The sequence below is a fragment of the Anaerobacillus alkaliphilus genome, assembly GCF_004116265.1.
Taxonomy (GTDB): Bacteria; Bacillota; Bacilli; order Bacillales; family Anaerobacillaceae; genus Anaerobacillus; species Anaerobacillus alkaliphilus.
In genome coordinates this window covers 1-115343 of the sequence record NZ_QOUX01000047.1, presented here as the reverse complement: position 1 = coordinate 115343, position 115343 = coordinate 1, and the positions used below count along the sequence as shown (strand labels likewise).

The window sequence follows — 115343 nt, the reverse complement described above, 5'->3', positions numbered from 1 at the left end:
AACAGTAATCGTTGTCGCCATAAACTGGTGACCGACACCACAATATTCATTACATAACACTAAGTACTCACCTGGTTCATGGAATGTTTGGGTAATATCTGTGATATATCCTGGCATGATCATTCCATTAACGTTTGTATTTACAATTTGAAACCCATGGACTACATCTTTTGAAGTTAATCTAAAGTGAACCGTAGATCCTGCAGGAACTTCAACATTCATAGGTGTAAAACTAAATAATTGAAGTGTCATCACCACTTCATATTCTTTTTCACCGATTTTCGTAATTCCTGGATTATCAAATGGTGCGATTTGGTCGACTCGCTGTGGATCAATCGTCTCCATTCCCCCTGGAGGTGCCATTCCTAAAGCAAATGCTTGGTACCCAGTCGCGATCATAAATAACATAATCATTCCAAAACTAATTGTAAGCCAGACTTTTTCTGATTTATGCATGTTTCCCCATCCCCTTTCTACACTCTATCTAGGTAAAACCCGTATAGAGTAAGATAACTAATTAAAATGACTACCCCGACAAAGCCAACTCCCAAAGCTGTACCGATTAAAGTTGTTGCTTCCTTGCCTTCCTTTTTCTCTAGTTTTTTGATTGCCATTCTTTCAACCTCCCCTTCGTTGATTAATTTCAGTATAAGTGAGGATTTTCTTCCAGTAAGTGACTATTGTCACCTAAACACTATATAAATACTAAAAAAGACAAGGCAAGACAAGGGGAAAGACAAGGGGACAGGTCCCTTGTCTCATTCGCACCATCATCGCAATTTAGTAGTAATGCCCAGGATAAGACAAGGTACCTGTCCCTCCGTCTCCCTGTCCCTCCGTCTCACCTCCGTCTCACGTCCGACAAATGAAAAAAGAGGTCTCTCATTTGGTAACAAAACTAATGAGAGATCTCTACTTATTTTATCTAGTTGTGAAACAAGATTTATCGGGTTTTCACAGTGACGTCCTTCAATACCTTATCCAACCAATCGTACGATTGTTATTTAGTGTATGAAAGTAAAGACTTTGCTCAGTCTCGGTAACACCAGTAATATCAGTAAAAGTTCCACTTGAACTTTGTAAATCATCTAAAATGGCTCCAGACTCATCAATTGCAATCACATGTGCGTATCCTTTTCCTTTTGGCAACAAAAAGTGCGGCAAACGCATAACAATAGCCCTTAGCCATGGTTTGTCTGCGCTAAAATCCAAGAAATCATTTCGAGGATGAACTAAACCGATCCAAATTCGGTTATCTCTTCCTCTCATCAAATTATCTGGTAACCCCGGTAAATTGTCGATTAACACGATGGAATGATCGCTTATTTCGTTTGCACTAATGTTCTCAGCAGCGACATCTACTTTCCACACTCGGTATTTTCCTGTTTCATTAATGATTATCTGTTGTTCGTCTTTACTTAAGACAATTCCATTTGCAAAACTTAGATCTCTCATTATAATCCGAGTTTTTTGAGTGGTAGGATTATATTCTAGTAGCCTGCCTGAGCTACTATTTCCTAAAATATCTAGTTCCCCTGCCTTACCTACATCCCCAATGTCTTTTACACGGACTTTTTGAGAGGCATCCGTAAAATAAATCATGCCATTACTTGCTACAACTACAGCATCAGCAAAAAGAATAGGGGTTCCTTCTACTGCATTTGTTAATAATTCAATCTCTGGCTCCCCTTCTAGATTAGTAACTTTAATTAAACCACCATGGTCGCCATACATAGGATCAGCAATAATCAGTGACCCTTCTAAATCAAAATCAAAGCCTAGAGGACGTCCATTTGTATTTACAACTTCCTCTATTTCGGATCCATCTGGCCTTATACGAATGATCTCTCCATCTTTCATTGCAGCGTACAGCCAATTTGATCGATAAACAAGGTGTTCGGGTTGGCTATAGTTACCAAGATCAAGATAGTTCATATTTGCTAGTTTCGTATTCTTTTGATGAGGTCCAACATAGCCTCTAGACTCATGAGCATCCCATTTAATAGGTGCGAATGGTATAGGAGCAAAGCTTAGGTACAGTGCCAGAAAAAAGGAAATAATACCTATAACAATCGTAGTTTGGAGAACTTTGTTCATAATGATCTATTCCCTTTCTTTGTTGAGATAGTTTTCAGATAAAATCTTTGTATTTTACTTATATGTAAGTTCTTGTTGCACAATAAAGTGTTTATGTGTGAAAATTTATATAAACGAATATCGGCAAGACCGTTCTGGAGGTAAACTATGAAAAATAAAGATAATCCAAACATATATCGTTGGATAGCTGTTATCTGTCTGCTAATAATTCCACTTGCTGCTGGGATTTCAATTTTATTTGATATTAATCGAGACCCAATCCAAATACTAGTAATGGCACTAAGTTTTATAATACTAAGTTGGATGAATTGGTCCAAGTTTAAAGAAAAATCTTAGACTAAAAAAGTCATACCGGCACGATATGACTTATTGTGTATCTGAACCAGTTAAAATCATAGATTAGAGATGTGTTTTACTAGAACTCATGTTCACATCACACTTTGTTTGATTTATTACGTTCATTGCCCCTTTTAAAATTTCCTGTTATCTTCGCCAATATTAATTGTATTTCCTTTGCATTAGTCGCACTGTTAATTTTACTTAAAAACTTCTCTGCATCTTTTCCTTTTAAAATTTTTACTTGTTTACCTTCATACTCTAGAAAAACTGTATTATCTTTATTTACTCGATAACTGAATGGAGATTCGTTTAAACGATTTCTTTTATCGATGTTGCCCATTTGTCACCTCCTATACAAAGACGTGCCTGGCACACCCCGAAGTTTCTTGTTTCACGAATGTTTTTGTGAAACAAGAAACTTCGGGGTGTCACAGTGACATCCGTTACTTAACCGGAACATAACCCGTAGCTTCAACTAAATATTGCCCTTGCTCTGATAAAATCCAGTCAATGAACGTATCAATGTGGGGATTTTCGCTTCCAGCAGTAATAACATAAAACTCTGAAGTGATTGGATATTCACCGCTTCTAATCGTTTCTTTACTAGGGAAGACTCCATTTATTTTCAGATGACGTATCTCTCCGTTCTGAATCATTTCTGTTGAGAAAAATCGAAACGAGTAGCCAATCGCATTTTTATAGTTTCGGTAACGTGATGTCTCAGAAATAATCCCGCCCATCCCTGACACAATATCCTCTTTCGGTGGTGTCATTAACTCTTTCTCTCCCATTAACCTTTCAAGAGCTGTTTGGCTACCACTATTGGCAGGACGCTGAAAGGCGCGAATTGATGCATGATTGCCACCAACTTCTTGCCAATTTGTTACTTCCCCCGAATAGATACGTTGAATTTGTTCAATCGTTAAGCTTTCTACTGGATTTTTTGCATTGACAAAAAACACAAAGGCTTCTTTCCCAATTGGTGTTAGCTGCAATTCTATTCCTTTGTGCTCTGCTTGACGTAAATGGAAATCTGAAGGTCCAGCTGCAAAAATCATATCAACTTCACCATTCAGTAGCTTTCGATATGCTTCATCAGTTTTACTAGACATGACCTCACTGTTATACAAGTCGTAATCCTTCTCTGGATAGATAGATTTTACAAAAGCCGAGTACAATGGGTAAAGTGCTGTCGCTCCATCTAAGATCGGAAGTTCCCCTTCAAGCGTCATGGTTGACGCTTCAGGCAACGAGACCACCTTTGAATTTTCAGCAAATGGATGATACTTATAGAGATTTACCTCAGCATTCACCGTTCCTATGTTATTGTGGTAGGCTTCAATAGTTTCATAGACCGCAACCGCTAAAATACATATCGACAAAAAGCTAATACTAGCTACCTTAACTATTTTTTCCCTCGCAAACTTAAAAATTGCGTTTAGTGACAGAAAGATGACACCAATCGTAACAAATACAATGAACGGTGCGTAAAACTTAAATCCACCCATTAAAGATACAAACACAACTGCGACAAAACCAAACATTAAACATAGGCCGACGATGAAAATGGCTCCAATAATTTTTCCCCAAATCACTTAAATCCCTCCTAACGATTGCTTTTCGTTAATTCCTCTAAGTGCTGACTTGTTTCTTCCTCACTAAAAGAACTAAACCACCGGTAATCCTCATCATCTACGATCCGATAATGCTGACTCACTAGGTTTTGCTGTATCCTAAAGTTATATTTTCTAGTAATCTCTTTCCACCAGACTTTTCCGCCCATCGTTTTTTCTTTCGGGCTTGCTACCGTCTCATATGCATAAATTTCAATCAGTTCTAACGGATCACTTCCTAATGTGGTTTGCAGTATTTCACTTTTTCTAAATAGAGCACATAATGCAATGACATGGGTCCAACTTACTAGTGTTCGATCTTTTTCTATTTGAACAAGCGTCTTTTTTGAAATTCCTATTATTTCTGCCATTTTGAACTGTGAATATCCACTCTCAACTCGAATTAGCTTCATCTTTTTCGATATCACTTCAATTAATTGCTGTTTATCCATTAGCACCTCCACCACCAATTGGATTATATTGTTACCTATGGTGTAATTTTACACCTTAAGTGTTAGATACACAAGAAATTTTTTCCAGAAAAGGCAAGACTAGCGGATAAGTTCAAACAGTAACCAACTATAAGTGATGACATAGAATATCAAAAACGTAGTTAGGCGAAAGGGGAATTAGATTGGTTACCGAATTGCAATCTAGGAAAGCGCTGGATCGTTTTAGTGGGTCAGACTTTTTCGAACGTAAAAAAAATGATAAAGCATTAAGCCCGACCTTATCTTATCCATATGCTGAACAGCAGCTTTATCATCATCGTTATGAAGCCGTGACAAACGGTTCGTTTCTACCGGAAATGCTTCATACCAGGACTCAAGTTGCTCGAACTAACCGCTCATTGCTGGCTTCACTTAAAGAGGGTGGCTACATTTTTTATACTCGACACGCAGAAGCAATCGTTGGAGCTGATCAACCAAATCTTAACTTTCAAGATTGTTCTACTCAGAGAAACCTTTCCCTTATAGGTCGTAGACAAGCTACTGAATATGGGGAAACAATTCGTCGTTTAGCAATTCCAATCATGGCTCCAGTAGCATCTAGCCCTTTTTGCAGAAATATAGAAACAGCTGCTCTTGCCTTTGGAAGAGAATATATACAAGTAGATCCTTTCTTATATGATGTCTATCGATTAAGTACAAACATAAGTCCATTTGACCAGCAAAGGATCCTTGCTACTCTGAATTCAGTGCTAGAAACCCCGGTACCTGCTGGAACGAATAAAGTGATCATCGCTCACAGCTTTCCTGTAGGAATAGGTCTGGGGCGATTACCCAATATGGGAACTATCATTGTAAGACCACGTGGATACGGCATGGGATTTGAAGTCGTGGCCTATCTCACATTAGCGGAACTAAACAGACTTACTTGAGGATGATTGGAATAGCTAATGACATTAGAATGGCGAACTCAACTATCACAAAACCCTCCATCTACATTTCACAACGATAAAACACAAATGAGACTTAAATCACCTTAGTACAACCCAAAACAAAAAAGCACCTACACAGGTGCTTTTTCTATGTTAACTGCATGGTCGTTATGCAAGTGCCATCATCCTCAAAAGTCGAAAACTTTGACTCTACCATCTTATCGTCATGCTTAATTGTTATATTGAACGTTTTGTCCCTAGGTAACCAAAAGTCAATAAATCCGTTACTTAAAGATGTTAACTTTTCGTCAACTAATACATTACCATCAGTGTCTACAATGTATACTTCAAATTCAACTTCTACTAACTCTCCTTGACAACCTGTCAAGCTATGATTTTTTCAAGGATGCGTTTCATTAATATAAGGTGCAATTGAAACAAAAAACTCGTCTTCTGGCAAGTCATATAATATCTCGCTACCTGCGCTTTCTTTTACAACAAGTTGTTGAGATGTTATTGATGCTCTAAGGGCAGTTTTATTTCCTACACTATAATCATTCACTAATTCTTTAATGTTAGTATGTGTGTTCGCTTCATTATTGTTTTCACTAGAACAACCGATTAATAATGCTGCCACAAAAAAAGTAACTGCAAAAAGTTTAAGTTTCATAGACTTCACCCCCCTTTTTATCTCATTATACTATTTGAGCAATATTAATGCACTTTTATGCGATCACTTACACAATAACTTCAGAAGTTCACTTCATAAAAAGATATTGGCTCAATTATGATACCTATTTTTTAACCTACATTTGAAAGTTTTGTGAACTAACCAATCACCCTTTACGAACGTACATTCCTCTATTATAATAAGAACAAACGTTTGTAAAGGGTGATAGAGTTGGAAAATCAAGAGAGAGTTGATCATGATCGTTTGTTCAAACAATTAATCACAACTTTTTTTGAAGAATTTGTCTTAGCTTTTTTTCCAGACATTTATGAACACCTAGATTACAACCATATGACATTCTTACACCAAGAGGTTTTTACTGATATTTTAAAAGGCCGTAAAGGTGTTGTAGACATATTGGCTGAAACAAAATTACGAGGCAATGATACCATCATCTTAGTACATATTGAGCCTCAATCCACCTATGCTCATGACTTCAACGATCGCATGTTCTTTTACTTTAGTCGTTTATATGAGAAATACAGATGTCCCATTTTGCCGATTGCTATTTTTAGCTATGACGATATGAAACCTGAAACTGATTTTTTTCACATCCACTTACCATTCAAACAAGTGCTCTCTTTTCATTATTTTACAGTCCATTTGAAAAGAAAAAATTGGCGAGAATTGATCAACCAACCTAACCCAGTAGCCCTTGCATTACTTGGAAAAATGGGCTACGATCAAGATGAAAAAGTAAAAATTAAGCTTGAATTTTTACGTATGTTACTCAAACTAGAATTAGATCCTGCTAGACAAACATTGGTTGCTGGCATCTTCGAGAAATATCACATACTTTCAGTATCAGAAGAAAATGAATTAGATAAATACCTTAAACAAATACCAAATAACGAGGTGGTACAAATTATGGATCTTATGACTTCTTGGGAGAAAAAAGGTTTTGATCAGGGCATAGAAAAAGGCATAGAGAAAGGCATGGAAAAAGGCATAGAGAAAGGTATGGAGGAAGGCATCCAAAAAGGGATAGAGCTTACGAAAGTCGAAGTCGCCCTTAGTATGTTAAGGAAAGGCCTGTTTATTAGTGATATACATGAAGTTACTGGCTTGCCAGTGGAAGAAATTAAAAATTTACAAGAACAATCAAATATTTAATAAAGTTAAGGAACAAACGGTGTCGTCTGTTCCTTTTTGGCAATCCTTTCTAGACAAAATTGTCAATCTGTCCACAATTGGTGTCTACCCTGAAAATATTAACTAACAGGAAAGTTCACTTTCTTTTATTTTTAGTATCCTTCAAAAATATTTTCATCCATGTTCTAACTGTCACTGTGACAACCCGAATTTTCTTGTTTCACACTGAAACCATTTATTTTACCTAATTCATTTAACCTCTCTAGTATTCTCAAGAAAACCTTTTCCTCAACCGCACCTTCCCAAGCTCCATCACAAAAACGATCGGCTCTGACGTAATAAGTTAGAATTGCTCGTAAAAGATTAAAATCAGCGGTTTCTATTGCGTTAGCGAGCTCTCCATCCAGTTGTTGAGTAATGGATGTGTACTGCTTCTCCATGAGATTTGAACTGTATACCTCGTCGATAAATTCAAGCAATGCCTTATCATAACTAGGATAACCGATGATAATTTGTTTCTCCCTTGTTTCATAAGGTATCCGACATACCTTCGTTGCTACTTTAAAATAAGGGATGAATCTACAGAGTTTTCCAATTGCTTCCTTGTAAAAAGAGATATGCAGTGTCTGGCATACATGTTCAATATAGTTTCGCTTAGCAATTACATTTAGCCATTCTTCTGGGATACTTTCATAACCATAATGAAGTCCAGCTAATCCACCTGCTACCGCAGCAACACTATCCGTATCCTCTCCCATATTCACAGCTCTCAACACACACTCTTTATAGCTCCTTGTGTTCAAAAGACACCAGACCGCAGCTTCAATGGTATCAATTACATAACCACTACTATTAATTTGATCTTCTGGAAGACTAGCAAAACCTTCACTGAATAATCTCTGAAAATAGGCTATTTCACTATCAAACTTCCCATGTTCTTGGTAATAGTTCATTGCATAGGCAATTCCCTGCTCAACAGCTGTTGCAAGATCGCTTTCCTCGAGAATTTTTGCTGCAATAGTAATATAAATTCCACAGGCTATCTGACTTCGTTTATGACCATGTGTTAGTGCAGACACGTTATGTATAATCGTAAATGCTTCGTCTTGCTCGTAAAACTTATCTCCATAAGTTGATTGCAAATAGAATAAAATTGGTAGAATTCTCATGAGCGAGCCATTACCGTTATCGTATTCAGTGGTACCACCTGATTGTAGCGGCTTTGTACCATCCAAATAACGCTGCAACGATCTACTAGTCGCAATTCCAATATCAAAAGCCTCCCCAAAAGGAGTATAACTTCCCTCCTCATACCATTCCACGAACTTATTCATGATGTCTTCATAATTAAGTCCATCTAATAAGCTATCAACCAAGCATAGACTCATACTAGTATCGTCAGACCAAGTTCCGGCAGGTTGGTTATGTGTCCCGTAGGCACGCATACCAACGACAGGATCTTCTCTAAGTGTCTCTCTATTATGAAATTCAACCGGAACACCTAAAGCATCTGCCACACATAAACCCAACATTCCGTTAACTATATTGTTAGACATCCTATTACCTCCTATAGGCGTTTTTAATGTGCAAAAAATTTAATTTCTAGAGACCGAAGTGGCAATACCTTTTCTCTCCTGTACCTGACGAAACATATAAGCCTAAATGATTATTCAAAATTGCTCGCATAATTTGCTTTCCTTATTTTAACATTAATAACAGAAAAATCATCTGTTTATTCGGTAAACAAAAGGACCCTCCTTTTCCAGGATCGTATATTGCTAGTATTTCGTTAACATTAAATAAAAAAGAAGTAGACTAGGTCCCCCTGTCTACTTCTCAAATGTCCGTTAATTCTTCTTTTCTTCCTTTTCTTCATCATTACTAGCTACTAATTCTCTAGTGGCACTCTTAAATTCTGTTAACGTTCTGCCAAACGCGCGACCAATTTCGGGAAGCTTGGAAGGTCCAAAGATTATGAGGGCAATGATAAGAATTAATATTAACCCTGGTATTCCTATATTCGATAACATCCGTTGCTACCCCCTATTTATTCTTTCCTTTATTCCCGTTATTTCCTTTATCGAGGTTATTTCCTTTAAATCCGTTAATAGCAACAACAGATGGAAGCGGATCTACATCCCCTTTACGTCTTGGCCAAGTAGCTGACGGATGTTGAACAGCTAAGAACAATGTCTTTTCGTCCGCAGTAAACCAAGGACCTGTTAACTCACTTCCAACAGGTCCTGAAGCAAATTGGAACGCTTCTCCTGTGTTTTGACCATGTGTTGGCAGTACAAACAGACCATTATTTCCGTGCCATTCATACACTCCTTTACCGATGTTACTCTCCGACATATCTGTAACTACCCAAAGGTTGGCATCACTATCAAACGTTAAGTTGTCAGGTGCAGAAAATCCACTTTGTCGCCCACCAGCGGCGAAAATTTCAAACATAAATTCCATTGATTCAAAGTCATCTTCTTTTTCAAAAATACGTGTAATATGTCCGTGTATATTTCCGTGCGCTGCGTTGTTTGTATGAGCTATGAAAATACTATTATCAAAAGGACTAATCTCTAAGTCTTCTGGACGGTCAGTTGGAGTTCCACCAAGAATAATAGCCGCTTCATGAGTATTCACCATCACATGAGCTTGAGTAGCGTTAGCTGGGAACATTGCTCGTAAACTTTGTACAGTTTGGTCTCTCATTTTAAGCACAGCTGGAACTGAGAACTTGCTATCATGTACTCTTTTTGAAACTTCCGTAGCATCAAGTTTAATCCATCTTCCTTGAGCAAAACTAGCAACGTATAACGAACCGTCTTCTAACAACTTCGAGTTCTCTTTGCCTTTACCAGCCTCATATTTTCCATTACTAATATATTTGTATACACAAGCATTTTGCTTATCATCGCCCATATAAACCGCAATTCGACCACTTTTTGTAATTCCCATACATGTATTTTCATGATTGAAGCGCCCAAGTGCCGTATGTTTACGAGGTTTAAAGGTTTGATCATCAACATCAAAAGGATCAACTTCAATTACCCAACCATAGTGTTCTGATGGTAAATTAGATTTTCTTGCTTGTGTTTCAAAGTTTTCTTCACAGGATAGTACCGTATTCCAGAATGTCATTCCTCCAGAACAGTTTGCCCATGTGCCAATGGCAGTTGTTTTTCCACCAATTGCACTGCTACCTGCAGCAGGTCCTGTTAATTCAAATGGTGTAAAACCAGTAATTCTTCTCGCGTATTTAGAGGATGTATCCATCTTCCACTTACCGCTCTTATCCCTGTAAACTTCAATAATCGCTCCACCTTGATGGTAACGTTGCATCGTATCTTCAGAACTATTCGGCATAAATAAAGGCATGTATTGTTGTTTCATGTATTTGTCGTTAATATACTCAAGGTTTACCCATAGCAAACCTCTCTCGTTTGAACCCTTTATAGGGAAATAGATTGTGAAATCACAATTAAAACCAAACGTATCTCCCTTTGGATTAATTACGTCACCATAAGCTGCTAGGATATCATATGAAAATCCGTCCGGAAGAATTAATTCATCTTCTAAAGTTGGCATAATCGGTTTAAAGAAAGCATGAGGCTTGGCCTTTGGTGTTAACCCTAAATCATCATACGCAAAAAGATGATCTGCTGTATGAGCAGCTTCTGCTATCGGTGCTAGTGTACCTAAACCTGTGGATGCAGCAGCCAATGCAACTGTACCCGTTCCTAAGTAGCCTAAAAACTTACGACGATTTAAATTAATAGTTTCCATGTAATTACTCTCTCCCTATTAGATAGATAATTAATTTTTCTATGTACTTGCCTGTACAAACTAAATTCTAACGATCAATTGTAAAGAGGGTGTGAAGTGAACATGAAGGTTCGTTAATAATTGTAAATATTAGGTGAATTTTCACCCAGTATCATAGAAAAATTGGAGTACTGTCTCGAATATAACGAAGTGTGCATATACTTTCCTATAGATTTATTCGTTTCGCTTTTCATTTGAATTAAGGGAGAGATTACCATGCTTACCAACCCACAACAAACCGCATCCGCTTTACCGTTCCCTGCCACTTGGGGAATTCTCGGCGATATAGCCGGAAGAGCAATTGTAAGAGGGATTTTAACCATTGAAAATGTTAGTAATAACACAGTTACTGGTACGGTTAATTTTCGCGGTGTACCTATACCAATAACTGGAATTTGGAACGAGACTACTAACCAAATCAGCTTTGACTCACCTTACGCCTCATTTTCTGGTCAATTAAGTATTTTTGATGAAATAGTCCCTAGTCTTCGCCGGTTTATACTATCAGGAACATTTATTATGAAGCCCCCTTCTTTACAAGCAGGTGAGTTTGGCTCTTGGGTTGCTTTAACAGATACAATCCGCACTGGCCCTCCTCAATTTACGGCCTCTGTCCCAACAGCAGCGCTCTTTACATTATCTGAACTACTCTATGGAGGCGTGGGAAGATCCTGATAATATCCTCATCTGTATCTTAATAAGTAACGTCCGACAGATACTCAAATTTCAAAGGGGTATGATACAAAACAACAATAAAAGAAGGAACAAACTAAATCGTTTGCTCCTTCTTTATTATAGTCCAACGACTTTTTTAAAAAAACTGTGCGCGAAAGGTGTATGACCTCCAGGTAACCCTACAGCGACGCCTACATCTCCCAATAACTAACCACCTGATTTTTGCCGTTTTCTTTGGCGTATCTTTCGGCAAGATCCGCTTTGTCGATCAGTTCCTGGATCGTTATCGGCACGTCTCTATCTACACTCGACACACCTATACTTGCTGTAATCTGGTACGTGTCATTGACAAAAATTTTGCGTATTTCATGTAAGATGCGCTGGGCTACAACCTTGGCAATTTCTGAACTTGTATTAGGCAGTATCACAATCAATTCCTCGCCCCCGTAACGGCCAACAATATCACCACTACGAACAGATTGCTGAATGGTTTTGGCCACCTTCTCTAAGATGTGATCTCCTTCTGCATGACCAAACTGATTGTTAACGTACCTAAAGTTATCGATATCAATCATGATAAACGAGAGGTATGCTTGGTAATCTGTTGTTTTTTGAAACTCCTCTTGTAATCGTTTCATAAAGTAGTTTCGATTATATAACTTCGTTAAATCGTCTACATGCACCAACTCATTAAAGATAACCTTTTCAATCTTAGGAGCGATATATTGTAAAAATTGTTCTAGATAATAAATACCTTCTTTCGAAAAAACAGATTGATTTTCAATCAGAACGATCGATACAATCTCATTTTCATCGGATAAAATAGGGAAACCATGAAAATAGGACATAGCATAGTTAAATTGTATCGATCTTTTTTCTCGAGTCACCTTTCCCAAGACTTCATCTACTACCTCATTGTTTACTTCTGCAATCTGCAATTTATCATTCACCGAAAGCGTCTTGGTTCTCTTTCGATCAATGCGAAAATAAAAATAGACATGCTCGAACAAGAGATTTTCATGGAGAACCTTTGTTATATTTTTACAGACATCCTCAAGAACTTTGGCAGAATGAACTAATCGAATGCTCTCAAACATGATCTCATAGTTTGTTAGTAGATCCATCATTTCTAGCTTTGACTCTAGTGATCGTTGATCAATGGTTTCAATCTTGCCATCAATTTCTGTTTGTTTTAGAAGATTTTTCACCCTGGTAAAGTAACTTTTCGCACGGATGAAATGAACCCTTGCTTTGATGTAAAGTTCATTTTTCAAATAAAATAAAGCTTTATAGTAATAGACATAGCCTAGGTAACCAAGATAACCTTTGTCATAGACCAGATTTTCAAAGGATTGGACATACTTTGTAAAGACTTCATCTTGGCCTATTTCAATTGATGAATTTAAAAGTGCCATTAGTAAATCGAGCCTATTCTCCACACTTATGTTTTCTTCCTCAAGACATTTCGTAGAGATAGCAATGGTCTCTTCGTGTTGCTTGAGTACAGCAAAGTATTGACATTGAAGTAATATTAGGTCTACTTCTTTCTCACCCTTATACTTTTTACATAGCCTTTCAAAATAAGGCCAAAGCCTTTTCGCTTTTTTCACGTCACTTTGTCTCAAGATAATTTTATATTGATAAATTAATGCATCTACTCTTGTCATGGTCAGATTTTTACTTCTAAGAGTAGGCTTTATTTCATTAATTAGCGTTAATGCTCGTGGAAAGTCTTCAATTAAGTAATAAAGCTTAACTAAATTGATCTCATTAAAGTTTGAGTTAATGGTTTTCCCTAACGATTTAGCTTGATCTGCCAGTTCTAAGGCATGGCTAGTATCTCCTAAAAATTGATAGAACATAAATAGATTTGTATTGGCGTTCATCTCATGTTGTTTATTACCAAGTTTTATCGCTAACTCTCTAGATTTCAGCATATATTCCTTCGCTTTAATCACGTTCTCTTCTAGTAATCCAATACCTATCAAGTTATAAATATTCGTCAACAACGCATGCTGCTGGTATTGCTCCGCTAGTGATTTAGCTTCATATATAAACTGTGCTCGTTCATTCCAGGAGCGATTATTTAATAATTGAAGAATATGCAAATTGTAAATCCAGCGAATATAGTCTCCTACTTTTAAGTTTTCTCTTAAAATCATACTGTTCACCTTTTGATAGTCAACCATTTCCTGTACAAGAGACGTATCTCTTCCCGTAAAACTATACAAATAACTTACGATCACCTGCATGTGCAGCTTGTCCACCACAGTTACCAATGAAGAGTGAATATGATGTAAGTAAACATTTTCATATTGTTTTATAAGTGAAAAATCACGAAGATCGATACTTATATATCCTAATTTTATTAAGGCAGTCATGGATTTGTGCTTGATATATAGGTCATGAAAAATGGTTAACGCTTGTTTAAGATCTCCGATTTTTCCTAAAACGTTACCAAATAAGAGCTGTACACTCACAGGGGGTTCTTTATCCAACTTTTTATATAGTTCAAGAGCGGTTTCCATGCTTTGTTTGGCATCAGAAACTAAGTCTTCTTGATAGCTTCTCTTAGCCTCAAGTAAAAGGTAGGCGATCGCATCCCTGCCCTGCCCAGCTGAAATATCAACGCAATTTTTATACGCTAATTCTTTTAAATTATCCATAGCGATCCCCCTTACATTACTTCTACTCAACTTTATAAGTAATGATTTTTTCCTTTTTAGTTTAACATCATCTTACAGGATGTGTCATATAAAAATGAGTTTCTATCTCTTTTCCATCAAGTCGCCGTTTCTCCAACTTTTGAAATAACCATAATGCTCGGAGTTTTACATTGAAAAAGAAAAGTTACTTTGTTACAATGATTTTTACGAACGTTCGTCAGGAGGAATAACCAATGAGTTCTCACCTTATTAAAGAAGCAGCTCTTACTCTATTTGCCGAGAAGGGATATGAAGGAACTTCTCTAGCACAAATTGCAGATGAAGTCGGGCTAAAAAAACAATCACTCTACTCCCACTTTAAAAGCAAAGATGATCTTTTTTTACAAGTATTAACAGAAACATTTGCGATAGAATATGAACGGGAAAAGGAATTTTTACACACTCATTTTGAGGAGCCGTTATCTGATTACCTATGGAAATCATTACGAAACTATACTGACCGTTACCATAATGATAGTCGGCAAAAGTTTCTGCTAAGGACGTCTTTTTTTCCACCTAGTCATCTATATCAGCAGGTAATCCATCACTTATATGATCATATAGAACGAGTAGATGCTCTTTATCTTCAACGCTTCGAACAAGGAGCGGAAAGTAAGGAAATGAAGAAGACAGATCCATTAACAGCAACGATGGCTTTTTCAACGCTCATTGACTCCATATGTGTCGAGTTAGTCTATGGTAGTAAAGAAAGAACAGAAAAGAAATTACAGGCAGGTTGGACTGTCTATTGGAATGGAATTGCTTAAATTTGTGATTCTATAAGTTATGGGGGAAATAATATGTATCATGCAGAAACTTGGAACAAAAAAATGAGATTATTTCTCTCGATCTTGTGGCCTATTATGGTGACACAAGTAAGTTTGTTCGCGATGAACTTAGTCGACACGATGATGTCAGGGCGTGTCGGCACAAATGATTTGGCTGGAGTTGCGATTGGCTCTAGTTTATGGTTGCCAGTCTTTACAGGAATGAACGGTATTTTATTAGCCGTAACACCGATCATCGCTCATTATATCGGAAGTGGACAAAAGGATAAAATAGCAAGCTCAGTAACACAAGCTTTGTACTTAGCTGCCTTGCTAGGAATTTTTGTTGTAGTCGTAGGAAGTTTTGTTCTTGAACCGGTGTTACACATAATGAACCTTGACCCTGGTGTTCACCATATTGCTTTTCATTATTTAATTGGATTATCCATTGGAATTATTCCATTATTTTTAGCCAATGTTCTTCGAAACTTTTTTGACGGGCAAGGATTTACAAGAATAACCATGTTTATTACCGTGTTAGCCGTTCCGTTTAATGTTCTACTAAATTACGGCTTTATTTTCGGAAACTTCGGCTTACCAGCTTTAGGCGGAATTGGAGCCGGTTATGCAACCGCAATAACCTTTTGGATTATCTTGATTATTAGTGTTTGGATGACGTTTCGGATCGAAGTGATTAAACATTACCGTATTTTCGTCAAGTGGGCTGTTCCTTCGCTGAAAGCTTGGAAAGAACAACTATCGATTGGGGTTCCAATTGGCTTATCTATTTTCTTTGAAGCCAGTATTTTTTCAGTCGTTACCTTACTTATTGGAATGATGTTCTCAACAGTAACAATTGCAGCAAATCAAATTGGGTTAAGTTTTACTTCGTTAATGTTTATGATTCCAATGAGCATTTCCATGGCATTAACGATTGTCGTCGGGTACTCTGTTGGTGGACAAAAGTTAGAAGCTGCTAAGCAGTATGGACGCCTAGGGGTATGGGGAGGAATTGGTTTTCTAGCCATAGGAGCAGTCTTTTTATTCTTTTATCGTGAGTCCATTGCGGCCCTATATACAAAAGACACCGAAGTCATTCTGATGGCTGGCCAATTTTTCATTATCGCGATTGTATATCAGCTTTCTGATGCGGCACAATCAGGTTTGCAAGGAGTCCTTAGGGGTTATAAGGATGTCAAGGCACCCTTTTTAATTGCCCTTACCTCTTACTGGGGTGTTGGAATACCCATTGGTTATTTACTAGCTGCTTTCACTAGGTTAGGACCATTTGGCTTATGGATTGGCATTAGTCTCGGCCTAACATGTGCTGCAATCGGATTTTACATTCGATTACAGATCGTCCAACGACGGTTTGCCTTACAACAAACTTCGTAATGTCAAAAAGCGTACCATTCTATAATGATTTGGTACGTTTTTTTTGTAAGATGTGGTTAATATAAAAAGGCAACCACAGAACTTAAAATCGACCATTTCACTGATTGATTGACAATGTTTTTGTTTGTTTTTTCGACACACACTATTATCTTTTTGGACCACGTAGCAATCAGGGCACTATTAACCAAAAACTCGGTCATTATCTCTGCATATTTTGTCTATAACTAAATAGAATTCTTCGACTTCAATCAACAGATTTAGTATCGAAAACCCACTATACTTTTCTATAAATCTATTAAATAGTGGGAGGATGAGATGAGGAGTCTATCAATACATAAGCCAATCGAACGTAAACTAGACGAAGCATATACAAAATGGGGTAAATCATTAGGCCTACAACAACACCGTTACAAGCGAATGAAAAAGTTGCCTATACCAAATCTTGTCCCTTTTGAGTCAAGTACACTTGAACCACTACGGAGAATTTTATCTATGTATAGTCATGGTGCCATCATTGTAACTGATGATGAACACCCTTATTTTACTATGCAAGCATTGACCTACTCGGGATCTTCTACAAGAATAACATTAAAATCAGAATTACATTTTTGCAAGGATGAACTGCGATATTATTCAGTATTAGTTGTTCAGCAATTCAACCTTGATCAATGGGAGAAGGCTGATACTGTTATGAACTGGCTCCGAGATCATGGTGGTAATCTTGGCTTTGAAAAACTGGTTTACCAATGTCTAGGGATTGGTTCACCAAGAGAGGCTTTTCTTGCTAGAATAAACGGACTAAGAGAGATACATAATCCTTTTGTTCAGGGAGTAGTTGGAATTCAAAGAGTCAGACGTTACGACTGCTACCTCGAAAAGAATGAAACTTGCTCGTAGAAACTGTACCTCAGGATATGCTGATAACTTATGAAAATAGATAAAAGGAACAAACACCATCGCGTTTGTTCCTTTTCGATTCCTGTCCATTCCAGAGGGATTTCTAGTTGAATTGTCCACGGAGGGTGTCTGACACCTTAACTAGGTGAAAGTGAACTTTCATTGGTGTCAAACACCTTACCTATTTCAGCACGACTTCAAGGTTTTGCTGCTCTCCATCACGGACGATTTTCATATGAATGGTGTCGCCAACTTGAACTTCGGTATATAAGAATTTCCGTAAAGACAGACCATCAGTTATTACCATTGATCTCAGCAATAATATCTCCTTCTTTTAAACCTGCAGCTTGGGCAGCAGAGTCTGGAACTATTCCATTAATTATAACCCCTTCATTTATGCCCTTTGCTTCCCCTAACCAATCCTGTCGGTAAAATTCTGGAACATCACTTACATCCATAGTTTCAATACCTATAAATGGTCTAGCGACTTTACCCTTCTCCTTTAATTGAGTAATAATTGGCAGAACGTCATCACTTGGAATAGCAAAACCTAAACCTTCTACACCTGAATAAGAAATTTTTAAACTATTAATCCCTATTACTTCACCATTCGCATTAATGAGCGCTCCCCCGCTATTACCTGGATTAATAGCTGCATCTGTTTGCAAGACTGTTAATTCCCATAGGTTATTCAATGGGATTGTTCTTTCTGTTGCACTAATAATTCCTTGGGTAACTGAATGAGAAAATTGTAATCCGAGCGGATTTCCAATCGCAATTACCGCCTCACCAACACGTAACTCGGATGAGTCCCCGAATTCAGCAACGTGAGTAACATAGGAATCATCAATTCTAATTACCGCTAAATCAGTATGCGGATCGTCTCCTATTACCTCAGCAGTCATTCGATTGCCGTCCTTTAAAACAACCTCTACTTGAGTTGCTCCTTCAATAACATGTGAATTTGTTACAATATACGCTTTTCCATCCTTTTTTTCAAAAACGACCCCGGAACCCGTTCCTAATTCCTGATTTTGCAGATCTCTCGAGAACATATTTCTTCCTTGCTGAATGTTAACAACTCCTACAATTGCTGGTGATACATTCTCAATGGCCTCGATAAATATTGAATTTAGATCTGAAGGCGTGTTCGATACGGGTACGAGCTCAGGAATCGTTGTTTGCGTCGTTTCGCTTGTCATGCTTTCGATAGTATCTTCAAAGGAGATAAATCCTACACTAATTAACGTTGGTAGTAATGCTAGTACAAAAGCAGCTCCCAAAACGGCACTGAAGAATGAAACTAGTAAATTATTTTTACTTGTTGATGTTCTTTTTTGTCTTGTTTCTTCATAATGAAAATCATTCATGATCATCTACTCCTTATTGAATTATTAAACTAGTCGAACAGGGTTAAATGGTTCACCAAACTTCTGTATGAGGAAAGTATAAGATGTCTGTATGAAATCAATATGAATTTGTGATGAAATTTGATTGAAATTATGAGCGCTGTAACTGCCAGCTTTTTTGCACCAGCCAAACAAAAAAAGCACCTAACAGGTGCTTTTTCTAAGTTAACTGCATGGTTGTTATACAAGTGCCATCATCTTCAAAAGTAGAAAACTCTGACTCTACCATTTTACCGTCATGCTTAATTGTTATGTTAAACGTTTTGTCCCTTGGTAACCAAAAGTCAATAAATCCGTTACTTTGTGAAATTAACTTTTCGTCAACTAACACATTGCCGTCATTGTCTACAATGTATACTTCAAATTCAACTTCAACCATTTCTCCTTGACAACCTGTCAAGCTATGATTAGTTCAAGGATGGGTTTCATTGATAAAAGGAGCAATTGAAACAAAAAATTCGTTGGCAGGTAGGTCATAGATTATCTCACTTCCTGCGCTTTCTGTCACAAAAAGTTGCTGTGATGTGATTGAGGCTTTAAGGGCTGATTGATTGCCAAAACTGTAATCATTCACCAATTCTTTAATATTTATTGTTTCATTAACTGTTTCTGTGCTAGCTTCATTGTTATCTCCACTATTACAGCCCATTAATAGTGTTACCACCAAAAAAGTTACTGCAAAGAGTCTAAATTTCATAAAAAATCACCCCTTTGTTTTATATAATTATACCATTTAACTTATTGGCATTTCCTTTCTTGTTAACAATTACACAATACCTTCATAAATTCTCTTCACAGAAAGGTCAAATATGAAACTACCTATTTGTTTAACGTCAATTCAAAATATTAAACCATATACACACCAAAAGGTAGTCAACAAACTCTCGTTGACCACCTTCATTTACTTTGTTCCTGGAATTTTACAGCCTTCAGTTCCACAGTCATCAGCTTCAGCAAGTTTTTCTTTCTGCAACTGCTCTTGCTGCCATTCGATATCGATCGTAGGTGTGAATTTCTCAGGATAACGGATAAACCACCGCTGTTTGCGAATTAAAAAAATGTCTGGATTGTAGTGAAGTGCCTCGTCTAATTCTCGTAACGCCACTTCTTTTCTCTCCTGTTTTAAGTATTCTAATCCAAGCTTAAACTTTACGTTTGATAATTCTAGCTCTAACTTGGATGGTCCTTTCGGTTCAAAATAAGCGTCATCTAAGACTACTGTTTCAACTTCATTATTTATTAATTTTTGCAAACCTAAAATATGTGCATCGTTGGATACATGAAAGCCTTGTTTAATCATTCGAATGATGCCTGTCCCATCAATAAAGATCCCATTTGGAACAATCGTAAAGTTAAAATAATTGGCAAGACTATTCTCAGGATCAACAACCGTTTGAAATGAAAAACCTTCTCCATAAGTCTTTACTACTTCTGGACCTTGGATATCTACTGAGACTGAAAGAATTTGAAACGATTGATCCTGATATCTTGCGAGGAACTGCTCCCAACCTGGAAGCTGTTCACGGCAACGTCACCAAGAAGCCCACATAAAAATAAGCGTTTTTTTTCCAAGTAAATCGTCAGTTGAAAATGGTTCCCCTTTCAGATCTGTTAACGTAAACGTCGGAAGTTTGTGTAATAGCATGACAATCATCCTTTTTATTTAATGATCCTCTAACTGCACCCCTAAGCCTTCTGCTAAGCGGTTGACGAAATTAAAATAAGAAGTAATTTGACATAAATCCAAAATTTCACGATCACTACAACCGATGTTTTTTAGTAATGTAACATCAGCTTCCTTAATATTCGTTGGTTTTTCTGTTAGTTTCACAGCATAATCAAGCATTGCCATCGTTTTTTCATCAACATTTGCTTCCTTATAATTTCTTTTCAATGTTTCAACCAACTCTTCATTTTTCGTAAGTAAATGGAGCGCCGCCCCATGATGTTCCATTCAATAATGACAGTGATTAGCAGCAGACACTGTAGTCGCAATCATTTCTCGCTGTGCTCTAGTTAAAGGCGATTTCTTAAACATAATCGTCTTATAATAAGCAAGATGTGTTTCCATAGAATCAGGAAATAAGCTATGAACCTTTATGATGTTGGCTACTTTATTCCCCATTCCTTCGTATAGCTCTTTTAATTTCCCTTCTGCTTCATGTTCGTGGATTATTTCAATATAGCTCATTTATTTCAACCTCCCTATATTATTTTACTAATTTCATAGTAACAGATTTTCGGAAATTTCAGTTAACTATTTATAAGATATGGTGCATAAAGGCTCAACAAATTAAAAAGAAGGAACAAACATTGTTTGTTCCTTCCTCCGTTTGTCCATCTAACGTGGACTTTCTATTTAATTTGTCCACGAAAGGTGCCAGGCACCATCTCTGCAGGGACTGGTTTTGAATATAGATAGCCTTGTCCAAAATGACACTGATACTGAGTGAGTATGTTTGCTTGTTCTATAGTTTCTATCCCTTCTGCAATGACTCGAAGGTTTAAGTTAGCACCGATGTCGATGATCGTCTTTACAATTGGTTGATTTGCTTCGTCTGTGATGTCGTCAATAAACAGCTTGTCAACCTTGATCGTATCAATGGGCAACTTTTTCAAAATGTGCAGTGAGGAATACCCGGTTCCAAAATCATCAATTGCCGTTTTGACGCCAATGTCTTTCAGTTGTTTTAAGATGTTAATAGATTCATTGACATTTTGCATAATGCTTTCTGTGATTTCTAGCTCTAATAATGCTGGTTTGTGTCCCGTTGTTTCTAAGACATTTTTTACCTTTGCAATAAAATCAGTATGCTGGAATTGCCGAACCGAAACGTTAACCGAAATAGTAACCGGTGGCAAACCTTCCTTTTGCCAAGCGAGGTTTTGTTTACATGCCGTTTCTAAAACCCAATCTCCAATTGGAATAATCTGACCTGTCTCTTCAGCAATTGGAATAAATTCCGCTGGCGAGATTGAGCCCATTTCGGGATGAAACCAACGGACTAGTGCTTCCACCCCGGTCGGTTGTCCTGTTTTTAGATCAACAATTGGTTGATAATAAAGGACCAACTGATTTCTTTCAATCGCTCTACGTAGCTCATTTTCTATTTTCACCTTTCTAGTAAGAGCATCATTTAAATCTGAATGGAAGAAGCAATAACTATTTCGACCATTCCCTTTTGCAAGATACATTGCAAAATCAGCATTCTTCAATAGTTGTTGACTTTCTTCCGCATTCCTAGGGTATAAGCTAATTCCAATACTTGGAGAGATTGAAATGTCATGATGGTCCACTATGAAAGAGGCTCGAAACTCTTTAATAATGGTCTCTGATATTTCAATACAATTCTCTTCAGTCGCATTAGGTGAAATCACTACAAACTCATCTCCACCGATACGATACAATACATCATCTTCATTTAGAACGTACTGTAATCTCTGTGCTGCAATTTCTAACAAGCGATCTCCAATATGGTGACCAAGTGTATCGTTCACAAGTTTAAACCGGTCTAAATCAATTAGTAGTAGCCCAACTGAACTTTGAGCTTGTTTCGCTTCATCCATATAATGAATAAGTTGTTCATTGAAGCTTGCGCGATTATTTAGTCCTGTTAATGAATCATGATAAGCCAAGTATTTGTATTCATCCATTAAGATCTTATTTTTTCTGATAATCACAAACTGACGGCTAACAATCATAATAAATATTAGAAGCATACCAATACTAAGCGCGTTAAACTCATAATGATAGCTATGTATCCCAAGTACCATCAAGATAATAACGCTTATATACGGAAACACAGTCTCTGAATTATCCAAATAAGTGCTGTTATTCAAGCTATTTTCTACCGACGTTTCCTCTGAAAATAAGGCAGCTAACCCAATAAACATCAGACCGAGTAACCAAATTGGTTCAATAGCACCCCCATGTTGGTAAGCCTCTCTTAACGTTAAGTACAAAAAGGCAGAGTCTCCAGTGATTTGGAAAATAAATCCAAAAATAAGCAATACTATCATCGGTCGTTCCTTACTAGATTTAGAAAGATAGTATAAATACGTAATAAGGAATAAGATGCTTAAGTCTGTAATTGTATAAAATAGCCCAATCATTGTTAGAAAGAATGAGTTTTCAGATAGTAACCAAATAGGTGTAATCAAGAAGTGGATACTAATTGTTACAGATACTGTCATAAACACAATGATATTAAATGTAAATGGACTATTAGCCGTAGAATTACTTAAGCTTTTAGTTTTTTGTACCAAAGCCATTAAATAGAATATATAAGCACCTAACCATAATAAGAATGAAAAATCATATACTGACACGAAGCCCTGATTAATGATAGAAAATAAGAAGATGACGTTTCCGATGATATTAAGGAAAACTCCAGTCCCTAGTAATAACCAAAAGTTCCTTTTACTACCCGAAGAAGACTTTTTAACAACATTTAGTAGTAAGACAAGGGTAATCATTCCTGTAACCATAGAAAATATACTTGCTCCAATCGATCTCCTAAATGCCTCTTCTGAAAATAAGAAAGACCACCCATAATATAAAAAGATAATGGCTGTAAATAGAAGTAAGATCAAACGCCTATTTGTTGTTAGCATATAATTCCTCCATTTTTTCCACCAATAAGAAAAAAAGCTATCTCCAACGAAATACCTTAACCGCTATTTCCTTGGTAACTCGGCCACCATAGGTTGGCACAACAACCAGTAGGTCCGAAGCTTTGCGTCCTCACCTTTCAGTAAGTTTGCCTTTTCATTGAAGTTATTTTATTTGGCTTGGATATGACCTTACCAAGCTACAGTTAGTTTACCACATAGTTCGACAAAATAAATCATAGTTTGATATATTTCCACATAGATTTTAAGTGAAACAAACAAAAGACTACCCATGCACTAGGTAGCCTTTATCGTTATTTTATTGAGGTACGCAGATTTTCTCTCACTCCGATTGTTCAGTCGAGTAGGATGGGTCCTCTCCTCTCAGGATTGTGACCCTACCCCCTCACAGATCCGTGCGGGCGCAATTAACGCACACGGCTCTTCCTAAACATCATTCACAAAATATAGCTAATGTGATCTCTTAAATCATAAATGTTAACTTTAACTTTAGGTTTAGGTAGTGGGAATTTCCTGAGTAGTAGGTGAAACTTTTCCCACGTAAATGATTTCCTTTGACTACGGCGGTTCATCCATTTAAAGAACTGTTTCACAATTTCTCTTACGAATTTAGCTACATTGTTTGTGTTATCAGTAATACAATAGTAATTGTAATATCCATTTAAAGAGCGTCTGAGTCGGTCAATAAGCTCCACCATATTCTGATGTCGATTGGTTTTAAACCATTCTTTGCTTTCCTTTAGTTTCGCCTGCATCTTTTTCTTGCTTGTTTTACGTTTCACTCTAAACTTTCCTTGCTTGCTCTTGCCACAATAGTGCGTAAAACCCAAGAAATCGAATATTGGAGGTTTGCTTATACCTTTATCTTTACAGTTACTAGTCGCAAATCTCCCAAAAGGAATTATTTTCGTTTTGTTCTCTGCTATTTCTAAATTGAATTTGGCTAAACGTAGTTTTAGCACGTCATAGAATTGTTCCGCCTCATTCTTGTATTGGAAACAGCACACAAAATCATCGGCATAACGAACAAGGTAAGCCTGTCCTTTACAATGTTTCTTCACATGTACTTCAAACCACAAATCGAGTACATAATGTAAGTAAATATTCGCGAGAATTGGCGAGATGATACCCCCTTGAGGAGTCCCTCTGTCCGTCTTAAAGTATTTCCCTTGTTCCATATAACCACCTTTAAGAAATCTACCGATTATACGTAGGAAGCTTGGGTCTGCAATACGATGTTCTAAAAACTTCATCATCCAATGGTGGTCTACGTTATCAAAAAATCCTTTGATATCAACATCTACGATGTAACTAATTTTCCGTTCCTCAATATACACATTTAAGATCTTTAGCGCATCATGACAGTTTCTACTTGGGCGAAATCCAAAAGAACAGTCTAGAAAATCACTTTCATAGATTGTATTTAAGATCTTTGCCATCCCTTTCTGAACAATTTTGTCTTCATGTTCTGGGATACCTAAAGGTCTCTTCTTGTTCTTTTCTTTTGGGATATAAGTCCTTCTAACAGGAACTGGTTGGTAGCTTTTCGTTTTCATTCGTGTAATCAGATCTGTTAGGTTTTCATCCACTTTCTCACTGTAATCTTCTTTCGTTGTACCGTTAGTTCCTGTGGCTTTATTACTTGGTAGTTCTTGATGGCAGCTTTTCAGAAATTCGTGATCTAAAAGGTGTGCTAAAGAGGTGAATTTTAATTGTGGATCTTCCTTAGCTAATTCTGCTATCCTAATAAGTTTTGTTTCCATTCTACTTCTACCTCCGAGTGTAGTAAATGTGTCCCTTGTTAGGGTAATGTTCAGGTGACTGTCTTTCCTCGTGCAGAGTTACCCGCATTCATTGGTACTATACAGTCATCCGACTTCCTATAGTCATTTGGTTTCCTTACTTTGTATCGCTTGTTCAACCATACTCTCTTCAAGTGAAGAAAGAACATATAGGATATCCCGAGTTGCCACGTAATCATTGTGAAGCATGCCTGGCTCTTCGACCCCGAGAGAGTTTTATGTTCCTCACCATATCGGTAACATAAGATATTGCCTTCCAGTTGTCCGACACTGTCGGCCTCTCTAAATTTGAACTAATTTCGGGGCTCAATCACTTTCAGGCCTACTACCTGGCTGTCTACGCTTAACCCACGTCGGTTACCCCCGTGAGTCCAAGACTCGCTATTGGCGACTTGGTTAGAGTCTTACCAAGCAGGAGTTCCACCTGCTAAATTACGCAACCTTGCTCGGTCGCTCCGGACATACATTCCGTTATTTTGCCACTTTTCTTGATTTTCTAACTTTCGAGGACACAGAGGCCCTTATTTTAGGTAAAAAGCCTATTTTCCAGCTGTCTTTGAGGAAATAAGGGATTGTTATCATCATATCCATTTATGATGTTCGTTATAGGGGTTTTATTCTAAATTCATATGTCCTCAAAATCTCAAAAACGGCCTTTTTCGAGAAAATAGCGGAGCGTACGTCCGCCAAATCCTCCCCGGACTAGACTGACATTCTACGCGACAAACGAACGAAGGATCCAAAACGCGACCATCATCGACTGAACAAAAAATAATGTTCCCCAGATAAAAGCCGGAATAAATGTACTCTTCGCTAAGCTTGTGGCATCGCCTGCTTGCCTTCGATCGCGGAAGCTTAAGTAACAAATAATAAACGCCGAGCGTACTGCTTCCACAAGTAGTAACGCTGCTAAAAATTGGACAAATATCTCAATAGCTCCCACATGTCCTAGATAAACGAAAAGCAAACATAGGCCAATAAACGTTGTCAGCCAAAATACACCGTATAGGTTCCTCACCCATAGTACTAAATTAATGATCGCCACTCCAATAAACCCATATAACAATTCCAGGTACAGACCTTCGCCAATTAGATAAAAACACGCGTAAGCAACAAGTGGCGAGAAAGTATACCCAGCATATGAGATGAACACTCTACTAATCCAACTCCCTGAAGCCGTAATAATTTGACCTTCAGTACTAGGAAATAATGAGATCTTAATAACTCGTCCCTTACATAATAGGCAAGCGATCGCATGTCCCATTTCATGAAACATCGTATTTAAAGCGGCAAAATACAAATTAACTTTCGGAATATGTAAAATAAAGAATACTAATAGAAAATATAGGTACCATTGGTTAAGCAATCTATCACCCTCGAAAAAATGTTATCATCTTCTTTCTTACCAGTTTTCACCCTTATTAAACAAGGAGTTGTCATGAAGACAACCCCTTCTCACTTACACATAGGATGGATTTACCGTAGCTTTTCTCTGAAGCAGGTCATATTGTAGTAGTCTTACATTGAAAAGCATAATAGGGTCAAGATACTTTTCAGGGTTTGATTTCAGGCGTTGCAATGCATCTTTCTTATATTGAATATCTTGCTGTTCGTTTTCGATCACTTCATGTAAAACTTGAAATGATTGACTAAAGAACATGGAAATATCACGTTCAATCCCTTTTTCAAACAATTCAAATTGGATCATGAATTGATTTGTAATCGTTCCTGCAATTTTCTCAAAATCCTCTTTTTCAATAAGTTTTTGATAAAGATTACATAACATAGTTTTGTTAGAAAGTGTTCCTAATAGTTTCCCAGCGCTCTTTAATACCAATTGAGAAGGAGTATAGCGGTTGATGATATTCATTTTGTCGAGACGAACTCCTTTAGATAACCGGTGAGAGTCTCTCTTCCAATCATCTAACACCTGAAAGTCACAATCGAAACTAAAGTGCTGTCCTTTATACATGGTAGTAAAGCCTTCAGCCATTTCCTTTAAGAAGTTTGAACTAAGTGATAATTCCTCTGTACACTTTTCGAGCCAAATAGCGATCTCCTTCGAATATCTAGGTAAAATAGTATGTTGAACATACTGATAAATTCTTTCGTTCATTTGTTCGTTGAGGTCAATATGGATTGTTTGAAAGTCCCTTTCTTCATTCACTAGAGCGGAACAATCGCTAAGTAACTTCGGAATATTGGTTTTTAGTTCCTGCTTCATATCTTCTTTCATTTTTCGATATGACGTTTGAAGGACTTCGTTTTTTTCTTTTTCCAAATCACTTACTTGATGAACAGCCGCATGGAGCTTCGAAACCATATCCTCTTTCCACCTAATTGTTTCAGTTAAATCAATTTCTGTCTCGACACGCTTCTTTAACAGGTAAGCGAGAGTTTCACGAACGAAAAATAATAGTTTTTCGTTTCTTTTTTCCGTACTCAGCGCTCCCTTTACAGCTGTTTGAATAAAGCTAGACATCTCTTCCATCTGCCTGCTACTCGTATCGTGTTTTGAATAGATCGTAATGTTTGCTTTAGGGAAATACCCTAGCATTCGCGAACGAATTTTTTCAGCCAGTGCCGAGGCATCTTTTTCGTAAAAAATAGCATCCGTTAATAGTAAGAAATGCACCGGTATCATTTCTTGAATTTTCGTTAATCGTTCACGGTCTTTAGCTGTAAAAACAGTCGTTACCGGCAATACATATAACAGAGCATCTGCTAGACGTATAAAGGATAGCTCTTCCTTTTGGTCAAAATCACGAATATCGACCATTGAAATCTGATGATCTAGTAGAAAATTGCTTGGAAATCGAACGTCAACAATCGATGACTTTGGCAAATCCTCCTTTAATTCTGCAAGACTAGATATCAGTTGAGTTGATTGATTCGTAATTTCATAGATTTCTGTTTCTCTTCCATAACCATAAAAAACGGCTGGGCAAAGTGGCGCTGAAACGTTGCTACATCCTAACAAAGAGTCAATCACCGATGTTTTGCCACTCCCACTCATGCCGCCAAGTAAGATAGGGCTTGTTTGTAAATCACAAACTTTTTCGACAAACCACTTCAAGCGTTGGTCTACATGAATGTCTAGTTCAAATGAGTCTGACCACTTAACGATATCCTTAAAAAGTTTGATACTTTGTTGGAGGTTAGTGTCTTCTTGAAGTGAATGTTTGATTATGTGTTCAGCTTTATCTATTGTCTTTTGATTTATCGCTTCTTCAAATGTCTCATTCCAAGCAAGGACTGAGCTCGCCGCTAACACATCATGTGAAGAAGATGCTACTTCTAACCAATTCGTTAGTAGGGTTGGTATCATATCCGAAATTTCATGAATGAGAAAGTCTCCGTTGATCAATTCCAAGTATGTCTCATGATACTTTCCTGACATACCCTCCCACGTGTCCAAAGGATTTATTTCTAGCTGTAAAAATAACCGATCAATTTCCCTGACCCATGAAAAATAGGATTCCTCTCCCTTATAACTTTCCCAAAGCGAAACTACTAGTTTTTCAAAGCTTCGATGATTGACGTTATATAACACCACTAGAAGTTTTGTAAAATAATCGGGGGGCGTTGGTTTCGTTAACCCTTCGTCTACATAAAAGTTCATTACCTCAAACCACTCTAAACGCTCTGTTCGGATTGCCTCATTTACGGCTAGTTCAATCGCACTACTCCAGTCACGATGCTCTTCAAAAAATTTCCGAGCACTTTCTGTTACATAAGGGTAATCAGGATTTAAGGACACTGCTTTTTTTATCACATCCGCAGCTGAGTCAAGTTTTTCTTGTTCTTTGTAGATAGAAAAGAGCTTTAACGCAACTTCTGATTTTAAAGTTACACTCTCCGTCGCTACTGACTTATATAGTTCAATTGCCTTGGAAAATAACCCAAGTTCAAAATAAGCATCTCCCATATTTTTTCTAGCCCATTGCTCTAAACTATTCTCAACCTTCTCCCACTTGAAGATTGCCGCTTCAAAGTCTTTGTCACGAAAATATACTTCCCCTTGTGAAAAGCGAATATCCGAAAGGTCAGCCTGTTCATGCTTTTGTTGGTCAATAAATAAACTACCGAGAAATTGTCCCGGGTGATCTCCAGTTTGATCGGTTAGTAATGTTTCAAAGTACTTTTTTGTAATAAGTTCGTTTTCTAATGTCATGTGTTTCCTTCCCCCAAGTGAATTATTTAGACTCTTTTCCTCAAACCATTCAACCTAGGAATAACCTTCTTAAAATTATTTCAAATTCCTACTTAGTTAACAATCATTCAAAGGTCGGAAAAATTGTGCCACCGAGTACTAATTTAATACCCTAATAATAAAAATCTAAAATTAATTACCCGTTTTAGTTACTGCTAAGCCGAAATCAGGACTATCACACTATGACATTATGCGCTTAGGGAAGATATATTCACACATAATAAGAAAAGCGCAATGCGCCCGCCTATCGGAGACAAACATACGTTCCGCCCGATAAAAAGTGCGCTCTTTCACTTTTAATCGGGCAGAACATTTGACCACGAGCCGATGGCGCATGGAGCTAGACAATTTTTACGTTCAAAATATATACTTTCTTAAAATGTAAATAAGCCCAAAGCATTCGCTCTGAGCTATTCAGGATTTTTTTCAGTCAGACTTATGTCCTAATGGTTGAAAGTAAGCTTCATTGAGCTCCGACACCATGTGTAGTAATTTCTGCCCACCATCATCAATCCAATACCGGTAAGCAGCTGTTTTTGTTATTTGCTCTTTAAGTACAGAAGGATCGTCAATCCCGTCTAGATACCTTCCTAAAAAATGAATAAACACATCTAACCTTCTCAGTTGTACAAGGATTGGCAACACTTCAATTTCAGATGCTAACAAACTCATCGTTGTCGAGAAGCCCGCGTAAAAATGACGGATCTGTTTTAAATATCCATCTTCTATGGTGTCTTGGGAAATCATATCTGACATACATACAGCCACTTCCATGACTCGAAGATCCTCAGTAATAAATTCAAAATCAAGAATGGCGTTAATTGTTTGATCTGCACCAACGAGTACATTAGATGCATTTAAATCTCCATGAATGATTTGATGCGGAAGACTCTTGAGAAACGGGATATTCGCCTGGAAGTTCATCAGCATTGTTGAAATCCCTTCAAGTTCACTTTTATATCCTTGAAAAAAATCAGGTGGGTTACTGCACCACTCCAAAACTTTACTTACTGGGCATTTGGGATGCGTATGTTCAATTTCATAGTATGGACGATATACGAGCGGTTGTTTTATTTCTACCTTCTGTAATGCGTTTAATAAGTGCCCCACACTTTGGCCAAAAGAAAAAAGGACATCTTCATTATTAAAAACCGGGTTGTCCCCTTCAATATAATGGTAAATACAGCCGATTTTTTTTGAAGGTAATTGAACTAGAGAATTCCCCTCTTTTACCACAGGTACTGGAACCTTAAACGGAAGATCCGAAAGCCTACTCAGCTTTAGTAAAACTTCGTGTTCTAGCCTAACTTTCGCTTCTTCGTTATGTGTTTCATAGATGCGTAAAATATATGTTTGATTATTTCGGTTGAGGTAACGAGTGGTATTGTTATAACCACTTTTCCCTTCATATATGTTTACTGGTACTTTTTCTAAAAAGAAATAATCAATGAGAAAAGTAAACTCATTTTCTACACTCATTTCAACTAACCCCCACGTTTCATTAACCTAGTTTCTTCTCCCATTTTACTTGTTTTTGACCCTTTATATCAATGTCTTCTTTTACACGTTTATTAATCTATAACAATAATAATGTAATTAAATACAATATATATTTATTGTAAAACGATAAACAGTGTGGTAAATTCAAATTGAAACTACATATGTGAGGTGCTTTTTATGAAACAAGTGTCAACGCTCTTTTTAAAGATAGCTGTCATTCTTATTGGTATTCCAATTCTAGCTTTGTGCATTTTCTTGGTTCCTAACATCGCGAATTTTTCAGCAGAATTGCTTCCTACCTTTCCTTTAATAAAATATTTCGTTTTCGCACTTTTTTATGGAACGGCGATCCCATTTTATTTCGCTCTATATCAAGCATTTAAACTTTTAAGCTATATTGACAAGAACAAAGCATTTTCAGACCTATCTGTTAGAGCTTTAAAAACGATTAAGAACTGTGCAATCCTAATTAGTGTCTTCTATGTATTAGGCATGCCACTCTTTTATCTCGTTGCGGAAATAGATGATGCCCCAGGGATCATAGTCATCGGAATGGTAATTATTTTTGCTTCAATGGTCATTGCAGTCTTTGCTGCTGTTCTTCAAAAACTGCTTAAAGAAGCAATTGATATAAAATCTGAAAATGATTTAACGGTCTGAGGTGAAAACATGGCAATTATTATCAATATAGATGTGATGCTGGCTAAAAGGAAAATGAGCGTAACAGAACTTTCTGATAGGGTTGGAATTACGATGGCCAACCTTTCAATCTTAAAAAACGGTAAGGCAAAGGCGATCCGTTTATCAACTTTAGAGGCAATTTGTAAAGCATTAGATTGTCAACCTGGCGATATTTTAGAATACCAAAGTGATGAAGATACTCATGACTAGAGCACTAAAACAACTTTTTCGTTTCGGCTGGGAGCAAGCACTCTCTTGCTTGTTTCCCGTTGTTATTTTTGCTTCTTTAGCCCTGACTCAGCTCGTACCTCTTCCATTCTTACCTAGGTATGACTGGCTTCTCGTCATCTGCCTTCTGATGCAGTGGTGGATGGTGCGCTCCGGACTTGAAACACAAGATGAACTAAAGGTAATTACATTATTTCATATAATTGGGCTTGCTCTCGAACTTTTCAAAGTACATATGGGATCCTGGTCCTATCCGGAGGAAGGGTATTCTAAATTTTTTGGCGTACCTCTTTATAGTGGTTTTATGTATGCAAGTGTTGCCAGTTACCTTTGTCAGGCATGGAGAAGGCTAAATGTGGAACTTGTTAAGTGGCCTCCTTTTTTAATCGTCGTACCTTTAGCTGCTGCGATTTATTTAAATTTTTTCACCCACCATTATTGGATTGATGTTCGATGGTGGTTATCTGCACTTGTCATAATTGTCTTTTGGCAATCATGGGTTACATACGAGGTGAATGGAACTCGTTATCGGATGCCACTTGCACTCTCTTTTGTCCTGATTGGATTTTTTATCTGGATAGCTGAAAATATCGCAACGTACTTTGGCGCTTGGGAATATCCAAACCAAACTGAAGTGTGGAGTCTTGTTCATCTAAGTAAGGTAAGTTCATGGCTGTTACTAGTCATTGTTAGTTTTCTTATCGTAGCGACGTTAAAGCTCGTGAAAGGGAAAAATTCTATTTTAACAGAAAAGAGTCCCTCTTTGTGACTAGTGAACCTACTAGCTTATAAATATGAATAATATTTCTCAATCTGTTACATGCTAAATATTGTAAAAGTTTCTAAAAAACAATTGAGGCGATAACAATTTGGATAATTTCAAATCTACCAATACGGAACGTCGGTTTAAAGCCCATGTAAGTGCTCTTGGGACAACTCAACTACATTTACGAAATCCATACATCATCGCATGGTGGTCAGCTGCATTTCCTGGTTTCGGTCACCTACTTTTATCGAAATATCTAAGAGGGTATGCATTATTTATATGGGAAATCTTTGTTAATAATATGGCAAATATAAATCAAGCAATGGTTTACTCTTTTACAGGGAATATTGAAATGGCAAAAGCAGTTCTTGAACCAAGATGGATGCTTTTGTATATTCCCGTTTATATCTATGGTATATGGGACAGCTATCGTACCTCAGTTGATATGAATAAAGTTTTTTTATTAGCAGAACACGAAAATGCTAATTTCAATACATATACAATTGGTGCTTTAGAAATAAATTATTTAGATAAAAGAAGACCGCTCATGGCAGTAATTTGGTCTCTTTTTACACCTGGGTTAGGTCAGCTCTATATACATCGAGTAGTTACCGCAATCTTTACCATGGCTTTTATGATTTTATTTGTTTACTTTTCAGGGATTTTAGTTGCATTCCATTATCTTTTTTTAGGGGAAATCACTCAAGCAACACAAGTTATGGATCCGCAGTGGTTGTTGTTTATTCCTTCGCATGTAGGTTTCAGTGTATATGATTCCTACGTAAACACTGTCGAGAATAACAAACTATTTGAAAGTGAACAGCGGAAATTTCTAATGGAAAAATATCAGCAATACCGTGTGAAAATTCCAATTTCAGTAGATGGGGTGAAATAAATGCAAATCTTCTCTACATTTGAGCACTCATCGTATCTTGAATTAGCTATTTCAGCCTTAGAAAAAATAGGCGTAAAAAAAGAGTGTATCCTTGCTGTACCGCTCTTTAACCGTGTAGAAGATAGGCGATTGTTTGATACACTTCACCGTGCAGACGGCATTAGTTTATTTGATAAGGGTGCCGCTCTAGGAACTGCCTTTTCTGTAATTGGAGCAAGTGTAGGTTTTGTTTTAGAATGGGGACCAATCTATTGGGGTTTAATTGGGGCAGCAGTCGGCTTTTTACTTGGTTTCATAATCGACTACACCATTTTTAAAGTCATCCATAAAAGGGCAAGAGTTCTAAAAGGAAAAAATTCAGAAGTGATATTAGTTGTAGAATGTCCAAAAGAATTAGTCGAGAAAGCGGAAGAGCTTCTCTGGCAACATCTAGCTTTGGGTGTTGCCAGAGTGGAAGAATAATTTTTTGATTACATACATTTGCCTAAAATAAGTGTATACACTTCCATACTTCACAACCAGTAAGTGGTTGGGTTGGGCTGTTCTGTGTCTCAATAAAGCACGTGCCAATGGAAGTCATCTTCTCTAGTTTTTTTAAACTTACTAATTAAGGTGACACCACTAGATGATTACTTAATTCGGTCTTTCAAAGATAATCTCAAAATATGAAGCAGCACCGTATCCAGACGTTGCTGGTGCAAATATTTGGATAAATCTCCAACCCTCTTTTGCATGTTCCGTAATAATAGCTTGATAGTCCTCTTTTGGTTTACTCCCCCACGTCGTAAGGTCAATTTTCACAAATTTATATTCGTACATTGTTTTCCCTCCTATGAAAATAATTCTAGTTAACTATACGTTAGAGTTAAATATTAGTTTCAAAATTTAAGAAATAACTAAACCATTATTTCAATGGTGACCTAGTTCATAAAGTTATATAATTGTACGGGTATCTCTATTTTATAGATCCAACCTGAGACTGAGACGAAATCAGTCTAGAGAAAGTTTTTGCGATGTACATTCCGCGATATAATTGTATAAAATTGGATCTGTAGGAGAGGTATAAAATGCAGCAAGATCACATTCAAGTAGAAGAAACCATTTGGCAAAATCGTGTCTTCATGAAATTATTTGCATCATATTCTGTATCGATGCTCGGGCAATGGTTTGATATTGTAGCCGTCCTTATTCTATTTAGCTATGTATGGCAAGTAAATCCTATGATGATTGCCTTAATACCTGTCGCGTATGCATTACCACAGGTACTTCTTGGACAGTTTGCAGGCGTACTTACTGACAAGATCCATAAAGTAAAAATTATGATGGTCTCTGATTTCGTAACCGCAGCACTAACGTTTTTCCTATTCTTTACTAATAATCCGTGGCTAGCTTTACTAATCCTTTCATTACGTTCCACGGTGAACGTCGTACACGGCCCTGCGCAGCAAGGTCTTATCAAACTAGTCGTGAAAGAACAACTGATCATGAAAGCAATTACACTAAACGGGTCAGTAAATCAGCTATCAAAAATCATCGGCCCATTTATGGGCGCCTCACTGATAAGCTTTGTTTCTCCGAAAATTTGTATTCTCATTAATGCGATTGCATTTACCATCTCTGCTTTTATTCTTTTGTTTATTCTTTTAGACAAACAGATGGTCAAACAAACAACAGTTCCATCTAAGTCAACTGACTCAGATGAGAGTTTTTGGACAGCTTGGTTACAGGGGTGGAAATTAATCATAAAGAAAAAAGTACTACTAATTAGTGTAACAGCTAGTTTTATTGGCTTTATTGCAATCCAAATGGTAGATATTCAGTTTCCTATTTTCTTCCGTGAAATTGCGCCTAACCTACCCGAGATAACAGGATGGCTTATGGGTGCTTCAGGATTAGGAGCTTTTGTAATGATCATGATCCTCAATTATAAAACCCTAAAGCATTTTGGTGTACTATTCGGTTTAAGTATGCTGTTAATGGGGGTTGGTTTTGGCGGGATCGGTTTGCTTCGCGAAGGTTTTTCACTCGTTTTACCAGTGTTGCTAGGTTTTATGATCGGTTTAGGTGTTGGGCTTTTATCAATAACGTTACAATACCTGATCCAAACTCAAACAACCGAATCGGAAGTCGGTCGTGTTTCTGGAATTGTCAATTCTATTTTGAGTTTAACGGTCCTTCTCCCCCCCATCATTGGTGGCGTTCTCGTCCAAATGTTTGGTGTGGTGGCCTTATTTGTTGTTAGCGGTGCCTTTTTATTTTTCTTAGGAATTGGTCTAATGTTGAGTAACTCTCTTTTTAATGATAAAAAGGAAATGATTGAGGAACAAGTACGAGTATAGTCGAGTAAAGAGGTGCCATGGAGCACCTCTTTTTTCTCTAAAAACATTTTACAACACTTCGAAACTCTATTTGGATTCGTTTGAAATAATTCAATAACCCATGCGCTCCCCCCAAGAGGACACACTGTCCTCGAAATCGAAAAATAGGCATTTTATTAGAAAATAACGGAACGTATGTCCCCGAAAATAGTTCGCGTTACCACAATCACTTCAAGCACCCTTCTTTTTTCTGATAATACTGAAACATTTTAATTTTATTTCGCCCACCGAAATGTTAAAATAGAATGGTAGAACGAATATACATAATGGAGGAATGTAAATTGACAAAACGTCCAATTACAGCAGAAGACTTAGTTAAATTTAAATTTGTCGGAGATCCTGTAGTGTCTCCTAACAAAGACAAAGCTGCCTATGTCCTAACTCATGTAGATAAAGAAAAAGATGGTTACTATTCTTATATCTATGTAACTGATTTACAGGGGGAAGGTAGACAATTTACCTCACACTATTCAAAAGATCAATTAGTAAAAGATGTAGCTCCGAAATGGTCACCAGACGGAAAGACAATTGCGTTCCGTTCAAACCGTACAGGAAAAAATCAAGTTTGGTTCCTACCTGTAGATGGTGGTGAAGCTGTTCAATTAACAGATGTAAAACAAGGTGTTGGTGAGTTTGTTTGGTCTCCAGATGGTAGTCAACTTGCTCTAACAGTCTCAGGTGAGTTGAAGCTTACAACTGACAAAGAAGAAGAGAAAAAAGAAGAAAAAAGTGATGTAAAAGTAATTACTAGACTTCGCTATAAAGGTGACGGAGTTGGCATTTATAACGAAGACCGTAAGCATGTATATATCTTTGACATTGAGACAAAAGCTTTTACGAAGATTACGGAAGGTAACCATGATTTTGGTCAACCACGTTTCTCTCCAGATGGAAAAACGTTAGTTTATATCGGCACAAAAGCAGAAGACGCTGAATGGGGCTATTTACCAGCCATTTGGAAATACGACATTGCTTCTAAGGAAGAAAGCCTATTTTTCCAAGGGAACGGTTATATTATGGCACCTTCCTTCTCTCCTGACGGAAATTGGTTAGCAGCTGTTGGCCATACGCGTGGTGAAAGAAGTCAAGGGAATGCAAATGTCCTTCTATTTTCAACTGAAACAGGCAACCTAACAAATTTAACGGAAAGCTTTGATTACACAGTTGGGAACCTTGTTGGTGTAGATGCGAAGTATGACACAGCTGATGGAAGTTTAATCTGGGACGCTACTAGCTCTAACATCTACTTCAATGCTACCATTGGTGGCGATTGCCAGTTGTTTAAAGTAAATCTTGAAGGTGAGGTTTCAGCTGCTTTATCTCCAGCGGTCACAACAGTGACTTCATTTGATATCGTTAGCGATAACCAAGCAGTTCTTGTTCTAGCTACTCCTCATTCTACAGGAGACGTTGTCGTACAGGATTTAACGAATGTAGATAACGTTCAAAAACTAACAGATTGGAATCAGGAATTATATAACGAAGTACATCTAAGTACACCTGAGAACTTCCAGTACAAAAGCACGGATGGTTGGAATGTTGAAGGATGGGTGTTAAAGCCTTACGGATATGAGGAAGGTAAAAAGTATCCAATGATCCTTCAAATTCACGGCGGTCCGGCAACTGCTTACGGAAATGGGATACATCATGAAATGCAATTAATGGCCTCAAAAGGGTATGTGGTACTTTACACGAACCCAAGAGGAAGCCAAGGCTATGGTCATGACTTTGTAAATGCGGTTATCGGTGATTACGGTGGTATGGATTACGAAGATATTATGGCTGGTGTTGATTATGCGCTAGCGAACTTTAGCTACATTGATAACGATCAGTTATTCGTTACAGGTGGAAGCTATGGTGGCTATATGACCAACGTCATTGTTACTCGTACAGAACGTTTTAAAGCAGCCGTTACACAACGTAGTATTTGTAACTGGCACAGCTTCTATGGAACGAGTGATATTGGCTTCTTCTTTACTGAGTGGCAACACGGACATGCGGATCTATGGGACGATTATGAGAAACTATTAAAGCTCTCCCCTCTCCACTATGCTCGTAATGTTAAAACACCAACATTAATCCTTCACTCAGAACAGGATTTACGTTGCCCTATGGAGCAAGCTGAGCAATGGTATATTGCCTTAAAACGTCTAGGAGTTGAGACTAAACTCGTTCGCTTCCCAGACGAAAACCATGACCTTTCTCGCTCTGGTAAACCAAAGCACCGCTTAGAACGTCTACAGCACTTAATTGGTTGGTTTGACGACCGTAGAAACTAAAAATCGAAAAAGTACGGTTCTCTTTATGAGAGCCGTACTTTTTTATCACTTATTTCCCACAACACTTCTTATATTTCTTACCGCTACCACACTGACAAGGGTTGTTTCTGCCAATTTTACTATATCCACTAAGATCAACAACCTTGGCGTTACTTAAATATGGTTGTTTCGGTAAGGGAAGTAAATGCGTCTTTTCTTTTTGGGCAACCTCTGAGGGTGTGTGTCCTTTCAATATCCACAAACGAGTATTATTGTAGAGGTACATCACCTTTTCTGTTAGCTCCTGTAAGAACTCCATATTAGGAATTTCAATCCACTTTTGCAAATATTGGATTGCCATTGCAGGCTGCGCATCCTTATTAATCATCGTAACAAGTTGGAGCGATATTTCATTTAAATCTTCTTCTTTCATTTCATAGTAATACTTTAGAAAACTTAACAAATCCTTCAATGCATGATTTTTCTCAACATAATTGAGCTGCCCTGCAGCTAGTAATTGCTCTTTGGTAAAAGGATAGTAATCAAGTGTGGGTCTAGCTAGGTGTTCTTCATAGAGTTTTCTCTCATCGGAAACGCGGCGATCTCTCATTCCACCAAAACTTAAGGACACTTGTCCATTATATTTACTTGCAAAAGAAATGACATTGAAAAAATGCATAGCGTCTATCTCTTCGTTTGTCAGTGGCTCTAGTTTCTTTAGTAACTTAGAACTATCCATCACTCCATAATAATAAAGTAGTCCATGGATGAGAGTAATCCAAGTTGTATTGCGATTAACTATTTTACCTAACATACTATTCTCTTTTTCTAGGAAAGCATTCAGTAACTCCAAAGGAATAAATAACACTTTTTCCCCTTGGTAGGTTCCTGGAAACAAAATGCTATGATCCTTAAGCACCTCGATTTTAGAAAAAGGTAAATCAAAACTCCTAATATAACCTGACTGTTTTACAATTTTCTTTACTAGGTCGTAACTTTCACTATCAAGTAGTGATATCGTATTTAAATATAGCTTCGGTATCTGCCTCGCGAGCTCTGCTGCAAGTTCACTCTTCTTTAATGAACTTATCCCTCTAATATTATAATTCTTTCGTATCGTATCTAGTTCGTGTTTTGTTAAACTACTAAGTATCTCAACTAGCGAAGAAGGCAACGTCGTAGTGTTCCATCCCTGTTCTTCCCTTTTAATCTCGGATTTACGCGCATCTTCCTTCATCCGATGTAATGCTCCAACTAAAGTATCCATTGTTTTCTTATCCATCTATGTCCCTCAACTTCTTAATTACATTTTGTATCTATTATAAAGAAAATCTGTAATTTGTGGAAGATGGTGTAGCTTTCTCACTTAGTTCCTTCTCTCCTAGACGTCCCTGTAACATAGACATTTTAACTAATTTGTCCATGAACGGTGTCTGACACCAATGTAAGTTCACTTTCACCAACAGGGATGAAAAGATTACTGAAGTATCCCAAAATAAAAGAAGTGAACTTTCGTCTTAATTTCTACTTTCAGGGTAGAACACTACCTGTACTCATTTTGGACGTGCCGTCATAAATTAATATGAAGTAATAATTATGAAAAAAGAGGCGTTGGTAGATGGAACAATTTTTTTGAATTTACTAGATTTTTTTGCTGAACTTGGTGTTATTGGTATTGCTTTAGGTTTAATGATTGAGGTTATTCCTAGTGAAATTGTCCTTGGTTACGGCGGCTACTTAATATCAACCGGTGAAATTGGGTTTATCGGTGCAATAGTAGCAGGTGTTATTGGTGGTACATTGGCTCAGTTGTTTTTATACTGGCTAGGGAGTTACGGAGGTAGGCCGTTTTTAGAGAAGTATGGAAAGTATTTGCTAATTCATCACAAGCATCTCGATTTATCTGAGAAATGGTTTAAGGAATATGGTCCTATCGTAGTCTTTGCAGCAAGATTTGTCCCCGTCGTTCGGCATGCCATTTCAATTCCAGCTGGTGTAGCAAAAATGCCAGTGTCTACGTTTATTTTTTACACCATTGCAGCAATTCTTCCTTGGACGCTCTTCTTTCTATATTTAGGCTTACAACTAGGAGAAAATTGGCGCGAGATTAAAACAGCTGCCCAGCCTTTAATTTTACCGGTAATTCTCATATTGATTTTAGGTGTAATTAGCTATTTTATCATCCAGCGATTAAGGACTAAATAAGGAGCGAAAAGTGGTATGATGTCGAAAATCGAAGCGTTTATTCTAGGAATTATTCAAGGGTTAACTGAGTTTTTGCCAATTAGTAGTACCGGTCACCTCTATTTAGGGAGAAACATTTTTGGGTTACAAGAAGCAGGCTTACTACTTGATACCATGCTTCATCTTGGTACATTAGTTGCTGTCCTCTATTTTTACAGGGAAGAGTTTATCAAAATCATCAAAAACCCGTTTCACAAATTATCGTTATTGCTCCTCGTTGGAACTCTACCTGCTGTGGTTGTTGGCCTAACTTTCAAAGATTACTTTGAAGAAATCTCCAAGACAGGCGTTACCATTGGGTGGGAGTTTTTACTTACGGGTGCTGTACTTTGGTTTGCCGACTCAATCAAAGAAGGAAGAAAACGAATGGATCAAATTAATTGGAAGGATGCTCTTTTTATCGGATCCTTTCAAGCGGCAGCTATTTTCCCAGCTATTTCCCGTTCTGGATTAACAATCGCAGCAGGATTATTTCGAAAGCTTGACCGCGAGACGGCTGCTTATTTCTCCTTTTTGTTATCGACGCCAGCCATTGCAGGTGCCGTAGTACTTCAAACTACCGAAGTGATACAGGTTGGAAGAGAAGATATTTCGTTATCTGCACTTATGATTGGTATTTTGGCATCAGCGATATTTGGCTACATAGCCGTAAAGTGGATGATCAACTACTTGAAAAAACATAGCTTGAAAACATTTGCTGTTTATGTATGGGTTTTAGGTATAACAGTATTAGTTTTACAACACTTAAGGTTATTCTAGGGTTGGATTCACAGAAAAACATCTCTTCTAAGTCACTAGAAGAGATGTTTTTTAATTAGCTACTTTTCTGTAGAATAATCTGATTAGGTTCGTCCTTCGACATAAACCATCCTGTAACTACAATTAACATTAGTATTGACCAGAAGATGATCTTCCAGGTTACTCCCTTCGCAAAATCAGTAGAGATAATCGCTAGTTCTGGGTGAGAAAGCGCATAAACTGCCAGTTTCACACCGACCCAGGCTACTACAACATAGGCGGTTGTTTCTAAACCGGGTTTTCTATCTAGTAAATCAACGAATTTACCAGCAGCAAACCTCATGATGATTAACCCTATAATACCTCCAGCGAGAACGATCGTAAAATGTCCGCCATCTAACCCGCCAATGTTTGGGAGGTTTGTTGTAGGAAGTGTAGCTGCCAATGCAACAGCGACAAGGATAGCGTCTACTGCAAATGCAACATCTGCCAACTCGACTTTTAATACAGTTAACCAAAATCCAGATCCTTTTGCTTCCTGCATTTTAGCTTTAATATATCGTTTTAACATATATTTCTTAACTAGGTGATAAATAGCTATACCTAGTAGATACGCTGCACCGATTGCTTGAATTTGCCATATATGAATAAGATACGAAATGAGAAATAATGATCCGAAACGAAACACAAAGGCCCCAGCTAATCCATAAACTAGAGCTTTTTTCCTCTGTTCCTTAGGTAAATGCTTCACCATTGTTGCAATGACGAGCGCGTTATCCGCTGCTAAGATCCCTTCTATCGCAATTAAGATCAATAGTACCCATCCGTATTCTAATAACAATGCAATCTCCAATTAAAGTTTCTCCTCCAGTTATTAAATATATTTACCCGTTTCATTTTTGAAAAGACTAGACTGAATATTGTTTCCACATTGACTAATTTGAGTAATGATAGAGATGCTCCTCGGTGGTTGATTAACATCTAACGTAATAATCGTTACAAGGTATAATTTAAACGTAATTAAAAAAGTTAAAAATATAAAAAGTTTCCTTCACCTATCTATGTCCAAGTAATCCTGTGATCTCCTTTATAATTGAATTGTAAATTATGTGAAATTCAGTGTGAAACAAAGTAGATTTAGATCTTTTTTCCCCTCCAGTATAAAATAAAAAGACCTCTACCAAATTTAATTGATAAAGGTCTTTAAGCACAATATATCCCTTTACCAAATTGGCAAAGGTCTTGCAAGCAACATGTACGTTGCCAGTTAGGCCGGTGATGTAAAATCACGTAATGTCGACATAACTGTAAGCTACTCCCCTTTGGAGTCTATAAGCTCTCTTGGAGCGCTAGTTTTAACTCTCAAACTAATAATTTTATATTATTATACTTTAACTATAGCGTCAACTAGTTTTTTGCCAATTATCTAAAGATTTTTATTTTGCATATCAACTATGAAAAAACAAGGCTCTTTTCGTATACATTGTGGCTTTTCTATCCTAAAATTATCGAAAAAATACCCTAGATGAAGATATCAGCCAATAAATTATGTAAGAAAAGAGCTTTACTTACTAAATTAGTGGTGAATTGTTAGTAATTTGTGTAAAAATCCGGCTTTTGGGATTTTTACGAAAGCAACAAACTTTGCGAAAACAGCCAAAAACAAAGAACAGAGAACTATTTCGCACCTGCTTAAGTATACTACTAGAAAAAGAGTCAACACGAATGCTGACTCTTAAATCATCCTAGTATCTCACGTATGCTGTACCAACGATTACAAGTAAAACGAATAGTACAACAATTAACGCAAATCCTGCACCACCATATCCTGCACCCATTCTAGTCACCTCCTCTTATATAAAAGGAAGGGGTTCATGACATAGGTACTAGTTAAACTTTGAAGCTCAACAACATCAAAAGGAGTAACACCCAAAGATATAGGATATTAACTCCTTTGTTATAAACCTAGTACCCAGTTACAGGAACGCCGGACAAAGTGTCCACCCTTCTTTTTGTGTTCTATATATATCTATTACAAGAACGAAAAAGAGCGTGGACATATATACTAGTTTTTTAAAAATGATGAATGTAACTACTTATGGCTAAGAATAGATGGGGAATTATTGGTGAAGTTTCTGTACTACGTAGAAATTACGTTCACATGGTTTTCGATTCGCTACACACTATCTTCGTTTTTCATTTCATTTTCTTGTATTTCAAACAACTGTGTAAACTCGTTAATCACCATATCAAGAGCCTTTAATTCTCCAACTAAAATTTGTTGAATTGACTGAAACTCTGGTTGCTCTAATTGCTGTTTAATCGTCGAACGTTTCAAGTTCAACGTCTCCAAAATCGCAATGGCTCGACCTCTGCGAAACGTTTTCGGTCCGCCTTGCGAGATCTCCTCTCGTGCTTAACAGGAAAGTTCACTTTCTTTGAATAAACATGCTTGAAAAAAACTATCATCCTAGGTGGTGAAAGTGAACTTTCATTGCTGTCTGACACCCTATCAATCTATATACTTCCCAACAAAATTCCATATAGTATTCCAGTATAGTTCAGGATCTACCTTTTCTGCGTCCCCATGACCCGCACCTGGAATAATTAGCTTTTCTTTTTCAACCGTTGCCGCCTCGTAGACCTCATCTAACATACTAAATGGAACAAAAGTATCCTGATCTCCATGAATAAATAAAATCGGTTTCTTTGCCTTAGCTATTTGCTTTAACGCTGAGGCTTCATACAGATCGTATCCAGCACGTAGATTGGTAACTGTATTAGCAGCTCTCAATACCGGAAACTCCGGTAAACCAAACAAGTCATCGAGTTGGTAGATAAATACATCACTCACCGAGGAGTAACCACAGTCCTCGACAATCACTTTGACATTAGAAGGAAGTTCCTCACCAGCGGTCATCATAACAGTTGCTCCACCCATCGAGATACCAAACAATACGATTTCCGCATTTGGATCCTTCTCTATAATTTCTTCAATCCATAACAGCATATCCAACCGGTCATGCCACCCCATACCAATATAATCACCTTCACTCTTCCCGTGTCCACGAAGATCTGGAGCTAATACATTAAACCCTTCCTCATAGAAGTTCCGAATCCATCTCGTCATACCTGCTGCACTTGATGTATATCCATGGGCAACGATGGCCCATTTTGAATTATCTGCCCCAGTTTGATAAACGTCTGCTTGTAATTTCAACTGGAGCTTATCATTTGAAACAATAGACATTGTTGATGGTTGATTTTTGTTTTTAAATTCATGATCTGCTAGATCAGCCAATTCAGCAACATCCGCCATAACCGCCTCACTTCTCGCTAAGTTTGGATTTTCCTCCAAAAACTCCTTCTGATCGTTTGCATTAAGGGCATAATTGTAAAAGTAATTGCCAATCGAGAAATATAGTATAACTAAGATCACTACGGCAATTGCCGGTATAATTATTCTCTTTTTTGTTTTCATTAGGGACCTCTCTCTCCAATTGTTCATATATCTGATATCTGAAAATTATTTTATAGATTACTATAATAAATTTATCACTATTCGCTATTTATTTCACGCTTTAGTCAGAATTCGACAATAATTATTAGTTTTTTTATCCATCACTATTTTTTTATATCCATCCTTTCAAGAATTGGACTTTAATAACTATTTTTTTATATCCATCCTTTCAAGAATTGGACTTTAATAACTGTCTTTTGCCACTTTTGTGATTTCTTAATTCCATACAAGCAATCGTGTCATAAAATGAGTTTTATTCTGAAATCTCCTACTCTTCTTCTTATCGACAATTACGTATTAGAGTTCTATAATGGATTTAAAGGAGGTGAACGATATGGAAGAAATCTTAAAGCAAATCTTAACAAAACTTGACACTTTAGAAAATGGGCAAAAAAAGTTTGAACACGAACAATCTGAAATGCGTAAGGAGATTACTAACCTTTCTCAAGAACAATCTGAAATGCGCAAAGACATTTCTAACCTTTCTCAAGAGCAATCTGAAATGCGTAAAGACTTTACTAACCTTTCTCAGGAACAATCTGAAATGCGCAAAGAAATGGCTTTTTATTATGCTAGTACGATGAGAAAATTGGATGAAACGAAACTTGAACTAAGCAGTGAAATTAAACAGATTAGCAAAGTTCAACAAGAACACCAAAATGTTTTGGAATATCTTAATCAAAAGCAGTAACTACTACTAGTAACAACTACTTGAATTCCTCTCGGTGCCAACTTCATAATTTTATAATCCATAAAATGAGGAGTTAACCGCATCTAGGCTAACTCCTTTTAATTATTGTTTTTTCAATTCCTTTTCCATTCTTACATCCTTCACTCTATTCCCTGTAAATGTAAATCCTGTAACCTCGTTTCCTTCAATACTAAATTCAACAAGGAAGGTAAACGGCGCATTTGTAACAAATGTTGTATTACTCACTTGATAGAGAATTTGCACTCCGTTTCTCGAATGAGAAATGCACAAGCAACCGTCTTTTTCAATCACATCATAAAATGTGTCTAGCTCACTACTTACATATCTCCCTTTAAATGTAGCGATCTTTTCTGATTTAAACGGTTTAAGTTTTTGTAATGTAGTGATCTTACCATTTGTCCTCATGACACTATCTTCACCTAAAAATAAATCTAGATCTAATTGCTCGATGATAAAATGATTACCAGAAACATGCTTCAACGGTGCAAAACCATAAGGATTTTTATAGTGAAGTTTTCCGTCTATTGTGGTTATATCAAAAGTCATTAGTGTAGCAGCAGATGTAGGGAAATAGTATCCTTCTAAATCGTTTATACCAAGCTCTTCTGTATACTCTTTTGGAAGTTCTTCACCTATCTTACTAATCTCTAGTCCAAAAATTACATCCGCAACTGCAAATGCCGCATCCTTCATTAACATATTCTGTGTGTTTGACAATAGCACAATGTCCACATCCTCATCCGTAAATCGAAGCATCGCACTTCTAAAGGCCGCATCTGCCCCACCGTGTTCAATGTACTTATGCCCTAGATACTCACCGACAAACAGTCCACCTGCATAGTTACTTATAGAACCATCTAATAATGTAGGGGCTTCGAACATATCTCTTAAGGTTTCTTCCTTACAAATTAGAGGAGTTTTATAGTTGTCCATCCATCTAAGAAAATCTGTTGTCGTCGTATTAAGAGCTGTAGCACCGTATGTACCATAATTAAGGACACTGTAAACAAATTTCCCAGTACTGTCATCGTAATATGAGCTAGCTCTATTTGGTATGACCTCCCAAAAATTATCTTTAAAACACGTACTCTCCATCCCTAATCGTTTAAAAATTCGCTCGTTGGCAAAGTCGTTAAGGGTTTGGCCAGATAACTTTTCAACAATTTTAGCCAATAACGTAAAGTTAGAGTTACTGTAGAGAAATTGAGACCGCGGCTCAAAATTTAATTTTCTTTGTTTGCTAATTAAAGAAAGAGAATCTCTTTGTGTAATCGTATCGACAATTCTAACTCCACTTAAACCCAACAGTTCCCATTGATCTCTAATTCCGCTCACATTGTTCATCATCTGCCGGATGGTAACAGGCTCCTTGAAGTTGACGTATTCAGAAATATAGTCTCTTACATCATCATCAATTTTTAACCTTCCATCTTCCTGAAGCAAGAGTACACACATAACTGTCACTTGTTTTGAAACTGAAGCAACATGAAAAACAGTCTCATCCATCACTGGAATCCTATGCTCGAGGTTTGCGTACCCGAAATTTTTCTTGTATATAAGTTTACCACCTTTTCTGACCGCAACCTGTCCTCCAGGGCATAGTCCTTCTTGCCAGCGTGAAAAAATCGCGTCTATCTTCTGCTCGTAATTATCCACCTTCTACACCTCCATAATTCATATAAACCATTAGGTATTATATTTCGTACTCCGAAGGGAAAATCCCTTTGATTTAGTTGCATTATTTTATAATCACTGTCAAATACAACAAAAAGACAGGAAATGCCACCGAACTAGCAATTCCTGTCTTTTCCTGCGCTTTCCCGGGAAACCTTTATTATTCATCATAAACTCTTTTTAATCTGTTTTGGTTCATCTAACCTAACCCAGTAGCCCTTGCATTACTTGGAAAAATGGGCTACGATCATAGTGAAAAAGTACGTATTAAATTTGAATTTTCACGAATGTTACTAACATTAGAATTAGATCCTGCAAGGCAGGAATTAGTAACTGGAATTTTTGAAAAATACCATACGCTTAGCGAAACTGAAGAACAAGAACTAAAGGTTTATTTAAAAGGCTCTTTTCGTAAACATTGTGGCTTTTTTATCCTAAAATAATCGGAAAAATACCTTAGATGAAGATATCAGCCAATAAATTATGTAAGAAAAGAGCATTACTTACTAAATTAGTGGTAACTGCTTAGTGATTTGTGTAAAAATCCGGCTTTTGGGATTTTTACGAAAGCAACAAACTTTACGAAAACAGTCATTTAAAACAAATACCAGAAGATGAGGTGAATCACATTATGGAATTGATGACTTCATGGGAAAAAAAAGGATTTGACCAAGGAATTGAAAAAGGGATTGAAAAAGGGATGGAGAAAGGGATTGAAAAAGGTCTCGAAAATGTCACCAAGCGAATGCTTCTCGAAGGAGCGCCAATCTCAGACATTCTTAAATTCACCGGCCTTACTGAAGACCAAATAGACAGGATAAAACAACAGATGAAATAAGGTTATTTCGGAACGGCTCATTTTATGGGCTGTTCTTTTTATGTTTATATCGGTCATTACTGTGCATTTAGAACAATAAACTGATACTATGAAGTAATATAAATACTGAATAGGAAAGGACGTATCATAATGATTAGACAAGCACAAGCGGATGACTTCAAAGGTATTGCACGCGTCCATGTTGATTGTATTCACACTGGATATCAAGCAATTTTGCCAACAGACACAATCGAGAAATTTACATATAGTAGTCGAGAACAAAGATGGGAGAATGATCTGCCTAAAACGATAAGCGGAGGAACAATGAACTTCGTTGCAGTAGATGAACAAGGCAAAATTATTGGCTTTGCTCTTGGAGGAACGATGAGAGATCCTCGCTTAAGAATTGCGTATACTGGAGAAATTTACGGGATTTACATTCATCCTAACGCACAAGGCAAGGGAATTGGAAAACAACTCTTTAAAGCTGTTACTGAACATTTACTTTCCCTTCACCACACATCCATAGCTTTGTGGAACTTTAAGGAACATCACTCTTGTAATTTTTTCAAACACCTTGATGGAAAAGAAGTATACGAAAAAAGCACGGTAATTGGTGGGAAAGAGTTACTTGAATGTGCCTATGGCTGGGAGTTCGCTAAGAAAGAAAATGTATTAAATTAAGAAGACAGTCAATTAAGGAACGGACTCCAGGAATAGTTCGTTCCTATTCTTGTTTTCATAACGGCTCTTTTTCAGAACTACTTTAAACCTCAATCCTCCACCAGAAGTTTTCAAACAACTCTCTACATATTAGCAAAGCTAGGCTCATATTAATAATAATGAAATTATAGAATTGCAAATAGTGGAGGTCGATCCATGGAAACTTTTCTGATGTATTTCGTTATTATTCTATTATTTACTCAATCCTTCAGCTTATTTCTCATTTTACTTATGTATCGAAGGTCTCGTAAGATTGCACCATTACCTTTATCTCAAATATCTCTTGGTCAACCGCTCCCCCCTCTTCATGCATTCTCATTTACCAGAAACAAGAAAGTTACTATCAAAAGGCTAATTAAGAAACCCACTCTCATCACCTTTATTACACCTAACTCCAAGCCATGTAAAAATCTATTAGACGATTTGCAGAAATTCAATCAGCACTACGGTAGCGAAATAAACCTTATTACAGTAGTCTTTGGCGGAGAACCTGAGGGAAGAAGTCTATTGAGGAAGCAGAGAGTTCCTGGAGAACTCATTTGGGATCAAGATAAGAAGCTCTTCACTAGTTTTGGTGTAAAAGAAACACCCTTTGCTTTTGCTGTGGACGAAAATGGAGTCGTAAAAGACAAAGGATTTTGTAGTTCTATTAATCAAATAGAAGTCCTAACCTCTTCTTTTATACATTATGAAGAATTACAGGAAATAATAGAAACCAAATAGGAAACTCGACTCGGTGTTAGGAATTAGGCTTAGGCTATCCTATTACCGAGTAATTGTTTTACTTTTAACGTCTATACTACTCCCACTCAACTTCTTCGCTTTCTATCAATTCTTTTATTGTTTTAAAATGGTTTGTCCTTCCCAATATTTTATATCCATTCAAAAATCGCTCGTCTGCATTAAAACGATAGCTCTCGGTAAGATTGTAATTTAGATCCATCCATGTGCTAATCGTAAAAGTTAGATTAACACTAAGCTTACTTGAGGGGTCACTACTCTCTCCTCTAACAACTCTTTTCAGCTTTAGAAATTTAAAATCTTCTAAAATTCGTTCAATTGTCTCCTCATCCTCTATCGTCACTTGGCCTTTTCTTTGTTTATCAGGATCGTTAAAGCTTATCGTAAGTTCCCTTACTTCCGTTGCTTCGTTGATTTTCTTTGCTATTTTTCTCTCAAATGTTGTATATTGCATATGATTTACAATTAAAAAAATTATCAAAAAGACTAACACCATACGAGCGGAAAACATACTCCTCACTTTAACTCCCAACCCCCAAACGATAAGCGCTACTGTAATGAGCAATGCCACAAGATCAAAATCTAAATAGTCGTATATGAATATTAGTAGTGATTTCATTAGTTCCCTCCTCTTTTAATTTAAACTACCACTCTTACTTTAACATAAATTTCCAACTTTTAGTGATCTAATGTAGGGCAATACCCGTTAATCAGCTTTATCTTCATTTTTAAATTTTTCCAATTCCTAGTTGACAATACTTTCCAAATACCTTATAGTTAGTTACATAATTAATTAACCAATTAAGTCACTAACTAAGAAGGTGTAACCATGGATTCACGATTAATGGAAGATAAACCGATTTTTATACAGATCGCAGAACAACTAGAAGCAAGCATTTTGGACGGTTCCATAATTGAAGGAGAACGTGTCCCTTCGACAAACGAGTTTGCCAAGCATTACCAAATTAATCCTGCAACAGCTGCAAAAGGAATTAATCAGTTAGTTGATGAGGATATCTTGTTTAAGAAAAGAGGCGTCGGGATGTTCGTAGCGGAAGGTGCAAAAGACAAAATTTTAGCGAAGCGAAAGAATGCTTTTTATCAGGATTTTGTTGTTCCGTTAAAAAAAGAAGCAAAAAAGCTTGGGATTAACTTAGAAGAACTGCAAGCCTATATTCAAAGGGGGATTTACGATGAAGATTGAAATTAAAAATTTGTCAAAAAAATATACTGAAAAAATTGCCTTGAACGACTTAACCTTAGAGCTTGAAGAAAACAAAATCTATGGTCTTCTCGGGAGAAATGGTGCTGGAAAAACCACATTGATGCAGCTACTTGCCGGATATATGCTTCCGACAAGCGGTAGCATTAAGGTGAATGGTCAATCACCTTTTGACAATCGTGATGTGCTAAAAGACATCTGCCTAATCAACGAGAGCAACAACTTTATGAATCGTTTAAAAGTTAAAGACATATTAAAAATCGCCTCGCTTTTTTATCCTAACTGGTCTAACGAAAAGGCTGAACGACTCTTAGAAACTTTTAACCTTAAAGGGAAAATGAGTGTCAAAGGATTATCGAAAGGGATGGAGTCTGCGTTAGGGATCATCATCGGCTTAGCTAGTCGCACGAAGATTGCTATTTTTGATGAACCTTATATAGGACTTGATGCGTCGGCTCGCTATAAATTTTATGATGCATTACTAGAGGAATACGAAGAATATCCTAGAACAATCATCTTATCCACTCACCTGATTGACGAGGTTAGCAACCTCTTTGAAGAAGTAATCTTAATTAAAAACGGAGAACTTTTATTCCACCGCACAACGGAAGAATTATTAGAACTTACCCTAAAAGTAAGTGGTAGTAAACATGCAGTAAATTCGTTTATTGAAGGGAAAGAGGTTATCCATGAGGCTGAGCTTGCTGGACAAAAGGCTGCAACACTCTTTGGGGAAAGATACGACAAGCGAGAAGCAATTAGCTTAGGTCTAACTATCGAATCCGTTACCATTCAGCATTTAATGGTTTACTTAACTGAGGAAACACAAGGAGGCAAATTACATGCTTAAAGATATGAGAGCTATTCTATATTATCTAGTCATTGATCAACGTTTTTCCTTTTTCGTCTTTTGGTCTATCTTCATTGCTAGTTCTATATTCTTGCTAGCAATCTCCTACACTTTTTCTATTAATATGATTGTTTCAATCAGTATGGCAACTTACATTTTTTGTGGAATTTCAGGCTTCCTGCAAACGAAGATTACTTTTCCTTATTCAATTAAACTCGGCTTAACAAGAACTAGATACGTGATCGGATCATTCGTTTTTAATGTAGTATTAGCAATCACGATGTCACTATTTCATTTGATTATTAATAAATTGTTACTATTGATTGCGACTACCATTGGTGCCACTTCTTTTTCATTACTTACAACCGTGAATGCGACTACTTTAGCAAACACTTGGTATAACCTACTTTTCGTTGACATTGTTTTATGTACTCTAGTATTCAGTGTTGGGTTGTTACTAGGTACTGTATTCTATCGTCTAGGTCTAATTGGAGGAATTATCGCAATCGCACTAGCAACCATCAGTATCTTTATTCCAGCTACACGCAATTGGATGATCGACTCGTTTGTTTCTTTTAATGCAGGGCAGATCCAATTTGTCATACCTTTTGTGAGCACAATCGCTGTTACAGTGCTTATCTTTATCCCTATTTGGGGTATGTTAAAAAATGCTTCTACGACACCAGGTGTTACTAGGTAAATAGATTTTATAAAAAAGGAACAAACTCATCAAAATGAGATTGTTCCTTTTTCGATTTTTAAAATTAATTCACACGCTCTAACATCCTTAGAAACTGTGCAAGTTCAGGGTATTTCGCAAGATCATTTGCCTCGACCTTCTCTCCTATAAAAAACTTTCCTAATTCCTCTGTAACTATCTCAATTGGAACTTCCTTCTCTAGTTTACGAATTTCCGCTAACCAATCTTTCGCTTCGTAGCTTCTTTCTTTGTACTTCTCAGCTAAGTATTGTGCAGTGTTATAGTCTTTTTCTAGGTAGATCTCAATTGCTAGTAACAACCCAACAAATCGGTTCGAACGGTCTTCCTCCATGATTTCATGAAAGCTTTCCCTAGACTCTTCCAGCTTTCCTTGTTTCATAAGCGCTCTAGCATAAATTGATTTGGCATAAGATGAGACATCTCCCGCTAGTTGGTACCACTTCTCAAACTCTGACCAATTTTCCTGATCAAAATAAAGTTGGGCTAACGTTATGGCATATTCAGATGACTGACTTTGCTCGGCTAGTGCTAGCCAGTATGGCAATGCTTGCTGTTCGTTTTTCCGATCTAGGCCGATCATTCTAGCAACCATTCTCAGACTATGAATATCATGCGGATTTATTTCAACATTTTCTTTGTACATCTCGAGCGCTTCTTCTATTTTCCCAGTTAAAAATACCTGGTCAGCATCTGTGAGCTCTCTAGCTTTTAGATGATAAAATGGCAACGGCCCCATCGTTTCTTCTCGTAACCTGTAGCCATTACTTTGACCAATCAATTGCCCTCTTTCATTAAAAGCCTTTACTGACCAAGAAAACAAACCGTCAATATTCGCAAAGCCAAGAAGCGATTCAGGTTTCACTGACGTCCAGTTATCTCCTGAAAACATAATACCAGTAGTTAAACTATACAGTTCCTCTACTGAGATAGTCACTTCTGAATCCTTAATACCAGATATCACCTGAAAACCTGTTGAGCTACCGTCTAACTCAAAGCCACCATGAAGTGTATAGCTTGTGGCACCAGGAAAAGGCTCCCAAGCAAAGGTAATCTCCTGATTACGAATGATTTGATAATTGGTCGGCTCAATAACAGAAATGAGCGGCGTAATTTCAATTTCGTACTCAAACGTTTCTGTTGCTTTTACATCTAACCAATCGTCCATCTCCACTGGCCAAGACCAACCATCAATTTGATCAAACATAAAACCAACATGTATTTGATAACTTCCTGGAATAACACCGGTGAAGGAAAAACTCCCATCTGGCTTTGTCACGGTTTGATAGCGCTCGTATTCAGACACCGATTGATTTGTCACATGCTCTTCACGCAAGAAAATTCCAACATTACTTAAAGGTTCACCATCTGAGCGGATGACCTTACCTACTACTGTACCAAGCTGGCCGTTATCATTCATTAACCGCTCCACTTGTTCGCGATACATGATTGCTGTTTCATAAGAAGGATACCAGCTTGTTTCAGATTGAAGATCGTTTTCCATTTTTAATTCTTTCTTGAATGACTCATTCCACTCTTCATAGTCGTCAATCGCTACACTCAATATAGCGACTGCTTCCGCTAACTTTCCTTTTTGAACGAAAAGTTCTGCTTTTAACCTCGCCAACTGTAAAGGTATATCAGTAAACACCTCGTTTACAGTGCCTTCAAATGCTTCAATGAATAATTCTGCATCTGCAATATGATTCAAGTTAATGGCTAATTCAATTCTCTTTAATTCAAGCTCATGATAAACAAACGAAGACGTAGAGAAACGCTGAAGTGCTTTTTCAAAAACGCTAAGTGCATGTTCAAAGTCACCAAGACTTTCATAGTATGATACTAGAATTTCGACCGTTCTCCGTAAATACCCATCAGCTGGTGCTTCATCAAGATATATTTGTAGGTAAGGCAAACTTTCCTCAAGTGTAAATATTCGATCACCTGTGACAGATCCCCAACTCGACATCGATGGACCAATATAAACATCATAGCGATTTCCTGTTGGGTGTCTTTCAATCATATAATCCTTTATTAGCTTTAAAGAGTTAATCCGATCTTTTTCAATTTGCTTGATGATTTGTTGTTTCGCCCCATCTACATTCCCTCGCGATACTTCATGACTAATAACTCTCCCTTGTAAAATTGGTTGCAGAACGAAGACAAAAACAATGCTAAATGAAAGCAATACGAGCACTCCCGCTATCAAATGTTTCATTTTCATTTTGATCATTTTTTACTCACCTCTTCGTATAAATCACTCCAATAAAAATTCCCACCAACTTGTATTAACTGACGTGGTTGTTCCGTTTCATCCTCTAGTAAGGCAGGTAACAAGCTAACGCTTAAAAAGATAGCTGCAGTAACACCAATCGGAACAAGCGGTACGGTAATTTCTTTATTTAACCAGTGGCGTATTTTTTCAGACAATTTCCTTGGGTGTGTTCTTTGTAAAACTTCTGCAGAACTAGAAAAGGAAACATGAGCCAACTCTGTGTCTAACTTTTGCTTGACTAATTTTTTCTCACTTTGCAATGCCAACTCCACCTTTCGTCAGTTCCACTTTCAATAAAGCTCTTGCACGAGCTAATCTTGTTTTAACCGTATTTTCATTTTCTTTTATGAGTAGAGCTATTTCTTTTACCGTCAGTTCCTGGAAATAATACAACGTGATAACTTCACGATAATGATAAGGTAATAGTGTAATAGCTTCACGCAATTGCTGGTCTCTCCAAGTAGCAATCAATGTCTCTTCCGGTAGTAGTTCATGTTCGTCAATTAGATGATCTTCTTGTTCCTGCTCCTGGTGTAGAAAAATATTCTTCCAACTCCACTTTCTCATGCGAGCCCGACACCCATTGGTTGTAATCATCAGCAACCAGCTCTTCAGCTTCTGCTCATCATGGAGTTGGTAAATTTTTTGATAAGCCATAACAAACGTATCCTGAACAATTTCTTCAGCAAGATGAGGATCTTTCACCAGCAAAATTGCCGTACGAAGGAGACTATCTCCGTATTTATTCATCATCTCAATCACCGCTGCTTCTTCTTTCCTTTTTAAACGCTCGACGAGATCCACTCCTTCGCCTCCTCTCACTAATTAAGATGCCGTCAGATTAACATAGGTTTCATTTATTTGGAAAAAATTTATAATTCTAGCTTAATTGACTTTTTGTTTCACTACAACAAAAAAAGAACACCCTAAAGATGTTCTTCACACTTTCTATTTAGTAGCTAAGTTGACCCATGTTTCTTCTAACCACTTATCAAAGTCGGCACCTTTCTCGCCTTCATAGGTATCATATAAATCCGACCTCATCTTTTGGACTTTTTCTTTGAAGTCTTGATAAGAGTGATCAGCCGGGAGACTCTTTTTAATTCTCAGTAAGACTTTATTTGTCCCCTTAATTACCTCACCTTGCTTTCGTTTAGGCATCGGTACGTCTTCACCTAATGCTTGTAGCATGCGATAAGAGGCTTCCTGTACTTTATAAACGGAATCTCCATTCATACTATACTTTAAGAGTTCAATTGCTTCTTTTGTTTTCAACTCACCTAGCTCTTGGACCGCATCTAAACGCTCTCGCCAATTCGATGTTCGATTAATCGATTTTTTTAATTCATTAAACTTAGCCTTTACATCTGCACTTTTGTCTTCTGTATGCAACTTTCTATCTCCTTTTTGTAACATAGTCTTTGATAGTTTACCATAAGTCACCAAAATGCATACTATAATGTTAAAAAGAAAATGATAAATGACGCAACCACGAAAAACATGACTAGACCCATAACTAGACTTATACCAAACTCTTTTTTGGTATAGCCTTGTAATTCAGCTGTCGATAAACGGTCAATTTTTCGATTACGAAAAAATAAATGAAGATTTACCACTAGAATAATGGCAACTGCTAACGTCAACCAATAAAATGGATCTAGTCCATTCGGTAAAAATGGTTCATTTCGGTTGTCAAAAAGTAACTGCAGTGATAGAAGCGGAATGAGAATAGCTCTTGAATACAGTTCTGAACTCTTATGTTTATACCACTCTGGCCCTAATTTTTCTTTTTCATAACTTACTAGCCTTTTCGCCCAAGAAAAGGGTCGTAGATCTATGCCCTTAAACTCAAGCCAATTAAGAAAACAAATTGTAGCAATAAAAGTGACCACCGCTGATAACGCTTGTAGACGTGTCGGTTGCAGCTCAACAATGGCTGCGGTAAATAATGAGAGGACAACAATTATATAAAGGTTAGTGCTAATCATTTGTCTTAATCGCAGTTTTCTTACCTCAAAAGAATTCATTATTATATACGCCCCCCTTGTTATGAACATATACGTGTCTCTTCTCTATAAAGTTTCGTTTAACAGAAAGTTAGATCCCATTAGAAGTCTAATTGTCTTTTCTTTGGCTAACCAATAACGGCTCAGTCAGTTGGTCAATTCCTGCTAACCCTAGTACAGTTAACAGAATTTGTTGTGGTCCATAATACGCATCTTTCGGATCAAAATATTCCTTTAGCGTGTGTATTCCTCCAAAGTCTCCACCGCCACCTAGAGTAACCGCTGGAATGCCTAAACTAATTGGGACGTTTGAGTCTGTACTGCTTGGGGGCTCTAAAATTGGTTCAAATCCAAGAAATTTACTCGACGCTGCAGCTGCTTGAACAATCGTTGCATCATCTGCTTGTGAGCCAGCAGGTCGGTCTCCTACCTCTTTTATCTCTACTAACAATTCATCACTGTTCCAACGTTTATTTTCTTCCTCAGCAGCTTGATGTAGGATTTTTAGTGCTTTGTCTTCTAATCTTGACAATTCTTCCTGGCACGTCGATCGTAAGTCTATGACCATATTGGCATCAGCCGCAATAGTATTGACCGATGTGCCTCCGCTAATGGTACCAACCGTAAACGTTGTTTTTGGTTCACGAGGTGTTTCTAATTCAGAAATAAGTGCAACCGCTCGACCTAACGCATGGATCGCGCTTGGAATTCCAAAATCGCCGAAACTATGTCCACCACGACCACGATAAGTCACACTATAGCGACGGCTTCCAGTGGCTAAATACGTAATTCGAGATGGTGAACCTGGTTCAACCGAGATAAACGCGTCGATGTCACTTCTATTTTTTTCAAATAGAGCTTTGACACCATTTAAATCTCCTAGACCCTCTTCTCCTACTGTTGCACCAAACCAAAGATCTCCCTTGGTTTCAATCTGAAAATGATTTAGTACCTTGAGAAGCGTTAAAACAACAGCTAACCCTCTACCGTTATCCGAAATTCCCGGGGCATATATTTTTCCATCTTTATGTTTTACAGTAACATCCGTTCCCTCTGGAAAGACCGTATCTAAATGCGAGCATACCACAACGGTTGGTCCAGACCCTGTACCTTTACGTACGCCAAAAACATTCCCAACTTCATCCGTATGTATATTTTCCAAGCCTAATTGCTCCAACCGTTTTCGATACTCCATCCCTCTCACCGTTTCACTAAATGTAGGCGCAGGTATTTCAGTTAATTCGATTTGGTCTCTTAGAGTAGCCTCATTCTCGTTTTTTAAAAACTCAAGTGCTTCTTTGATCAATGAATTTTGTAAAAGTAGTTCGTATGTATTCCCCACAGCGGGTGAAAGATTACTAGTCATATAGAAAACCTCCTGTATGTAAAATTACGACAATTATATTTTATCATATTATTCTTACTTGAACCTTTTTCGACTACTCTCATACCGAAAAAAGAAGAGCCCTTCCCTTTATTTCATGGAAAGGCCCTAAAACTATTATGTGGATGAAGCTAGACTTATTAAACTACGAATATAACGAAATGCAGTAATAAAGTCATCTGCTTGAAAACGATGGGTTTCCCCGTTTACTTTTTCTACGATTGGCAGTACTTCAGCGGCATCTGCAAAACCCGAATGAATGTAAGTTAATTCGACCGTGTACGGCCCATTTATTTTAAATGGTTCGATACTCTTTCTCTTTTCGAGTGCTGAAATGACTTTTTGTTTGATTAATGCTTGAGATTTAGCTGGTGCTAGGTTTTTAGCAGCAACCCTATTTCTTGTCTGCTTTACAATTGCTGTTTCAATTGAAGGAACTAACTCTTCAGCTTCTGCCCCTGCATACTGACAGCCAGTAACTAAGACCGTTGGAACATTGAACGTACCGGCAATCGCAGCATTAATCCCTATTTCCCCATAATCTACCCCGTTAATTTTGATGTTTGTGACCACTTTTCCACTAAAGGAGTGATTTAATATCCCAGACTGACCCATTCTAGAATGATGGCCTAATAAGATCACAGCATCAAAGCTGTCATCAATTCCTTCCATCATCGATAACATCTTTGGAGAGCCAATGATGTACTCAGCTTCTGAATGAAGTAACTCAGGAATTAAATTCCGCATCGTTCCGTGTGAATCATTTATTAGTATTTCTGTAGCTCCTGCTTCCAAGGCTCCTTCAACAGCAGCATTTACTTCTGCTGTCATGAGTCTTCTAGCACGATCATGCTCCATTCCATCTCTACCCGTTTGCTCTTGGTGAACAATCCCCGCTACACCTTCCATGTCCGCCGATATAAAAACCTTCATTATCTTTCCCCCTAACTTAGTTTCAGCCCACTATCAATCGTATTCACGTTATCTTTGTTCAAATAACCTACATATTGATAAACTCAACAATTTAATTCCATCAAATAGAGAAGAAAGCTCAAAAGACATATTCGGGTGATGTAAACCTGGTGATAAATCCGTTCCTAAACCAATCATCGTAGCCTTTAAGTCCGGATACGCTTCGCTATAAAAGTGAAAATCCTCTCCTCCTGGAGTTGGCTTCGTGGTAACTAACCCTTTTTCACCGAGTACATCTACGATCACCTGACTGACTATTTCTTCCAACTCCCTGTTCGGTCTCGCCGCAACCATTTTGGCTGGAATTTCTAAGTTTACTTTTGTTCCGTTGATGGCAGAAGCACTTGTTACTGCTTTCTTCACTTTATGAAGTAACAGATCCATCGCATCATTCGTTTCAGCTCTTAGGTCAACTCCAAATTCACCATAATCGGGAATAATGTTGACATTATCCCCACCTGCTTTCATCATCGTAACCTTGGCGGAATATGAAATAGTCGGATCTAACTTAATAGAGTTAATCGCTTGAACGATTGCCGCTAAAGAATCTACAACATTAATTCCTAAATGAGGCCTAGAGCCATGTGCTTGAACCCCCGTAACAGTACCTCGTAATAAAGTGGTTGCCCCGTGATAAATAGCAGGCGTTGCCTCTCCTAAGTTTAGATCTTGAATAGGTCTAACATGAATTCCTAGCAACTGGTCAATATCTCGGATGACATCTTTTTCAATCAGTGCCTTGGCACCATTTCCTGACTCTTCTGCAGGCTGAAAAATGATTTTGAGTAACCCATTAGGTTGGTAACCAAGCTCCTTTAGGCATCGTACTGTATACAAAACCATTGTCATATGAGCATCATGGCCGCATGAATGGTTGGCTTTCCACTCTCCGTTCACATTTTGCCAAAGCGCGTCAATATCGGCACGCAAACCAATCGTGGGTCCAGAGTCCTTATTTCCCCAATACCCTACAACACCAGTTATATCTTCAAATGTTTCATAGGGTAAACCCATGTCACTTAGCCTCTCACTTAGGAAGGCTGTTGTTTCTTTTTCTTCCCAACTAACTTCTGGGTGAGCATGCAACTTCTGGTAAGTTGCTAGAATTTCATCTTGATGCTCCTTCACCCAACGGTTGATTTCGTTTAACATCCTTAACCTCCGATTACAACATTTTTTTAGCAACATAGTAGTTAGCGGGATGATCTTTACTTTCTTTTTTCATCTACATCACTACATACCCCCGAGAAAATAGTCTTTGAAAGATTTCACGGTGAGTATATCGCCATAACATAGCAAGTTCTCTATTTTCCTTTTTTATTACATGGATGTTCGCTGGTACGGCAATTAGAAAGTAACTCTCATCTAGCGGAATGTCTCGAACAACAGGTCTTATAAGAGGAATTTCCCCCTCCCAATCTACTAGCTTCGTTATCTCTTGGGCAGTAGATTGATACTCTATTGTATTTTGTGTAAGATCCCACTCCAAAAATAGGCGATCAGCAGGTAACCCTTGGTTAATCTCATCATTTAGATCTCCGTAATAAGAGCAAATATACGTTTGAACATAACCTCCGAGTTTACTTAAGTTTAAGTAAGCATTTCTGGACTCTAAAGGATCAAACGTCCAAACAATCTTTTCATATCCATAGCTTTTCGCCCATTCTTTTTGTTTATACTTTAACTGCTCACCAATTCCTTGGTCTCGATATAAAGGATTTACTGCCATCATATGAGAGACAAGCATATTCTTCCCATCCTTAAACCCTGGAAAGCCATAACAAAATCCTACTAATTGCTGATTGTCATAGGCACCAATGACCGAGCCTCCATTATAGATTGAAGCTACGAGATGTGGGAGCCCTGTACCTGTTGCTCGGCCCCAAATCGTTTCTTGAAATGATACAATCTCCTCGATATCATGTACATCATGGACAAATTGATATTCTATTTTTCGAGACATCCCTATCACCTTTCCGAAACATATATGTTGTACATCTTCCTACTATTCTAGTACTTTAGGGAATTGTCTAAAGTGATAAGCAACACGTAAGATTTTGCCTTGTTCATTTCTAACGAAGCGAACCACTTCGGTCTGATCTTTTACAGAAGCTAAAAACCTGTCTTCACCAATATATTGGATTGGAAAAGTTATATCTCTCGTCGCAAATTCTAGTGTGTCGTCCTTGATTTTAACCGTTAAACTCATACCTTCATTAGATACATACGTTCCTTCATACTCCACTAACTTTTCTACTGAAAGGGTTTCCTCGGTAAATTCCATCGCTTTCTCTTCGACTGAACGTCCCTCAATACCGTTTAACGCTCCACTCATAATCGTTGTTGCAGGAACTCCTGCTAAATTCGTCAAGATCATGCCAGCAATGCCTCTTTCTGGGATCATACATAATTGTGAAGCAATCGCTTTTAAATTTCCGCCATGTTCCACCAAAGTAGCACCATGATAATCAGGAGTGATCATAAAGCCATAACCGTAAAATTTTCCTGGCGCTATTTCAAAGTGCGGATAAATCATTTGTTGAACACTTTCTTCTGATAAAATTTGCTTATCTCCAACCTTCCCATTATTTCTAAAGATTTCCGCATAGTTCAACATATCGCGAACGGTTGATTTCAAATACCCCGCCGGTCTCATTGCTGGAGAATCCCACCAAACAGGGGCTTCATAGACTTCCACACCTTCATCTGTTTGTCTAGCTGCATAAAGTGAAGTTATATCATTGTAATCTTCTAATTCTTCTACTAAAGAACAAGAGTTCACCATTCCAGCTGGATCTAAAATATATTGTTTCACATAAGATTCAAATGAAATTCCGCTAACCCTCTCTACAATACAACCTAGTAAAGCATAGGCATCATTGGAGTAACTAAATTCAGTCCCTGGCTCTCCTAATAATTCAAAGTCTAAGCCGGCAATAAACTCCATTAACTGTTCGTACGTATCAATAGGTGCTTGGTTTTCGTCAGCAAATTTTAATCCTGGATAATCTTTGACGGATGGATCCGACTCTAAGCTTCTTTTATTGGCATACACTAATGACGGTAGTGGTGGCAGACCTGCTGTGTGCGTCATAAAGTGATGAATCGTCATTTTCTCAGTATCATTCGTAGGGGTTGAAAATTCCGGTAAGTACTTTACAACTGGATCATGAACATTTAATTTACCATCTTCTTGTAGCTGCATAATGGCTACACAAGTAAATGATTTTGTTACGGAAGCAATCCCGAAAACGGTGTCCATCGTTACAGGAAGTTTATTCTCGACATTTCGATATCCAAATCCTTTTTCATAGACAAGCTTGCCATTATGAGAAAACCCAATGGCAACTCCCGGAATGCTGTGTTTAGAGATTAAACTCTCGGCATATGCTTCAAATGGTTGCATTTCTACTTGAATTTTCAATTAAAATCCCCCTTAGATTTGATTAGTCTTTTTTGTAATAACCATAATAGTAATCCTTTGAGCGATCGTACTCTTCAATTCGCTTTTCAACATTTTCTTGATCCATTACCATCACACCGGAAATGACAGCATTTAAAATTGAAAAAATAGTTGGCATTCCTTTAAACGTTGTCGGCTTAGGCGTAATAATCTTGATCGTCGTATCTGATATGAGACCAACCGGTGATAACTCGTCATCAGTAATTGAGAGTACTTTTGCTCCTTTTTCTTTTGCTGCCTTGGCAAAAGATATGGTTTGTTGCGCATACCTAGGGAACGATAACGCAATAACCAAAGATTCGTCCGTAACCTCCGTTAACTGATGATTTGCATCATCAATATCCCCTTTAAAAGTAACTGTATTTCCTCTAACAATGTTTAAAATATTGGCTAGCCAGTGAGCTGGGGCGTAAGAAGTTCTCAGTCCGACCACAATGATTTTATTAGCGTTAATAATCTGCCTTACAGCTTCTTCATAAGTAGTTTCATTAAATTCTTGTAACGTTTTACCAATGAACTCAATATCCTGATTGACCGTTGAGAGAAAACTGCTATTTGATTTGATTCCTTCTGTTAGCGCTTTAAATGGATCATCATCAGGCATAATCAACGCTTTTCGTATTTCCTCTTGCACTTCTGCATAGCCTGAATATCCAAGAGCATGACAGCATCTAATGACTGTCGTTTCACTTGTACTCGTTAAGTTCCCAATTTCCTTTGCATGGTTTAGGGCAATTTGATTGGGATTTTCAACAATGAAATTTGCGACTAGTTTCATTCGTTGAGTCAAGCCATTGTAATTTTCTTTTACTCGTTTTTTGATCTTTTCCATTTGTCATATTCTCCTATTTAGGTTCTTGAATCGAATTACGTGCTATACGCAGGGTCATATAAATGACAGGATACAATATGGCCTGGTGCTAGCTCAATTTCGTTTGGACGAACTGTTTTACATACGTCCATACAAGCATGGCAGCGGGTATGAAAGGCACATCCACTTGGTGGATTTGAAGGATTTGGAACATCTCCGCTTAGGATAATTCTTTCTTTTTTTATCGTTGGGTTTGGAACAGGAACTGCCGACATTAATGCTTGTGTATAAGGGTGTGCCGGATTATTAAATAATTGTTCATTTGTCGCATACTCAACCATTCTACCTAAGTACATAACTCCAATTTTATCACTAATGTGTTTGACAACACTCAAATCATGCGCAATAAAAACATAAGTTAAACCCAACTCATCTTGTAAGTCAGCAAATAAATTAAGAATTTGCGCTTGAATCGAGACATCTAAGGCTGATACGGATTCGTCTGCCACAATCACAGACGGATTAACAGCTATGGCCCTAGCAATCCCAATTCGCTGTCTTTGTCCACCACTAAATTCATGTGGGTAACGATCGACCAATCTACTATTTAACCCAACCTTTTGGAGCAGATCCTTCACCATATCATTTCGTTCTTTTGTATTACTACCTATTCCGTGTGTCGATAGCGCCTCCTCAAGTATATAACCGATCGTTAAGCGAGGGTTTAACGAAGCATACGGATCTTGAAAAACAATTTGCATACTCTTTCGGAGCTTTCGCATTTCAGTTCTCGATAACGTTGTGATTTCGACACCTTTATACTTAACAGACCCACTAGTAGGCTCAATTAATCGAAGAATACTCCGTCCGGTCGTAGATTTTCCACAACCACTCTCACCAACAATTCCTAATGTTTCTCCTGCCTCTAGGCTAAAGGAAACACCATCAACAGCTTTAATAAATCCTACATTTCGCTTTAAAATACCACTATTAATAGGAAAATACGTTTTTAAATCACGAATTTCTAGTAGCGCTGTCATACAGATACCTCTCCTTCCTCATAAAGCCAGCATCGTACTTTTCTAGTCTGATCTGATAGAAATAACGGTGGGTTTTCCTCTGCGCATTTTCCAATAGCATCTTGGCATCGTAGGCGGAACGGGCAACCTTGCGTTATATCTCCAAGGTTCGGTACATTTCCTTCAATAGGCTTTAGTCTAGATCGTTTTTCTTCTAGACTAGGAATAGAGTTAAGTAGACCTCTTGTATAAGGATGTTTAGGCGAAGCGAACAATGAAATAACATCAGCCTCTTCCACAATTTGTCCGTAATACATCACAATCACACGATCTGCTACTTCGGCAACAACCCCTAGATCATGAGTAATTAATAGAATCGTTGTTTGAAAGAGTGTTTTCAAATCATTCATTAAGTCTAATATTTGTGCTTGAATCGTAACATCTAATGCTGTAGTTGGTTCATCTGCAATCAAAAGTTTTGGATTACAGGCCATGGCCATGGCAATCATTACCCGTTGTCTCATCCCACCTGATAACTGGTGTGGATACTCATCAATGATTTTTTCTGGTCTCGGTATCCCTACTTTTTTTAACATATCTATCGTTTTATTACGAATTTCCTTTTTTGATAGAGACGAATGTAATTCCAGTACTTCACCAATCTGTTTCCCTATTTTATGTACTGGATTTAAAGACGTCATTGGCTCTTGAAAAATCATTGAAATGTCTCGTCCGCGAATTTCTCTTATTTGTTTCCCTGATAAACCATTCAATTCCTTCCCATTTAATCGAATACTTCCTTCTACGTACCCTGCGTGTTTAGGAATCAGTCCCATAATAGAAAGAGAAGTGATACTCTTTCCACACCCAGATTCACCTACAATCGCGACCGTTTCACTTTTCTTAAGCTCAAAACTAACATTATTTACCGCTGTCACTGTGTTCTTATTATCTGTTTTAAAACGAATCGACAAATTTTCTACTTTTAACAGCTCGTTTTGGTCGGAATCGCTCTGTTTCGCACTCTTATATTCTTGTATTTGATGTATTTTCGTCGTCATAATAAATCACCCTCCTTATTTGTAGAGTCAACCATTACTGATCAGTACCGTTACTTCAAACGAGGGTCAAGCGCATCCCGCAAACCATCTCCTAGTAAATTGAAGCCAAGTACAACTAACATAATTGCTAATCCTGGGAAGAGTGACATCCACCAAGCATTTAGTAAAAATGACTTTCCGACATAGGCCATCGCTCCCCATTCAGGTGTTGGCGGTTGCGCTCCTAAACCTAAAAAGCTAAGAGATGCCGCTGCTAAAATACTAGTTCCGAACTGTAAGGTTGATAGAACAATAACTGGAGATAAAAAGTTAGGTGTAATATGTTTTACAATGATCTTGAAGTCTTTTACCCCAAGTGCTTTTACGGCTTCAATGTATTCCTTTTCTCTAATTGAAAGAACAGTTCCCCTAACCACTCTTACATAAGATGGAATTACCGCTATAGCTACGGCAATCATGGCATTCGTTAAACCTACTCCAAGCACTGCAATAATGGCTATTGCTAGTAATAGGGAAGGAAAAGCAAGAAGGATATCCATGAGCTGCATGATATACATATCTATTTTGCGATAATAGCCAGAAATAACACCTAAAATAACACCGACAGTTCCTGCAATTGACACAGCAACAAGTCCCATCATTAATGAAACACGACCACCGTACATAATTCTCGATAAAATATCTCTCCCGAACTCATCCGTTCCCAACCAATGGGCACTTGATGGACCTTGTAAACGACTTTCCATCTGCATAATATCAATTGGATATGGTGCAAGAATAGGTGCAAAAACAGAAATAACAATAAAAAACAGTAAAATTCCTCCGCCTATTAAAGCCCCATAATTTCGCCGTAACCTCTTCAAGACAATCGACCAATATGACTTAGGTGCCGCTTCTTTTATCTGCTTACTCAGATCCACTTTCGGTTCCATTTTAGGTTTCATTACTATTTGACCCATGACGCTTCCCCCTTTCTAATCATATTTGATTCGCGGATCAATCATACTGTAGATGACATCAATTAGTAGATTAACTAGAATAAACATAAATGCCATAAATAGAACTAGTCCTTGTACGGTTGGCATATCGCGAGTTGCGATCGCTTGAATGGCTAAACTTCCAATCCCTGGCAATGCAAACACCGTCTCTGTTACAACTGCTCCTGCTAATAAGTGACCAAACTGTAACCCAATTAGAGTAATAACTGGAATTAATGCATTTTGTAATCCATGGCCTTTAATAAGGCGAATAACATTTACACCTTTTGCTTCCGCTGTTCTCATGTAATCTTGTTTAATTACTTCTAACATACTAGATCGAGTCATACGTGCGATGTTACCTGTTGTTCCAAGACCTAACGTAATTGACGGTAAAATTAATGAATAGAAGCCGTCATATCCTGAGATTGGAAATATCGGTAGGTGATATGAGAAAATCAAAATTAAAAACAATGCAATCCAGAACCCTGGTGCCGAAATTCCGATTAAAGAAACTAACATCGCTAACTGGTCAAAAATCGTATTTTGTTTTACAGCAGCAACGATACCTAGAACAATTCCACAAATCGAACCAATAATTAAACTATATAACGCAAGTTGAAAGGTAACTGGAAAACGCTGAACTATTTGCTCTAATACACTTAACCCAGTAATATACGACGTCCCTAAATCCCCTTTTAATAACCCACCAATGAATGCTAAATATTGTAAAGGGAGAGGTTTATCAAGACCTAGGTTAGCCTTAAGTCTATTGACAGCTTCTTCAGTGGCGAATTCTCCTAAAATATAATTTACTGGATCACCTGGGATCAAATGCACCATTAAAAATACAAGAATTGAAACGCCCAGCAACGTAATTAGCATTGAAAAACCACGTTTTAGTATATATCTAGACATGGTCTGACCCTCCTTTAATTAGAAGGGGAGACCTAGATTTTTTCTAGGTCAATCCCCTACTTTATTCCGTACTATTTTTTTGTAATATCAGACCAGATAATTGACCCTGTAATTGGGTGAACCTGGAAACCTTCAATATCACGATATGCAACAACATTTTGGCGAACAAACAGTGGCACCCAAGGCGATTCCTCGACAATAATCATCTGTGCATCCTCATACATTTTCATTCGAACATTTGGATCGACTTCCACACGAGCTTTTTCTAAGATCTCAATCAGGGCATCATTCTGATAATGAACACGGGTAGAAATTCCTCGACCAAATAGCGAGTGTAGGATATCAGCGTCGTACCAGCCGTATGTCCATAGCAACATCTCATGTGCTCCTTCAGGTGATTGAGCACGAATGGTTGCGTCTTCCTGAACTGAAATTCTCATCTCAATTCCCGCTTCTGCTAGCTGATTTTGTAATAACTGAGCAATACGTTGCATCGTAGGTTCAGACGTAACCCAAAGCTCTATTGAAAGTGGTTTTCCATCTTTCATAACAATTCCGTTATTGTTCGTTTGTTCATATCCTGCCTCTGCAAGAAGTTGTCTTGCTTTTTCAATATTACGCCCATACATTTGAGCTGCTTGGTCTTCAACTTTTTGACTGTATCCTGGGATAGTCGGAGGTAGTGGACCAAATAATGCTTGCGCTGCTCCTTCTAGTGCATAGTCAACAATCGGTGCTCGGTCTACCGCTAGAGCGATTGCCTGACGAACTCTTAAATCTTGAAATACTGGTTTCTTATTGTTCATGCCTAGATACGTATGACCATTTGCAAGCGTTCTAGCAAGCTCTACTTGCGGATCATTTTCTAACTCGCTAATATAGTTCGGCGGTACGGATAACATGATTTGAGAGTTTCCTCGTTTAAATTCAAGGATACGAGTATCGTCATCTGAGATAAACCGGAAGACAACACTATCAAAATTAGCAGCACCTTTATTTTGCGAATACCCTTGGCCTAATTGAAAATCAGAAAACGTATCATATTTAACAAATGAACCTCTACTAATTTCTGCTAGTTTTAGAATTCCTGCAGCACTTGCTTTTGTTCCAAAGTCATCACCAAGCTCATCAATAACAGATGGATCTAACGGAGCTAAGTAAGCAGTTGTTGCATTACTTAAAAATGGTGCAAATGCTTCTCTAAAATGAAGTTCAAATTTCAAGTCACTAACTACAACGACTTCTTCTAAAGGCCCCACCATATAGCTAGTTGGAGCTGAGTCCATAAATCGTTGGAACGATTTTTTTATTCCTTCAGCCGTTACAGGTGTTCCTGTGTGGTAGGTCGTACCTTCTCTTAATGTGAACGTAATGACTAAACCATCAGGGGAAACCTCAAAGCTTTCAGCAAGGGCTGGAACAACCTTTCCATCAAAGTCAAACCTTACAAGTGGCTCGTATAAGTGGTTATTTGCGTCATCAACCCAAGTTGTACGTTGCACATCAACCGTATCAGGCTCCCTAACCGAGGTGACTGTTATCGTACCTCCACCTTGTTTTGGGGTTTCAACAGTTGTGTTCGTTTCTTTTTTTCCTTGATCAGTTGGTTGGGTTTGTGCATCCTTTGAATTCCCGCTACATGCACTTAAGACGACAAGAACGAATAGTGACAATAGAAACATTTTGATAAACCCTGTCTTTTTCATGACCATTGACATCTCCTTTTATAATAAATTTTAAGTAGTACCTGATTTAATGTTTTTGTAATTTTCTGAAAAATATTCACACTCTTTGACCACATATTTAGAAATGATCTTCTCTTCAACTTTAAAACCTATCCCAGTTTCTGTTGGAACAGTCACTATTCCTGGCTTTGACAACGTAACTTCTGGGTATATAATATCTTCCTGCCAATAGCGATCAGACGCTGACGTATCACCTGGAATTGTAAAATTACTTAATGAAGCAATGGCAATATTGTGCGCTCTACCAATGCCAGCTTCTAACATTCCTCCACACCAAACTGGTATATTATTTTGGGCACAATAGTCATGAATTCTGATTGACTCTGATAAACCACCGACCCTACCAATTTTTATGTTAATAATTTTACAGCTACCTAATTCAATCGCCTTTCTAGCATCATCTAATGAATGAATACTTTCGTCTAGACACACAGGGGTAGAGATCTCCTGTTGTAATTTCGCATGGTCAATAATATCGTCGTGGGCCAAAGGTTGTTCTATCATCATTAGTTTAAATTCATCTAACTTTTTTAGCGTTTCAATATCTGCTAATGTATAAGCTGAGTTTGCGTCAGCCATTAGGGGAATTTCGTATCCAAAAGTTTCACGAATCGCTCTTAGTGGCTCGATGTCCCAGCCTGGTTTGATTTTCACTTTGATTTTCTTATAACCTTCTTTAAGGAATTGATCAACTTTCAGTAACAACGCTTCAACAGTGTCCTCAATTCCAATACTTACCCCTACTTCTATTTCGGTGAGCTTCCCACCTAACGCTTCTGATAAAGAAATGCTTTTTTGTTTACTATATAAGTCCCAAATTGCGCACTCCAAAGCGGCTTTAGCCATGTTGTTCCGTTTCATAAAAGAAAACAAATCCGACACTTCACTTGGATGTTCAATTTCTGTTTCGAATACTCGTGGAATTAAGAATTCCTCAAGCATGCTCCAGACCGTCCCATTTGTTTCTTCGTTATAAATTGGAAAAGGCATCGCAACACTTTCTCCATAACCCACATATCCTTCACTGTAAACAGTAACTATAATCATTTCCTTGTAGGTGAGTCTTCCAAAGCTAGTTTCAAATGGAGCTTTTAATGGCATTTTTACTTGTTTTAAATCAACGCGATTTATTTTCACATGACATCTCCTTTTCTAGTTTCTCTCTATCTCTCAATTTTTCAACGGTGCCTCTGTAAAAACCGTTTCCTTTGAAAAAGGGTACATCGGTTTTTCCAACCTAGTGTGAGTAAAGGAGTCTAACTGAAAACTACTTAATCCTGGTGAGTCAACGGTTATAATTTCCTTGGCAATCGGTTCAAACCCTGCTCGGAAATGTTGACTCGATTTTAATGCGACAATCTTATAAGATCTAACATCAATTCCGTGTAGTAGAAATATTTGTTCGTCCAACACCTGTGACTTTTTTGAGCAAACGATAATATCTATTCCATTTACTACAAGCCTTACTGACTTGCCATAACTAACCTTCGAACCACGGCCCATCGGTGATGATTGAATAAACGTTCCATCAGCTAATGTTTTTATGTAAGCTTGAACAGCTAACGGCTGACCGTGCATTGCGTCTGTTTTTCCTCCTAATAAGACATCAATTGTTTTCCCTACACCTTCATGATGAGCTAAATTAACCACTTCTGGGTCACAAATAAAGCCAAAGCAAGTGTCTCTAACTCCTTCCTCTAATAAGGCAGATAATAGATGTGTTCCATCACCTGGTGTACCTCCTCCTGGATTATCTGAAGTTTCATTGATAACTACTGGCCCGCCCTCTATCTCTAGAGCTACCTTAATCCCTTCTCTTGGTGAAGCAATTTTCGGAAAAAAGTCTTCCCGTAACTCCCAAATTTTCTGGCTAACCACAGCTGCAATTTCTTTCGCTAATTGTGGTTGGTTATTCGTGATTGTTAAGACAGAGACACCTAATTCTGGAATGTCGGTATATGGAAATCCGTGAAAAAATGTACAATCAAAAACTCCCTCCTTCTTCTCTTGTTCCCAACATACCTCATTAACCGTCTTTGCTGGTCTCTGGTTTGTCGTCGATGTCGGTATGAGTAAAGGTAGTGTTTTTAAATACATAGTAGGGATAAGCTTTCCTTCTAACATCTCTTTTGCTAACCCGACAGCTTCCCTCCCTCTCTCATAGCAATCTACATGCGGGTAATAGTTAACACCAAGTAAAACATCTGCATACTTAACCATTTTTTCAGTGAGATTACCATGTAGGTCCAAGGTGACAACTATCGGAACCTTTTCTCCAACTGCAGCTCTTACGGCTTCTAAAATATCGCCTTCAAGGTCAAAGGTGTCTTCAGCCACACCTGCACCGTGAAGAGATAAACAGATCGCATCAAACTCCTTATTCAGGACTCGATCGAGTAATTCATTTTTTAACCTTTGGTTTGTTTCACTTGTAATAATTCCAGAGGGCATAGCAAAAGTTGAGAAACCAGGTACCATTTCTATCTCTAACTCTTCTGCCTTATCAATCATCCCCCCAAGAAAGTCACGCACGTTTCGATGATTACTTACTACTTCTTCATCTTCATACCATTGCCAAGATTTAAAATCTTCCACTGTCGTTTTAACCGTGGAAAAGGTATTTGTTTCGTGTGCAATTTGCCCTATTAAAATTTTCACGAAGATGACACCTACCTTTTTGTATTGTAAATAGTTAAGAAGTCAAAACTTCTTGTTTTTATTATTTTGAAGTTTAAACACTTAATTTATATTTTCAGAATATATTAACTTTTCTAATTTTTCAATAGTGATTGGCAATGAATCTTACGACATATTTTTACAAACCTATGTAAGTTACATTTTACTTACTTACGCTCTTAATAGATTAAATCTAGGTTTATGGCAACTTATAACAAAAAAATAAACAGCCGATACAATGATCGACTGTTTATTTACATATTCATTTGTCCATCATTGGGTTGTCTTAAAATAGGGGGTAAAAAAGAAGTTTTTTTCTATTGAAGTTAGTAAATTGGGTTACATCTGTAATTGTTTCTTCACTCGCTCAATTTCTCTTTCATTTTCAACCGTCTTTGCCCACGTAATTTCCTGATCAATTCTCAATAATTCAAGTTTGCCCATAACCTCGTTGTGTTGTCTTTCCTGGGTTTCTCTCATGTCTGTTATCTCTACTTTTACGTTGAACATATCTGACTTTAGCTCTGCTACATCGGCTTTTACATTTGCCATATCTAACTTTAAGTCTGCTACATCAGCTTTAAGAACCTCCACATCAGTTTTAAGAATTGCTACATCTGTTTTCAACTCTGCTACATCTGCTTTAATAACTTCTACATCTTGCTTTAAGTGCCCAACCATCGATACTAACTGAGTTAGCATTCCTTCAAACCGATCAAACTGTTTTTCCGTCATTTTTCTCACCTCCTGATCAGAATTATACTACCTCCATAACGCCTTTGCTAGTAGAAGAACATGAAATAAAGCTAGATTGTTTCTAGTAATCTTATGTATGCTTAGTTTTAGTTGATTAGTGTTTTGTTTTTACAGTTACTAACAGATTCAGGTATCAATACGTCTGATTAGTGACTCATTTTTACAGTTACTTACAGATTCAAGTTCCAATGCGGCCGATTAGGCACCGGTTTTACAGTTTCTTACAAATCCAGGTTCCAATACGTTCGATTAGTGACCGGTTTTTACAGTTTCTTACAGATTCAGGTTCCAATGCGGCCGATTAGGCACCGGTTTTTACAGTTACTTACAGACCCAGGTCCTAACGAGGCCGATTAGTGCCTCATTTTTACAGTTACTTACAGGTCCAGGTTCCAATGCGGCCGATTAGGCACCGGTTTTTACAGTTACTTACAGATCCATCGTTGATTCACCCCCAACCGAACACGCTTTTTACAGTTTCTTACAGATCTATCGTCGATTCACCAACAACCGAACATACTTTTTACAGTTTCTTACAGATCCATCGTCGATTCACCCCAAACCGACCACGTTTTTAACAGTTTCTTACAGATCCATCGTCGATTCACCCCAAACCGACCACGTTTTTAACAGTTTCTTACAGATCCATCGTCGATTCATCAACAACCGAACACGCTTTTTACAGTTTCTTACAGACACATCGTCGATTCACCCCAATCTGAACACGCTTTTAACAGTTTCTTACAGATCCATCGTCGATTCACCCCAAACCGAACACGTTTTTAACAATTTCTTACAGATCTATCGTCGATTCACCACCAACCTAACACGCTTTTTACAGTTTCTTACATCCTTGCCGATAATTCCACCATCCCCCGAAAAAATGATACAAACTTCCCTCCTAATAGGAGCAAACTCCTATTTACACCAACCAAATAAAGACCGAGTGCTCCCCACCCGGTCATTCATTCATCCAGCTAATTATTCATCTCTAGCCAAATCTCCATTACCTCATTTAATTCCTTGGCTAATTCTTCTTTCCTAAAATAAAGCTGATTTAACGCTTCATACTCTATTCCTGATACCGCCATCGCTAAATCAAGCTCCTTGATCTCATTTTCAAGAATTTCCATCCGCAGTTCCAGTTTCGCCCCGTCTGGCTGTCTCTTTTTATCAACAACACGGATGACTTTTTCACTCTTTTGCTGTAGTATGGGTGCCTCAACGACACTAGAAGCCTTCGCAGCCTTATAATCATCATAGTTCCCAGCATGATTTACAAACTTCATATTCTCCAAGGAAATCAACCTGTCAGAAATCTTATTGATCAAATAACGGTCATGGGAGATAAAGAAGATCGTGCCTTGGAATTCTTCAAGGGCTGCTTCGAAAGTTTCAATCGAATTTATATCTAAATGATTGGTCGGCTCATCGAGAATTAACAAGTTTACATCCTCATATAAAAGCTGACTCAGCTTCAACCGAATACGTTCTCCACCAGATAAATGTTTTACTTTCTTAAACACGCTGCTGCCGTAAAACATGAACTTCGACAAGTACTCTCGAGCTTTTCCTTCCATAATGAAAAAGTCTTCTCTGAAGCATTCGACTACCGTGAGCTCCTCGTTTTTAAACGTAATATTTTGAGGTAGGTATCCCACTTCCACATTAGCACCCAATTTCACCACACCGCTGTCAGGCTGTTCCTCACCCAATAACATTTTCAAAAATGTTGTTTTCCCGCTTCCATTCGCACCAATAAGAGCCGCTCGTTCACCATAATAAACCAGTAAGTCCGCATCTTTCAAAATCACTTTTTCATCATAGTTTTTTGAAAGCTCATTTGCTTTAATCGTCTCATTCCCTGAGCGCTCCGTTTCTTTAAAACTTAGTCTCATATTCCTTCGTTCAAACATTGGTTTCTCTATTCGTTCCATCTTTTCAAGCTTTTTTTGGATGCTTGCGGCCCGTTTGAAAAACTTACTATTATCGGATCGTTGCGCCCAATCTCTTAACTCTCGTACCGATTTCTCCATTGCCTTAATCTGCTTCTGTTGTTCCCGAAAATCTTCAAACTGAAGGAGCATGCGTTCTTCCTTTTCCTTCACAAATGCAGAATAATTCCCCTTATACGTTTCACATTCCATATCCTCAATCTCGATAATTTTTGAAACGACATTGTCTAAAAAATAGCGATCGTGCGACACGATGATGACGATTCCTTTATAGCTCTTCAAATAATCTTCCAGCCATTCAATTGAGTCCATATCTAAATGATTGGTTGGCTCATCCAACAATAAGATATCTGGGTTTTCGATTAAGATTTTCCCAAGACCAACCGTCGTTTTTTCTCCACCACTTAACAGCTGAAAGTCTTTAGTTAAGAAGCTCTCTGAAAAGTTTAGTCTCTTACAGACTCTACTTAGCTTTTCCTCAATCTCATAGCCACCTTTTACTTCAAACACTTGAGTAAGCTCACTATATTGCTTTAATACTTTCTCTAATGCTACACCTTCAAGAGTTTTCATCTTACTCTCTAATCCTCGTAGTTCTGTTTCAATACTACGAACTTCAGTAAAAGCGATATTCAAAATATCAATGACTCGATAACCGGCGTAATCTTGTGGAATTTGCTCAAGGTACGCTCTTGTCGCTCCTCTTGGTATTGAAATAATACCCTCATCATACCCTAGAGTCGATGTATTACCTGGATGACAATGTAACTTCAAAATTCCTGCGATTAATTTTAGGATGGTACTCTTTCCACTTCCGTTCGCCCCAACAATTCCAACCTTTTCACCCTCATACACCTGAAACGAAATATTTTTTAAAATCAGATTTGCATCCATATATTTTTTAACACCGTTCAACGATAGTTCAAACATGTAAATTCCCTCTTTCATTGTATTATTGCCCATTATGGAGGGTTGCAAATAAAAAAACTGTAAGAAGATAGTCTTCTTACAGCCCAAAATACCCACTATTTTTTATAGGCAGAATGATGTCTACCTACTTGCAGAATTATCTCTACAATCAATAACAGTTCGTATAGGAAAATAAGTAACCCTTCTAATTGCCAAATTCCATAAAGAGCATGTCAAATAACCTACGATAGTAGGCAAATTCTTCGCTCAATAGAACATATTAATTTCAAAAAATTAATATTAGCAATTAGTTGGTTCCATAAACTTACCTTCCTCCTTCAACAATTTAGCTTATTATACCACTATTTCTAATTATTGTCACCAATGTCTATCAAGGGTTACAATAATTGCATCTAGACGGATCGGCAAAACGGACACCAGTAGGATATTCTCTTTCCTCTTGGTGAAGACATTTTTTACAGCCCCACAAGTCTGATTTAATTAGATCCGTTGGACGATGGCAATACTCACATGGTAGGCCTTTTTTTCTATCCACAACCTCAAACCCAGGTGTTTGGCAGCTAGGGCAGCAGTTGATTAACTTATTTACTAAATTCATAGTTGCCAATTCAATATTTTTCATTCGAGTGGGATTGTACATCGCTCTCATATCTGTCTCAACGAAAAACCCTTCTTCGCTACTTCCGAGTCCCATCTCCTCAATTACTTCCTTCAATTTTTCCTCAAGGACGATTCCCTTTGCAATAACTTTTCCGTCCATAGTTTTAAGAATTACACCATGTTCTGGAAAATATTTCGATACTGCAAACTCATAGGCTTCTTTAAAACTCTTTACTTCCTTGCTTCCAAAGTTTGTGTCAGTATTTGCAACAAAACCGACAACTTCAAGATCGTTCTTTTTATCAATAAAAAGAACTAATTCTTGGTTAAATGGTAAAAACGGTACAACTGGGTGTGGTCCAAACGAGCCCTCACTAGCAATACCGAGATCACATCCCGTTAACTCTAAAGCTTTATGCAATTTGTTTCTCGCAGCCTCTAATTGATCGCCTACCCTTTCTACATCACCCGCAAAGGTACCGAACATATCTGTATCGAAATCTTTAGGGAGTACTATTTCAACCGATAATTCTCTCTTTAAAATAGGAGCCATAACCTCTTCTTTCTGATGCATAGTCGCCACTACACATTTCCTTTCACCAAACCATTCGTTTTCACCCATTATTCTCGCACCTCACAAAAAATTCCCCAACAAATAAAAGTTTATTAATACAGTCATAAATCATATCACTAAACAATACATCTACTATTACTAGTTTAGCATTCGCAAATATTAGGAAAAAGCTATCATTAGTAAATAAAAAAAGCGCAAAAAACGCTATCAGTTTTTTACGCTAATTTTTGCCTTTAGTTTGAATTTGTTATTCCAGTGACACTTCTCTTCATCTATTAATTAACTTTCTTCCTTCTCATCCACTGTGTCGCAGCCCATTTGTCGCCAATGATAACCGGTGCTCCACCGTGTAGAGTTAGCTCATTTAACGTTTGATCGTTATAAAAATATTCAAAGTAAACGGCCATCCCCTTTTGTGGAGATACGGAAAAGTTTAGTTTTGGAAAATATGTTTCCCCACCGTACTCTACATCACTTAAATACATGACAAGTGTACTTATTCTAGGATTGATTGCTGAAGCGAAATAATCGTAATGTGCTTTATATTCTTGGCCAATTTGATAATTTAGGATTTGCAACCCTTCCCCATGTTCAACGGGAATATTCATGATTTGTGAGATCCTTTTTTCAACTCTAGCAACAACATCATTTTCAGCCTCATAAAAAAACATACTGCTACTTGTTCTTAGTGCATCTTCAGCACGAATGTTTCCGATTTTTGAGCGCTGGAGCCGATCTTGTGAAAGCCTAATCAACTCATCACATTCTTCATCACTTAATACATTGCCTAATATAACGATGAGCGGTTCTTCAAGTCTAGCAATAATGTTAATTTCACGATCTTCAGTTCTAATTTTATTACCTACATGATTAAAAATCGTAGGTTCCTTAACAAATAATTCCTTTGCATCCATTGACATGTTCATCAACCTCTTTACTTATATTTTCAAATAATTGGATTGATAAGATACTTCACCTTTTGCTCTGTATTCCCCCTTGTATTTCATAACGGATGACTTATTCAGAATATTTTTTTAATTATCATATTACACCCTAGAACATTGTTTATCTACCATTTTTTCCCCAATATATAAAAAAAAATGGTATATAATTTCATACCATCTTAAAAATACTACATTAAACGAGGTAGTCGAATCGTAAAAGTGGTTCCAACATCCACCTTACTGTCTACTTCAATACTCCCGCCATGATTTTCAATAATTTGATAACAGACCATCATTCCAATGCCTGTCCCTTTTTCTTTTGTCGTATAAAAAGGTTCACCTACTTTGTCAAGTAACTCCTCAGGAATTCCACACCCCTGATCAATAACCTGAACTTCAATGGTCTCCTGAATAACTCCGACAGTTATTACAATATTACCACCATCATCCATCGCATCAATGGAATTTTTAATCAGATTTATAAAAACTTGTTTAATTTTCGTATTTTCACAGCTAAGGTAGATTTCCTCTTGATCTACTTTTAGTATTATTTCAATACTTTTCATGTTCGATTCAGACGTAAGTAATAACTTAACTTCTTCAATCAATTGAACCAAGTTATAATCTTTTCTGTTTTCAGAGTGTGGCTTTGCCAATGTTAAAAGCTCACCTGATATTAGCTCAATTCGGTTAAGTTCATCGTCAATAATGTTATAGTAAAAGTCCTTTTCTTCACCACTATTTTTTAGTACATGAAAAAATCCTTTGATTGCCGTTAATGGGTTGCGTAGTTCATGAGCAACACTCGCAGCAAGTTCACCAGCAATGTTCATTTTTTCCGAACGAATAACAAGAGTTTCATTTTCTTTCTCCTCTGTTATATCTACAAAGGAATGCATAACCGCACACTTTGACTCGAAAAGAATGTGAATTGATTTAACCAGAAAATATTTCTTTTTACCGTTAGTTAAGATAAACTGATGCTCCTTAACCTTACTAGAATGCGACTCCATGAGATGCTCATCATACTCTTTAAAAAATGATGTTAAATGGTCTGTATTGTCTAATTGTACTTTCGCCATTTCATTTACATAAAGTAGTTTACATTTCGACCGAATGATTATAGGAATTGGCAATTCATTAATAATCGTTCGAAGTTTCAGTTCACTTTGTTGAATTATTTCGTTTTTCGCCTTTACTATAGCGTTTTCATTCGCTAGTTGAAAATTCACAGCTAGTAAGGCTTGATTTTGTTCTTTAATTCTTTGAAGCCTAGTAAATTCTTCTAAAGTTGGAAATTTATGATTTTCTCTATTGTATAACGGAGATTTGCCAACATCATCATCCGTCATAAGATGCGTGTGAGTTTTGAGTAACTCGTTTTGTATATAAGCTGGTGTAGTAAGTGCCGGATAAGCACAGACTGAAAGCACTCTATTTTCAACAATAAACCCATCACAATTACATTCATATAATCTAAGCATCTCCAAAATATTGTCCTGGTTCGTGATAGGAACCTCACCCCAAGTACGGACGGCTTTACCTTTTTCAAGAAAAGGCGCTATTGTTTCTACTAATCTCTTTGAAGAAACAGTTGCATTTAATTTAAAGTCATTTAGATAAAACTCTTCTGGACAATATCGAATAATTTCCTGTAATTGTGTCGAATTAAATCCTCTGGCTGTTACCTTTTCATTAATCATTGTATGTATATTATCAGGAACAATCAGCAATATAACAGCTTTTTCGCTTATACCTTTTAGAATAAAGCTTACTGCATTCTCTACATATAGATCTAACTCATTAAACATATAAAGAATGTGACCGCCATTGCTATTTATGAGTGAACATTTGTCTAGGTTGCTAATAGGAGCAGCAATATTCATGCGTTTCTACCTCACTCTCACTTGTTTGACGTTATAATAGATAAATCTATACTTTCCTCATTCTAGCATTTTCCAAACATTTTAACTAGAAATAGGTACCTGTATGTTAAAATATAGAAAATCGTACGAGGAGATGATTTATTAATGAAATTAACAAAAGTTCGTGAAAAGTTAACTAACCTTGGCCTAGAGGCATTGTTAATTACTAGTCCATATAACCGAAGGTATTTGTCAGAATTCACCGGAACTGCTGGAGTACTACTCGTTTCTATGTCAGACGCCTACGTCATCGTCGATGGACGTTATACCGATCAAGCCCGTACTCAAGCGAAAGAGTTTGCAGTCGTTGAGCACAATAAAAACCTGCTTGAGGTGCTTGCTAGTCTTCTAGAAACATTGAATATTCGTAAGCTTGGTTATGAAGCCGATCATACGAGTGTCACACAGCTAAACACCTACCAAAAAACATTACATACTGAATTAGTTGGAACATCCAATATCGTAGAATCCCTACGTATCATTAAATCTGAGGAAGAATTAGTTTTGATGCGAAAAGCTGCGGGCATTGCGGAAGAGGCCTTTGAATATGTCTTAGGAATGATCAAACCCGGAATTACTGAGCGAGACATTTCTGCAGAATTAATCTATCAAATGCAGAAGCTTGGTGCGAGCGGTTCTTCCAACGACCCTATTGTTGCCTCGGGCGTGAGATCTGCACTTCCACACGGTCGTGCCACCGATAAAGTAATTGAACATGGCGACATCATTACCATGGATTATGGTGCTGTTTACAATGGCTACCTTTCGGACATGACCCGAACCATCGCAGTAGGAGAACCATCAGCAGAGCTTAAGAAAATCTACAAGATCGTCTTAGAAACTCTCGAATATACGAAAGAACAAGCTCGCCCTGGCCTTTCTGTCAAAGACTATGATCAGCTTGCTCGTGATTATATTGAAAAATACGGCTACGGCAAGTATTTTATTCATGGTATTGGGCATGGACTAGGCTTAGAGCTTCATGAAGCACCGACTGTTGCTGGAAATGAATGTTTCGAGGAAAATATGGTCTTTACCGTCGAACCAGGTATTTACATATCTGGTTTAGGGGGAGTTCGTATTGAAGACGATATCATTATAAAAAAAGACGGCATTGAGAACCTTACTCCCTCTAGTAAACAATTGATGATTTTATAAATAAGAAAAGCGCTACAGATATATGTAGCGCTTCAGTAGTATCTCTTCTCTATCTTAACAATACTACCTTCCCTGCAAATCATACTTATAGTAATTCATCACAGATAGTACTTCGAACCCACATGCTTTGTATAAATTAAGTGCCGTATCATTCTTACACTCTACATCTAATTCGATTTCGTTTATATCTTTTTCAATGATGAATCGTAATAGCTTGGTTAGCGCCGATTTCCCAAGCCCTTTGCCTCGAAACTCAGGCAATATTCCAAATCCACTGATATAAGCTGTGCGATTTGTAAAAGTTACGCAAATCTTCCCAATTACTCTCTCATCCAACTCAACCATAAATGTTGATTTGTTTTCTGACTCCTCTTGCTCTAGTGACCATTCGGCATCTTGGGGCATGTTAAAATAGATGGTATTTTGTCTAACAATCTCCTTCCCGTCCACTTCCCTAGCTTTTCGTAATGTAACAGAAGCAGTATTTTCAAAGGTAACATCATTCAAATACTTCATTCGATACTCTGAAAATTCATATTCTCCCTGAACAGATTTGATAAAGGTAGGACCAGAGTTTGATTTCCCATCAGCCAGAAGTAACACCTTTTTAAAGCTTCTCTTTTTCAACTCATCCTCTGCCAAAGTAAAGAGCTTTCTAAATACACCTTTTTTACGATAATCTGGATGAGTCATGCCATTGATCTCGCCAATATTTCCTCCAAAACTAGAAATCCCTAAGTAAGCAACCAATTGCTCATCCACATAATAGAAAAACTCATTAATCTCTTTTAAGCCAGAAGGAGCATTTCTACTTACTGCTATTTTAAAATCTAATTCTAACTTTAATTTTGTTTTATCATATGAATAGCATTGCTTCTCTAGCTTTTGAAGTTCTTGATAGTCTTTTTCCGAGAGGTATTGTTTTAAACAAATGGTTTCGTCGAGTGGTTTGACCGTCATAAGTTGTTCCTCATTTCCTGTTAAATTATAAAGCACTCTCTCACCATTTATTATATTCGCTGTTGGCCCAATTTTGTTTTGATACTTTTCGACAATAGCTACTCAAAAAAAGACCAAATCCAAAGATTTGGTCTTTCATAGTAAACTTACACTGCCTTTACTTCTTCTCTAACAATCTCAGTGACCCCAAGTTCTGGATGAATTTTTCTAATCGCACTTGGTCTTGCTAGGAAAAGAACGACACTTAGCAACAATCCTGCAGACACGAATAGGATATACTGACCTGGGAATATGTCGTATAGGAAGCCGTATAAAACCATTCCTAGTGGAGTGAGCGCCATAGCCATCGTTTCAATAATGGAAAATACGCGACCTTTATAATCTTCGTCAATCGTTTTTTGTAGCATTACTTGGATTGGCGTATTGATGACAATAATTAATGACCCAAAACAAAGCATCAAGACTAAATAATACCCTACAACAAGATTGTAAGACAAAGAGGTTAATAGAGGTATAGCTACTGCCGCCATGATTAGGCATATTCCAATAATGCCTCTTTTTGATACAAGAAACGGATATTTGACTTCTTTTCTGATTGAAAAATACACTGACATTACCACCATACCGACTGAAAATGCCCCTTGCGTAAAGCCGAAATGCTGCGACTCTATCTGTAATTTTTCAATAAGAATGTAGGAATATCCAACTTCAAACGCTCCAAAGAAGAAATTCACCATTAAAGCCACCCATAGTAACAGTAAAATCACTGGGTGTAACTTTAAATAATCGATTCCTAGCTTAATACTCTTGAAGAGTGACTCTTTCTTCTCAACACCCTCAACAACTTCTTTCTCCTTTGCAAATAGCTTGAAATTCATTGTAGATTCTAGTACAACGGCAATGCTCGAAGCAATCATATAAATAATAAGAAATACCGGCATTGTAACAGCACCATACAAAATCCCACCAACCGCAGGACTACCGATCGCCGCAAACGAAATTGCCATCTGATTTAAAGACATCGCTTTTTGAATACGTTCTTTGTTAATCAGTGCTGTAATTGATGAGGTAAAAGCAATTCCTGAAAACATCGAGGTAATTGACAAGACCACAGTCGTTACGTAAATTGCCGATAATGACAGCCCTTGTGTTAACGTAAAAACTAGTAATCCCCCAATCGTTATGGTCGTTGCAATTTGTGCAATAATGACAATTGCTTTTTTCGAATAGCGATCGGTAATCGCTCCTGCAAAAGGCCCTAGTATTGTACGAGGTAAAATATTACAAATTAAATTTACAGCAAAACTCGTTGCAGATCCTGTCAATTGTAAAATATAGAAACTAATCGCAAATGTATACACTTGCGCTCCAAACGATGAAATTAACTTACTGATCATGAACGTATACAGATGGTATGTTGCTTTTTTCACTTTCAATTGATAGTCCATACTCGCACCTCTTTTTAAAAGTTTAATTTAATTAAACAAATCATATCATGCTCCCACTTTCTTTTCAAGTAAAAGTTTAATATAATTAAACTAAATGGGCGAAGGAGTGTTTATCTTGCTAGGAGAACGAATTAAGAAATTACGAAAACAGAAGAAGCTGACACTTGAAGCGCTTGCTGGAAATCAATTAACAAAAGGAATGCTCAGTTTAATTGAAAATAATAAGGCACAGCCTTCGATGGAGAGTCTAGCTTATATTGCGGATCAACTGGAGGTTGAGGTAGCAGATTTATTAGAAGTGATTAGTTCAGATGAACTTCGAGATATTTTAGAACAAGTTGAAAAAATTTATAACTTGGACCGTGAAAAGACACCTGAAAAATATAAACAATTAATCGAGCTAATTGAACCATTTGCTGAAAACCTTACTCAAGGCTATCAGGCTGCACGAATATTAGAAATTTATAGCTATGCTTTATTCCGTGATGATCAAGAAAACTGGCTAGAAGTAGCAGAACGAGCAGCAAAAATGTTTGATCAACTAAATATTGCGGCTAACCGAACTAATATTGCAATAAACCGTGCCTTTAGTAAATTTATCATTCATGATTACGATAGCTCACTAGAAATTTTTGTACGAGAACGAAGTGAGATTGAAGCAAATTATGCTTATATTGATCCAATGACAAGACTTGATCTTGATTATCACGAAGCCGTCCTGCATTATGCGATTGGTGATTCAGAGTCAGCGACACGCATCATGGAACAAGCGATCAATTATGCTAAGGAAAAACAGCTCTTTTACAGAGTAGATGAATTGTATCGATTGGCAGCAGCCCAAGCAATGATGTCAAATAATGAGGAAAAACGACGATACTATCTTGAAAAACTAAAACAATACGGCGAATTTGCCGACAACCAAGGTTCTCTCCTATTTTATAAGTTGTTACAAGTCATGTTGCTGACATCTGAAAAGCATGACTATCAAAAAGCGTTAGAGGAAATTGATCAAATGTTTGTAAATCAGGACGACTTAGACTTTTTTGATCCTTGGTTCAACTTAGAGAAAGGGAAAGTTCTCTTCTATTTAGGTAGGTATGAAGAAGCCTTAAGCTATTTAGAAAAAGTGGTATTCCCGGATGTTCATCATCCGTTTGATCTATCACTTCTCTACGTAGTAGATACCTTCAAGGCACTTTGCCATAATAAGTTAGGAAATAAAGAAGAGGCATATACATCGATCAACAGAGCGATGGCGAATTTTCAACAACTCCCAGAAACACCATTTAAAACTTTTACTGAGGAAAACTACCAGAAGTTATTTGCATAAAAAAACACCAGAGGCTCTTCTCTGGTGTTTTTCGTTTACACTAACTTTTCTAGTTCATTAAAAACAGACTCATAATCTTCTTTTTTATCGGCCTTAAATGATGTATTCAGGTAGGTTATAATCCCCTCTTTATTCACCACAAACACAGACCGTTTTGCGACACCACCACTTTCATTATAAACATGGTAGTCTTTCACTGTCTGCCTATGCCAATCCGAAACTAACGGGTATGGCAATGTTCCCATACTAGCCGCAAATACACGATGTGAATGAATATGATCCACACTGATCCCTAACACTTCTGCGTTTGAATTCTCAAACCGTTTATAATCCTCTTTCCAAGAGGCGATTTCTTTAATTCAGCCAGGGGTAAAATCCATTCCATAAAAAGCTACAACAACACTTTTGTTACCACGATAATCAGAAAGTGAAATCTTCTCTGCTTTTGTCGCGGGTAAGCTAAAGTCAGGTGCAAGATCCCCTACCTTCAACGTGTTCTCCAAGCGAAACCCTCCTTTGTTACATTCATCCCATGTATTATTTCCCAAAAACAGATTTTTTAGTTTCTGTTAATCCTGAATAATTACTTTGTCGTGAAAATATAGTTAACGGATGTTAATGAAACTTTTTCCAGTGAGCAAACGTAGTAGAATTGTTGAAGATCTAACGAGAAAGAAAGTGAGGAGAAATTATGTCGGTTTTAGAAGTAAAGCAGTTAAAGAAATCATTTGGCACGATACAAGCTGTTCAAGACATTAGTTTTGCTGTAGAAGCCGGAGAGGTTTTTACGATCATTGGACCAAACGGTGCCGGTAAAACAACAACACTTGAAATGATTGAAGGACTAGTTTCTCCAGATCAAGGAGAAATCCGATTTGGTGAGCTATCCTGGGAGAAACATGACAAAACGATTAAACAAAAAATTGGCATTCAACCACAATCCAGTGCGATGTTTGATCTGTTAACTCCAGAAGAAAATTTAGATCTCTTCTCTACTTTCTATGATAAGGCTCGCCCAACTGAAGAAATTCTAGAACTCATTAACCTAACTGAACACAGAAAAAATCAAGTGAAGAAGTTGTCAGGTGGACAGCGGCAACGATTAGCGATTGGACTCGCGATGATTAGCGATCCTGATATCATCTTTCTTGATGAACCGACAACAGGTCTTGACCCGCAAGCACGTCGTAACATTTGGGATATCATTTTACAACTAAAGAACTTAGGGAAAACAACGATCCTAACGACTCATTATATGGAAGAAGCCGAAAAATTAAGTGACCGTGTCTGTATTGTCGACCAAGGCAAGGTTGTAACGATTGACACACCTTCCGCTTTAATCGACCGCTTAACAGAAGAACGCGAAGTCCGTTTATCGTTCCTCGACGGTATCGACGCTGCGATTGAGGCAACTGCTTTTTCCGAAACATTAAATTCTGTCACCAGAACGGAAAGAGAAAATACTTCTTTAAAGCTGTGGACCACGAACCCTGAAGATGCCTTATACCATCTATTTGGTTTTACCAAAGAAAAGAATTATCAAGTCGAACAAGTCTCTATTCGCGAAATGAGTTTGGAAGACGTCTTTATCGCTTTTACCGGTAAGGAATGGAGGGATTAACGTGAATAAACAATTTAAACAAATGTTTCTTGCACAATTAAAAATCACAATGCGTGAAAAACAAGCATGGTTCTGGGGAATTTTCTTCCCTGTGATCTTGATGACGATTTTCATGGTGATCTTTAGTGGTAGCTCAGATAGTAATTTTTCTGCAAAAATAACAATTGTGGATGAAAATCCAAATCCAACTTCTGAGATGTTGCTTCAGCAACTAAGTCATATACCAGTTCTAGAAGTAGAAACTTCGGGTAATCGTGAAGAAGCCGAGGAAATGGTCAAAAATAAGGATGTTCACGGAGCGATTATTTTACCAGAAACAGCCGAGTCAACCTCTATTCTTTTATTAGTCAACACAGAAAATGAGCAAGGTGTAACTACACAAGCATTGTCGGGGATATTAGCTAACATCATTCAGCAATCAAACCTTATTGTCGTAGGGGCAACACCTACATACCAATTGCAATTTGAGACGATTTCTTCAAGTACGAACGAGTTGAGCTACACGGATTTCTTACTCACCGGTATGATAGCATTAGCGATCGCCCAAGGCGGCATGTTCGGAATGGTTGATTTAGTTGAGATGCGCCGCAAAGGCTTATTAAAAAGACTTAGAATGACACCTGCGAACATGAACATGTATGCCTTCAGCGATATGACGATGCGCTTTTTGTTTAGTATCGTCCAAATCGTCCTTCTCTCACTGATTGGGACACTCATCTTTGGCGCGAAGCTTTATATCAATTTTCCAACGCTTCTTGTCGTCTTTATACTCGGTGCCTTGTCCTTTAATGCCCTAGGTTACTTCTTCTCTTCATTTAGTAAAACAACCGAGGCTTATATGGGTGTCGCAAATATATCAAGCTTTCTGATGATGTTTCTAAGTGGTGTATTCTTTCCGATTGAAACAATGCCACAGTGGATCCAGCCAATTTCAAATATTCTCCCACTCACCTACTTTGTTGAAGGATTGAGAGAAAGTATGATCTATCAAACTAGTATCTTTACACCTACGCTTTGGGCCGGGATTGGAATTATGGTCTTATGGGGAGTTATTACTTTTGTGATTGGATCTTGGTTCTATAAAACAAGGTCTATTGTTGAAACAAGGTAAGACAATTACACATATAAAATAGTAAACAGAAAGTTTGAAAACATGAACATAGAATTAACTCGATTTAAAGTGAAAGATGGTAAATCAAAGCTTGTCAACGAGTGGCTAGCATTTTGAATGACAATCTTAATATAAACATAAGACTGTTAATGAAATAAATAGTTTATCGCACCGTAAATCGCGGTGCTTTTTTGTATAAAAAATCGCCTAACTCTTGTTAAACTAGACGATTCCATAGATTTAAACAAAGCCATTGTATAATTACTAAGTTCTCTTTAATTCTTGATTTTTCTTTTCGTTGTATAACATAATTACTGAGATTATTATACCCCATAGTATATATTTTAGAACCCCATTGAAATAATGATCAATAATTGCTAAGCCGAGAATTAGGACAACCAAACTTACTAGAATTCTTAATAGAACCTTGATTTTAAGCCTCTCCTTTTTTACATCCCCGTTTATGTCTTTCCCTATTTCACTAACACACTTCCTATGTTTTCAAACCAAGCAATCGTTTCGGATTCGTTCTCTGAATTAATGATAAAGTAATCCTCCCCTTTTTGAACAACTAGAAACGGTGGATGATCACGATAAAGAAATAACGTACCACTTCCCAACTCATCCAAACGATACTTCCCTTTTGCCCGCTGACTAGTCGAAAATCCATTAGTTCTCGCACGAATTCTTGGGATTTCCTCAACTAATTCAACGTTTGTAATCTCTGTTAACGGCCAGGTGAGACCATACATCCCACTAACAACCACTTCTTCCTCTGTTACTGTGAGGTAGTTCGGTTGTTCCCCAAGGTAAAATAAAGTTCCTACTCCACCAAGGGTGATGACTGTTACACTGACCAAGATGATAAAATTTCGTTTTCTAACTCTCTTGGCGTCTCGTTTACTAATGTATAACAAGTGTCCAAACATATACAGCATTAATATCCCATATGACCATAAGATTGCTGCTTCTAATCCTAAAAGTAATAAGATCAATCCAATGAGTAGTATCCAGGCTGAATTACTCATGATGTTTCCTACAGCCTGAGGATAGCCATTCTTGATAAGCTCTTCTTGTTCCGCCTCACTTTTCATTGAAAATCCAGAAATTAAGCCATAGTATTTCTTTTTCTTAATTAAGTGAGCAAACAAAAAGAACAAACCAGCAGCATGGCCTTGTACAATTACTAAAATGATTGTAGTTGTATCCATTTTTTAACACCTCTTGTATTAAGTTTAACCAAACCCACCCCACTAGGCAATTGAAAAATGTGCGATTTCTCTCCTCCCCTTGTCCAATCAGAAAGTAGATTTAGCGATAAGATAGAGTAACACTGAAAGAAGGAGCGCTAACATGATTGCGGATAAAATAATCGACACAGGCTTATCGTACCTAGGAACACCATACGTGTTTAATGCACCACCCTTTCAAACGAATACTTTTGATTGCAGTTCATTTATACAATATATATTTCAAGAACACGGGATTGAGCTTCCACGTAACTCCCGCCAGCAATTTATAGTAGGCAAAAAAGTTGCGTTTAAAGACTTGAAAAAAGGTGATCTATTATTTTTCACAACCGAAAAAAGAAGGACAAACCAGGGCATTGAGAAAGTTGGTCACGTTGCTTTGTACTTAGGGAAAGGAACAATTCTCCATACTAGCAGAAAAGAAAAAGAGGTACACATAGCAGCACTTCGTCCATTGCTCTTAGAAGGTCGTTATTTGGGGTCTAAACGAGTTTTATAGACATGAAAAAGCCGCTTATCTTTGATAAACGGCTTTTACGGCTTAGTTATTTGCTTTATATTCTTCAATTGCTTCGTGCAATAAATCAGGACGATCGGTAATAATCCCATGTGCACCTTTTTCTAGTAGTTTAAGCATAACGTCCTTATCATTAATCGTCCAATAATGAACCTGTTGATTTAAACGCTCTGCCCCTCTAATAAGCTTTTTGTCTGTAAGATCAAAGCCAGCCTGCGCTAGTGGTAGTTGAAATGAGTCTACCTTCGGAAAATAAAACGGTTGTAGGAAAAACTTATGCGTAATTACAAAATTCGTTGTTTCCTTTTTCCCACCACCTGTAGCAGCTTGGCCATTCGTCAATTCAGTTACACGATCTAAGATAAAACTATCAAACGCTGCGATTAAGACTTTGTCCTGCATATTGAATTCTTCCACTAGATTCCAAAGTGTCGTGATGATTTCATCCATTCGATCATAAGGGTTAGTATCTTTAATCTCAATCATATGAAGCTTATCTGAGTAGCGTTCGAACATTTCTCGAACATCAGGGATATACACACTTTGATCTCGGTAGCTATGTTCACCATTTAGATCCTGAAACGAATACCCCGCATCTAATGCTTGTACTTCTTCTAGGGTCATTGATGCTACTTCACCAGTACCGTTTGTGGTACGGTCAACCGTCGGATCGTGGATTAAAGCAAGATATCCATCTTTTGTAATATGAAGATCGTACTCTAGTACATGCGTGCCAATTTCAACCGCCTTATCAAACGCAGCTATTGAGCTAGATGGTGCTAAGTGATACCCACCTTGATGTGCAATAATTAACGGCTCATCATAATGAGTAAAAAATGGATGCGTGTCACGTTCTGGAATAAAGACAAATAATAATAGCAGATAAACAATGATGAACGCAGCTAGTAATCCAAGTAAAACTTTTAGAAATATTGATTTTTTACTATTCCTTTTTTGAGAGACTGTAATAGGTGATGTCATAGTTTGCTCCTTTATATAATAGTTTCATTGAAATTATTCGACGGAAACTCAGATAATTCCTGTTAGTATGAGAAGCAAATTGTCTTTGTAGAGGTTTTCAGGATGATTAGCGACCGGTTTTTCCATTACCTTACAAATTCAGGCACTAATAGAGCGGATTAGTGACCGGTTTTTCCATCCCTTTACAACTCCAGGCACAATCCCCTTCCTGTTACTCTTCAAACTCCATAAACAACGTTCCATTTGCCATGTCCTCAATCTCATAAGAAGTTAATCGAAACATTTCGCCACCGTCCGACGCTTCCCCATCCCACGTAAGTAGATAGATTTCTGAATTCATTAACAACTCTTCCATTTTCTTAACCAAAATGGCATGATGTTCTCCCATCAACTTCATTTTGCAATAAACTAACGCATCTTTTGTGGAAATTGTATCAGGATCATATGTACTATCGTTTAATAAATTTTCTAGATGATTAACCAGTGCCTGATCTTCCAACGATTTTACCTTTTCATTTTCATCCCACGTAATAATTTGCATTGTAATTCTCTCCTTTGTAACTAGTAATTTTTTCTATTTTTTCATTACCTAAAAAAATTTATTCCTATGCCATCTTACTAGATTTTTAGCTAAATATCATCAAGAAACATAAAATAAGACGCTACCCTATTGGATAACGTCTTTCATATTACTTTTTCTCTAAAAGTAATTGCTTTATTTCTTGAAGATCGTTCTTTAAATCTTGATTTTCTTGGAAAAGACGTGCCATCTGTTCCTCTCGTTTTGCTTCTTCGTCTTGTCCTAAATAGCTCAAGATGACAGCAACTACAAGGTTTAAGATAACTAACGCACCAATAATAATAAACGTTACAAAGTAGACCCAAGCCCAAGGTACCTCATTAATAATTGGTCTCGCAACCTGACTAGCCCATGACTCAAACGTTACCACCTGCATTAATGTAAAAAGCGAATTATGGAACGTTCCGAAAAACTCCGCCGGCAGCACTTCACTAAAAAATGTTGTTCCAATAATGGCGTAAATTGAGAAGATTAAAATACATAATCCTAAAATTCCGGATAAAGCAGGCACGGACTTCATTAATGAGTCAATGATTCTACGTAATGCAGGAATCGCCGGGATCATTCTAATGAGTCGTAAAACCCTTATTAGCCTTAGTACGCTGACAAATGGTGTTGAGTAGAAGACTAAACTTCCTATGACAATACCAAAATCAAACCAGTTCCACCGATCGGAAAAATAACCCCTAAACCCGAGTCCTATCATTTTTACAACTAATTCAATTACAAAAATCCAAACAATAATTTTATCCAACACTAGTAATAACTGATTACCAATGAAATAAGTTTCAGTCACGATGATTAGTCCATTTAAAAAGATAATTGCAATGACAATCGGTTGAAACAATCGATGCTCTACCAATTGTCGTACCGTAGACCGTAACGAACGACCGTTTTGTTCTAGTTCATTCTTATGTTTTAGTTCCATGTTCGCAGTCACTTTCTCCTTCTCTTGTTTGTTTATCTGTTTCTACTATTATAACAGTTAAATTCATAGTTAAGTTACTATAATACATGAAAATGACACAAGAATTAATGACAATATTATGAACAAAATTACTATTTGCCCTAATTAAGCTTGTAAGAAAGGAATTTTGTAGAACCGCACAAACTGATCCCTAGTAAGTAAATCTCTTTAACCACTATCCCTTATTGATAATTCATAATTCATAATTCATAATTCATAATTCTTAATTCTTAATTCTTAATTCTTAATTCACAATTCAAATGATAATTTCTTCATTTACGTACACAATAACCTATAACTGCCATGATTAGGGCATTTTTTCAGTGAAAGGAATTCATAACATGTTTACAGATATGCACTTGGTTTTTCTCATTTTAGTTGTAACAACGATTTGCTTTTTAGTTCCACGCTTCAGAGCAGATCTCGTTGCTGTTCACGCCTTACTTGCACTCCTTTTAACAGGTCTAATTACTGTACCAGAAGCGTTTGCGGGATTTGCCAACAGTGTGGTAATTATGGTTGCCGCGTTATTTATTGTCGGTGAAGGTGTTTTTCAAAGTGGCTTGGCACAAAAAGCTGGCGATTTACTTGTAAAAAGCACAAAGAACAGCGAGTGGAAATTAACGATTTTTATGTTGCTATTAGTGGCGGTCTTAAGTGGTTTTATTAGTAACACTGGAACAGTTGCTATACTGTTACCAGTCGTCGTAAGCTTAAGTCGACAAATGCAGTTACATCCAGGAAAACTGCTAATTCCTCTTGCCTTTGCGAGTAGCATGGGTGGTGCTTTAACATTAATTGGTACAGCGCCTAACTTAATTGCTAGCCAGAGTTTAGCTGATGCTGGATATGGTGCACTTTCGTTCTTCTCTTTTACGCCCGTGGGTCTCACGATGCTTTTCACAGGAATTCTCTATTTATGGTTCGTGGGTCGCAGGTTGTTGGATAAACCTATTGAGGATAGAACTGGTAATTCAACTAAATTTGACGCTGCTGAGCTTATTGAGCAGTATGGAGTATCTGATTTTATTCACACAGTAAAAGTTCCTGTAAATAGCGAACTTATTGGCCGCACCATTAAACAGCTTCACTTACCTGCTACCTATAACATTACAGTGCTAGAAGCAATAAAAAAAGATAGAAAACCATTATCTAAAATAACTGGTCGACCGAAATCAATTCGAATTACTGTTGATCCTAGCTATATCATAGAGTCTGGTGATATTTTTCTTATCTACGCTGATGAGGATGCAATTGAAAAACTAGCTGCAGATACAGGACTAATCAGGCAAAAAGACAGCCTTTACCAATTGGAGGAGGCACATTTGGCCGAAGTGATCTTAACTCCTCGGTCAAGATTACTTAACCAATCCATTAAACAAGTAAAATTCAGAGCGAAATACGGACTATCGGTACTCGCAATGAAGCATCAATTTAGTGAAGCAAAACGGTTTACGAAAGATGAAATATTACTTTATGGAGACTCCATACTAGTACACGGAAAGTGGAAGGATATCAACCTTCTCTCTGCCGAAAAAAACGATACAGTCGTCCTAAAGTCAGCCGCTGAAGAAACGGATTTAGCCAACCAGACTCAGAAAAGTATGGTTGCTGGTCTTATCTTACTTGGGATGCTAATTACGATGGTATTCGAATGGGTTCCAGCAGTGGTCGCCATCGTCATTGCTGCTGTCCTAATGGTTTTGACTGGATGTGTCAGACAAACCGATCAAGCGTACCAATCGATTAATTGGCAGACTGTCATTCTGATCGCCTGTATGCTGCCAATGGCTACTGCCTTAGAAAATACAGGTGGCGTTACGTTTATGTCAGAAGGACTTATTAACAGTCTGGGTGCAATTGGACCATTAGCCGTTTTAGCAGGTTTATATGGGATAACTTCACTTTTCAGTCAATTCATCAGTAATACTGCAACAGCTGTCTTACTATTCCCAGTAGCTATCCTAACTGCTGAACAGATGGCTGTTAGCCCAATTCCAATGGTCATGGCAGTTGCCTTCTCTTCAAGTATGGCGTTTGCCACACCTGTAGCCACACCACCAAATGCAATGGTGATGGCGGCAGGCAAGTACACATTTCTTGACTTTGTCCGAGTTGGTGTCCCATTACAACTACTGATTGCCGTAGTTGCAATTGTATTACTACCATTGTTTTTTCCTTTTTAAGAACAAATAAGGCTCTTTTCGTAAACGTTGTACTTTTATACCCTAAAATAATCGAAAAAAATATCCTAGATGAAAATAGCATCCAATAAATTATGTAAGAAAAGAGCAATACTTACTAAATTAGTTGTGAATTCTAAGTATTTTGTGTAAAAATCCGGCTTTTGGGATTTTTACGAAAGCAACAAACTTTGCGAAAACAGCCAAACAAAAAAAGGCTTGGAGACGCTCTCTAAGCCTTTTTACCATAGGTCGTCTAAACTACCCACACAAAATAAACAATCGTAACAGTTACTATAAGGTAAAGTATATTAAGCGGAATACCTATCTTCATATAGTCAGAAAAACGGTATCCACCAGGTCCGTATACAATTAAATTACACTGGTAACCAATCGGAGTAGCAAAACTTGCTGAAGCTGCAATGGCTATAGCTACAAAAAATGCCATTGGGTCAACCGATAGCTGAGTAGCTATAGAAAGTGAGATTGGTACCATCAAAACAGCCGCAGCATTATTCGTAATTACTTCAGTAAATACAGTTGTTAAAAAGTATACAACAATTACTGCACCTATAATGCCCGCACCTTTACTTATCTGAATAAAATAACTGGCAATTAATTCAGCAGCACCTGACTGCTCTAACGCGATCCCTATCCCAATTGCACTTGCAATTAACAGTAAAACATCAAATTGAATATATCGTTTGGCTCCTACAAATGTAATAGTTTTTGTTATAAACAAGAGAATAACAGCTAACAAAGCAGCTTTAAACATTGGTAGGATATTAAACGCAGCAAGAGAAATCATCATCACTAATGTTAACAAGGCGGTAATTGATTTTCTTGGGTCAATTACATCTGTCTCAGTTATCGGTGAAATAATATAAAAGTCTCTGGAACTAGACCATCTGTTACTAAAGTCTTTGTTACTTAATAACAATAAAGTATCTCCTGGTTTTAACTTAATATCTCCCATTTTATCATTAATTCTTTCATCGTTACGATGAACTGCCACTACTCCAGCACCGTAATTACTACGAAACTTGCTTTCTTTCACTGTCTTTTGAACTAAAGAAGACTGATGTGAAATCACTGCCTCAACAAGTGTTGCACTCCCATTTTGTAAATCCTCTAGTTTCAAACTTGTTCCTGTTGAAACTCTCAAGCCTTTTATATTTTGCAACTCGACAATCGTGGACAAAACACCTGTAAAAATCAATTTATCATCTTCATTTAGTTTAAAATAGGACGGGATAGACGCAAAACGTTCTCCATCTCGTATTACTTCAATTAGATACAGCCCACTAAGTCTTCTAAGTCCAGCTTCCTCAATTGTTTTTCCGCTTAAAGGAGAATTACGTTCAACAAAAGCTTCAGCAAGGTACTCTCTTGAACTTTCTTCAAAGGATTGTTCTGATGTTTTTCGTTCTGGCAATAATTTATAACCTATAGTAGCCATATAAATAATCCCAACTAACCCAGCAGGTAAACTTACAATGGCAAGTTGAAACATTGAAAATCCAGTTAGCCCTTGTTCTAGCATAAAGCCATGGATGACTAAGTTTGTCGATGTCCCAATGAGCGTGAGTGTCCCACCAAAAATTGTTGCGTACGATAGTGGTATGAGAAATTTAGAAGGCGAAACCCCTTTCTCTTCACACCACTTTCGAACAACAGGAGTAAACATGACCACAATGGGTGTATTATTTAAAAAAGCAGATAAACCCGCCAACGGAAACATCATTTGAAGCAATGACTTTCTTGGACTACGGCCAGATCCTAATGACTTTGCAATGACTTGATTTAAGACACCACTTTGTTTCACTGCACCTGCTACGATAAATAATAAGGCAACAGTCAGCATTCCCTCATTAGAAAAACCTTTTAACGCATCTGTTGGAGACAACACTCCACTTATGATAAGAATTGCAAGTGCAAAAAATACGATAAAGTCAGGTCTAGCAATCTCTTTCATCAGACTAATAAGCATCCCAATTACAATAAATAGGACAAAAGCAATTTCAATAGTCATTTTACACACTCCGCAATTCAGCCTCTAAAAATTAAATTCTTATAATTCTTATGTATTTACTATGAATTAAGTTTTAAAAAAGACATACCGCCGTAATGGTATGAAGTATGCCTTCCTAATTCAATTCACAAATAATTTACCTAATAATAATCCGATAATTCCAATGTGTCAACATATATTTATACCTACTCTAACGTACTCGATAAATCCTCTAATTCTTTCACCACAAAACACTCGTCATCACCATTCAGTGCTGCTACCAAATTTCTAGCAGCTAGCATAGCCATTGCATGTCTTGTTTCACTCGTTGCTGAACCAATGTGAGGAAGTGTGACGACATTCGGCATTTTTAACAGTGGATTATTTGGATTTGTAGGCTCTTCTTGGTAGACGTCTAACCCAGCTGCTAAGATTTCGCCTGTTTGTAAAGCCTGGATCAACGATTCTTCATCTACTGTTTGGCCCCTTGATCCATTTATAAAAATGGCAGACTTCTTCATTAACTGAAACTCCCTCTCCCCAATTAGATTTCTTGTTTCACTCGTCAGTGGCACCATGAGGACAACGAAGTCAGATTCACTTAAAAGTTGATCCAATTCCTTCGCGTGGACATCTAACCTTTCTTCTGCTTCTAAGTTACGGTTGCGATTATAATAAGACACTTCCATATCAAAGCCAAACTTTGCTCTTTTCGCAATCACTTCACCTATTCTTCCCATCCCAATAATTCCAAGTTTCTTATGATGGACATCTACTCCGAACATAGCCCCAGCTGTGCCTTTTTTCCATTCGCCGCTTTTAGTTAATGCATCAAGCTCAGGAATTCTTCTTGCGGTAGAAAGCATTAAAGCAATGACTAAATCTGCGACCGTATCATCTAAAACAAAAGGGGTATGGGTACCAAGTACCCGATGTTTTTTCATAGCTTCAATATCAAAATGATTGTAACCAACCGAAACTGTACTAACGACTCGAAGATTTGGAGCAGATTGTAACAATTCTTCGTTAATAGGAGTCCCAGAAGTGATTAGACCGTGCACATCTGCCACTTCATTAAAAAGCTGCTCTCTTGTCAAAGGTCCTTGTTGGTCCCATTCATTTAAAATAACATGTTTTTTCAAATATTCTTTTACATCGCTAGGTAAAGCTTGTACTGTAAACACTTTCTGTTTATTCATCATCTGCCCCCAATGTAAATTTATCACCATTACTATTTCGACTTCTAAGTATTTTTCCCTTGTTTTAAAAGAAAAGTCGCACCTCTTCAGATGCAACCTAAGATCAATTTATTTTCCTGAATGCTCTACGTTCTGCGTATTCCAAACACTTATAACAGACATTTACCTTTTGATCGTATACTTCATATTTTGTAAAATAGCCTTTTTTCCCTTTACAAAAGTAACATTTTTTAATAAATAATGATTGAAAGAACTCTAGCACCCTACCAATCCCCCTAAAAGTTACTCCATTGTTATAGTTTACGAAACAAAGAAGAAAATTGTGACTCCAAAGACTTTCAACCTAATATTCTCGTAGATTTTTACATATTTTACTATAATTCAACATATGAAAGCCAGTACTATGTATTCATTTCTAGAAATGTAAGAATTAACCCTACCTTTTTATTTTACTTCGAAAAAGGTGTTTGTTACACTTGTGTTTATACATAGAATAAAGGAGTGGTATTTTGATTAAGAAAAAATTAGTAACCGTATTAGCGAGTGTATGTTTAATGATTGGACTAGCAGCCTGTGGAGGAAATGAAGAAGCTACACCAGAATTAGAAGAAAATGAGCCAGTGGCAATGGTAAATGGACAACCTATTTCTCAACAGTCACTAGCATTTCAATATGAACAAGTGAAATTATCTTACCAACAAATGGGATTAGAAATTAATGAAGAAACAGAAGCTCAAATTAAATTACATGTATTAGACCAGCTTGTTAATTCAACACTTATTACTCAAGCTGCAGTTGAAGAAGGCTTTGAAGCTTCTCAAGATGAAATCCAAGCCCAGCTAGACTTATTTATTGAAGAATATGGTACTGAAGAAGAATTCGTTGAAGTACTTGAAATGAATAACTTTACTTTAGCTAGTTTTTCAGATGAAATTAAAAGCCAGATAACGATTAATAAGTATATCGAAAATAAAATTGCTGAACCTGTCATTACTTCTAGTGAAGTTGAAGAACGCTATGAGCAGTATAAGCAGCAAACAGAAAACATGCCTGAACTTGAAGAAGTTTATGCACAACTAGAAGCTGAAATTAGAGACGAGAAAAATCAGGCGTCGATTGGCGAACTAGTTGATCAATTAAAAGCAACTAGTGAGATTAACATTCTTATTTAACTATGAAAGAGGAGCCTGTCACCCTAGGCTCCTCTTCCTTATGCTTCTTGCTTTGCTAAATACTTTTCAAATTTCTCCTCAGGTAACGGATAGCTAAAATGATAGCCCTGTCCGATCAAGCCTTTTGCTGCTAAGAAGCTCGCTTGTTCTTCTGTTTCAATGCCTTCAATCACAACATTAGCTTCGATTTCTCTTCCCATCTGAATAATAGCTCCTAACAAACCTGAAGACTTTTTATTCTTCATTACATCATGTAAAAAGGATTGATCTATCTTTAGATTATCAATGTCAATCGAATTGATCATACTTAATGACGAATAACCAATTCCAAAATCGTCGATCGTAATTTGTATCCCCATCTCCCTTAGTTGATTAATGATGTCGGATGCTTCATTAACGTTAATCATAACTCTTTCAGTAATCTCTATTTCTAATAAATGAGAAGGAAGTTTCGTTTCACTCAATACAGTTTGAACGATACGAATAAAATGAGGATCCATAAATTGACGTGCAGAAACATTGACAGCAATTGGCGCCTCGAGTAAACCGAGATCGTACCAATATTTATTTTTTGTACAGGCTTCTCTCAACACCCACTCGCCAATGTCAACAATCAGTCCAGTTTCCTCAGTGATCGGAATAAATTCTGCAGGTGATACAGACCCAAAAATAGGATTCCAACGTAAGAGTGCCTCAATTCCAACAACTCTGTTTAAATCTAAGTCAATCTTAGGTTGGTAGTGGAGAGTAAATTCCTGTTGGTCAATTGCTCTCCGTAAGGCATTTTCAAGCTGGCCTTTGCGGATGACTCGTTCATTTAAACTTTCTGTAAAAAATTGATAGTTATTTTTACCCATATCTTTCGCTAAGTACATCGCTAAATCGGCATTCTTAATCAAACTTTCGGCATCCATGCCATAATTAGGGTACAGACTAACTCCAATACTCGGTGTAATATACACTTCATTTCCGGCTAATAACGTTGGCTGCTTTAGTTTTTGAATAATCCGTTCGGAAACGCTACATAAGTCTTCAATACTAGTATTCTCGATAAGTAATAAAAACTCATCTCCGCCCTGCCGAGAGATGACATCACCTTCACTCAAACAGGAACTCATAATCGAGACAACTCTTTGAAGCAATAAATCACCAACATGATGGCCTAGGGTATCGTTAATCGTTTTGAAATTATCAAAATCAATAAACAAGACTCCTAATGTCGACTTCGTCTCGCTCGCTCTTTTTATCGCCTCTTCAAGCTTCAAACTGAACAAATAACGATTTGGTAGTCCTGTTAATTGATCTTTATAGGCTAACTCTTTGATTTCATTCTCAGCTTTTCTCTTGTCTGTAATATCTTTAACGAAAGCCATCACACTAACGGAAGTATTGTGTTTAAAGATCGGAACGATATTGATATCAACGATCACTTGATGTCCACCTTTATGATTAATCACACCTTCAACTCGTTGTCCATTCCCTTGTTTCACTGCTGTAAAAATTTGATCTAGTTCTTGATAAGAATTGGCATCAATGAACGTTGTACTATTAATTCTTAAGAGCTCCTCTTTGCTATACCCTGTTAATGTTTCCGCTGCTGGATTTACACTAAAAAGCTTACCGTTGTGATCTAGTTCAAAGATTGCATCTAAAGAATTTTGGTATAACGAATGAAACTTTTGTCGGGTTGACTCCAACTCTACTAGTACTTTGTTAAGTTCTTGTTCGGCAGTTTTCTGTGCGGTTATGTCGCGTGCCATATAAACAAAACGACATACCTTATCTTCTTCAATGATCGGGTTACAGTTTCCTTGAAGATACACCCAGTGGCCGTGTTTATGTAAAAAGCGAGAAGTAATGGTTATTACTTGAAGATTTTCAAGAACCTTTTTCAAATTTCTTTTCACAATACGAAGATCATCGGGATGAACAAAGTCCAATATCGATTTGCCTATCAGCTCTCGCAACGTATATCCTAAATACTTCTCATGTGAAGATGAGGCATACTCAAAAATGCCCTTCTGATCAATAATCCCCACGAAGTCTGATACATTTTCAGCTAACAGTCGGTATTTCTTTTCGCTTTCATAGAGTTTCTTATCTGTATTTCGTTGTTCAATAGCAATAGAAGCTAAGTGAGCAAACACTTCTAATAGTTCTAATTCGTCTTTCAGCGGTTCACGGGTTTCACGGTAATAGAGAGCAAAAGTTCCCAGAACGGTTTCTTCAGAGGAAATGATCGGTTTTGACCAGCAAGCCTTTAACCCATAGGAAAGCGCAAGCGATTTGTAGTTTTTCCACCGGTCATCGGTTTCAATGTCCTTAACAATCACTGTTTCCATGAAAAACGCAGCTGTTCCACATGATCCGACTCCTGGTCCAATCTTTGTACCAGCTAACGCTTGATTATATGCATCAGCTAAGCTTGGTCCAACACCTTTTTCCAACGTTTGATTTTGCTCGTTGTAAAGAAGGATTGAACAAATAGTACCGGTGATCAATGTTTCTATTTCTAAAGCAAGACTCTTTAGGATTACTGTTAATTCGTTACCCGTTGCAATTTGTTTTAATATGTTATTCTGCGAATTTAGTACCTGTTTATCGAGTGTTTTCATTTACGTACAATTCCTTTCATCTATTAATAAGATCAAAGTTTAACTCAAGCATCAATAAATTGAATGTCGTTAAAAACAAAAAAAACACCCGTCAGGATGTTTTTCCTAAAACGGCACCTGGCTGGCGTAACATAATGTTGTAGCCCCTATAGTTTTGCGTCCCAACATTTCTGTTGGTTTGCCCGAACGTTTCTTATTTAATTAGAAATTTAGTAAAATAGACCTACCAATACTTTACCATGAATATCTTAATATTACCAATATTTTATATTAATCTAGCCTCTCGTACAAGTTCAAATTAATAAATTCGGAAGTAGTTATTTTTCAATGATAATACTTCGAGATGAGGCTTGATAGTTGACCTTGGCACCGAACTGTTCGGAAACAAAACGAATTGGAACAAAAGTCCGACCATTATTAATTTCTGGTGCAACATCGATTAACCTCTTTTGACCGTTGACCAGTACGTGTTGGTCATTAACAGTTAATACGATCGTGTTACCACCATTTTTTATCGTCACTGTTTTTGCATTTGGATCCCAATGAACATGTGCTCCAAAAGCTTCACTAATTACCCTAATCGGGACAAGCGTACGGTTATTTTTTAGATATGGTGGATGATCTAAAACAGCATTTTTCCCGTTTAGTAACCAACTGGGTTGATTAAGCCAAAACATCATTTCCGTTTGAAGATAAATTTTGGAATGCCAAAAAGCAACACCATTTTGCTGTAGACGCTTAATCATCTCTACGGTTTCTTTACCAGAGAGAGGATTATTAAAGATAAATACAGTTTTCAGGCTTGGAAGCGTATTTAATGGCGTCAGAATACGAATATTATTACTGTCTGCATAAATAGTTTCCAAGTTTAATAGATATTTTAATGGATCAATACTCTCTACGCGATTGTAACTAAACTTCAAGTATTGTAATTCTTGAAGTTCCTTCAAAACAGTGATGTTCGAAATTGAATTCGACGATATATCAAGAACCGTGAGTTCTCTTAACAATCGCAAATCGTTGATATCCTGAATAAAGTTACTTGATAGATTTAGATTTTTAAGGTTTGTCAATGACGCTAACGGTGATAAGTTTCTTATACTATTTTGACTCACATCTAACTCTTCTAAATGAACAAGAGAAGCAAGTGGACGTATATCTTTAATGCCCATGAAAACCAAACTAAGACTTCTTAATGTTGTTAGTTTACTAATTTGGTTTAAATCAAGATTACCTCTTAATTCGTAATCATACAGTAACAATTGTTGTAAATTTGGAAGCTCTTCTAACGGAGTAAAATCCTTTATTGGGTTATGCCATATTGAAACTCCTTCTAATGAGGCTAATTGTTCAATACCCTTTAGATCTTCTAGCCCGTTTCCAACTAAAACTAATTCCCTCAAATCCATCTGTACTAGAAAACCTAAGTCACTTAAAGGAATGGCTGCTAACGTTAATGACTCTATTCCCGATAGATTTAGAACTGGTGCTAAGTCACGTACCTCAGATCCATAAATTGACAGTTTTTGTAGTTTCGGAAGCTCATGTAAGAGCTGCAAATCACTGATCCTTCTAGTATCTATAGATAGATGGTTTATCTTTTTTAAACCAACCACTAATTTAAGATCCTCTTGAGAGATCGAATGGTTTATGATTAATGTCTTTACATTTTGTAAATGCTGAATTCCTTCTAGCGTATCGGTGCTACCTTCAATGTTTAGTTCAGTAACTTTCTCTACGTCCTCCTTAGTAATCGGTCCTTCCGGCATTTTTAGTTGAATCCTAATAGCTCTTTCTAAGTTAGGATCTGGAAAAGACAGCGTTTGATCATTTGCTGAGACTTCTGCTCCTTGTCCAATAATAGAAACTACGACCATTATTAGCACTAGTATGTATTTTTTCATCTGTAACCCTCCCATGCTTACAAGTATTTTATCATTAACAATACTTGTAAAATAGACTTTATTGCCGACTGGGAATAGTTACCTTTTAAATCAAACAGATATTCCTACCGTAATTGATCAGAGATAGATAAGGATCACTTTCATCTAAACCTAATACTTTACAAAAAGCTGGCTCAGTTTTATATCCCCGCTGTTTCAAGCTGATAACTTGATCTCTCAAGGTAGGGATGCATTTTATTAGTTGGTCTTCAATTATCATATGAAGGTAAGCGTTTTGTTCGAAAACAGGCTGCGGTTGACCAAACAATTCAAACTCATATCCCTCAAATAAAAAATTGGCTTTTACGACGGGTACATCTCTAATTATTACTTCCTTTAGTCGATAATTATCGAGGTGACTGTATAAATCTTTCACTTGCTCTCTAAATCTACTGAAATTATGAACTTCCATAATGATGTCTAGATCAGAACCATCTACATCAATTCCAATCGGTAAAGTTCCACATAGGATCGGGGTGTAAATAGCGAGATTATCCATGATCCCTACCTTTTGGATCGCATCGTACGCTCTTCGTTGCCGCTCATTGCCCAATTTTAAATAGTCAATTGATGTAAACATTAGTACCCACCCCTCTTGCTATGAAAAATTGGATTCCTCTCACTAAAGATAAATGAAGTTAAAACTTCCTCGTCGGCCTTCACTAATTTCTCGCTGATTTCTTGCGTGCTATCGGCATAGGTAAAACCTTGCGCATCTTCATAAGCCTGAAGCATATCTACAAGGACCGAAAGTTCTTCAAACATAAGACCTTGATCCTGTCCCTCATTAATTTCTCTCATCATTTGATAGAGATATCCATGTAAGGAGATATGAAAAAGACTGATATTCGCAGGAATCGAAATGCCCCTTTGCCTTTCAAGTTGAATGAGGTGATAGTTAACGGACACTGCCATTATTAGTTCTTCTATAGCCACTTCTTCTCCCCTAATTGCTTTGTCTAGCTGGTACTTCACAGCTTCCTGGCCTTTTACATAATCTATAAGGGTGGTTCTTTCAAGCGTTGAAAGTGTATCCTCTACTTTTGATTGTTTGGTAATGTAAATTCCAAGTACACTTGCTAACATAATATTAAACACTAAGCCGACAATAAAATGCTTTTTATAATCCAAATCATTCATCACTCCTAAACAAGTATTACTCATTTACTAGTTTAACATTATTTTCCTTCAAGTGATCAAAAAACAGCGAACCATAATTCTGGCTCACTGCTTTTCTCACACCTATTTAGCAATTTTTTTATTCTTTTCAAGCTTGGCTAATTCACCATTTAGCTTTCCGAATAATGTAAAGAAGTACATTTGAAAGTCAGCACGAAGTGACCAAAAAGGATGACCAAATGTAGCTGGCTTATTTCCCTCAATGAAAAAGTGAGATATCCACGCAAAACTGTAAGCGATTACAGGAGCTAGCAGAACAATCCATGAATTTCCTAAAATAATGGCTAAAGCAATACAAATAAATACAAAGGTTGTCCCAACAAAATGCCATGCTCTTGTCTCTTTTTTACTATGCTGCGTTAGATAAAATGGCCAAAATTCTTGGTAGTTTTTAAATTCTTTCATTTTATAACCTCCTTTCTCTCTAAGTATACTATATTTGGAATATTCTGCATACTCAGACACTCTAGCAACTTATTCTTATTCAAGAAAACGACCAAATCATCGTCGACTTGGTCGTTCCTATATTACTTTATCGGTTTGTTTTCATTATTTTCGTTACCATTGCCACTATTATTTCTCAATAGTACCTTTAAACCTTGACCCATATCAGATGCTAAAATGTAATTACGGTCTACAAAGACGCCCCAGACATTCGCCCTTTCTGATGTGTAACGGGCAATCTCTACAGGATTGCTCGGGTCAGTTATATCTACACCCAGTACACCACCTGAGTAATAGGATAAGTATAAAGTATTTCCTAATACTTTAGGGTCATGAACCGTTTTCGCAAACGTGTTTCTTCCCGTTGAAGTTGGTGGGATATCAAACGTTAATTCTGTCGTAAACTCGCTTAATAACACCGGGTTCTTTTTGTCTTTAATATCAAAAATTCTTGTATAACCGTATGCATCTTCATAACCTACCCCTACCGGATTGGCAACTTCACGAGTCTCAATTAAAATCGTACCGCCTCTCGCTAAAGCTGCAGAGTGAGCTGCACCTTTTTGATTATCACGATAATCTGTTCTACCTAAGTACACAGGATTTTTCGGGTCTCTAATATCAAAGATAACAGTTCCTAAATCCCACATTGACACATAGGCATAATGACCATTGTTATCGGTGATTACACTATGGTTGAATACTGGTCTCGTTTTTCCATCGGGAGCATACCAGTGATAGCCATTGAAATCTGCTGGAATTTCCGGAAGCATACGAGGATCAAACTGCCATAATTTTTCAGGATTAGTTGGATCAGTTACGTCAATAATCTGAAAATCTTTCTCTACTCCGTGAGTATAATAATCAGCGTATGGATTGGATGCTAGAAGAATCGCACGATTACCTTGAGTCGTTAAGTATAATTCATAAGTTCCTGAAATTCTTCGATCTAATTTGTAAAATCCTAATCTCTTCGGTTCAGCTGGATTAGACACATCGTAAAGAAGCACACCACCAATACTATTTGGTCTGTTTGTATTGTTTCTTGATGTTTGTTGAAGACTGACAACCGCTAGATCCCCTTTAAAATGAGGCGTGTTCACCGATTTAACAATGACTTTTTCCTGCCATGTGTTAGGAATTTCATTCGCAAATACCGACACTTCAACCGGATTTGAAGGATCTTTCAGATCAAATACTCGCACACCACCATTTGCTCCATTCGCAGTATGAGTGCCTATGTACGCATACCCCTTATGAGCATATACATCTGCGGTATTGTTCTGTACACCATTTACAACATTTAGTTGAACACTAGCCGCTTGGTGTAAAAATTTTAAATTCCTTGAACCACTCACACTGTAAGGTAGAACTTGGACTTCAGAAGCGTCAAATACAAACTGAATTTCCTTCGACACACCTTCCTCTAAAGCATCGTGAGCAAATACAGCTCCCGATAAGCTAGAAAACAAAAGCGCACTTGCAAGTGTAGTTTTCAATACTAAATTCTTTTTCAATAGCAATCCCTCCAAATGATTTAATAACTTGACAAGCAAATCATACTAAAAGATTGTAAATAATTGGATGTGTTTAAAGTTCTAAATATTTTCACTATTCAAACAGTGACAAACTCCTAAACTTCAGTAATTCACCATTTCTTTAGGAGGACGAAATAGTTTTTTTCGCCAAGGACTTTTACATCATAGAGGCTATGATACAGTAATAAAGAAAAAGACTACCTAATGTAAGGTAGCCCTAGTTCGCGGAAATACAAAGTTAAAATAAGTCATCTTTACCTAGAGAGTATCTAAGGCCAAACGACTATTTTTCACTCGTTAGTTTCTGTTTTAACAATTCTGTGTTTTTCGTATCTAATAATCCATAACCTTCACGTAGGTTACTACTAATAATCGTAACCGTATCATCCGCATTGAACCAAACTCTGTATTCATACTGTCGTTCAGGCATGTCGTCTTTTTCTTGGAAGTATAAAGTAACCTTGTAGTTCTCTCTCGTTGGCATCGAGACTTCACTATTCGGCTCCCACTTCACGTGTTTAAAGACGTCTTTCATTTCTTTTAAAAGGGCTTGATCGGTAATCATTACAACCTCTCCCTCGAACCCTTCAGTATTCACTGTTTGTACATCCACTCTGGTTAGCTGCAAACCGTCGTCTCCGGTACAGCCAGCTATTAAAAAAGTAACCAGCAATAGAATTAATCCTAGCATTAGTTTCTTCATCCTACACACTCCTAATTTTATTTATATTTACCTGTATATTCTCTTTTCTAACAGATTTTTTATTCATAAATTTTTTAACATAAAAAAAGCTGCCTCAATACAACGAGGTCAGCTTATGGTATTCGATTTATTTTTCGAGTCATCCCAATTGTAAACTTTTTAAAGTCCATACTTTCATAATATCCTTCTAACTGCTCAACGCACATTAGCCTTTATAATCTTCCTTCAAAAGTCCATAATAAGCCAAATCATGATGATTTCCTAATCGACTAACGTGTTGCTTTAAAGTACCTTCGTATTTCAAACCGATTTTCTCCATGATTCTCCACGAACCGGGATTATCGGTAAATGATGCAGCAAAAATCTTGCGTAGCTGTAATGTTTCAAATCCGTATTGCATTAGTCTTCGCGCCGCTTCTGTACCATAACCTTTGCCCCAATGAGGTTTGCCAACCCAATACGCTAGTTCGCCACGACTGTGTTCCTCAGCAATACCTAAAGCAATTGTCCCAAGCAAACTACCCGAGTTTTTCTCAGTAATCGCAAAAACATGTTGTCTGCCATTTTTTGCAGCTGCCAGTACACTATCAATATAATCAAGAGCTGAACCTTTCGGGTAAGGGTGAGGAATATTTAACGTCGTTTTTGCAATCTCATAATCGGAAGCATATTCCTCGACGATTTCAGCATCCTCTCTTTGTAACGGTCTTAATAGCAATCGTTTCGTTTCTAGCCTCGTCATGTAAATGTCTCCTTTATCCTCTGGTGAGAGTTAGAATTCGTGATTCTGACTAATTATTCCTTCTTCCTTGAGAAGAAATATATTTCGTGAACAGTAATTTTAAAAGGCTCTTTTCGTAAACATTGTGGCTTTTCTATCCTAAAATTATCGGAAAATACCCTAGATGAAGATATCAGCCAATAAATTATGTAAGAAAAGAGCATTACTTACTAAATTAGTGGTGAATTGTTAGTAATTTGTGTAAAAATCCGGCTTTTGGGATTTTTACGAAAGCAACAAACTTTGCGAAAACAGACTTTTAAAAAGACTTTTGCAAAATAACGTACCTATTGTCCTCAAACATCAAAAATAGAAAAAAGCGTCTAAACCACTGCTAGTTTATACGCTCCTTATTAGACTGCCACTCACTTAAAAAAACTTGATAAGCTTCAAACGGCAATGGTTTTGTAAAGTAGTAGCCTTGGCCAAAGTCGCTACCTGCCCTAGCAAGAAACTCTAGCTGCTCTTTGGTTTCAATTCCCTCAGAAACTACCCGTAACTGTAGATTTTTCCCCATCGATAGAATTGCCAAGACAATCTTCTCTGATTTTTCAATATCCCAAATAAACGATTTATCAATTTTCAATTGATTCATTTGCAATTCATGTAGCTTGGCTAGTGATGAAAAACCAGTACCGAAATCGTCGATGGAGCATTTGATCCCTAATTTCGCTAGCTTCCCTAAGTTCATTTGAACTTTTTGAGAGTCACTAATCGAAGTTTCTTCTGTAACTTCAATCATTAACAATTCGCCCTTACATTCAGTTTCATTGAGAATTCCACAAACACTTTCAGCAAAATACTCATTCTCTAATTGTTTTACCGAAACGTTCACCGCTACGTACTGCTTAGAAAAACCTTGCTGATGTAGCTTTTTCGTCTGGATACAAGCTTGTTTTAACACCCATTTTCCTAGCTGATGGATATGCCCTGATTTTTCAGCAATCGAAATGAACTGATCCGGTGGCAAAAATCCTAGTTTCGGTTGATGCCAACGAATTAAGGCCTCTGCCCCCACAATCTTCAATGTACTCAATTCAACAATTGGTTGATACCAGAGTTCAAACTCATCATTCTCAATCGCCGAATGTAAATAATTGCGGATTTTAAACTCCCTTTTCACACTATCCTTCATCATGTCTGTATAAAATATGTAGTGACTCCCTACATATTGTTTCGCTTTAAACATTGCAATATCAGCATTCGCTAGGATCGTGTCTCCATCAAGACCATGCTTAGGATAAATCGCTGCACCAAAACTACCACTGACAAAAAGTTCATGATTTTCAATCCAAATAGATTTTTTAAGTTCACCAATCATTCTCTCGATTTGCAAGGTTGCTTTTTCAACGGCATTTTCACCACTCACAATGATGACAAATTCATCGCTACCGAAGCGACCAATAAGCGCATCTTTGAAGATTCGTTGTAGCTTCGAAGTAACCGTTTGCAATACGATATCTCCAATCGCCTGTCCAAGGTTATCGTTTATGCTTTTAAAATTATCAAGATCCCAACATATTACAACTAACTTCGTTTTTTTATGATTAGCAGTTTGAATTTTATTTTCCAGACAAGTGGTTATATAGGAGCGATTAAACAGACCAGTTAAACGATCTTTGTATTTGAGTGTGTCAACCCGTTCTTCCCATTCCTTACGCTCACTAATATCACGAACGACACCAACGTATTTCTTTGAAACACCATCTTCAATTTTAAAAATTCGTAACGACTGCGGGTATAGCGTCCCTTGCTTATTACGGTTCCATATTTCACCTGACCAGTGTCCATTTGAGAGAATATCACTCCACATATCTTTATAAAACTGCAGGTCATATTTGCCGGACTGGAGAATTCGTTGATTCTTCCCAATCAATTCTGAAGAACTGTAGCCCGTAATTTTTGTAAAAGCATGATTTACCCACTCAATATAACCTTCTGTGTTTGAAATTACTACTCCCTCAGTATGGTATTTTAGTACATTACCTAGTAGTTCATTATGTTTATCAGCAAGGCGCTGCTCAGTACGATCAAAATAGAGTACGTAAGTAGTTACATGCACACCACTATGAAACGTTGGTAGGATGATCATCTCAACATCTACTAAACTACCATCCTTTTTCTTCCTTGCTGTATTTGTTTTAATAATACCGAAACTACTAATTTGATTAACGTGATTTTGTATCTCATTATGATTGAGCCAATCTGGATAAATCACTTTATTTGGTGTGAAGCCTCTAATCTCTAGTAAATCGTATTGAAACAACTGTTCAAAGTTAGTATTAACATCAATAATTCGATAATTCTCGTCCAAGATGGCAATTGCATATGGAGATTTCTCAAAAAGTGTTTGAAAAAACGTTTCTTGAAGTTTAATCGCAGATAGATCTGAAATGATCGAATGCAGGACATTTACACCATTAATATTCAGGATCACACTTTCCATTTTGACATCTTTTACAAGTCCACTTTTTGTTATATGGGAGAAAAAGAGACTACTTTTTCCTTCGTTTACTACATTTCTAATACTAAGATCAATCTCTTGTTTACTTAGTGTATGAATATCATAAACACGTTTAGATAAAAGTTCCACTTTGGAATACTCGTAAAATTGTGTAGCAGCTACATTTGCATCAAAAATACTTCCACTTGTAGGATCGATAAGTAAGATCGGTAAGGGGTTTTGATCCATGAGTGCTTTATACAGGTCTGAATACCCCCCAGATTTTTTCGATATTCTCTTCGTTAGTCTGTTATGTCTTTCCATGTGAGCTTCCTCATTTCGGGCAAATGCATGTTGGCAGATTAATAACTGCTAGGTGATTTACAAACTACATAATACCATGAATATCCACTCTACCCAATCCCCTATCCCTCTATATTTGTAAAGGTTTTATGAACTTTACCTAGCAAATTCTAAAAAAAGCCCCCCTAAAGATTAACACTTAAATAGTTATAAGTTAATTTCCATAGAACTTTTATACAAGCAATAAATAAAGCAAATAAAAGGCCGTCACCCACATGATGAGAGCTGAAGTTTTGTTTAACCAAACGATAAATTTGCCTGAGTTATTTAACCTACCTACTTGTCTACCAACGAATGCTAAAGAAAAGAACCAAAGCCACGAAGTGATGATACATGCTAACGCGAAGGCCATTCTAGTCGTACCTGAATACGACAATGAGCTCGTCCCAATTACACCGACAGTGTCCATGATCGCATGTGGATTTAATAATGAAACTGAGGCAGCAAATACTATTTGTTTTTTAGGTGAAAGAGCTTTAGCATCTGATGCCGTGGTAACAGCTTTGCTTCTCCAGATCATATAGCCCATGTAAAATAGAAAAATAATTCCTACGGTTAGTAATACTACCTTTAAACAATAAATACCTAAAACCAACACTGAAACCCCTAATATGGCTAGGGTTATCAATAGTGTATCGCATAAAGAAGCCGTTAAAATAACAGGAAAAGCTCTCCTGTATCTAGGCTGTGTCGCACCTTGGTTGAAGACAAAGACATTTTGGACTCCTAGAGGCAAAATAAGTCCGAATGCTAATATAAACCCATGAATGATTGCACTGATCATGATAAAACCTTCCTCACATTATCAAACTAGTTACCTTTTATTCTATGGCTATTACATTTTACTAAACGATGAGGAATTTTTCACCAAAAAAAAAGGTGCATAGATTGCACCTTTTAATAACACTTAATTAATCTCTTCTTCGAATTGTAATGTTATTACTAGCTGTATTGTCTCCCGAAGTCACGTTTTGAATGACGATATTTGTGGCGGAACCTGCCGCTGCTGCTGAATCAGCATCGGCATCGGCTGAAGCACTCGCGTCAGCATCGGCATCGGCATCGGCTGACGCATCGGCGTCGGCGTCAGCACTTGCATCAGCATCCGCAGCTGCGTCAGCGTCGGCATCGGCGTCAGCTGACGCATCGGCATCGGCACTTGCGTCAGCATCAGCGTCGGCTGAAGCATCAGCACTTGCGTCCGCGTCGGCAGCAGCATCAGCTGCCGCATCGGCATCGGCACTTGCGTCAGCGTCAGAGCTTGAATCCGCATCTGCTGCAGCATCAGCGTCGGCGCTTGCATCAGCATCGGCTGAGGCGTCAGCGGATGCATCGGCATCGGCGTCGGCTGCAGCATCGGCATCAGCGCTCGCATCGGCATCGGCTGCGGCATCAGCATCAGCACTTGCGTCGGAATCTGCATCGGCCGAAGCGTCAGCATCGGCTGAGGCATCAGCATCGGCGTCACTATCAGCGTCCGAGTCCGAGTCAGCATCAGCATCAGCGTCGGCATCAGCATTAGCTGAAGCCGCTGCGGAACTTTTCTTACCTGAGGCTGAAGATGCATTATTTCCAGCTGCTGCGGCTGCTCGATCATTGGCATCTGCATTTGCGGCAGCAGCTGTAGCGTCTTCCTCACTTGCAGCTGCTGCCGCATTTTTACTTGCTGAAGCAAATGCAGCAGAAGCACTTGCACCATCGTTGCCTGAAGCCGCAGCCGCATTTGTACCTGAGCTCGCTGAGGTACTAGATGCTCCATCGGGACCCGCGGCACCTGCGGTTGCTGATTGATTTTCAGCATCAGCTGAACAACAAGACTCTTCATTTTGTCCTTGGTTATTTACTTGTTCTTCGTTGGGCATGATAACAAACCTCCTCTATCGATTATTTACTCAATTGTAATATCATTGTTTGCCGTGTTGTTTCCAGAAGTTACGTTTTGAATAACGATATTTGTTGCGTCTCCAGCCGCGGCAGAAGCATCAGCATCGGCTGCTGCGTCAGCATCTGAATCAGCTGCGGCATCAGCGTCGGCGTCGGAATCTGCATCTGCATCGGCGTCACTATCGGCATCAGCATCGGCATCGGCTGCCGCATCAGCGTCAGCATCGCTATCACTATCGGCATCAGCATCGGCCGCCGCATCGGCGTCGGCATCGGCGTCACTATCGGCATCGGCATCAGCGTCAGCATCGGCGTCGGCATCGGAATCTGCATCAGCATCGGCGTCGGCATCGGCGTCAGCGTCGGCATCGGCGTCAGCATCGGCGTCGGCATCGGCATCGGCGTCAGCGTCAGCATCGGCGTCAGCGTCGGCGTCAGCGTCGGCATCAGCGTCGGCATCACTATCTGCATCAGCATCGGCGTCAGCATCGGCGTCGGCATCGGAATCTGCATCAGCGTCGGCATCGGCGTCGGCATCAGCATCGGCGTCAGCATCAGCATCAGCATCGGCGTCAGAACCAGCTGCGCTAGCTGCGTTTTTTGAAGCTGAGGATGAAGATGTCACACCAGCAGCGGCAGCAGCCTTATCATTCGCAGCAGCATCTGAAGCAGCCGCATCGGCATCTTCATTTCCGGCAGCAGCGGCAGCATGTCTACCTGACGCTGCATCCGCAGCTGCTGAGGCAGAGCCGTCTTCTCCTGCAGCAGCCGCTGATTGGTTGTTAGCACTTGATGCTGCTGAAGAAGCTCCATCTGGACCCGCAGCACCAGATGCTGAAGCTTGCTCTCCAGCATCTGACGATGAGCAGCAATTTCTTAAATCTTCATTCAGATTTTGGTTCTTGTTTTCTTCCATGATTTATCACTCCTTTTATTGTATTGGTTATTATTCTATTAATCTTTTCTAAAACTTGTATCGGCTACTATAACTAGGGTATAACCTTTTTCCTAGTAAGTTAGCAATTTTATGCTTACTAGTGCTCAAGACCCTTTTCTAAAATAGTCAACAATTTTTGCTTATACTCTTTTTCTTCTTCAACTTGATTTAAGATTAAGCTCTCACAAGCTTCTATTTTTTGTAAGATCAACTCTTCGTGTTTTGCTAAAAAGTACTTGTTTTCGAATAATATAGAAAGCATTGATATATAACTAGCAATCATCTTTGTCCCATGAAATTCGGGAATGCTTATAGGCATAAACGTGTTCTCAACATTTGTACTTGCTTTATTTCTTCCAGACGTAGCATGTTGAACTGCTATATGATTTGTCTTATCATCACTATCCTTGCGATTTACTTTCTCGTGATTATCCATCAGCTCGGACACCTCCTATTAGTATCCTTATGGTAAAAAAGTTCTAGTGACACAGCGAATACATAGAGTTTCTTGTTAATAGACGTTAGTATAGAAAATAAAAATAGACCTCTAATTAAGGTCTATTTTTATTTTATTGACTAGTAATTGAAACCCATTATTAAATAATTAAAGCTCTCCCTTCATTAATACTGAAAGAGAGAGCTTTATATTATTTGTTCATACCTATACAACTATTTTTACTGCAAGGTACTGTAGATAGCTCCTGCCCAGACGATTGCTGAGTATAATAACCGATTATTCTTATTCCCCTTCGTCGTAAAAAACGAGCACTGAGATTTACTAATAACTGATCTGACGCAATAACTACGACATTTTTTCCGCGAACATCCTGAAAATTCCTCTTTAAATAAGCCAATGGCAAATGGATTGAAACTTCCTTTACTGGACTTTTAAAAGCAATATTATAGTCTCTTACATCTAACAATACGACATTTTCATCAAACTTCTCTGTTTGAACATCAACAGACCTAATTCCAATGATAGGTACATATCTTTCATACAGGAAGAAAAGAAATACAATCGTGACAATGCCTAAAAGAATAATGAGCATATTATGTACCTCCAATATTTATTACATACAGAAAGAGCTATAAAGAAAGCTTCATAGCTCCATTTTTTATTTATAAGAATTTAATCTATTTTTGGTTAAGAATGAATTAGTACGATCATTTGTTGTATCCTTGATGCTTGACGGTAGCTTTTGAACTAGCTCTTTAAACCATTCACTATCATTTGTTAATAATGCAACATCTATTAAATCACGTACAAAGCCCTCTGTCCAGATGTGAACTACTGGTAAAAGAGTAACGTTTTTCTTAAGTAAAACAACATATTTTCCTATAAGCTTTATGTGATCAGATTCAACCACAGTTATCTTCACTATTCCGTTGAATTGGTCAATACTTACGATATATCCTTTAATTAATTCATCGTTTTCAGTCTTCCCTTTAACCCATTCTCCTACCTTTAACTCAGGGTTAGTACTAAACATTTGATTCACCGCCTATTAAGTGTTACAAATTTTATTACAGTTTATTTCTAAAAAAACTTAAACATAGCTAACGATGCTTAAGCTTACGTAAATCAATAAATATAATACTGTAATAATAATATATACAGTTACTGATGTCAACTGAGAGTTACCTGAACTGTATAAAAATTAGTTACATTATACCAAAAAATAAAACAATATCTTATTGACATTGCTTAATTTTCATTAATACTGAGGCTATTGTTATCTGATCGAGATAATTTGCATAGTAATCATCCGCTTCCTCAAATACCTCATCCATCACGACCTGTAGATTTGATGAAATGAGACAGCCTTTACTTGGATCACCAGTACACCAATTAGGTTTTATAGCTCCACATGAAACAGATCGGTATATCTGACCTAACGTAATTTCGTTTGGTTCTCCCTTTAAGATATAGCCCCCGCCAATACCCTCTTTTGTCTGAACAAAGCCACCATTACGTAAGCTACTCATTACTTTTCTAACTCTCGCAGGGTTTGTCCCTACATTATTTGCAATATCTTGGCTACTTGCCATACGGTCAGGGACATACGCTAAAAAAACAAGGCTATGTACAGCTATTGTAAATTCACTATTCACCGATAAATTCCTCCCTTATAGCCAGTACTGTAATACTAATGTATACAGTTAAGAAAGTCAATACAGTTGAGTGAACAGTCTGGTGACTGGCGAGCACTATGAAGATCATGAGGACACCCGTTCCGTTATTCTGCCAAAAAAACATAAATTTTGAGTTTCGCGGACGATCCCTTATTTATGCTCTGAACCGTGTTTTAGTTGTTATTTTGGCTAAATAACGGAACTGGTGGCCGCGAATTTTCAAAAAGGGCTTTTTGGGATAAAATAACGGAATATATGTCCTCGAAAGTTCTATATATTAAATAAAAAAAAACACATCCATACTGGATATGTTTTTCTACCTAGCAACGTCCTACTCTCACAGGGGGAAACCCCCAACTACCATCGGCGCTGAAGAGCTTAACGATCGTGTTCGGCATGGGAACGAGTGTGACCTCTTCGCTATCGCCACTAGATTTTATTCAATTGTGAATTGTCAATTATGAATGTTCAATTGTTCTTTTAGCCTCTGAGAAGCTTTAAACAATTCATAATTCATAATTGTTAATTCATAATTCCTACAGGGTCATTCCCTGAAAACTAGATAACAAAGCGACTGACTTCAATTACATCATGAGATGCTTCTTAGGATATCTTCATGCAGCTTTGCGACGAGGAAGCTTGCTTCGAAGCAATGCTTGTAGACGCA

112 protein-coding genes, 1 rRNA gene, 1 pseudogene and 2 riboswitches (1 of these 116 running past the window's edge) are annotated in these 115343 nt (G+C 37.5%); of the genes and pseudogenes, 33 read left to right on the top strand and 81 right to left on the bottom strand.

Annotated elements, in window-relative coordinates; all coding sequences use genetic code 11:
* The 3 genes from DS745_RS20985 to DS745_RS20980 all read right to left on the bottom strand — a co-directional run.
* On the bottom strand, positions 1-456 hold the 5' portion of the coding sequence (locus tag DS745_RS20985) for a cytochrome c oxidase subunit II (protein WP_129080218.1). It extends 6 nt beyond the left edge of the window; the window shows 456 of its 462 coding nt (coding positions 1-456); it begins with the start codon at positions 454-456; the stop codon falls past the left edge of the window.
* Between the two features lie 17 nt (positions 457-473).
* Positions 474-614, bottom strand: a complete 141-nt coding sequence (locus tag DS745_RS24705; RefSeq protein ID WP_161568334.1) for a hypothetical protein — start codon at positions 612-614, stop codon at positions 474-476.
* A gap of 355 nt (positions 615-969) precedes the next feature.
* Positions 970-2097 carry an SMP-30/gluconolactonase/LRE family protein gene (locus DS745_RS20980; RefSeq protein ID WP_129080217.1) on the bottom strand — a complete coding sequence of 376 codons (1128 nt, stop codon included), beginning with the start codon at positions 2095-2097 and terminating at the stop codon, positions 970-972.
* A 147-nt stretch (positions 2098-2244) separates the two neighbouring features.
* Here DS745_RS20980 and DS745_RS20975 point away from each other — a divergent pair, with 147 nt between their 5' ends.
* Complete coding sequence (locus tag DS745_RS20975) at positions 2245-2433, top strand: hypothetical protein (protein ID WP_129080216.1); 189 nt, start codon at positions 2245-2247, stop codon at positions 2431-2433.
* Between the two features lie 97 nt (positions 2434-2530).
* On the opposite strand, the gene DS745_RS20970 is transcribed toward DS745_RS20975, so the two are convergent.
* The 3 genes from DS745_RS20970 to DS745_RS20960 form a co-directional block, all read right to left on the bottom strand.
* The gene (locus DS745_RS20970; RefSeq protein WP_129080215.1) at positions 2531-2776 is read right to left on the bottom strand and encodes a hypothetical protein; all 246 of its coding nucleotides are present in this window, start codon (positions 2774-2776) and stop codon (positions 2531-2533) included.
* Positions 2777-2879: 103 nt separating this feature from the next.
* On the bottom strand, positions 2880-4031 hold the full coding sequence (locus tag DS745_RS20965; RefSeq protein WP_241657891.1) for a PstS family phosphate ABC transporter substrate-binding protein: 1152 nt from the start codon (positions 4029-4031) through the stop codon (positions 2880-2882).
* A gap of 11 nt (positions 4032-4042) precedes the next feature.
* Complete coding sequence (locus DS745_RS20960) at positions 4043-4501, bottom strand: helix-turn-helix transcriptional regulator (RefSeq protein ID WP_129080214.1); 459 nt, start codon at positions 4499-4501, stop codon at positions 4043-4045.
* A 182-nt stretch (positions 4502-4683) separates the two neighbouring features.
* Here DS745_RS20960 and DS745_RS20955 point away from each other — a divergent pair, with 182 nt between their 5' ends.
* Positions 4684-5430, top strand: a complete 747-nt coding sequence (locus tag DS745_RS20955) for a histidine phosphatase family protein (RefSeq protein WP_241657890.1) — start codon at positions 4684-4686, stop codon at positions 5428-5430.
* 148 nt (positions 5431-5578) lie between these two features.
* Here the strand turns inward: DS745_RS20955 and DS745_RS24980 are convergent, their stop codons facing one another.
* Positions 5579-6100, bottom strand: a complete 522-nt coding sequence (locus tag DS745_RS24980; RefSeq protein WP_196121294.1) for a CueP family metal-binding protein — start codon at positions 6098-6100, stop codon at positions 5579-5581.
* A gap of 231 nt (positions 6101-6331) precedes the next feature.
* Between DS745_RS24980 and DS745_RS20940 the strand changes: the two genes are divergently transcribed.
* A complete protein-coding gene (locus DS745_RS20940; RefSeq protein WP_129080211.1) occupies positions 6332-7273 on the top strand; it encodes an RpnC/YadD family protein in 942 nt (313 codons plus the stop codon).
* A 164-nt stretch (positions 7274-7437) separates the two neighbouring features.
* Here DS745_RS20940 and DS745_RS20935 read toward each other — a convergent pair whose 3' ends face one another.
* From DS745_RS20935 to DS745_RS20925, 3 genes are all read right to left on the bottom strand, one after another.
* On the bottom strand, positions 7438-8808 hold the full coding sequence (locus DS745_RS20935) for an ADP-ribosylglycohydrolase family protein (RefSeq protein WP_129080210.1): 1371 nt from the start codon (positions 8806-8808) through the stop codon (positions 7438-7440).
* 291 nt (positions 8809-9099) lie between these two features.
* Positions 9100-9282, bottom strand: a complete 183-nt coding sequence (tatA, locus tag DS745_RS20930; protein ID WP_129080209.1) for a twin-arginine translocase TatA/TatE family subunit — start codon at positions 9280-9282, stop codon at positions 9100-9102.
* Positions 9283-9295: 13 nt separating this feature from the next.
* A complete protein-coding gene (locus tag DS745_RS20925) occupies positions 9296-11035 on the bottom strand; it encodes a PhoX family protein (protein ID WP_129080208.1) in 1740 nt (579 codons plus the stop codon).
* 255 nt (positions 11036-11290) lie between these two features.
* Here DS745_RS20925 and DS745_RS20920 point away from each other — a divergent pair, with 255 nt between their 5' ends.
* Positions 11291-11749, top strand: coding sequence for a hypothetical protein (locus DS745_RS20920; RefSeq protein ID WP_129080207.1), 459 nt, complete (start codon positions 11291-11293; stop codon positions 11747-11749).
* 191 nt (positions 11750-11940) lie between these two features.
* Here DS745_RS20920 and DS745_RS20915 read toward each other — a convergent pair whose 3' ends face one another.
* Positions 11941-14415 (bottom strand): GGDEF domain-containing protein, encoded by a 2475-nt coding sequence (locus DS745_RS20915; protein WP_129080206.1) that lies wholly within the window; start codon positions 14413-14415, stop codon positions 11941-11943.
* Positions 14416-14648: 233 nt separating this feature from the next.
* Between DS745_RS20915 and DS745_RS20910 the strand changes: the two genes are divergently transcribed.
* The 3 genes from DS745_RS20910 to DS745_RS20900 all read left to right on the top strand — a co-directional run bounded on the left by DS745_RS20910 (position 14649) and on the right by DS745_RS20900 (position 17513).
* Complete coding sequence (locus tag DS745_RS20910; protein ID WP_129080205.1) at positions 14649-15221, top strand: TetR/AcrR family transcriptional regulator; 573 nt, start codon at positions 14649-14651, stop codon at positions 15219-15221.
* A gap of 33 nt (positions 15222-15254) precedes the next feature.
* Positions 15255-16616: an MATE family efflux transporter gene (locus DS745_RS20905; protein WP_129080204.1), complete on the top strand. Its 1362-nt coding sequence runs from the start codon at positions 15255-15257 to the stop codon at positions 16614-16616.
* A gap of 315 nt (positions 16617-16931) precedes the next feature.
* Positions 16932-17513, top strand: coding sequence for a hypothetical protein (locus tag DS745_RS20900; protein WP_129080203.1), 582 nt, complete (start codon positions 16932-16934; stop codon positions 17511-17513).
* 181 nt (positions 17514-17694) lie between these two features.
* Here the strand turns inward: DS745_RS20900 and DS745_RS24700 are convergent, their stop codons facing one another.
* The 12 genes from DS745_RS24700 to DS745_RS20840 all read right to left on the bottom strand — a co-directional run bounded on the left by DS745_RS24700 (position 17695) and on the right by DS745_RS20840 (position 31048).
* Positions 17695-17832 carry a hypothetical protein gene (locus DS745_RS24700; protein WP_161568333.1) on the bottom strand — a complete coding sequence of 46 codons (138 nt, stop codon included), beginning with the start codon at positions 17830-17832 and terminating at the stop codon, positions 17695-17697.
* Positions 17807-18883, bottom strand: a complete 1077-nt coding sequence (locus DS745_RS20895) for a S1C family serine protease (RefSeq protein WP_161568332.1) — start codon at positions 18881-18883, stop codon at positions 17807-17809. Before DS745_RS20895 ends, DS745_RS24700 begins: the two co-directional genes overlap by 26 nt.
* Positions 18884-19082: 199 nt before the next feature.
* On the bottom strand, positions 19083-19619 hold the full coding sequence (locus tag DS745_RS25415) for a CueP family metal-binding protein (RefSeq protein ID WP_196121293.1): 537 nt from the start codon (positions 19617-19619) through the stop codon (positions 19083-19085).
* 204 nt (positions 19620-19823) lie between these two features.
* On the bottom strand, positions 19824-20222 hold the full coding sequence (locus DS745_RS25240; RefSeq protein WP_241657888.1) for a hypothetical protein: 399 nt from the start codon (positions 20220-20222) through the stop codon (positions 19824-19826).
* A 231-nt stretch (positions 20223-20453) separates the two neighbouring features.
* A complete protein-coding gene (locus tag DS745_RS20875) occupies positions 20454-20567 on the bottom strand; it encodes a TlpA family protein disulfide reductase (protein ID WP_206662948.1) in 114 nt (37 codons plus the stop codon).
* Between the two features lie 18 nt (positions 20568-20585).
* Complete coding sequence (locus DS745_RS25575; protein ID WP_129080198.1) at positions 20586-20876, bottom strand: peroxidase-related enzyme; 291 nt, start codon at positions 20874-20876, stop codon at positions 20586-20588.
* Complete coding sequence (locus DS745_RS25570) at positions 20877-21113, bottom strand: carboxymuconolactone decarboxylase family protein (RefSeq protein ID WP_129080197.1); 237 nt, start codon at positions 21111-21113, stop codon at positions 20877-20879.
* Between the two features lie 164 nt (positions 21114-21277).
* Complete coding sequence (locus tag DS745_RS20860) at positions 21278-23536, bottom strand: putative bifunctional diguanylate cyclase/phosphodiesterase (RefSeq protein ID WP_129080196.1); 2259 nt, start codon at positions 23534-23536, stop codon at positions 21278-21280.
* A 70-nt stretch (positions 23537-23606) separates the two neighbouring features.
* A riboswitch (cyclic di-GMP riboswitch) is annotated at positions 23607-23697 on the bottom strand.
* Between the two features lie 294 nt (positions 23698-23991).
* Positions 23992-25317: a group II intron reverse transcriptase/maturase gene (gene ltrA, locus DS745_RS20855; RefSeq protein ID WP_129079247.1), complete on the bottom strand. Its 1326-nt coding sequence runs from the start codon at positions 25315-25317 to the stop codon at positions 23992-23994.
* 754 nt (positions 25318-26071) lie between these two features.
* Positions 26072-26722, bottom strand: a complete 651-nt coding sequence (locus DS745_RS20850; protein ID WP_129080195.1) for a M50 family metallopeptidase — start codon at positions 26720-26722, stop codon at positions 26072-26074.
* A 93-nt stretch (positions 26723-26815) separates the two neighbouring features.
* Positions 26816-29530 carry a tetratricopeptide repeat protein gene (locus tag DS745_RS20845; RefSeq protein ID WP_129080194.1) on the bottom strand — a complete coding sequence of 905 codons (2715 nt, stop codon included), beginning with the start codon at positions 29528-29530 and terminating at the stop codon, positions 26816-26818.
* Positions 29531-29995: 465 nt separating this feature from the next.
* Positions 29996-31048: a phosphotransferase gene (locus tag DS745_RS20840; protein ID WP_129080193.1), complete on the bottom strand. Its 1053-nt coding sequence runs from the start codon at positions 31046-31048 to the stop codon at positions 29996-29998.
* A gap of 198 nt (positions 31049-31246) precedes the next feature.
* Between DS745_RS20840 and DS745_RS20835 the strand changes: the two genes are divergently transcribed.
* The 5 genes from DS745_RS20835 (at position 31247) to DS745_RS20815 (ending at position 34101) form a co-directional block, all read left to right on the top strand.
* Entirely contained in the window at positions 31247-31729 is a 483-nt protein-coding gene (locus DS745_RS20835; protein ID WP_129080192.1) for a DUF2975 domain-containing protein, read from the top strand.
* A gap of 9 nt (positions 31730-31738) precedes the next feature.
* Positions 31739-31960, top strand: coding sequence for a helix-turn-helix domain-containing protein (locus DS745_RS20830; RefSeq protein WP_129080191.1), 222 nt, complete (start codon positions 31739-31741; stop codon positions 31958-31960).
* The gene (locus DS745_RS20825) at positions 31953-32747 is read left to right on the top strand and encodes a DUF817 domain-containing protein (RefSeq protein ID WP_129080190.1); all 795 of its coding nucleotides are present in this window, start codon (positions 31953-31955) and stop codon (positions 32745-32747) included. The genes DS745_RS20830 and DS745_RS20825 overlap by 8 nt, the downstream gene beginning before the upstream one ends.
* A gap of 100 nt (positions 32748-32847) precedes the next feature.
* Positions 32848-33639, top strand: coding sequence for a hypothetical protein (locus DS745_RS20820; RefSeq protein ID WP_129080189.1), 792 nt, complete (start codon positions 32848-32850; stop codon positions 33637-33639).
* Entirely contained in the window at positions 33640-34101 is a 462-nt protein-coding gene (locus DS745_RS20815; RefSeq protein ID WP_129080188.1) for a hypothetical protein, read from the top strand.
* A 171-nt stretch (positions 34102-34272) separates the two neighbouring features.
* On the opposite strand, the gene DS745_RS20810 is transcribed toward DS745_RS20815, so the two are convergent.
* Positions 34273-34458 carry a DUF4177 domain-containing protein gene (locus DS745_RS20810; protein ID WP_129080187.1) on the bottom strand — a complete coding sequence of 62 codons (186 nt, stop codon included), beginning with the start codon at positions 34456-34458 and terminating at the stop codon, positions 34273-34275.
* A 248-nt stretch (positions 34459-34706) separates the two neighbouring features.
* Between DS745_RS20810 and DS745_RS20805 the strand changes: the two genes are divergently transcribed.
* A complete protein-coding gene (locus DS745_RS20805) occupies positions 34707-35978 on the top strand; it encodes an MFS transporter (protein WP_129080186.1) in 1272 nt (423 codons plus the stop codon).
* A gap of 320 nt (positions 35979-36298) precedes the next feature.
* Complete coding sequence (locus DS745_RS20800; RefSeq protein WP_129080185.1) at positions 36299-38296, top strand: S9 family peptidase; 1998 nt, start codon at positions 36299-36301, stop codon at positions 38294-38296.
* Positions 38297-38345: 49 nt separating this feature from the next.
* Here the strand turns inward: DS745_RS20800 and DS745_RS20795 are convergent, their stop codons facing one another.
* The gene (locus DS745_RS20795) at positions 38346-39557 is read right to left on the bottom strand and encodes an SEC-C metal-binding domain-containing protein (protein ID WP_129080184.1); all 1212 of its coding nucleotides are present in this window, start codon (positions 39555-39557) and stop codon (positions 38346-38348) included.
* 314 nt (positions 39558-39871) lie between these two features.
* Between DS745_RS20795 and uptA the strand changes: the two genes are divergently transcribed.
* On the top strand, positions 39872-40480 hold the full coding sequence (uptA, locus tag DS745_RS20790) for an undecaprenyl phosphate transporter UptA (RefSeq protein ID WP_129080183.1): 609 nt from the start codon (positions 39872-39874) through the stop codon (positions 40478-40480).
* Between the two features lie 18 nt (positions 40481-40498).
* Positions 40499-41278 (top strand): undecaprenyl-diphosphate phosphatase, encoded by a 780-nt coding sequence (locus DS745_RS20785; RefSeq protein ID WP_129080697.1) that lies wholly within the window; start codon positions 40499-40501, stop codon positions 41276-41278.
* Between the two features lie 55 nt (positions 41279-41333).
* Here DS745_RS20785 and DS745_RS20780 read toward each other — a convergent pair whose 3' ends face one another.
* The 4 genes from DS745_RS20780 to DS745_RS20765 all read right to left on the bottom strand — a co-directional run bounded on the left by DS745_RS20780 (position 41334) and on the right by DS745_RS20765 (position 44738).
* On the bottom strand, positions 41334-42110 hold the full coding sequence (locus DS745_RS20780; protein ID WP_129080182.1) for a TerC family protein: 777 nt from the start codon (positions 42108-42110) through the stop codon (positions 41334-41336).
* A gap of 892 nt (positions 42111-43002) precedes the next feature.
* A complete protein-coding gene (locus DS745_RS20775) occupies positions 43003-43095 on the bottom strand; it encodes a YjcZ family sporulation protein (RefSeq protein ID WP_129080181.1) in 93 nt (30 codons plus the stop codon).
* Positions 43096-43433: 338 nt separating this feature from the next.
* On the bottom strand, positions 43434-43661 hold the full coding sequence (locus DS745_RS20770; protein WP_129080180.1) for a hypothetical protein: 228 nt from the start codon (positions 43659-43661) through the stop codon (positions 43434-43436).
* A 108-nt stretch (positions 43662-43769) separates the two neighbouring features.
* Positions 43770-44738, bottom strand: a complete 969-nt coding sequence (locus DS745_RS20765) for an alpha/beta hydrolase (RefSeq protein WP_129080179.1) — start codon at positions 44736-44738, stop codon at positions 43770-43772.
* Between the two features lie 373 nt (positions 44739-45111).
* Here DS745_RS20765 and DS745_RS20760 point away from each other — a divergent pair, with 373 nt between their 5' ends.
* Positions 45112-45468, top strand: coding sequence for a hypothetical protein (locus DS745_RS20760; protein ID WP_129080178.1), 357 nt, complete (start codon positions 45112-45114; stop codon positions 45466-45468).
* A 102-nt stretch (positions 45469-45570) separates the two neighbouring features.
* Here DS745_RS20760 and DS745_RS20755 read toward each other — a convergent pair whose 3' ends face one another.
* Positions 45571-47145 (bottom strand): serine hydrolase domain-containing protein, encoded by a 1575-nt coding sequence (locus DS745_RS20755; protein WP_129080177.1) that lies wholly within the window; start codon positions 47143-47145, stop codon positions 45571-45573.
* A gap of 305 nt (positions 47146-47450) precedes the next feature.
* On the opposite strand from DS745_RS20755, the gene DS745_RS25530 reads away from it, so the two are divergent.
* From DS745_RS25530 to DS745_RS20740, 4 genes are all read left to right on the top strand, one after another.
* Positions 47451-47606, top strand: a complete 156-nt coding sequence (locus tag DS745_RS25530) for a hypothetical protein (protein ID WP_161568331.1) — start codon at positions 47451-47453, stop codon at positions 47604-47606.
* Between the two features lie 188 nt (positions 47607-47794).
* Positions 47795-48001: an RpnC/YadD family protein gene (locus tag DS745_RS20750; RefSeq protein ID WP_129080176.1), complete on the top strand. Its 207-nt coding sequence runs from the start codon at positions 47795-47797 to the stop codon at positions 47999-48001.
* A 129-nt stretch (positions 48002-48130) separates the two neighbouring features.
* A complete protein-coding gene (locus DS745_RS20745; RefSeq protein WP_129080175.1) occupies positions 48131-48664 on the top strand; it encodes a GNAT family N-acetyltransferase in 534 nt (177 codons plus the stop codon).
* 195 nt (positions 48665-48859) lie between these two features.
* Complete coding sequence (locus DS745_RS20740) at positions 48860-49426, top strand: peroxiredoxin family protein (RefSeq protein WP_129080174.1); 567 nt, start codon at positions 48860-48862, stop codon at positions 49424-49426.
* 76 nt (positions 49427-49502) lie between these two features.
* Here DS745_RS20740 and DS745_RS20735 read toward each other — a convergent pair whose 3' ends face one another.
* Positions 49503-50063: a hypothetical protein gene (locus DS745_RS20735; RefSeq protein WP_129080173.1), complete on the bottom strand. Its 561-nt coding sequence runs from the start codon at positions 50061-50063 to the stop codon at positions 49503-49505.
* Between the two features lie 210 nt (positions 50064-50273).
* Here DS745_RS20735 and DS745_RS20730 point away from each other — a divergent pair, with 210 nt between their 5' ends.
* Genes DS745_RS20730 through DS745_RS20720 form a run of 3 tightly spaced genes read left to right on the top strand, consistent with a single transcriptional unit; the run spans position 50274 to position 52216 of the window.
* The gene (locus tag DS745_RS20730) at positions 50274-50648 is read left to right on the top strand and encodes a GntR family transcriptional regulator (protein WP_129080172.1); all 375 of its coding nucleotides are present in this window, start codon (positions 50274-50276) and stop codon (positions 50646-50648) included.
* Entirely contained in the window at positions 50638-51516 is an 879-nt protein-coding gene (locus DS745_RS20725) for an ABC transporter ATP-binding protein (protein WP_129080171.1), read from the top strand. Before DS745_RS20730 ends, DS745_RS20725 begins: the two co-directional genes overlap by 11 nt.
* Positions 51509-52216, top strand: coding sequence for a hypothetical protein (locus DS745_RS20720; RefSeq protein WP_129080170.1), 708 nt, complete (start codon positions 51509-51511; stop codon positions 52214-52216). The genes DS745_RS20725 and DS745_RS20720 overlap by 8 nt, the downstream gene beginning before the upstream one ends.
* Before the next feature lie 64 nt (positions 52217-52280).
* Here the strand turns inward: DS745_RS20720 and DS745_RS20715 are convergent, their stop codons facing one another.
* The 23 genes from DS745_RS20715 to DS745_RS20605 all read right to left on the bottom strand — a co-directional run bounded on the left by DS745_RS20715 (position 52281) and on the right by DS745_RS20605 (position 79186).
* Entirely contained in the window at positions 52281-54467 is a 2187-nt protein-coding gene (locus tag DS745_RS20715; protein WP_129080169.1) for a hypothetical protein, read from the bottom strand.
* Positions 54464-54769 (bottom strand): hypothetical protein, encoded by a 306-nt coding sequence (locus DS745_RS20710; RefSeq protein WP_129080168.1) that lies wholly within the window; start codon positions 54767-54769, stop codon positions 54464-54466. Before DS745_RS20710 ends, DS745_RS20715 begins: the two co-directional genes overlap by 4 nt.
* Positions 54759-55313, bottom strand: coding sequence for a sigma-70 family RNA polymerase sigma factor (locus DS745_RS20705; protein ID WP_129080167.1), 555 nt, complete (start codon positions 55311-55313; stop codon positions 54759-54761). The genes DS745_RS20710 and DS745_RS20705 overlap by 11 nt, the downstream gene beginning before the upstream one ends.
* Before the next feature lie 144 nt (positions 55314-55457).
* A complete protein-coding gene (locus DS745_RS20700) occupies positions 55458-55901 on the bottom strand; it encodes a HEAT repeat domain-containing protein (protein ID WP_129080166.1) in 444 nt (147 codons plus the stop codon).
* A 62-nt stretch (positions 55902-55963) separates the two neighbouring features.
* A complete protein-coding gene (locus DS745_RS20695; protein ID WP_129080165.1) occupies positions 55964-56536 on the bottom strand; it encodes a hypothetical protein in 573 nt (190 codons plus the stop codon).
* 88 nt (positions 56537-56624) lie between these two features.
* Complete coding sequence (locus DS745_RS20690) at positions 56625-57881, bottom strand: M20/M25/M40 family metallo-hydrolase (protein WP_129080164.1); 1257 nt, start codon at positions 57879-57881, stop codon at positions 56625-56627.
* Positions 57882-58016: 135 nt separating this feature from the next.
* Positions 58017-58832, bottom strand: a complete 816-nt coding sequence (locus DS745_RS20685; RefSeq protein WP_129080163.1) for a M55 family metallopeptidase — start codon at positions 58830-58832, stop codon at positions 58017-58019.
* A gap of 48 nt (positions 58833-58880) precedes the next feature.
* Positions 58881-60023 (bottom strand): M20 peptidase aminoacylase family protein, encoded by a 1143-nt coding sequence (locus DS745_RS20680; protein WP_129080162.1) that lies wholly within the window; start codon positions 60021-60023, stop codon positions 58881-58883.
* Positions 60024-60096: 73 nt separating this feature from the next.
* Complete coding sequence (locus tag DS745_RS20675; protein WP_129080161.1) at positions 60097-60834, bottom strand: GNAT family N-acetyltransferase; 738 nt, start codon at positions 60832-60834, stop codon at positions 60097-60099.
* A 42-nt stretch (positions 60835-60876) separates the two neighbouring features.
* Positions 60877-62295, bottom strand: coding sequence for a serine hydrolase domain-containing protein (locus tag DS745_RS20670; RefSeq protein ID WP_129080160.1), 1419 nt, complete (start codon positions 62293-62295; stop codon positions 60877-60879).
* A 22-nt stretch (positions 62296-62317) separates the two neighbouring features.
* Positions 62318-63166 carry a MurR/RpiR family transcriptional regulator gene (locus DS745_RS20665; protein ID WP_129080159.1) on the bottom strand — a complete coding sequence of 283 codons (849 nt, stop codon included), beginning with the start codon at positions 63164-63166 and terminating at the stop codon, positions 62318-62320.
* 35 nt (positions 63167-63201) lie between these two features.
* Positions 63202-64185 (bottom strand): ABC transporter ATP-binding protein, encoded by a 984-nt coding sequence (locus DS745_RS20660; RefSeq protein WP_129080158.1) that lies wholly within the window; start codon positions 64183-64185, stop codon positions 63202-63204.
* On the bottom strand, positions 64182-65225 hold the full coding sequence (locus DS745_RS20655; protein ID WP_129080157.1) for an ABC transporter ATP-binding protein: 1044 nt from the start codon (positions 65223-65225) through the stop codon (positions 64182-64184). Before DS745_RS20655 ends, DS745_RS20660 begins: the two co-directional genes overlap by 4 nt.
* Positions 65226-65275: 50 nt before the next feature.
* Positions 65276-66169: an ABC transporter permease gene (locus tag DS745_RS20650; protein ID WP_421721847.1), complete on the bottom strand. Its 894-nt coding sequence runs from the start codon at positions 66167-66169 to the stop codon at positions 65276-65278.
* A 30-nt stretch (positions 66170-66199) separates the two neighbouring features.
* A complete protein-coding gene (locus tag DS745_RS20645) occupies positions 66200-67120 on the bottom strand; it encodes an ABC transporter permease (protein ID WP_129080156.1) in 921 nt (306 codons plus the stop codon).
* Between the two features lie 71 nt (positions 67121-67191).
* The gene (locus tag DS745_RS20640) at positions 67192-68832 is read right to left on the bottom strand and encodes an ABC transporter substrate-binding protein (RefSeq protein WP_129080155.1); all 1641 of its coding nucleotides are present in this window, start codon (positions 68830-68832) and stop codon (positions 67192-67194) included.
* 24 nt (positions 68833-68856) lie between these two features.
* Positions 68857-70002, bottom strand: a complete 1146-nt coding sequence (gene menC, locus DS745_RS20635) for an o-succinylbenzoate synthase (RefSeq protein ID WP_129080154.1) — start codon at positions 70000-70002, stop codon at positions 68857-68859.
* A gap of 33 nt (positions 70003-70035) precedes the next feature.
* A complete protein-coding gene (locus DS745_RS20630; RefSeq protein WP_129080153.1) occupies positions 70036-71523 on the bottom strand; it encodes a M81 family metallopeptidase in 1488 nt (495 codons plus the stop codon).
* Between the two features lie 357 nt (positions 71524-71880).
* Positions 71881-72276 (bottom strand): hypothetical protein, encoded by a 396-nt coding sequence (locus DS745_RS20625; protein WP_129080152.1) that lies wholly within the window; start codon positions 72274-72276, stop codon positions 71881-71883.
* A gap of 998 nt (positions 72277-73274) precedes the next feature.
* Complete coding sequence (gene abc-f, locus DS745_RS20620) at positions 73275-75182, bottom strand: ribosomal protection-like ABC-F family protein (RefSeq protein ID WP_129080151.1); 1908 nt, start codon at positions 75180-75182, stop codon at positions 73275-73277.
* 370 nt (positions 75183-75552) lie between these two features.
* The gene (locus DS745_RS20615; protein WP_129080150.1) at positions 75553-76404 is read right to left on the bottom strand and encodes a DUF6671 family protein; all 852 of its coding nucleotides are present in this window, start codon (positions 76402-76404) and stop codon (positions 75553-75555) included.
* 227 nt (positions 76405-76631) lie between these two features.
* Entirely contained in the window at positions 76632-77276 is a 645-nt protein-coding gene (locus DS745_RS20610) for a 2OG-Fe(II) oxygenase (RefSeq protein ID WP_129080149.1), read from the bottom strand.
* Positions 77277-77488: 212 nt separating this feature from the next.
* Complete coding sequence (locus DS745_RS20605; protein ID WP_129080148.1) at positions 77489-79186, bottom strand: ATP-binding protein; 1698 nt, start codon at positions 79184-79186, stop codon at positions 77489-77491.
* Positions 79187-79330: 144 nt separating this feature from the next.
* Between DS745_RS20605 and DS745_RS20600 the strand changes: the two genes are divergently transcribed.
* Positions 79331-80383 carry a M24 family metallopeptidase gene (locus DS745_RS20600; protein ID WP_129080147.1) on the top strand — a complete coding sequence of 351 codons (1053 nt, stop codon included), beginning with the start codon at positions 79331-79333 and terminating at the stop codon, positions 80381-80383.
* 63 nt (positions 80384-80446) lie between these two features.
* Here the strand turns inward: DS745_RS20600 and DS745_RS20595 are convergent, their stop codons facing one another.
* A complete protein-coding gene (locus DS745_RS20595) occupies positions 80447-81343 on the bottom strand; it encodes a GNAT family N-acetyltransferase (protein ID WP_129080146.1) in 897 nt (298 codons plus the stop codon).
* 146 nt (positions 81344-81489) lie between these two features.
* On the bottom strand, positions 81490-82791 hold the full coding sequence (locus DS745_RS20590) for an MFS transporter (protein WP_129080145.1): 1302 nt from the start codon (positions 82789-82791) through the stop codon (positions 81490-81492).
* A gap of 115 nt (positions 82792-82906) precedes the next feature.
* On the opposite strand from DS745_RS20590, the gene DS745_RS20585 reads away from it, so the two are divergent.
* Complete coding sequence (locus DS745_RS20585) at positions 82907-84121, top strand: helix-turn-helix domain-containing protein (protein WP_129080144.1); 1215 nt, start codon at positions 82907-82909, stop codon at positions 84119-84121.
* A 35-nt stretch (positions 84122-84156) separates the two neighbouring features.
* Here DS745_RS20585 and DS745_RS25230 read toward each other — a convergent pair whose 3' ends face one another.
* Complete coding sequence (locus DS745_RS25230; RefSeq protein ID WP_241657922.1) at positions 84157-84612, bottom strand: redoxin domain-containing protein; 456 nt, start codon at positions 84610-84612, stop codon at positions 84157-84159.
* 200 nt (positions 84613-84812) lie between these two features.
* Between DS745_RS25230 and DS745_RS20570 the strand changes: the two genes are divergently transcribed.
* The 3 genes and pseudogenes from DS745_RS20570 to DS745_RS25225 all read left to right on the top strand — a co-directional run.
* Positions 84813-85742 (top strand): ABC transporter ATP-binding protein, encoded by a 930-nt coding sequence (locus tag DS745_RS20570; protein ID WP_129080141.1) that lies wholly within the window; start codon positions 84813-84815, stop codon positions 85740-85742.
* A gap of 1 nt (position 85743) precedes the next feature.
* Positions 85744-86853 carry an ABC transporter permease gene (locus DS745_RS20565; RefSeq protein ID WP_241657887.1) on the top strand — a complete coding sequence of 370 codons (1110 nt, stop codon included), beginning with the start codon at positions 85744-85746 and terminating at the stop codon, positions 86851-86853.
* A gap of 42 nt (positions 86854-86895) precedes the next feature.
* Positions 86896-86981, top strand: a pseudogene (locus tag DS745_RS25225) (DUF6176 family protein); the annotation flags it as partial.
* A gap of 345 nt (positions 86982-87326) precedes the next feature.
* Here the strand turns inward: DS745_RS25225 and DS745_RS20560 are convergent.
* Positions 87327-88064 (bottom strand): DUF3784 domain-containing protein, encoded by a 738-nt coding sequence (locus DS745_RS20560; RefSeq protein ID WP_129080140.1) that lies wholly within the window; start codon positions 88062-88064, stop codon positions 87327-87329.
* A gap of 142 nt (positions 88065-88206) precedes the next feature.
* Between DS745_RS20560 and DS745_RS20555 the strand changes: the two genes are divergently transcribed.
* On the top strand, positions 88207-88602 hold the full coding sequence (locus tag DS745_RS20555) for a C40 family peptidase (protein ID WP_129080139.1): 396 nt from the start codon (positions 88207-88209) through the stop codon (positions 88600-88602).
* 42 nt (positions 88603-88644) lie between these two features.
* Here DS745_RS20555 and DS745_RS20550 read toward each other — a convergent pair whose 3' ends face one another.
* From DS745_RS20550 to DS745_RS20540, 3 genes are all read right to left on the bottom strand, one after another.
* The gene (locus tag DS745_RS20550) at positions 88645-89601 is read right to left on the bottom strand and encodes a glycerophosphodiester phosphodiesterase family protein (protein ID WP_129080138.1); all 957 of its coding nucleotides are present in this window, start codon (positions 89599-89601) and stop codon (positions 88645-88647) included.
* Positions 89602-89812: 211 nt separating this feature from the next.
* Positions 89813-90142 carry a hypothetical protein gene (locus tag DS745_RS20545; protein ID WP_129080137.1) on the bottom strand — a complete coding sequence of 110 codons (330 nt, stop codon included), beginning with the start codon at positions 90140-90142 and terminating at the stop codon, positions 89813-89815.
* 148 nt (positions 90143-90290) lie between these two features.
* Entirely contained in the window at positions 90291-91109 is an 819-nt protein-coding gene (locus DS745_RS20540) for an ion transporter (protein ID WP_129080136.1), read from the bottom strand.
* Positions 91110-91489: 380 nt separating this feature from the next.
* Here DS745_RS20540 and DS745_RS20535 point away from each other — a divergent pair, with 380 nt between their 5' ends.
* On the top strand, positions 91490-93334 hold the full coding sequence (locus DS745_RS20535; RefSeq protein ID WP_129080135.1) for an SLC13 family permease: 1845 nt from the start codon (positions 91490-91492) through the stop codon (positions 93332-93334).
* A 253-nt stretch (positions 93335-93587) separates the two neighbouring features.
* Here the strand turns inward: DS745_RS20535 and DS745_RS20530 are convergent, their stop codons facing one another.
* Both DS745_RS20530 and DS745_RS20525 read right to left on the bottom strand, forming a co-directional pair.
* Complete coding sequence (locus DS745_RS20530) at positions 93588-95363, bottom strand: SLC13 family permease (protein WP_129080134.1); 1776 nt, start codon at positions 95361-95363, stop codon at positions 93588-93590.
* Positions 95364-95548: 185 nt separating this feature from the next.
* Positions 95549-96541, bottom strand: a complete 993-nt coding sequence (locus DS745_RS20525) for a 2-hydroxyacid dehydrogenase (RefSeq protein WP_129080133.1) — start codon at positions 96539-96541, stop codon at positions 95549-95551.
* A gap of 509 nt (positions 96542-97050) precedes the next feature.
* On the opposite strand from DS745_RS20525, the gene DS745_RS20520 reads away from it, so the two are divergent.
* Entirely contained in the window at positions 97051-97713 is a 663-nt protein-coding gene (locus tag DS745_RS20520; RefSeq protein ID WP_129080132.1) for a SurA N-terminal domain-containing protein, read from the top strand.
* 38 nt (positions 97714-97751) lie between these two features.
* Here the strand turns inward: DS745_RS20520 and DS745_RS20515 are convergent, their stop codons facing one another.
* The 11 genes from DS745_RS20515 to DS745_RS20465 all read right to left on the bottom strand — a co-directional run bounded on the left by DS745_RS20515 (position 97752) and on the right by DS745_RS20465 (position 111319).
* The gene (locus DS745_RS20515) at positions 97752-100328 is read right to left on the bottom strand and encodes an EAL domain-containing protein (protein ID WP_129080131.1); all 2577 of its coding nucleotides are present in this window, start codon (positions 100326-100328) and stop codon (positions 97752-97754) included.
* Positions 100329-100437: 109 nt separating this feature from the next.
* Positions 100438-100521, bottom strand: a riboswitch (cyclic di-GMP riboswitch).
* Between the two features lie 124 nt (positions 100522-100645).
* Positions 100646-102232, bottom strand: coding sequence for a stalk domain-containing protein (locus DS745_RS20510; RefSeq protein WP_161568328.1), 1587 nt, complete (start codon positions 102230-102232; stop codon positions 100646-100648).
* 85 nt (positions 102233-102317) lie between these two features.
* The gene (locus tag DS745_RS20505) at positions 102318-102851 is read right to left on the bottom strand and encodes a DUF4269 domain-containing protein (protein ID WP_129080129.1); all 534 of its coding nucleotides are present in this window, start codon (positions 102849-102851) and stop codon (positions 102318-102320) included.
* Positions 102851-103402 (bottom strand): hypothetical protein, encoded by a 552-nt coding sequence (locus tag DS745_RS20500; protein ID WP_129080128.1) that lies wholly within the window; start codon positions 103400-103402, stop codon positions 102851-102853. Before DS745_RS20500 ends, DS745_RS20505 begins: the two co-directional genes overlap by 1 nt.
* A gap of 111 nt (positions 103403-103513) precedes the next feature.
* The gene (locus tag DS745_RS20495) at positions 103514-103855 is read right to left on the bottom strand and encodes an Mpo1-like protein (RefSeq protein ID WP_129080127.1); all 342 of its coding nucleotides are present in this window, start codon (positions 103853-103855) and stop codon (positions 103514-103516) included.
* Positions 103856-103977: 122 nt separating this feature from the next.
* The gene (locus DS745_RS20490; protein WP_129080126.1) at positions 103978-105411 is read right to left on the bottom strand and encodes an LVIVD repeat-containing protein; all 1434 of its coding nucleotides are present in this window, start codon (positions 105409-105411) and stop codon (positions 103978-103980) included.
* A gap of 304 nt (positions 105412-105715) precedes the next feature.
* The gene (locus DS745_RS20485) at positions 105716-106135 is read right to left on the bottom strand and encodes a hypothetical protein (protein WP_129080125.1); all 420 of its coding nucleotides are present in this window, start codon (positions 106133-106135) and stop codon (positions 105716-105718) included.
* 205 nt (positions 106136-106340) lie between these two features.
* Positions 106341-106877, bottom strand: a complete 537-nt coding sequence (locus tag DS745_RS20480) for a GNAT family N-acetyltransferase (protein WP_129080124.1) — start codon at positions 106875-106877, stop codon at positions 106341-106343.
* 373 nt (positions 106878-107250) lie between these two features.
* Positions 107251-109683, bottom strand: a complete 2433-nt coding sequence (locus DS745_RS20475) for a bifunctional diguanylate cyclase/phosphodiesterase (protein WP_129080123.1) — start codon at positions 109681-109683, stop codon at positions 107251-107253.
* Between the two features lie 211 nt (positions 109684-109894).
* Complete coding sequence (locus tag DS745_RS20470) at positions 109895-110506, bottom strand: LysE/ArgO family amino acid transporter (RefSeq protein WP_129080122.1); 612 nt, start codon at positions 110504-110506, stop codon at positions 109895-109897.
* Between the two features lie 180 nt (positions 110507-110686).
* The gene (locus DS745_RS20465; protein ID WP_161568327.1) at positions 110687-111319 is read right to left on the bottom strand and encodes a hypothetical protein; all 633 of its coding nucleotides are present in this window, start codon (positions 111317-111319) and stop codon (positions 110687-110689) included.
* Between DS745_RS20465 and DS745_RS24690 the strand changes: the two genes are divergently transcribed.
* The gene (locus DS745_RS24690; protein ID WP_161568326.1) at positions 111319-111513 is read left to right on the top strand and encodes a hypothetical protein; all 195 of its coding nucleotides are present in this window, start codon (positions 111319-111321) and stop codon (positions 111511-111513) included. The two genes, DS745_RS20465 and DS745_RS24690, sit on opposite strands and share 1 nt — an antisense overlap.
* Positions 111514-111654: 141 nt before the next feature.
* On the opposite strand, the gene DS745_RS20460 is transcribed toward DS745_RS24690, so the two are convergent.
* The 7 genes from DS745_RS20460 to rrf all read right to left on the bottom strand — a co-directional run bounded on the left by DS745_RS20460 (position 111655) and on the right by rrf (position 115110).
* On the bottom strand, positions 111655-112173 hold the full coding sequence (locus DS745_RS20460) for a hypothetical protein (protein WP_196121292.1): 519 nt from the start codon (positions 112171-112173) through the stop codon (positions 111655-111657).
* 54 nt (positions 112174-112227) lie between these two features.
* Positions 112228-112419: a hypothetical protein gene (locus DS745_RS24970; RefSeq protein WP_206662946.1), complete on the bottom strand. Its 192-nt coding sequence runs from the start codon at positions 112417-112419 to the stop codon at positions 112228-112230.
* A 221-nt stretch (positions 112420-112640) separates the two neighbouring features.
* Complete coding sequence (locus DS745_RS20455; protein WP_129080121.1) at positions 112641-112979, bottom strand: hypothetical protein; 339 nt, start codon at positions 112977-112979, stop codon at positions 112641-112643.
* 211 nt (positions 112980-113190) lie between these two features.
* Positions 113191-113592, bottom strand: a complete 402-nt coding sequence (locus DS745_RS20450) for a sulfurtransferase (protein WP_129080120.1) — start codon at positions 113590-113592, stop codon at positions 113191-113193.
* Between the two features lie 66 nt (positions 113593-113658).
* The gene (locus DS745_RS20445; RefSeq protein WP_129080119.1) at positions 113659-114033 is read right to left on the bottom strand and encodes a hypothetical protein; all 375 of its coding nucleotides are present in this window, start codon (positions 114031-114033) and stop codon (positions 113659-113661) included.
* Between the two features lie 202 nt (positions 114034-114235).
* Positions 114236-114655: an RrF2 family transcriptional regulator gene (locus DS745_RS20440; RefSeq protein WP_129080118.1), complete on the bottom strand. Its 420-nt coding sequence runs from the start codon at positions 114653-114655 to the stop codon at positions 114236-114238.
* Between the two features lie 339 nt (positions 114656-114994).
* Positions 114995-115110, bottom strand: a 5S ribosomal RNA gene (gene rrf / locus DS745_RS20435).
* Between the last annotated feature and the right edge of the window lie 233 nt (positions 115111-115343).

What these genes read in the sequence shown, in the direction of transcription:
- DS745_RS24705 (WP_161568334.1), bottom strand. Translation starts at nt 614, where the DNA reads ATGGCAATCAAAAAACTAGAGAAAAAGGAAGGCAAGGAAGCAACAACT.
- DS745_RS20980 (WP_129080217.1), bottom strand. Translation starts at nt 2,097, where the DNA reads ATGAACAAAGTTCTCCAAACTACGATTGTTATAGGTATTATTTCCTTT.
- DS745_RS20975 (WP_129080216.1), top strand. Translation starts at nt 2,245, where the DNA reads ATGAAAAATAAAGATAATCCAAACATATATCGTTGGATAGCTGTTATC.
- DS745_RS20970 (WP_129080215.1), bottom strand. Translation starts at nt 2,776, where the DNA reads ATGGGCAACATCGATAAAAGAAATCGTTTAAACGAATCTCCATTCAGT.
- DS745_RS20960 (WP_129080214.1), bottom strand. Translation starts at nt 4,501, where the DNA reads ATGGATAAACAGCAATTAATTGAAGTGATATCGAAAAAGATGAAGCTA.
- DS745_RS20935 (WP_129080210.1), bottom strand. Translation starts at nt 8,808, where the DNA reads ATGTCTAACAATATAGTTAACGGAATGTTGGGTTTATGTGTGGCAGAT.
- tatA (WP_129080209.1), bottom strand. Translation starts at nt 9,282, where the DNA reads ATGTTATCGAATATAGGAATACCAGGGTTAATATTAATTCTTATCATT.
- DS745_RS20925 (WP_129080208.1), bottom strand. Translation starts at nt 11,035, where the DNA reads ATGGAAACTATTAATTTAAATCGTCGTAAGTTTTTAGGCTACTTAGGA.
- DS745_RS20920 (WP_129080207.1), top strand. Translation starts at nt 11,291, where the DNA reads ATGCTTACCAACCCACAACAAACCGCATCCGCTTTACCGTTCCCTGCC.
- DS745_RS20915 (WP_129080206.1), bottom strand. Translation starts at nt 14,415, where the DNA reads ATGGATAATTTAAAAGAATTAGCGTATAAAAATTGCGTTGATATTTCA.
- DS745_RS20910 (WP_129080205.1), top strand. Translation starts at nt 14,649, where the DNA reads ATGAGTTCTCACCTTATTAAAGAAGCAGCTCTTACTCTATTTGCCGAG.
- DS745_RS20905 (WP_129080204.1), top strand. Translation starts at nt 15,255, where the DNA reads ATGTATCATGCAGAAACTTGGAACAAAAAAATGAGATTATTTCTCTCG.
- DS745_RS20900 (WP_129080203.1), top strand. Translation starts at nt 16,932, where the DNA reads ATGAGGAGTCTATCAATACATAAGCCAATCGAACGTAAACTAGACGAA.
- DS745_RS20895 (WP_161568332.1), bottom strand. Translation starts at nt 18,883, where the DNA reads ATGAATGATTTTCATTATGAAGAAACAAGACAAAAAAGAACATCAACA.
- DS745_RS25240 (WP_241657888.1), bottom strand. Translation starts at nt 20,222, where the DNA reads ATGATTAAACAAGGCTTTCATGTATCCAACGATGCACATATTTTAGGT.
- DS745_RS20875 (WP_206662948.1), bottom strand. Translation starts at nt 20,567, where the DNA reads ATGCTATTACACAAACTTCCGACGTTTACGTTAACAGATCTGAAAGGG.
- DS745_RS25575 (WP_129080198.1), bottom strand. Translation starts at nt 20,876, where the DNA reads ATGGAACATCATGGGGCGGCGCTCCATTTACTTACGAAAAATGAAGAG.
- DS745_RS25570 (WP_129080197.1), bottom strand. Translation starts at nt 21,113, where the DNA reads ATGAGCTATATTGAAATAATCCACGAACATGAAGCAGAAGGGAAATTA.
- DS745_RS20860 (WP_129080196.1), bottom strand. Translation starts at nt 23,536, where the DNA reads ATGCTAACAACAAATAGGCGTTTGATCTTACTTCTATTTACAGCCATT.
- ltrA (WP_129079247.1), bottom strand. Translation starts at nt 25,317, where the DNA reads ATGGAAACAAAACTTATTAGGATAGCAGAATTAGCTAAGGAAGATCCA.
- DS745_RS20845 (WP_129080194.1), bottom strand. Translation starts at nt 29,530, where the DNA reads ATGACATTAGAAAACGAACTTATTACAAAAAAGTACTTTGAAACATTA.
- DS745_RS20840 (WP_129080193.1), bottom strand. Translation starts at nt 31,048, where the DNA reads ATGAGTGTAGAAAATGAGTTTACTTTTCTCATTGATTATTTCTTTTTA.
- DS745_RS20835 (WP_129080192.1), top strand. Translation starts at nt 31,247, where the DNA reads ATGAAACAAGTGTCAACGCTCTTTTTAAAGATAGCTGTCATTCTTATT.
- DS745_RS20830 (WP_129080191.1), top strand. Translation starts at nt 31,739, where the DNA reads ATGGCAATTATTATCAATATAGATGTGATGCTGGCTAAAAGGAAAATG.
- DS745_RS20825 (WP_129080190.1), top strand. Translation starts at nt 31,953, where the DNA reads ATGACTAGAGCACTAAAACAACTTTTTCGTTTCGGCTGGGAGCAAGCA.
- DS745_RS20815 (WP_129080188.1), top strand. Translation starts at nt 33,640, where the DNA reads ATGCAAATCTTCTCTACATTTGAGCACTCATCGTATCTTGAATTAGCT.
- DS745_RS20810 (WP_129080187.1), bottom strand. Translation starts at nt 34,458, where the DNA reads ATGTACGAATATAAATTTGTGAAAATTGACCTTACGACGTGGGGGAGT.
- DS745_RS20805 (WP_129080186.1), top strand. Translation starts at nt 34,707, where the DNA reads ATGCAGCAAGATCACATTCAAGTAGAAGAAACCATTTGGCAAAATCGT.
- DS745_RS20795 (WP_129080184.1), bottom strand. Translation starts at nt 39,557, where the DNA reads ATGGATAAGAAAACAATGGATACTTTAGTTGGAGCATTACATCGGATG.
- uptA (WP_129080183.1), top strand. Translation starts at nt 39,872, where the DNA reads ATGAAAAAAGAGGCGTTGGTAGATGGAACAATTTTTTTGAATTTACTA.
- DS745_RS20785 (WP_129080697.1), top strand. Translation starts at nt 40,499, where the DNA reads ATGTCGAAAATCGAAGCGTTTATTCTAGGAATTATTCAAGGGTTAACT.
- DS745_RS20775 (WP_129080181.1), bottom strand. Translation starts at nt 43,095, where the DNA reads ATGGGTGCAGGATATGGTGGTGCAGGATTTGCGTTAATTGTTGTACTA.
- DS745_RS20765 (WP_129080179.1), bottom strand. Translation starts at nt 44,738, where the DNA reads ATGAAAACAAAAAAGAGAATAATTATACCGGCAATTGCCGTAGTGATC.
- DS745_RS20760 (WP_129080178.1), top strand. Translation starts at nt 45,112, where the DNA reads ATGGAAGAAATCTTAAAGCAAATCTTAACAAAACTTGACACTTTAGAA.
- DS745_RS25530 (WP_161568331.1), top strand. Translation starts at nt 47,451, where the DNA reads ATGTTACTAACATTAGAATTAGATCCTGCAAGGCAGGAATTAGTAACT.
- DS745_RS20750 (WP_129080176.1), top strand. Translation starts at nt 47,795, where the DNA reads ATGGAATTGATGACTTCATGGGAAAAAAAAGGATTTGACCAAGGAATT.
- DS745_RS20745 (WP_129080175.1), top strand. Translation starts at nt 48,131, where the DNA reads ATGATTAGACAAGCACAAGCGGATGACTTCAAAGGTATTGCACGCGTC.
- DS745_RS20740 (WP_129080174.1), top strand. Translation starts at nt 48,860, where the DNA reads ATGGAAACTTTTCTGATGTATTTCGTTATTATTCTATTATTTACTCAA.
- DS745_RS20735 (WP_129080173.1), bottom strand. Translation starts at nt 50,063, where the DNA reads ATGAAATCACTACTAATATTCATATACGACTATTTAGATTTTGATCTT.
- DS745_RS20730 (WP_129080172.1), top strand. Translation starts at nt 50,274, where the DNA reads ATGGATTCACGATTAATGGAAGATAAACCGATTTTTATACAGATCGCA.
- DS745_RS20725 (WP_129080171.1), top strand. Translation starts at nt 50,638, where the DNA reads ATGAAGATTGAAATTAAAAATTTGTCAAAAAAATATACTGAAAAAATT.
- DS745_RS20720 (WP_129080170.1), top strand. Translation starts at nt 51,509, where the DNA reads ATGCTTAAAGATATGAGAGCTATTCTATATTATCTAGTCATTGATCAA.
- DS745_RS20715 (WP_129080169.1), bottom strand. Translation starts at nt 54,467, where the DNA reads ATGATCAAAATGAAAATGAAACATTTGATAGCGGGAGTGCTCGTATTG.
- DS745_RS20695 (WP_129080165.1), bottom strand. Translation starts at nt 56,536, where the DNA reads ATGAATTCTTTTGAGGTAAGAAAACTGCGATTAAGACAAATGATTAGC.
- DS745_RS20690 (WP_129080164.1), bottom strand. Translation starts at nt 57,881, where the DNA reads ATGACTAGTAATCTTTCACCCGCTGTGGGGAATACATACGAACTACTT.
- DS745_RS20685 (WP_129080163.1), bottom strand. Translation starts at nt 58,832, where the DNA reads ATGAAGGTTTTTATATCGGCGGACATGGAAGGTGTAGCGGGGATTGTT.
- DS745_RS20680 (WP_129080162.1), bottom strand. Translation starts at nt 60,023, where the DNA reads ATGTTAAACGAAATCAACCGTTGGGTGAAGGAGCATCAAGATGAAATT.
- DS745_RS20675 (WP_129080161.1), bottom strand. Translation starts at nt 60,834, where the DNA reads ATGTCTCGAAAAATAGAATATCAATTTGTCCATGATGTACATGATATC.
- DS745_RS20665 (WP_129080159.1), bottom strand. Translation starts at nt 63,166, where the DNA reads ATGGAAAAGATCAAAAAACGAGTAAAAGAAAATTACAATGGCTTGACT.
- DS745_RS20660 (WP_129080158.1), bottom strand. Translation starts at nt 64,185, where the DNA reads ATGACAGCGCTACTAGAAATTCGTGATTTAAAAACGTATTTTCCTATT.
- DS745_RS20655 (WP_129080157.1), bottom strand. Translation starts at nt 65,225, where the DNA reads ATGACGACGAAAATACATCAAATACAAGAATATAAGAGTGCGAAACAG.
- DS745_RS20650 (WP_421721847.1), bottom strand. Translation starts at nt 66,169, where the DNA reads ATGAAACCTAAAATGGAACCGAAAGTGGATCTGAGTAAGCAGATAAAA.
- DS745_RS20645 (WP_129080156.1), bottom strand. Translation starts at nt 67,120, where the DNA reads ATGTCTAGATATATACTAAAACGTGGTTTTTCAATGCTAATTACGTTG.
- DS745_RS20640 (WP_129080155.1), bottom strand. Translation starts at nt 68,832, where the DNA reads ATGGTCATGAAAAAGACAGGGTTTATCAAAATGTTTCTATTGTCACTA.
- DS745_RS20625 (WP_129080152.1), bottom strand. Translation starts at nt 72,276, where the DNA reads ATGACGGAAAAACAGTTTGATCGGTTTGAAGGAATGCTAACTCAGTTA.
- abc-f (WP_129080151.1), bottom strand. Translation starts at nt 75,182, where the DNA reads ATGTTTGAACTATCGTTGAACGGTGTTAAAAAATATATGGATGCAAAT.
- DS745_RS20615 (WP_129080150.1), bottom strand. Translation starts at nt 76,404, where the DNA reads ATGGGTGAAAACGAATGGTTTGGTGAAAGGAAATGTGTAGTGGCGACT.
- DS745_RS20610 (WP_129080149.1), bottom strand. Translation starts at nt 77,276, where the DNA reads ATGTCAATGGATGCAAAGGAATTATTTGTTAAGGAACCTACGATTTTT.
- DS745_RS20605 (WP_129080148.1), bottom strand. Translation starts at nt 79,186, where the DNA reads ATGAATATTGCTGCTCCTATTAGCAACCTAGACAAATGTTCACTCATA.
- DS745_RS20600 (WP_129080147.1), top strand. Translation starts at nt 79,331, where the DNA reads ATGAAATTAACAAAAGTTCGTGAAAAGTTAACTAACCTTGGCCTAGAG.
- DS745_RS20595 (WP_129080146.1), bottom strand. Translation starts at nt 81,343, where the DNA reads ATGACGGTCAAACCACTCGACGAAACCATTTGTTTAAAACAATACCTC.
- DS745_RS20590 (WP_129080145.1), bottom strand. Translation starts at nt 82,791, where the DNA reads ATGGACTATCAATTGAAAGTGAAAAAAGCAACATACCATCTGTATACG.
- DS745_RS20570 (WP_129080141.1), top strand. Translation starts at nt 84,813, where the DNA reads ATGTCGGTTTTAGAAGTAAAGCAGTTAAAGAAATCATTTGGCACGATA.
- DS745_RS20560 (WP_129080140.1), bottom strand. Translation starts at nt 88,064, where the DNA reads ATGGATACAACTACAATCATTTTAGTAATTGTACAAGGCCATGCTGCT.
- DS745_RS20555 (WP_129080139.1), top strand. Translation starts at nt 88,207, where the DNA reads ATGATTGCGGATAAAATAATCGACACAGGCTTATCGTACCTAGGAACA.
- DS745_RS20550 (WP_129080138.1), bottom strand. Translation starts at nt 89,601, where the DNA reads ATGACATCACCTATTACAGTCTCTCAAAAAAGGAATAGTAAAAAATCA.
- DS745_RS20545 (WP_129080137.1), bottom strand. Translation starts at nt 90,142, where the DNA reads ATGCAAATTATTACGTGGGATGAAAATGAAAAGGTAAAATCGTTGGAA.
- DS745_RS20540 (WP_129080136.1), bottom strand. Translation starts at nt 91,109, where the DNA reads ATGGAACTAAAACATAAGAATGAACTAGAACAAAACGGTCGTTCGTTA.
- DS745_RS20535 (WP_129080135.1), top strand. Translation starts at nt 91,490, where the DNA reads ATGTTTACAGATATGCACTTGGTTTTTCTCATTTTAGTTGTAACAACG.
- DS745_RS20530 (WP_129080134.1), bottom strand. Translation starts at nt 95,363, where the DNA reads ATGACTATTGAAATTGCTTTTGTCCTATTTATTGTAATTGGGATGCTT.
- DS745_RS20525 (WP_129080133.1), bottom strand. Translation starts at nt 96,541, where the DNA reads ATGAATAAACAGAAAGTGTTTACAGTACAAGCTTTACCTAGCGATGTA.
- DS745_RS20515 (WP_129080131.1), bottom strand. Translation starts at nt 100,328, where the DNA reads ATGAAAACACTCGATAAACAGGTACTAAATTCGCAGAATAACATATTA.
- DS745_RS20510 (WP_161568328.1), bottom strand. Translation starts at nt 102,232, where the DNA reads ATGAAAAAATACATACTAGTGCTAATAATGGTCGTAGTTTCTATTATT.
- DS745_RS20505 (WP_129080129.1), bottom strand. Translation starts at nt 102,851, where the DNA reads ATGTTTACATCAATTGACTATTTAAAATTGGGCAATGAGCGGCAACGA.
- DS745_RS20495 (WP_129080127.1), bottom strand. Translation starts at nt 103,855, where the DNA reads ATGAAAGAATTTAAAAACTACCAAGAATTTTGGCCATTTTATCTAACG.
- DS745_RS20485 (WP_129080125.1), bottom strand. Translation starts at nt 106,135, where the DNA reads ATGAAGAAACTAATGCTAGGATTAATTCTATTGCTGGTTACTTTTTTA.
- DS745_RS20480 (WP_129080124.1), bottom strand. Translation starts at nt 106,877, where the DNA reads ATGACGAGGCTAGAAACGAAACGATTGCTATTAAGACCGTTACAAAGA.
- DS745_RS20475 (WP_129080123.1), bottom strand. Translation starts at nt 109,683, where the DNA reads ATGGAAAGACATAACAGACTAACGAAGAGAATATCGAAAAAATCTGGG.
- DS745_RS20470 (WP_129080122.1), bottom strand. Translation starts at nt 110,506, where the DNA reads ATGATCAGTGCAATCATTCATGGGTTTATATTAGCATTCGGACTTATT.
- DS745_RS20465 (WP_161568327.1), bottom strand. Translation starts at nt 111,319, where the DNA reads ATGATCGAGCAGCCGCAGCAGCTGGAAATAATGCATCTTCAGCCTCAG.
- DS745_RS20460 (WP_196121292.1), bottom strand. Translation starts at nt 112,173, where the DNA reads ATGCTGATGCTGATGCTGACGCCGATGCTGATGCCGACGCCGATGCCG.
- DS745_RS24970 (WP_206662946.1), bottom strand. Translation starts at nt 112,419, where the DNA reads ATGGAGCTTCTTCAGCAGCATCAAGTGCTAACAACCAATCAGCGGCTG.
- DS745_RS20455 (WP_129080121.1), bottom strand. Translation starts at nt 112,979, where the DNA reads ATGGATAATCACGAGAAAGTAAATCGCAAGGATAGTGATGATAAGACA.
- DS745_RS20450 (WP_129080120.1), bottom strand. Translation starts at nt 113,592, where the DNA reads ATGCTCATTATTCTTTTAGGCATTGTCACGATTGTATTTCTTTTCTTC.
- DS745_RS20445 (WP_129080119.1), bottom strand. Translation starts at nt 114,033, where the DNA reads ATGTTTAGTACTAACCCTGAGTTAAAGGTAGGAGAATGGGTTAAAGGG.